Genomic DNA, 113,552 nt, shown 5'->3' on the forward strand with positions numbered 1-113,552 from the left:
TATTTCTGCGCTACTTTCCCGCAGCCGAAACGATGTACAGCGTTTTTGTGGCACTGGGCATCGGTATCATTCTCCTTAACTGGGTGTGGCAGCTGTTCAAGAACTTTGGCCTGGGAGCCGGCATTGAAGCGGAAGACCCGCTCAAATTGAGCATCCGGTCCGTCATTTTTATTCTTTTAGCGTTCTTCTCCAATGAGATTGTCAGCATGATCCTGACCATCGGCGGCACACCGTATAACTGGATTATGGATTCGGAGCTGCCGGCACTCAGTTTTGCAGATTTCAATTCTGTCATGCTGGTCATCATCGGGGTGTGCGCCAATGGGGCTGTGGCCCTTATCACTCTGATTTTAGTCATCATTCTGGCGTGGAACTACCTGAAGTTGCTGCTGGAAGCGGCAGAGCGATATGTATTGCTCGGCGTGCTGGTCTATACGGCTCCAGTAGCCTTTTCCATGGGGGCAAGCCAGACAACATCAAACATCTGGAAATCCTGGTGCCGGATGCTGGGCGGTCAGATTTTTCTTCTGCTGATGAACGCCTGGTGCCTGCGCCTGTTCACGAGCATGGTTGGTTCGTTTATCTCCAACCCGCTCTCTTTGTAAGGAGGGCCATTTTGAAAAGACTCAAGAAAATTTTGTTCCTTGCGCTGATGGTCGCAGCTCTCTCCTGTCTGTTCTGCCAGCCTGCTTTCGCCATTTCGGAGGAAGAAGTCCAGGCACAAGTGGACGCCGTAGGCAAAGAAGCCGTTTCGGGGAATGTGCTGATCTGGTTTATGTGCGCAATCGGATTTCTTAAAGTATCACAGAAGGTTGATTCTTTTATGGCGAGTCTGGGCGTCAATGTCGGCCATACCGGCGGCAGTATGTTGGCGGAGGCTATGATTGCGGCCAGAGGATTCAGCGGATTTAAGAGCTTTGCCAGCAATCACTTTGCGGGCGGCCGCAGCAGCCATTCCTCCCATGTCAATGCAAGCGGTGGCGGAAAAGGCGGCACTGGATTCGGCGCTGGTTTTGCCAGCGGCGGTTTGGCTGGTGTGATTAAAAGGAATGTTACCAACAATGCGGTCAAAACAGCTACAACGCCACCAGATGCCAAACCCTCCGGGTTAAGCGGGTTGGTCGGCGGTGCTGCAGGCGGCATCGGCGGCCATATCTACGCTTCATCCGTAAGCAAGGGAGGCAATTTTGCCAACAATGTCATAGGATCGGTTGCTACCGGGAGTATCACCCAGATGGGAACTATGACCGGGGATAAAGCTGTAGAAGCTCTGCATTCCTACATGGGTCATGCGGCATTGGAGCCCGGGGCCGAGAATATTCCCACTTATCAGAATGTGGAGATCGGCGGTGGCCGCATTACCGGCACAGAAGTCACTCCGGAACATCCAGAAGGCATCGCTTTTGGTATGTATCATGCAGACCAGTATGTGGCACCGGAAGGCCAGTACACAACCGTTCACGCCGTAGATGGTACCGCCTGGTATAAGCAGTATGCTGCGGATACGGTTGAAAAATCTCCCTATATGGCACCGGACGGCTCGATTGCCTATCACGAATCCATCGTGAAGAAACTGCCGCCTACTCCCAAAAGAAAGGACAAACTCTAATGGCTGAAGAACAAAAAAACAGCTCCGCCGAAACAGTAGATGCTGCGGCCTCTGCCGCACATACGGTCAAAGGCGCTATCAAAGCTGGCAAGGCCATCTCTGGAGCAGCGAAAGGCGCTGCCGCCGGCGGCCCCTATGGGGCTGTGGCTGGGGCCGTCTGGGCCGGCCGAAAGCACATCGGCAAAATCATTGCTATCATTGCGATTCTGCTTTTGCTGCCTGTCCTTTTCCTCTTGATGCTGCCCGGCTTGATTTTTGGCGGGCTGGTCAATGCCTTTTCACCAGCTGATCCTGATACGCCTATCCTCAACAGCGAAACTGCTATCGTGGAAAACGCCAATGACATCACTTTTACCATCAACGCCATCTTGGGTGAGGCCCTGGATGATGTGATCGCCCGCATCGAGGAGGATTTTGCTTCTTCTGGGGCTGACCAGATGGAGATCAAAAATCCCTATTCCTCCGGCCCTGTCTACAACGCCAACCTCATCATCTCGCAGTATTGTGCTGCCCGGGATGAAGACTTTGAGAGCATTTCACTGGATGGCCTGGCCTCTGCCCTGCGAGAGCATAAAGAACATCTTTACTCCTATACCAGCGTACAGGAAAGCCGTGAGGTCACGGCTGAGGACCCGGAAACCGGGGAAGAAATCACAACTACGGAAACTTGGATGGTTTACACCATCCGTTACAATGGTGAGTCATATCTTGCTGATACTGTCTTTGCTCTTACCGATGAACAAAAGGAGCTGGCCGCTGATTATGCCTCCAACCTCAGTTTGTTTCTTGGTGACGGACTTCTGCAAAATCTGGTTGAATGGACCGGCAACAGCATTCCCTCGCTGGGAGATGTGACCTTTACCGACGGCGGGACCCCGGTTGTTTATTACAATCAGTTGGATGAACGCTATGCCAGTCAACCCTATGGTACCGATAACATTGGCGGCTATGGGTGCGGCCCCACCGCCATGGCAATCGTGGTTTCCTCCCTCACGGACGATATGGTGGACCCGGTGGAAATGGCAAAGTGGTCATATGATAATGGCTATTGGTGCAAAAGCAGCGGCTCTTATCACGCATTGATTCCCGCTGCTGCAGAGGAATGGGGGCTTCCGGTGTCCGGCTGCACGACTTCCGAGCCCCAGCGGATTCTGGATGCTCTTGCTGACGGCAAGCTGGTTGTGGCAATTATGTCCGAGGGGCATTTCACTTCATCCGGCCATTTCATCGTTCTTCGCGGCGTGAAGGATGGTCAGATCATGGTGGCAGACCCGGCCAGTTATAAGCGCAGTGAACAACTCTGGGATTTATCCATCATCTTAAACGAAGCAAGCCGCCGTGCGGCAGCAGGCGGTCCTTTCTGGATTATTGGCTGACTGTATCGCACCCCGGCATCAGAAACGAGGTAATACATGAGCAACAAGAATGACCATGATATTTATATCATACCGCCGAACTTTATAGAAACAGGCACTTTTTTTGGCGGTATGTTCCGTGCGCGGAATGTGATTGAAGCCGGCATCCTGGCATTTGCCATCGGGACGCCGGTTTTTTTGTTCCTTCCATTTGGATTGACTGCCCGCATTATTGCTTTATGCCTGACTGCGCTCCCGGTGGCATTGGTTGCCCTCATTGGCATTTCAGGAGAAAGCCTATCGCAGTTTCTGGTCACTTTTCTGAAATACCTGCGGAATCGCCGCATTGTCGGCGGTGACGGTGAACAGCCCGGCGAAAAAACGGTGACCTCCAAATCAGCCGGCAAGCATCTCAAACAGAAGCCTCCAAAGGAGAGAAAGCCCAAGGCGCCGAAGCGCCGGCGGTCTGGTGATGCAGATTTCCCAGCTGAGTTTGATGAAGTCCGTGGATATGAGATCCGCGAAAAGCTCCGGCCCAAGAAAAACACCAGGAAGGAACGGCCTGTCAAGGCCAATAAGACGAAAAAGAAAGCAAAGAAGCGGCCTGAAAAAGAGCGGATGCCTAAACGCCCAGCCCATATCAAGGAGGAAAAGCCTCCCTGCGTCAATCCGGTGGCAGACTATCTGCCCATTGAGAAGATCGCCAACGGCATTATCTACACGAAAGACCACCGATTTGTCAAGGTGGTTGAGGTGGTCCCCATCAACTTCATGCTGCGGAGCGCACGGGAACAGAGAAATATTATCTACTCTTTCGTCTCATACCTAAAAATCAGTCCTGTTAAATTGCAGATCAAAGTGCTTACCCGGCGTGCCGACATCAACCGCCACCTGGACACAGTACGCCGTGAAATGGCGCAGGAGGACAATGAGCAGTGCCGCTTGATGCAAGAGGACTACTTGGACTTTGTTCAACAGGTCGGCTCCCATGAGGCGGTTACACGACGCTTCTTTTTGATTTTTGAGTATGAGCCTTGGAACAACACACGGCGCTCCGAACAGGAAGATGAGGCAATCCAATCTCTCCAAAGTGCTGTCCACACGGCATCCAATTACCTGCGTCAATGCGGCAACGAGGTCGTTGTCCACGAAAATGAGGACGAATTTACCGTAGATGTTTTCTATAATTTGTTGTGCCGAAATGAAAGTGCGGTCAAGCCCCTGTCGGTACGGGCACAGGAAATTGCGGCACAGTATCTCGAAAAGGGGCGGGAGGGTGAGATTGACCGCATCCCGGCAGTTGAATTTGCCGCGCCCAAAAGCATCGACTTCACCCATGGACGGTATCTCTGCATAGACGGGCTGTACTATACTTATCTGCTCGTCCCATCAGATGGTTACAAAACCCAGGTGCCCGCAGGCTGGCTGAGTTTGATCGTCAATGCCGGTGACGGCATTGACCTCGATATGTTTCTTTCGCGGCAACCCAAAGAGCGCATTATTCAGCGGGTCGGCCAGCAGCTCCGCATCAACCGGTCAAAAATTAAGGATGCCAGCGACACGAACACGGACTTCGATGATATAGACGGCGCTATTCGGAGCGGCTATTTTCTGAAGGAGGGCCTTGCGAACAACGAAGATTTCTATTATCTCAACTTGTTGATTACTGTGACTGCCCCTTCTGTGGAGGACCTGGAGTGGAAGGTCAGCGAAATAAAAAAGCTCCTGCTTTCACAGGATATGGATGTCTGCAACTGCCATTTTCGGGAGGAGCAGGCATTTTGTTCTGCCCTCCCGCTGGTTTCCATGGAGAAGGGACTGTTCGAGCGTGGTAAGCGCAACCTGTTGACTGGAGGCGCGGCCAGCTGCTATCCGTTCACTTCGTTTGAGATGTGCGACGACAATGGAATCCTTCTGGGTGTCAACAAATATAACAGTTCCCTCATCATCGTGGATATTTTCAACTCTGCGATTTACAAGAACGCCAATATGGCGATCCTGGGTACCAGCGGCGCAGGCAAGACCTTTACGATGCAGCTCATGGCGTTAAGAATGAGGCGGAAAAACATTCCCGTTTTCATCATTGCGCCGCTGAAAGGGCACGAATTCCACCGTGCCTGTGCCAATGTAGGCGGGGAGTTTATCCAGATTTCCCCGGCCAGCCCGCACTGCATCAATGTGATGGAGATCCGCAAGGTGGATCGGTCGGTCAGTGAGCTTCTGGACGGGCCGGGAATCCAGCTCTCCGAACTGGCCGCCAAAATCCAGCAACTCCACATATTCTTCAGTCTGTTGATACCCGATATGTCTCACGAGGAACGACAGCTGTTGGATGAGGCTCTGATCCGCACCTACAATTCCAAAGGTATCACTCATGACAACGCCTCATTGGAAGACCCGGCCAATCCGGGCTGCTACCGGGAGATGCCGGTGCTGGGCGATTTATATGAGATTTTGAAGGCCGCCCCGGAAACCACTCGCATGGCCCATATCCTCAACCGTCTTGTGAATGGCTCCGCCAGTACCTTTAACAAGCAGACCAATGTGCGGCTGGATAATAAGTACACCGTACTGGATATTTCCTCGCTTACTGGTGATTTGCTGACTGTGGGGATGTTCGTGGCCCTTGATTTCGTTTGGGACCGCGCCAAAGCTGACCGCACCGAGGAAAAAGCCATTTTTATTGATGAATGCTGGCAGCTCCTTTCCGGCGCAGGCGCCACGGGTACCCGACTGGCCGGCGATTTCGTTTTGGAAATTTTCAAGACGATTCGCGGCTTCGGTGGATCAGCGATCTGTGCCAGCCAGGATCTTAACGACTTTTTCAATCTGGACGAAGGCCGTTTCGGGAAAGGCATCATCAACAACAGCAAGACTAAGATCATTCTCAATCTGGAGGATGACGAAGCGGAGCGTGTCCAGGACACCCTCCATCTCTCTGACGCAGAAACGATGGAGGTCACACACTTTGAGCGCGGCAGCGGCCTTATTTCCACCAATAATAACAATATCATGGTGGAGTTCAAGGCCAGTCCATTGGAAAAAGATCTCATAACCACAGACCGCAGGGAGCTGCGGGAGCTTTTGGAGCGCAAGCGCCAAGAACAAGCTGATTCCGCTTAAAAGGCATTTTCTCTGGGAGGTGCGGAAGCACCTCCCTTTATTGCGCGGAGTAGTGTAAAGAACATGGTTGGATGCTTTACCAACAGACGGCGGGGCAGTACCGTCCTCCGCAACCATTTAGAATTTTATATGAGGTGAGTCCAATGTATCCAACAATAAAGTAATCAAACAATGAATTTAGAGGTGATATAAAGCGAGTTTAAGAGTTTCTTTAAGCAAGTTGGAGGCAATGAAGGCGACAAATGCAAATATAACACCCGTTTAGATACTTACGGTTGCGGCTGTCAACACAACTGTAACTACTGCTATGCCCGTTCATTGCTTCATTTTCGTGGATTATGGGATGCGGCGCATCCTCGTGTTGCAGACATTGAAAAGGTCCGGCGGAAAATCCGCAGTCTCCCATCCGGCAGCATCATCAGGCTTGGAGGCATGACAGACTGTTTTCAGCCCTGTGAACTCCAGTACCGCACTACCTACCAGACCATCCAGGAGATGAATCTATGCAGGGTAAGCTATCTCATCGTCACGAAGTCTGCACTTCCCGCTGCCCCGGAGTATTTAGAGATCTTGGACAAGGAACTGGCCCATATTCAAATTACCGTGACCTGCCTGGACGATGCACAAACCGCCCAATTTGAAAAGGCCAGTCCTCCCAGCCAGCGCATCCGCGCAATTCAGGCTCTGCAAGCGGAAGGGTATGATGTAGCAATCCGATTAAGCCCCATCGTTGAGGAATACATGGATTTCGACAAGCTGAATGATTTGGGAATTGAGCGGTGTGTGGTTGAATTTCTGCGCGTCAATTCGTGGATCAGGCAGTGGTTTCGGGGTGTTGATTTCTCTAAATATACCGTGCGGCAAGGAGGCTACTATCATCTTCCTTTGAAAGAAAAGCAGCGGATCGTGGAAAAAATCCATATTCCGCAGAAGACAATCTGTGAAGATGTAACGGAACACTATCAATTCTGGAGGGATTTTGTAAATCCCAATAAAGAGGATTGCTGTAATCTCCGGAAAACGCATCATTGACAGTTCCAATACGCCTATAAGACGCCTTTTTTCCTACTATTCTCGAAAAACGCCGGATTGACGCTCTAATGGCGTCTTTCCACAATTCCTATTTAACAATGCGCTTTGAAGGCGTCTGATTGGCGCCTTTAATAAAGGAGGTGAGCCCCATGAAGACCAGGGCTGAAATCTATGGGAACGAGGCTACGGACTTGCTACGGATCGTGACGATGTACCCCGGCCTCTGTGAACACCAGCTTCTTTGTTTTCACCCTGGCAAAGAAGATACTGCAAAGGCCCTGCTCTCTCATTTGGAGAGGCAGGGCCGCATTTTTCAAACGGACAACGGCGGTTATTTCCTGGCAGGGCAAACACCAAAAACTGACCATGCGCTTGTCCGGGCAGTGTGGGTCCTGCTGGACTTCATCCGGCAGGTAGATTACCACGCTCCGGCTGATTTTCCCGTTAAACTCGTGTTTTTTGCCGACGGTGAATTATATGAGATTGCTTATATTGCCGCCGGGCAGGAGGCACTTGTCTGCCATGCTCTGCGGGGCAACAAAGGGGGAAGCCGCCGTATCATGCTGGTCGATACTCCGGCGCAAATCGCCCAAATCGACTGTCCGGGCATATCCGGATTTTGTACTGTAGACGAGGAAGGCCAGACAAATTATTTCAAGAAAGCAGGAGGCACATGATTGGATCGAAAACTAATATCCCACCGCATTGGAAGCATTCTCGACGATATATCCCGTCTGAGTAATGCGCTGTACGCGCTGGACACCACTGACATCCAGCGTTACCCCGACAACTATGAAACACTTTCCATAGATGCCGCTTTACGGGCAGAGCGGATTGCCTGCCGGCTGCGGCATCTGATTTATTCCAGCACAACCATCCGCAAAGGTGACTATCTCAAATCCGCCGGTGCAACGCACGGCATCACTGTCAACTGCGAGGACAGGGTGCTGGAGGTGACGCTGCCCTGTTTGCTGCCAAAGCGCAAACAGCGGCAAAGCGATGAGTTCCTGTTGGACCCGCTCTATTTTGTCCTTGATCAATACGCAAGAGAACACCCACTTCCGTATTACCGCGATTGCGTTGTCTGTTTCGCCCAGGTCTATGACCGGGCACTTCCCGACAGGCGGATACGCGATTACGATAATTTGTCGGAAAAGCAATTACTGGATCTTCTCTCTTCCTTTGTGATGGCTGATGATACCGGCCTGTTGTGCGACGCCTATAACACGGCTGAACTGGGCGACCAGGATTGCACAAAAATCTACATCATGGAGAAGCAGCGTTTTCCGCAATGGCTGACAGAGCATAAAACGAGTCTAAAATCCATCTCGGATTTTTGACCATTTTGGACCTTCGCCAGCCCGACATCCAGCGAAGCGGCTGAAACGCCCGATTTTCCGGGCTTTTTTCCCTCATAGGGAGGCCTATTTTTACCGAAGTCCTCAGTCATTACGGTAAAAATCCTGTGCTTTCAAGGGAGGTGACTACTTGGGAAAAGCACCAACTATTTTCCACAGCCGGATACGCTTCCGTTCCGGCTTTTATCGCTGACCGCTATTTCGGGAGAGTTCCCCACCAGCCAGCTCAACCGCCTTCCCGCCAGTCCTTACTACTTGGAGGCGGTCGTGACTGCGCTCAAAAAGGCCGGACTGCTGCGCACCTACTACCGGGACCGGCTCCGGGGCTATCGGCTGGGGGCCAAAGCCAAGTTAGTTCTGCTGGACGGATGGCCCGAGCGTTTTACATTCTGCCTTACAGGAGACGCAGAAACCAACCGGCTCAAAAGCGAAGCAAACCGGAGGTTTCGGCTCCACCGCCTCGCGGAAACCTATATCACTATGGGCAATGCCGGGGTACTGCTCTACCCGGATGAAAAGCCGAAGGTCTTTGCCCAGACCGGTTTTGGCGGCGAAGCTGTAACATATCCCGTGTTTTACAGTTCACGCGAAGTCAAGGAATTGGGGGCTGATGCCACCCAGATCCGAAGCTCCCGCTTCGCAGGGGTGCTGCTGGTCCCCACCGGCATCTTTGTGACCTACAATAGCGGGGGCGCTCTGATGAAGTGGCGCTACAAATCCGAACTGCGGGTAAAAACGCTCCTCTGGAACATTCTATGCCAGCAGCGTCTGGCCCAGCAGTACCGTGTCGAGCAGGTACATGGACTGGTATTGGGGGACAGCATGGATCTGGCCTACCAGATACTCACCAGTACCGGCGGGGCCAAGCATGACTACTTCATGCTGGACGGCAGCTACGACCACTTTTATTTCCTAACCAATGACCATCAGGGAGAGGTGATACTGGCGTTACTGTGTGACCCTGTGAAAACCGCGGAACTTGACCGCATTCTGTCACAGGGCCTCTCCGCCGGCAATCCCGGCAGGGCCATGGAGCAGGATGCCGCAGAGCCGGATGGAACGCCGGTGCTGTTCGGTTACTTCTGCGATCTGCCCCGGATCGTGCGCTTCAACACCGCCCTCGAACTGATGGAACGCCCCGGTACGCTGATCTGCTTTGATTTTCAAGCGGATGTGCTGCGCCGCTACTGCGGTGACCGGGTGTGCCTGCAAACCATTGACTTTACAAAATTCGAGGGGAGGTTGTTCCCATAAACAAAAAGAAACTGATCATAGGCCTGGCAGCAGCGCCGGCCGCCGTATTTGCGATCCTATACGCAGGCGGTTTCCTGGCACAGCTGTTTGGCAATTACGCGGCGTGGAAACAGGGCGGCGGCATCCCCGGAGACGGAACTTCTCCGGCGATGGCGTCGCCTGATTTTTTTACCTGTCTGGCCTCCGTGTTTCATCCGCCCTATGGAGTGTACGGTGTCCTGATCTGCATCGGCCTGTTGGCAATTTTGCTGCTCATGGTCATGCGCATGGGCTACAGCGATACCGGCGAATATGATACTGACCGGAATTTCATTTACTCGGCCAAGGGCACCTACGGTACTTCCGGCTGGATGAGCCGCAAGGAGATGGCCGGTGTGTTGGATCTGGTGCCTGACCTGCGCAAGCATAAAGGCGTTGTACTGGGAATGCTGGACAACAAGGCTGTCTGTATTCCCGAAAATCCCCATATCAACGGCAATCTGGCTGTGTATGGCTCCAGCGGCAGCATGAAAACCCGGTCCTTTTGCATGAATCGTATCCTTCAGGCGGCGGTCCGCGGAGAATCCCTGATTATTTCAGATCCGAAAAGTGAGCTCTACGAAAAATCCAGCGAGTATCTGCGGGATCAGGGGTACTGTGTCAAGGTGTTCAATTTGGTCAATCCGGAAAACTCGGACAGTTGGAACTGCCTTTCCGAAGTGGAGGGGCAGGAACTGATGGCGCAGCTTTTTGTAGATGTCATCATTAAGAACACCATCAACAACGGCAAGGGCGACCATTTCTGGGATTCCTGCGAGATGAACTTGCTGAAAGCCCTCGTCCTCTATGTGGACCAGAGTTATGCAGAGCAAAACCGCAATATCGGAGAGGTGTACCGGCTGCTGACTTTAAGCGGCGAGTCCGATTTGGACAGCCTGTTTGAGAACTTGCCGCCCACCCATCCGGCCAAAGCGCCATACAGCTTGTATAAGCAGGCCAGCGATACAGTCCGCAGCGGCGTCATCATCGGCCTCGGCTCCCGTCTGCAGGTGTTCCAGTCGGAGCTGATTAAGAAGATCACCACCCGGGATGAAATTGACTTGGAGCTGCCCGGCCAGGAGCGGTGCGCCTACTTCCTTGTTACCAGCGACCAGGACAGCACCTTTGACTTTCTGGCAAGCCTGTTCCTGTCCTTCTGCTTCATCAAGCTGGTGCGGTATGCAGACAAGAACTGCGAAGGAGGCAAACTGCCGGTACCGGTGCATGTCCTGGGTGAAGAATTAACAGCCTGCGGCACCATTCCGGACCTCTCCCGCCGGTTAAGCGTCATTCGTTCAAGAAATATCTCTATGAGCTGTGTGTTTCAGAACTTGGCGGGCTTGCAGAATCGGTATCCTCTCAATCTCTGGCAGGAAATTCTGGGCAACTGCGACGCGCAGTTGTTCCTGGGCTGCACAGATGAATTGACGGCGGAGTTTATTTCTTCCCGCACGGGGCTGGCTTCTGTATCGGTATCCAGCAAATCCAAGCAGTTGGGCACCTGGCGTATCTCTAATTACACACCAGAATTCAGGGAGACCTCCGGCGTCGGCAAGCGGCCTGTCCTCACCCCAGACGAAGTTCTGCGGCTGCCTATCAAGCAGGCGCTGGTCATCATCCGGGGACAAAAAGTTCTCAAGGTAGACAAAATGGACTATTCCAAACATCCGGAGGCATCCAAGCTCCGTTCCTGCAAGGCATCCGCCCATATCCCCGAATGGCGCAGGCTGGAACAGGAACAGCCAAAGCCCTCTGCGGCACAGCCAAAGCCGCAGACCCCCGCACCTAAAAAGCCAGTGAAGAAAAAGCCGAAAGCGGCCAGCACATCTACCGGCACCAAGCAGACCGCAGCCGTTCCAACCGCAGAGGCTCCGAATGGCATCATCACGACAGATAAGGACTCGATCCTTTCTTAATACAAAACATAGGAGGTTAATTTTATGGCAACCAAGAAAAAAGTATTGCTGGAGCAGGAAACTCCTGTTCCTGAAAACACCGCCCCCGCGGACGGTACCATTTCTTCCGCTGGCCCCCCGGCTGATGCGGCGGCGCCGCCTGACAGTGACGATTTGAGTGCGCTGCTGGCCTCTATGGATCAGACCAATGACAGCGCCTCTACGGATCAACCTGATGGCGACGCCACTTTGGAAGGCTCTGACCCTCCCCTTGAGTTTATGGAAACGGAGGCGTCTGATGAAGCTGCCCCCGAGGGTGACGGCACGGCCTCTGGCGCCCCTTCCGATTCGGATGAGCCTGCCGGATCGGCGGCCGGTGAGGATGGCGACGGTGAGGAAGAGACTCCTTCCAATTTGTCTGCTGAAGGTGCAGATGGCATCCCGGCGGAGACGGTTTCCGAAACTGCTGGGGAGCCGGCTCCCCCCAAGCCCAAGCGGGCACCCCGGCGGAAAAAGGCGGCGCCTGTGGAAGATCCCGTACATGGCGAGAATGAGGACTCTGCGGAGGCTCCGGCTGCTGAAGAGCAGGCTGTGGAATCTTTCGCCTCTGTTGAGAATACGGCGCCGCCTGATGAGGGAGAAACACCCATTTCAGAGGATACCACTCCCCAAGAGGAGGCGCCGGTAGATACTGCGTCTGCTCTGCGCCGGACCGCCGTAACACACCGCAGTGACGCCTCTATCCTGACCATCCGCAGTCGTGAAGAGGTGGAAACACAGGAAGACCGCGAGGATGTCATTTGGCACGAGATCCACAACGCCTACCGCACCCGCCGCATCCTCACAGGTCAGCTGGGCGGCATTGAGCAGCTGGACAACCGCAAAACTGTGGCCGTAGTGGATTACAAGGGATTCCGCATCATTATCCCCATTAAGGAGATGATGATCAATCTGGGCCGCAGTCCTTCCGGCCAGGAGTATGCCGACCTGATGCTGCGTCAAAACAAGATTTTGGGGAATATGCTGGGGGCGGACATTGACTTTGTGGTGCGCGGCATCGACTCCAAGACCCGCAGCGTTGTCGCAAGCCGCCGTGAGGCTATGATGCGGAAGCGTCAGACCTTTTATTTCGATTTGGACGCCGAGGGGAAGTACCGCATCTACGAGGGGCGTATTGTTCAGGCCCGGGTCATCGCTGTTGCGGAGAAGGTCATCCGCGTCGAGGTATTCGGCGTTGAAACCTCAATTCTGGCCCGTGATTTGGCTTGGGACTGGATCGGCGATGCTCACGAGCGTTTCTCCGTGGGCGATGAAGTGCTGGTCCGCATTCTCAATGTGCGGCGCAACAGCCTTGAAGACCTCGGAATCCGTGCCGACATCAAGAGCACATCTGAAAATACCGACCGGGACAATCTCCAGAAGTGCCGAATCCAGGGTAAATACGCCGGAAAAGTGACCGATGTACACAAGGGTGTGGTTTATGTCCGGCTTGCCAATGGCGTCAATGCGGTAGCTCATTCCTGCTATGATTACCGGATGCCCGGAAAGAAGGATGATGTATCCTTTGCCGTCACCCATTTGGATGTGGAGCGCGGCATCGCTCTTGGAATCATCACCCGGATCATCCGGCAGAATCTGTAAACCGAAAACCGCCTGGGAAGTATCAAATAACTGCTTCTCGGGCGGTTATTTTATTATTTCAATCCTAACGCATATACAGCCTTCCAACCCTCTCTATTTTTAATTTTATTTTCCGTTTGCGTTGATTTTTCACAAAATGCGGGATATAATATATAAAAACGCTGAATTAGGAGGTTGTTTATGCTGATTCAATTTAGTGTAGAGAACTATCTGTCTATCAAAGATAAAGTTGTCTTATCCCTGCTGTCCAGTAGGGACAATGAGCATCCAGAGCATCTCATCGCAGATGGAAACAAAAACTATCTGAAATCCGCTGTTATCTATGGAGCCAATGCTTCTGGGAAGTCTAATGTCTTGAACGCATTCTGGTTTATGGTAAACTATGTGCTGACTTCTCATAACCAGCAGCTCCATAAAACGATTGCGCGTTCACCATTTAAGTTCGATCCTGAAACACCTGCTCGCCCCAGTAGTTTTGAGGTCATCTTTACCACAGAAGGCGTTCGATATGCGTATGGCTTTTCTGTAACAGATAAGGCTGTCACGGAGGAATACCTATACTACTATCCCAACGGCAGACAGGCGCTTATTTTCGAGAGAAAAAACACCAAGGATTTCCGTTTTACGGTCGATGTTGATGAGCAAAACACACTCAAGGAGCGCACCTCTGCAAACAAGCTCTACTTGTCAGTTGCATCAAACTGGAGTTACGCCAAAGTGATCCCTGTCCTGGAGTGGTTTGCCTCCTGTCAAATCATCACGAAGAATTCCGTGGCGGATGCCTATGGAATCGAAGCGGAGCAGTTGAAAGATGATGACTACCGGCGTGTAATCGCATCTATGCTGCGTGTTGCAGATTTGGGAATACAGGCGCTCCAAATGCGCGATTCAGACCCTGCGCCTTCTCAACGCAGTGACATTTTTGCAAATATTGATGCCATTCATACGGTACATGACGCCAACGGAAATGCGTGTTCCTATGCCTTGAATATGGCAGAGGAATCTGACGGCACCAACAGTTATTTCAAGCTGATCGGTGTTGTGAAAAAGGCTTTAGACCTGGGGACGCTTCTTGTGGCTGATGAAATGGACGCACACCTCCATCCACTTCTGACCAAGCATCTGGTGTCCCTTTTCGACAGCACAGAATTTAATCCCAAGGGTGCTCAGTTGATCTTCACATCACACAGCACCAACCTTCTTGATTTGGATTTCTTGAGAAGAGATCAGATTTGGTTTACAGAAAAAGATGAGCAGACCGCAGCCACAGACTTGTTCTCCCTTTATGATTTTTCCATTCGCAAGGACACCAAAGTAGAAAAGGGATATTTGATCGGCCGTTTTGGTGCAATTCCTTTTATCAAGGGAGGGCTGTAAAATGGCACGGGGACAGATTGAAAAGCGTGGACAGCGACGCAGGAAATTAAAACCCGTCATTCTGATTGTGACGGAGGGTTCGCAAACCGAGCCAAAGTATTTTGAACATTATCGCAGCCGCCAGACCAACATTGATATTCGCGTGGTCGGCAGCCACACCAAAGGGGGCGAAACCGATTACCTCGCTCTGATTCGGAAAGCTGTGGAATACCAAAGCAAAAATCAGCTTTCTGTATCCAATGGCGATGCTGTATGGGTCGTTGCAGACGGTGATGTGAACTATAATACCCCTGATCCTATCGCGGCCAAAGACAAATTGCTCTCCAAAGCACAGAAAATGGCTGATGCAAAGGGCATTCATATTGCGCTCTCTAATCCTTGTTTTGAATTTTGGTATCTGCTTCACTTTCAGTACACCACTAAGTTTTTCAAGGATTATCCTGCAGTAAAGAATGCCTTGACCACTTACCTTCCGGATTATGAGAAAACCGGCGATGTGTATTCCCAGTTGTCTGCTCATACAACCAATGCTCTCCAGAATGCCAAGCGTGTAGAGCAATATCATCTTCAAAATGGCAGCAGCAAACCGTTTGGAATCGCCGTCAATCCATTCACCGATATTTATCAACTGGTGGAATCGCTGCTGTAATTGGCACAGGATTGTCTTTGCATTGGCACAGCCTTGCCCTTGAGCCGTAAATCCATATCTGTTATACTTGGTACAGTCAAAAATTTGTAATGCAGCCGCTCCGGCCGGGAGCGGCTGTTTTTATTTCTGAGTAAAGGTGGTGGTTTTTATCCATAGCATACTGCAAAAGCTCCGCAGTGCATTAAAAAATGAGCGGGGCGAGGCCAACTACTTTTCCACGGTGGTGTTTATCTTCATTGCCGTTGTTTTGCTGGCCTTTATCATCGACTTGTTCGGCATTATCTCTACAAAACAGGAACTTGACCATGCAGCCGATCAGATGGTCAAGCAGATCCAGTTGTCCGGCGGCATCAACAGCGAGACGGATGCTCTCTTCGATTTCCTCTGTTCGGAGATCGAGGGGGCCGACAATATCACCTATTCGATTGACGCCACATATAAATCTCCCACACCTTCCGGGATGTCCCGGGCCATCCAGTTGGGAACGCCCTTCTATATTACCATTGAGGGGGATGCCAAGCTGGGCGGCTTCTGGAATCTGGATCTGGTCAACATCACGGTGGTGGCCCGCGGCTCCGGCGTTAGCGAACATTACTGGAAGTGAGGTGGCCTATGAAGCGTTTATTCTCACAGCTGCACCGGCCGCTCCGCAACGAGCGGGGGGAGATCACCTTCTTCGCCTGCTTCTTTGTGGTTGGAGTTGTCATGCTCATTTCTTTCCTGCTACTGTATGCTTCGGTGAGAATTACTTGCATCAACATCCGCAACGGGGCTAAAATGGAGCTGAACAATCTGAGCGCCACCATCTACGCAGATACTTACCGCTCCCAGAGGGAAACCAATTTTGAAGAGTATTTACGCACCCTCTACTCCAGCCGGGACTACACAGAAATGCTGGAGGCCACAGTTGCCGGCGGCCTTGCTGAAAAGGTCCCTCTCTCTACCGATGACTACACGGTTTCCGACATCAGCCTTGAATTCAATGTGGTGGGCGACCGTGTGGAGTACATCTTTTACTGTGATGTTGACTTCTATGTGCGGATGTTTGGACACAGTTACCCCACCATTACCCAGCGGGTAGAACTGACCGGCTACCACAACACCAAATTTTAGCCGTGCTGTTGAAAATTCAGCCAGAACTACAGTATAGGCTTTATATAACAGCAAAAAAGGAGTGTATCACACATGAAGAAGTTTTTCCAATCCAAAGGCTTTATCGTTACTTCGCTGGCCGTCCTCTGTGTTGCCATCCTGGGTGTCTGCTGGTTTGCCAGCCGGGATCGCACAGAAGATTTCAAGCCGGAAGAATCCCCGCCCAGCAGCACGACCAGCGATTGGTCGGATGGCGGCACACAGACAGACGGTGAGAGCGGCGCCGGAGCCTATGCGCCCGGCCAGTCCTCCAGTCCTGAAGAGGAGTACCCCAAGGTGACCTCCGAAACTGAGGATGAAGTCGTGATCGACTTCACGGACACGGAGAAACCGGAAACAACGCCTCCGGCCGCGCCAGAAGGGAAAACCGAGCGGGAAGACCCCGGTGAAGATCATCCGGTCAATCCTGACCCGGAAGTGCCCAAGGTCACCAATCCACCTGCTGAAAAGGAGCCGGCCAATAACGAGCCGGCCCCCGGAGCCAGCAATGGCAACGGCGCTGTGTATGATCCAGTGTTTGGGTGGGTAGTTCCCGGCGATGTTCAACAGTCTGTCGGTGATAGCGATGGAGACATCAACAAGCAGGTTGGCAATATGGGCTGACCAATCTACAACTGAATATACCCCTGATTGGCCGTCACAGAACTGTGGCGGCCTTTCTATATTTAAGAAGAACGGAGTGTGATGTATTTGAAGCGACTTCTCGCCCTCCTGTGCAGCCTTGCCCTGGTATTTTGTTTGCTCCCTTCCACCGCGTTTGCAGAGGGCGGTAACGGAAATATTGACGGCGGTGGCGGCAGCATGGGCCAAGGCACATCCTCTAATTTCTGGAATCCTGGAAATGATGGTGTGCGAATTACCGTTGTGGATGCCGATAGCGGTACGGCAATATCTTCCCCCGTAGACTTCTCCAACCGGGTACAAAAAAACAGCGTCCTGCACTTTGGGAAAGTCAACAAGTTACAGTATCTGGGTGGCACCGCACTCTCCCTCCAGTCTGGCGTGGCATACTCCTGCATCAAACCAGCGCAGTCTATGCCCACCATCGTCAGCAGTAAGGGGCAGAGCAATATTGAGGCCATCAAGCGGTATTTTTGTTCGGAATATGCCTGCCAGATGGTTGCCCAGGCGGCCAGTGTGGACTATGAGCGGATGATCGCTGGCGACTATAAGCTGCTGATCGAGCCCATTGCATACTTTACGCATAACGGCCAGTATTACTGTATGACCGCTACAGAGGCGGCGCTGTATGACCAAAAATCTGGCGGGGCGCTTCGGAAAACCATGACTTCCCTCACCCACAAGAATCTGCCTCTGTCGATGTTTTTGGAATTTAGCGATCTCGGCCTGCCCGCATGGACAGGCAGCACCACAAGCAAGCAGAGCAACGCTGACATCATCAGCAGTCTGGGCGTCGGCATTGTCTGGTTTGATGAGCGCCCGCCCGAAGGGGAAATTGAAGCGCCCGATGTAGAATATCGGGTAGACACGGATGTGATCACATCCGTTACTCTGCGGACGGATACAGATTTAACACCGGACAATCCGGCCTCGGTGACCTTCCATATTCTCGGCACCACCTACCGGGTCAACGATATAGTCATCCCGGCAGGCGACAGCCAGGTGGTCTGGGTCAAATGGCACACGCCCTCCACTCCACAGTCGGTAACCATCACGGTTTCCGTCAGCGGGGCCTATACCGCACAAGATACCTTTGTTGCGGAGATCGTGGACTTGAACGAACATATCCCTCCAGATCCGACAGCAACGGATACCAACCCCAACTACACCGTGCCCTCACTCCCCAATGAGCCGCAGAAGCTCACTGCCAACTGGGGTGTATGGAGCTGCTACTGGGTACCGGTTTGGGTTTGGTGTGACCACGATGACTGGGGGCACTGGGTCGATGAAGGCTATTGGGAGTACGAGTACACCGGCTATTCTGCCTCCATCAGCGGTGTGATGTCCCTGATGCCGGATGATATTGTGCCCACGGCCTCCGGGAAGTCAATGAAAAGCGGGTATGGCGTCAAGCAGGATGTGACAGCCACCCTTTCCACCGACGCGCCCACCAGCCACATCACCCATCCACAGACGGCATTTTCCGTGTTTCCCGAGTTCCAGTACGAAACATACTTACGCCTTCTGCAGCGGGTGTCCAGCGGTCGGAGTGCCAAATTCACCTTCCAGCCCAATGAGTTCTCTACCTATAACCGGACTGTGCATTTCAGTCCGCTATGGTTCCCGGATTCCACAGATTATACCGTCTTCACCCAGGTCTGGGACACCTGGACCCCTGATGGAATGTTAAGCATCAACCTGAACGACTATGTTTCAATCGATGGGAGCCTTTATGATGATTGGTACACCAACCGCGAGTAGCCTGTGGCCGGCATACCTGCTCACCGTTTTCTCTGTTGTGGCTGGTTTTGCTGTTTACGATATTCTATATAGGCGGGTGCCGGATCGGGCGCTCGCCCTTTTTATGCCCTTCGCCGCTCTGGCTCCGCTGCTCAAGGTCTGTTTCACTGGGGACTGCGGGCAGCTCTGGCCCACCGTTGCCGAGGCTTTGGCGGGGGCATTGCTTGGCTTTTGCATCCCTCTGGCTGCTGCCATGGCAACGGGTGGAACTGGGCTTGGGGGAGGCGACATTAAATTCTGTGGGATACTCGGGCTGATTTACGGTCCTTCCGGGATGGCTCTGGTTTTCTTTGTGGCCGCAGTCTTTGCCATGCCGATGGTCCTTCTGTTCCGAAGGCTTTCCCGGCTCCGCCAGCCCATCGCCATCCCGTTCTTACCTTTTCTTGCCTGCGGCTGCTCGATTGCAACGCTGGCTGAACTATTTTTATGACAGGAGAATATGCTTATGAAACTCAACAACCGATTTATTTTCGGTATTTTGTCTCTGGTATTGGCAGCGGTCATCGCTTTTGTGGCGCTGCCCACCATTGCCCGGCAGACCAACGGGAAAACGGAAATTGTCCGTATCACCCAGCCCGTGCTCAAAGGCGAGCAGGTCACAAAAGAAAACGCTGAGGTTGTGGAGGTCGGCGGCTACAACCTTCCCGCCAATGTGGCTCACAGTCTTGATGATGTGGAGGGCCTGTATGTGACGGCGGATCTGGCTGCGGGCGACTATATTCTCACCAGTAAGGTGAGCAGCGTCCCGATTTCCTCCGATGTGGCGCTCAATGACATCCCCTCTGGTAAGGTTGCTATCTCTCTGACCGTAAAAACACTGGCCTCCGGGCTGTCGGATAAGCTCCAGCCCAATGATATTGTCCGCATCTATCACTTCCTGGAGACTGCGGAAGAAGTACCCGAACTGCGTTTTGTCAAGGTCCTTTCCGTCACGGATTCTGATGGCATCAATGTGGACAATACCAAGGAGCCCACAGAAGATGAAGAGCCGCAGCAGTCTGCTACCATCACAGTGCTGGCAAGCCCGGAGCAGGCCCGCATCATCACTGAGCTGGAGAACGACGGCGTAGCTCATGTGGCCCTGATCTCCCGCAACAATGACCAGCTGGCTGAAGAACTGCTGGCCGAACAGGACAAGACGCTCCAGGAAATTTACTTCCCGGAAACGCTGACAGAGGATGGCGAGAACGAAGGGACAGATGCAACTGGTGATCCCGCCTCTGCAGAAGATTCGGGTGAGAATACCCAATCGACACCTACCAGTAATACACCGGAAAGCGGTGAATGAAACCAGTTTGATAATTTTGATTATGATAATCGAAATTATATTACCGCACAATCAAGGGCATTCCGCCCTTGGGAAAGGAGTTTCCTATGGGAAAAGTCATTACCGTCTGGGGCAGCCCAGGGAGCGGAAAAAGTATGTTTTCCTGCATTCTGGCAAAAGCCCTGACCCGCGACAAGCGGAAAGCGATCATCATCAATGCGGAAATCAGTGTTCCTATGCTTCCGGTGTGGCTGCCGGAGCAGATCATTCAGACCAATGCCTCTGTAGGGCAGGTACTGAGCAGCGTGGAAATCGATACCTCTTTGGTGGCAGGGCATGTTACCGTGCTCAAAAGTTATCCCTTCATTGGAGTGATGGGCTATGCTGCCGGTGAAAATCCGTTGAGTTACCCGGAAGTCAAGTACGCCATGGTACTCCAGCTGGTCAACGCCGCCGCAAGGCTTGTGGATTTCGTCATTCTGGACTGCAGTTCCAATATGACGAATGTGTTCACGCCTGCCGCCATTGAGTCAGGGGATCTGGTCATTCGCATCCTGACGCCTGATCTCAAGGGCGTTAATTACTTAAAGGCCCATCAGCCCTTGTTGGGAGATGGGCGTTTCCACTACGATCAGCACATGACCTTTGCCGGCATGGCCCGCCCTTTCCACGCGCTGGATGAGATGGGCCATATCATCGGCGGATGGGATGGCCTTCTGCCCTATGGCAAGGAGATCGACCGCTGCGCCACCGAAGGCGGGATGTTCCAGGCCATCAAATACTGCAATCCCAAATACACAGCTTCGCTCAACAAAGTTTTGGATGCGCTGGAGCAGATGGAGCTGGCTGACCATGCCGCAGAGGATGATGGAAACGAAACCGAGCATTTTGAGGAGGAAACTGCCGATGAATAATCTCAATGACATTTTCTTCGCTCCTGCGGCCAATCAGGACCTTACCTATGAACAGATTCTGGAAGATGTACAGCGGTATTTTGCGGAAAACCACGCCGCCACGATTGCAGAGGCCGGCGATGGAAATACCGACCGCGCCTCCTCCCTTTTGAAAGAACTGATGGTGCAGTACATCGTCAAGCGAAAATACGCCATCGAGGGGCTGACCACGGAGGAACTGTGCGAGAAGCTCTATGAGGACATGGCCGGGTACTCCTTCCTGAAAAAGTGGATCTACAAACCCGGTATTGAGGAGGTCAACATCAATGCCTACAACGATATTGAGGTGATTGAAGCCGGCGGGCGCAGCGTTAAAATCCCGGACAAGTTTTCCTCTCCACAGCACGCTATTGATGTGGTCCGGCGTATGCTCAACGCCTGCGGCATGGTCATAGACGATACCATGCCCAGCGTGATCGGATTCCTGGATAAGAATGTGCGTATCTCTGTGGATAAGACGCCGATTGTTGACCCGGAGGTGGGGATCAACGCTTCCATCCGTATCGTAAATCAACAAACGGTTTCTGCACAGAAGCTGTTGGACTCCGGCAGTGCAACAGCGGAAATGCTTCATTTTCTGACCGCCTGCATCCGCTATGGCGTATCCGTCTGCATTGCCGGGGCCACCGGCTCCGGCAAAACTACCATCATGGCATGGCTGTTGTCCCAGGTCCCTGACAACCGGCGCCTCATCACGATTGAGGAGGGCAGCCGCGAATTTGATCTGGTTAAGCGGGACGAAAATGGAAACATTCTGAATTCCGTAGTCCATCTGCTCACCCGGCCCAGCGAAAATCCTTCCTTGAACATCAACCAGGACTTCCTGCTGGAGCGGGTCCTTCGTAAGCACCCGGATGTGATCGGCGTCGGTGAGATGCGGTCTGCGGCAGAAAGCCTGTCCGCTGCAGAAAGCTCCCGTACCGGCCATACTGTCTGCACCACAATCCACTCTAACAGCTGCGCTTCTACTTATCGGCGCATGATGACGCTCGCAAAGCGAAAATATATGATGGGCGATGATGTTTTGATGCAGATCATGGTCGAAGCCTATCCAATCATCGTGTTCACAAAGCAGCTGGAGGACCGAAGCCGTAAAATCATGGAGATCATCGAGGGGGAAGGCTGTGAGGGCGAACGGCTGATTTACCGCACCCTCTACTCTTACAATGTGCTGGACAACACTGTTGATGCAGATGGACGGCCCCTTGTGGTCGGCCGCCACAAAAAAGTTTCCGAGATGTCCAGCTCATTGCAGAAGCGTCTCCTGGACAATGGGATTTCCCATAAGGAGCTGGATGAATTTCTTGAGCACGACAAGGAGGTGTTGAACGGATGCCGTGGGTTTACATCATATGCTTCGCCCTCATCGCCGCTGGACTCCTAACGCTGTTTGGTGTGCGGCCGGGCGATTTCATTGATGCGCTTTTCCGGTCACAGCGCAAGTCGGCCACTCTGACCGATGAATTGAATGTTCTGATGGGTACTCCGGCCAAAGGCTTCTTTAATCAGGACTTTGAATTAAAGCAAATCCTCAAAGGCACCGGGCGGGCTGACCGGTATGAAGCAGTCAAACGGCTGTCTCTGATCCTGTTCGCGGTGGGCGGCGCCCTGGCGCTGCTGATTGGCAATGTGTACATGGTCCCGATTTTAGGGATCGGATTTTCACTCGCTCCTATTTGGTATCTGCGCAGCACCGCAGCCAGTTATAAAAAGCATTTGAACGAAGAACTGGAAACGGCCATCTCCATCATCACCACTTCCTACCTGCGCACAGAGGACCTGATCCGGGCAGTCAAGGAAAACCTGCCCTACATCAATGAGCCGGTGAAGGCCAATTTTGAGGCATTTGTCTATGAGGCAGAGTTGATTAACGCAAATACTACGAGTGCCATCAATTCGCTCAAAATGAAGATTCCAAACCGTGTTTTCCATGAGTGGGCTAACATCCTCATTCAGTGCCAGTCTGACCGGGCCATGAAAAATACATTGCCTACCATCGCCCAGAAGTTTTCTGATGTTCGTGTGGTGCAGTCGGAGCTGGAGGCTATGATGCAGGGGCCGCGCCGGGAGGCGATCACGATGATGTTCCTTGTGATCGCCAATGTACCGCTGCTTTATTTCCTGAATGAAGATTGGTTTCACACGCTGCTCTTCACCACGCCGGGCAAAATCGCTTTGGCAATCTGCGCAGCCATTATCCTGTTTGCCCTGACCCAGATCATGAAACTGAGCAGGCCCATTGAATATGGAGGTGACAGCGCATGACGCTTTTAGCTCTCACAGCAGTGATTTGTTTCGGCTTTGCTGTCTATAACCTGACTTGTGCCTTTGCAGACATTCCCACGAAGCGTACCTCCCGTATGATGCTTCTGGCCCGCAAGCAGCAGGGCGTAAAGGCCGAGAAACTGCTGGATGTCTATCTCACCAAAATCGCCGGCCTGATCGCTCCGTACCTGAAGCTGGACAAGCTCAAGCGGAATAAACTGCAGCGGGCGCTGGACATTGCCGCCATGGAGCTGACACCGGAAGTCTACACCGCCCGGGCCTGGGTCACAGCCGGGGCAGTCGGCCTCAGTTCTTTGCTGATGGCGTTTTTGATACCGCTTATGGTGCCTGTTCTGATTGGTCTGGCCGTGGCGCTGTGGTTTTCAACCTATTATAAGGTTTTTGACTTTGTGAAAAAGCGGCGCAAGCTCATTGAGAATGAGATCCCTCGCTTTGCCCTTACCATCGGGCAGAATTTGGAAAATGACCGGGATGTGTTGAAGATCCTTACTTCCTACCGCCGGGTGGCAGGCAAGGACTTCGGCGCGGAGCTGGACCAGACGATTGCCGATATGAAGACCGGCAACTATGAAAACGCCCTCATCCATTTTGAAACCCGCATCGGCAGCCCCATGCTGTCCGATGTGATCCGGGGACTGATTGGCGTATTGCGAGGCGACGATCAGAGGATGTACTTTAAAATGATCTGTTTTGACATGAGACAGATTGAGCAGAACAACTTAAAAAAGGAAGCGGCCAAGCGCCCCAAGAAGATCCAGCGTTACTCCATGATGATGCTCATCTGCATCATGATCATCTACCTGGTGGTCCTCTGTACCGAGGTTATGGGCTCCTTGGGCGCTTTCTTTGGATAATCGGACTGCGAATGGAACGGCCCCACATCTGGATGTGAGGGCCGTTTCCTATAAGAGCTCTATGGTTTTCTCTGCAAGATACATCGGAAGATTCGTGATAAATGATGATGCACATTCGAGGTGTCCACATTTTTCTTTGTTTTGCAATTCATTTTTTCACATTTTTCTGAATGTATGAAGCAGAAAAAACACATTTTTCTACCTCTTGCAGTGTAAAGGAGGTAAGTGCTTGTTCTATAGCGGATTTTTGTAGCGGTAGTCAGCTGCCGTCATTTATTTCTGGGCCAGCCTGTCATATACAGGTCGGCCCTTGTTTTAAGGAGACTTTTATGCCTAAGAAAAAATTTTCCCCGTCTGGCGGCGCACGGGAAGAAAAGCGCCGTTTCCGCTGGCTTCTGTATCAAAAGCCGAAAGCCTATCCCAGCCGGCCCATTTCCAATAAAAAGGACATGCTCAAACCGATTCGTCGTTCTTGAGCGGTGAGCAGTCTTTTTATAAAACCATCAACATCAAAACAATAAAATTTCAGGAGGTCTTACCATGAGAAACTTTACCACCCGTATCCAGAACAAGGCGAATGCACTGGCCCTTCGTGCCCGTATGGCGCTTTCCAACCAGCGCGGTGATTTTTACATTTCGGACGCTGTTAAGATCATCATCGCCGTGGTGCTGGGCGCCCTTCTTCTGGCGGCCCTGACCCTCATTTTCAACGACACGGTGATTCCGCGTATCACCAGCGAGATCGAGGGCCTGTTTGGCTAAAATCACCGGCGGGGATCGGTCTGTGGACTTCCACAGCCGGTCCCCGCTTTTTTAGTTTTTGAAATATAGGATAACGGAGGTACAGGATGAACATTTCCTGCAAAATTTATTCTTTCCTGCGGGCTGTTCGCGGCAACTGGCGCAACGCTATCTTTGTAAGCTGCGATTGCGGCCACTGCATGTGCGGCCGGACAACGCCCTGTTCCGGTTTTCTTCTGGCTGTGGATGAGTGCGGACAGGTTATGCTGCTTTCTGCCGAGGACATCCAAAGACTATCCGGGGAAACTGTAGATTCGTCTGAGTGCATTGCCATTTTGTCCCGGCGCGCCTTTGACGCCGCCTTTTCCAAGTACATCGAATGGCACACACCGGAGCCTTCCGCCTGTGCGCTCAGACAACTTTCTCTGGACCCGGGCTACAATTAACACTGTTTTTTCACACTGAAAGACGCCTTTGCGCCGTCATCTATACGCATTTGGAGGTGATGATTTTTATGACGAAGCAAAAACATATCCAATGCCCTTATTGCCATGCTAACGCCTCTCTTCGCCCCGCCAGCACAGTCTATGGCTGTAACCGCCGTTCCCAGGGCAAATATATCTATCTCTGTGATCGCTGGCCGGCTTGTGATGCCTATGTGAGTGCCCATGACCGGACACACCGGCCTATGGGGACTCTGGCAAATGGGGATCTCCGGCACAAACGAATCCTGGCTCACCGGGCGCTGGAGCATCTGCAGCAGAGCCGGCACATGGAAAAATGGGAGGTCTACATCTGGCTCCAGGCCAAACTGGGACTAAATGACCAGCAGGCACATATTGGCATGTTTTCTGACGGGATGTGCGATGAGGTAATTCGCCTCTGTTACAAAGCCGCTGCTCCTTTGGGCAATCTGCATTCGGCCGCTTAAAGGGGGGTGAAACGATGACCAGTTTAACAGAACAGCAGCAGGAACTTGTTGCCCGGAATCTTTTTATCGTACATTGGGTCATTTGTGACTACATCCATGTTAATCCGACTATTTGCGGTATGGAATATGGAGACCTGTTCCAAGAGGGGTGCCTTTGGCTCTGTAAAGCCGCGTCTACTTATAAGAATGACGGACGGGCCCAGTTTTCTACCTACGCCAAAACGGTCGTTAAAAACGGGCTTCTGTCCTATTGCCGGGCGATCTGCAACAGGAAGAAAAAATTCAGCAGGCTTATTATTGGAGAACATGGAGAACTGGCTGCAGACGGAGAGGCCCTGGAGTCCCGGCCCGACGCCTTTGACACCCAAGTATCTCTGATAGAAACTCTGTCATTGCTGGACGCCTGTAAAAAAGATTACGATGGTGTAACCCGGCTTGGCATTGAGGCGCTTGCCCTCAAACTTCAAGGGATGCGGGTCACAGACATCGCGGAGCTTTATCAGGTGCCGCCCTCCCATGTGGGGGCATGGATCTCGCGTTCCACCGCAAAACTGCGCAGAGACTCCAAGTTCCTGAAAAGCCTGCTCTGAATTTGTTGAAAACCGCGGCCTTTCCGCAGTAAAGGATATATAAAAGAAGGAGGTACTGATGAATGGAACAGAAAACCCTATATACTGCAATCGGCCGTCTGGACCGGGAAACGAATGGCTGTGGCCGGTCCTGCCCGGTCATCCGCCTGAGCGGGCAAACTTACATGGTGGATATGCAGGAAATGGTCGTTTGGACCGCCCTAAACTGGCGAATTTCTAAACGAGAGGATATTTCCCTCCAGTGTGACAAGCTGGTGTCCTCTCTGGGAGATTGTATTTCCCGCTCTTGGGATGCCTGCGTAAATCGGCTGCTCACCCGAGGTCTGCTGGTATCTGGCTGCGGTGAAACGGAATACGATGCTCTGTATGATTTGTTGAGTTCTCTCGGCATTATTCCAGTCAGCGGATCAATGCTGATGAGGAGCATCTCATTTGTCAAACTGGTGGCAGGCCGCCGAGTCCCTATTCAACAGGCGCTAAAATTATTCCAAAAAGACCGGCGTACCGACTATGAGACCCGTGTTATGAGGCTGGCCCAGCAAGCTCTGCTGTCCACCGCTGAGATCATCAAGTGTGTAGAGCAGGATGTTGCCTATCTTCCCAATGAGCAGTTCTTGATGGAGGCCGTGTACGGCGACGACGAAACCACCTGCTATAATATCGCCGGCATAATGAAAAACAGCCGGAGCAGTCAGGCAGTAACGCTGGCCGTTGCCAACCTCTACCTGCGCCAGCAAATCATTTTTGAGAGGATTACCACATGAAGAATCAATGGAACCAATTCCCGTTCGTGCTGCGGCGAAAGATTTTGTTGACCTTTTTGGCTGGGCTCGCAAGCATTGCCCTCAGCCTAATCATCTTCATTATTACCACAGACCATATCCTGCTGGTACTGGGCAGCATAATCTTTCTTGCCTCTCTGGTACTGGTTAGGAGCTTATGGAGCACCATCGCCCGGGGCCAGTATGAGATCGTAGAAGGCGTCTGCTCCAGCGTTATCTCTCCTGTGATAAGGCGGTATCGCAAAATCCAACTGATAGATGGACAAGGCGCGGAGCGCACTTTACTGTTAAGTAAGTCCGCCAAGTTTCAGATTGGCGCCCGGTATCGTTTCTACTTTCAAACCGGCAGCCGCCCTGTGGTCGGGAATGACTATTTGGACGCAGCTCTCTCCACCAACAGCTTCCTGGGATATGAGGCCCTTGGTGAGCCGGCTGTCCCAGAGGAACAGGCTAAGGAGAACGGCTAAACCTACGGCAAAATAGGAAAGAGATACGGTGCAGGCTCCACAACCACAGCATCGTATCTCTTTTTCTTACTCTTCTATCCGCTATTTTTACAAAGTCTGATTTTGCTGCAGAAAAACGGAGGATTTTCCCTATTTAATAGGTAGAATCTAAAAAGGAGGTCTACCCCCATGTACAAGCCACACACGATTGAGCAATACAAAATCCAACAGTTTCTGGATCATACCTTTGCTATGGAACACTTTCTGGTCTCTCCATTATCCCGCTCCGCACTCATGCTGGAGGACAGATGCGGTGAGCGGATTGCCTTTTCCTTCTCAGACAACGAAGTGCGTGAAATCCCGATCCCTTCTGCGCCATCCCCGGACAAGGTGAAATCGTTCATCCGCAGCTTTCGGGCGCTTGGAACTAAACCGCATCTGCGCACCTTTGAAGATGTTACCCGCTGGTGGCTGAATCACCCAAATCCGCTGACCTACCAACAGGCTCTCGGCCTGCCGGATGAACTTTACCGCCGTTTTCTTTCCTCCACCCTGATTGAAGACGAAGACGCCCAGCGTCTGGCCGCATCAGGGCTTGTTTCGGAAGATGCTTACCAGGACATTCAGCTCTGGTATCTCAACGGCAACACTGCTAACTGCTGGCTCGGCCCCCTCGGTATAGATGGAACAGGCAATCTCTATGCGCTGACCTTCAACTATGGTACACCCCGGGCCAAGGAACTGAAATTCTACCTGTTGGATGATTACTACCGCCACATGAACCACATATTGTAACTCGCCGGGCCAAAATATCTATATATAGTATTATATCACTTGACAAATACAAGATATGGTGTTAAACTTAATTTGTAATTGATTTTTGTGCGTTCCCCATGTGGGATACAGATGAAACATCTGTACCGCAAGGCCAAAAGCCCTGCATTGCACACGCAGTTAAGTTTGTATGCTGTATCAAGTGTCAGTGGTATTGCCACGCCCTTTTCGGGTTGGTATCCGCTGGCACTTTTTATATATAGATAGTAACGCCGATGGCGAAGAAAGGAGTGTTATGGCACAAATCTATGTATTTGGCCGAGTCATGCACGAGCTTACTCCCAAAGAGAGCCAGTCAAAGCAGCCGTATGTTTGTTTTGATTTGATGGAACGCTCCGGAGGTGAACATCCGAACTTCTATCAAGTATGGGCCCGCGGCGACCAGGTTGCCCGGCTCACACGGCTCAAGGTCAAAAAGGGAAGCATGATCTGGCTCACTGGATCGCAGAAACTGGTGGATGTACGGCAAAAGGACGGGGCCACAGTCAAAAAGTTGAAAGTATGGCTGACGGACTTTGGTTTTCTTCCTGGGCAATCTTCCAGAGCAAAAGCGGAACATGAGCAGCATGACTCTGACGCGGCGGCAACCGCTCCAGCCCCCTCCGAGGTAATGGACGGCGACCGCGAATCCCTGCCGGAATAAAATCCGGCACTGCAAGAGGGACCGTATCAAGTTTTCAGAATGAACTGAAGCTTGGTGCGGTCCCTTTTTTTGTTTTCAAGCAAAACTTAAAAGGAAGGACGGTAACAACATGAGTAACGACAAAGGACTTTTGAGCGGCAGCATCACAATCCTGATCGGTGCTGTCATCGCCATCATGGCTTTGGTACGCGGACCCTGGCAAGCGTGGCTTCTGATAGGGGTATTTACCCTCTGGGGGCTTTGGGTCGTGCTGATCCTCCTGCTCCCCTATATGCAGCAGGCCAAGCGCCGCCGTCAGCGTCAGCAGAGGGAACGCCAGCTCCATGCCGAGGGTATCGCGCAGAACACCTTTACGGTGCCGGAGCTTGAAGGGCCTGTACCAGACGATCTGCTGCTCCGCTATGCCAACCACCGGATTTTGACTTATCTGCGTTCCTCTTTTCCCAACGCCTGCTTTGAGTGGTGTGAAAAGAGACCGGCGGATTTGATCCGCAGCAACGGCACAGGGCGTATCCGCCTTTACAATGTGGAGGCGTTCGACCATGCGGACATCACCTTCGGCAAGGATGCGACGATCCGCTGTGACCTGCTCAAAATCGTCCCTCTGTCCAAAGCAGGGACAGAGCAGGAAGATCAGGCCGACATCCCACCCAACAAGCAGCCCATCGACCCGCGTATCTGGTACGAGAATAACGGGCGCACAGTCATGGAGACGCTGATTGCCGACCTGAACTCACGCGGCCACAGCAAACTCACACTGAAAGAGAACGGGGACATCTGCATCCAGCAGGGTGAAGAGCTTGTCCCGCAGGAACATCTTTCCAACTTTCCGGCAAAGGTCTACTGGCCTCGTCTGGTGGAAGTGTTTGAGAGCAACGGTCTGGCTGCTGAAACAACAGCGCAGGGCATCCAGGTCTCCTGGTGACCGCCATCGTCATGAGAAGGGAGTGAAATAACATGAAATCAGGGATCAGTCTTGTGGAAATGGCACAGGAAATCCAGCGGCAGAACGATTTGAAGGCCGATTATATGCTGGACACCCGGAGTCTCCGGTTGGAGCCTTTTGGTGGCGGGCTGTATCTCAACGCTTACGACCAATCCGGTGATTATGCTGTGGAGCCGCTGGAGGTCAACGCCATCGCACACAGGCAGATCGGAACGCACCTCAAGATCCCGGCAGCCTATTATGACAAGATGCTGGAGGAATACCCCGAGCTGCTGGCGCAGAATGTGAATGCCTGGTTCCAGCGGGAGCCAGCTGTGCGTATGGTTCGCACCATAGACGGCACAGCGCGGGCGTTTCTCAGCAACCGCTACCGGCGTATCGACAACCTCGATATTGCCGGGATTGTCCTTCCAGTCCTTCAGGAGATGGAAGGGATGCACTTCGAGAGCTGCCAGCTCACCGACAGCCGTATGTACATCAAGGTTGTCAACACCCGTTTGGAGGCAGAGGTCGTACCCGGTGACATCGTGCAGTCCGGTATTATTATCAGCAATAGCGAGGTAGGCCTGGGCTCGGTGAGCATCCAGCCGCTGGTCTATCGTCTGGTGTGCAGCAACGGTATGGTGGTAAACGACGCCCAGACGCGCCGCAACCATGTAGGCCGTGTCAATGAGGCTTCGGAGAACTACCAGCTGTATTCGGAAAAGACGCTGGAGGCCGATGACAAAGCCTTCGCCATGAAGATCCAGGACACGGTGCGGGCCGTAGTAGACGAGGTGCGCTTTACCCGTGTGGTCAACATGATGCGGGAAGCCAAGGACGCCCCCATGAATACTGCCGCTGTCCCTGGCATTGTGAAGCTCGTCAGCAAGGATTTTCACATCACGGACGATGAAAGCTCCGGTGTGCTGCAGCGGTTGATTGAAGGCAACGATCTGACCTTATATGGTCTGTCCAACGCCGTAACGCGCCACAGCCAGGATGTTAAGGACTATGACCGGGCAACCGCGCTGGAAGGCATCGGCTACAACATTCTCTCCATGCCGGCACGGCAGTGGAGCCGAATTAACCAGATGGCCGCTTAAATGGCTGCCATCCATCAAAAAATTAACAGGAGGAATGAACTATGTACGAACAGAACACTTCTATGGTGGCCGCAAACGAGCAGAACAAATTCTTGCTTCCGGCGATGGTGGAGGGCGACTTCAGCCGCGATGAGATCGCAGAAGATGCGGATGGGCTTCAGATGATGAGCTTCCAGCGGGTGAAGATTCCCGCCGGCGGCGCCCTGCAGTTTGAAGTTCCCACGGAAGATCCCGACAATCCGGATTATACCCGGACGCTGGAGGGCATCATCCTCTACAACCACTCTGCCTATACTCTGTGGCCGGAAGGCAGCGAGTATGACGAAGACACCAAACCGCTCTGCTCCTCTGTAGATGGCAAAACAGGGATCGGCGTACCGGGAGGTGCGTGTGCTACCTGCCCCATGAATGCGTATGGATCGGCCAAGGATGGCGGCCGCGGCAAGGCGTGCAAGAATATGAGGCATCTCTATCTGCTGCGCAGTGGTGAATATATGCCTCTGCTGGTCTCCCTGCCGCCCACCAGCATCAGGCCGTTCAAGGAGTTCCTGAACAGGGCTTTTGTCTATCGCCAGCGTGCCACCTATGGCAGTCTGGTCCAGATCGGCCTCAAGAAAGATAGCAACGGCAGCAATGATTACAGCGTTGCAACTTTCCGCCTTTTGCGTGATTTCCAGGGGGAAGAGCTGGCCCAGATCCGCGCCTATGCCAATGTCTTCAAGGGGCAAATCAAAACTATCAACATTCAGCGGGCGCTGATCAATGAGGAACAGCGGGCCAACGATTGCGACTATGAGATCCCGGAATCTGCCACTGCGGCCCCGGCCTCGGATGGAAGCTATGTGGTCGGCGAGATCAACGGCGACTATGAACAGTTGCCGGCGTAACTGTTTTTGTTGCGGCAATGCCGCATGATACATCATCAAGGGACACCTCCGGCGCAAGTCGGAGGTATCCCTTTTTTATTTAGAACGGAGGAAAATTTATGTTGTGTGAAGTACCGTTGACAAAGGAGCAGCAGGATTTTGCCGCTGAACACCATGGCCTGGTCTATAAATTTCTCAATGACAACCATCTTCCAGAGGATGAATTCTATGATGTAGTTATCTTTGGTTACTTAAAGGCTGTCCAAGACTATTTTTCAAGGGAAATGTTGCGACAATATTCTTTTTCGACGATTGCTTGGAAGATAATGTATCGCAATCTGTCGAACTATTATCTAAGTCAAACACGCTGCAAGCGTAATGCAGAAGTCATCAGCATCCATCTGGGCCTATACCCGGATGGCGTTCCGCTGGAAGATGTGCTGCCGGGCCAGGACCGTCTCATGCAGGAATTTGAAATGCAGCAGATGCTCCATGATCTGGCTTCCCATGTTTCTGAACAACAGATGAAAATTGTCCGCATGAAGGGTTACGGCTATGGAATCAGGGAGATTTCCAGCCACGAAAAAATACCGATGAAACGCATCCAGGAACTTCTTGATGAGGTCCATACTGTGTTTTTGAGGTTATGCCGCGAGTAACCCTCTATCTACCACAAACAGAATGGAGGTCGAAGTATATGACGAAATCAAAAAAATCTATTGTGATGCGCGGAGCACTTCTGCGTCCGCTGGTGATTGGACAGGGCGCACTTCTTCATGCAGGCGGTAAGATCTATCATACCTCCCGTGTGGTAGCCATCCACGATCAGTCGGATGATATGGTACGCTTTGAAACGCTCAACTCCAATTACTGCCTCTCAATGGCCCCTTTTCCGCTGGCGGCCTGCAACCCGCTCCCGATGGTGAGTCTGGCCGCATGCGCGTAAAGCGGTTGTAAGAAGATACCGGGACAACAGAGCTTGTCCTATATGTTTTGGGCCGTGACGGATTTCCCGCCACGGCCCTTTTTTCGGAGGATTGTCATGGATGATCAAAAAACAATAGTAGTGTCCGTTCATGCCAAAGACTGTGTGGACTACCAGTGCCGCAGGTGTGGACAATGCTGCCGTCATATCAAGGATAGTTTGATGGTGGAGAGCCTGGATGCCTACCGGTTGGCAAACTATTTGCGTGGCTGTGATCCCAACATCTGCACTATAGACGATGTGTTGACCCGATACTGCGAGCCTATGCCGCTGACCCAAGAGTGCTTTCCCATCTTCATGCTGAAAACCACGGGGCCGGACGATTCCTGTATTTTCCTGAAGGATGGGTTGTGCAGCATCTACGAGGCACGCCCACGGACCTGCCGGCTCTATCCCTTTTCTGTAGGACCCGGCGAGCGGGGCCGTGATTTTGAATACTGCCTCTGCTTTGACCGCAATCAGCAGTATCATTTCAACGGCGGAAAGGTTTCTGTTAAGGACTGGTTTTATCGCAATTTCCCCAGAGTGGAGAAAGAATATTTGAAACAGGAATATGCCGCTATCACGGAAATCGGTAAGCGGATGCGCTCGATCTCTCCGGAACTATGCAAACAGATGACCTTCCAAGTGCTGTTTTACCGATATTATAACTTCGATTTGGATCAGCCGTTCCTTGAGCAATACGAGCAGAACACCCGCCTGCTGTTAGAAAAGCTTCGGCAATTCGAGTTGGAAAGGTAAGGTGCTGTTATGATGTATGCCTTGGAGCACCTGACCCGTCAAGGGTCAGAGCCTCAGTGGAAGCAATATGCCGTCTGTGCGAATAAAGACCTTTTAGAACGGATTCGCCACAGTCAGCCCCGTCCAGAAGAATGGCGTGTCAGGCTATCTGTACAGCAGAGGAAAAAGGAGGCCGCATAATATGAAAAATCAATATCAGGAGCTGCGGAATCGCCAGCAGGAGGAAGTCAACGCTTTTCCCATGTTTTTTGCGTTCGATAAACAGCAGTTCGCAGAGGGAATGCGCCGGCTCGGCCTGCGCCCTTCCGACATGAATCAGGTGTATGCTATTGCTGGCACCGGTGGATTTTACCGCAAAAGCGATGCGCCGAAGCTGCATGAAATGTTTGCCCGGCACCGCAAGGAGCTTGAGGAGGCCATCGCCGCTGATACAGCTGGAGACAATTTCATTTATGAAATGTTCCTGACTGAACTTTCCAACCACGAATACGGCTATACCGGCGATGTTCAAGACACGCTTGATGCCCTAGGTATCACTCCCCAATACATGGAGGCCATGCCTCAGCTGAAAGCTGGTTTGGACTTGGCCTGCCAAAAAGTAATGCAGAATGACTGTTTTTAAGGAGGCCATGTGATGGAGCAGCAACACTATTTCCCACCGCTTCATGGCGCTGTGGATTGTGAAAAATGCGAGGTGCGGGATTGCTGGTGCCGGGGAAAATTCCAACGAAACCGGCGTGATATGACCCCCGCATCTGGAAGGTGCCCCAGGCTGCCTGACCTCTGTGGTTTTGTAGAAAAGGAAGAACGCGAGCTGTATAAAGCGACTTTTATGCTCGTTCATGCAGAGTATGGCGTCGGCGGTCTGCATTTGACGCTCACGATTCCCGGTCACAAGAGAAATCGGAAGGTCTACCAGACCAAAAGCGGGTACTGGTACTGCAACCTGACCAGCGAGAAGGGGTGTCCAGAACGGCAGGTGTTGAATTTGGAGGGCTACCAGTCCAAAGAAGATATTCTGCGGCACATGAAAAGCCTTCGGACCGACTACTGCATTCTTCGCTGCAGTATGGAAGGTTTCACTGTCTAAACTGTACCAAACCACATAAATGGAGGATACCCATGAGTAAGCTGACCAAAAGAGAAATTCAGCTCCACGATCAGGCGGTTTGTCTCCTGCAGAAAGAACACCTTTCCCACGAAGATAAGCTTTTTATCTTTGAAAATTTCCGGGAAGACGCGGAGCACATCAATAGCAAGTCCGGTGCATTTTTTACTCCTTTTGGACTTGCCAACGATTTTACTCTCCAGATTCCGTGCCTATACGGAAAGACGATCAGAATTATCGACCTGTGTGCTGGAATCGGCGTACTGAGCTATGCGGCACAGCTGGAATGCAGTGACCGCAGCCGCTGCTATGCCGATATTACCTGTGTAGAACTGAATCCGCACTATGTTGAGGTTGGTAAAAAAGTTGTGCCAGAGGCCACATGGATATGCGCGGATGTTCTTGATCCCTTTCTGCCTGACCTCTTGGGCCAATTTGACTTCGCGATTGCAAATCCGCCGTTTGGCCGAATTGCAAACAATTACCGCAAAAGCTACATGAGCGGCGAATTTGAATACATGGTAATAGAGGCGGCCTCCCGTATTGCAAAGGAAGGTGCGTTCATAATACCGCAAATGAGCGCGCCATTCGTATATAGCGGAACGGAAGACCATCGCTGGCTTCAGGAAGGGCGTGCCAGAACATTTGAAAAAAGGACTGGGATTTTATTGGAGTTTAACCAAGGGATCGACACGGCCTACTATAAAAATGACTGGCATTGCACCGCGCCAATATGCGAAATCGTATGTTGTGACTTTGCAGGGACAGATACCTCTGCCGCCTAAAGGAGCAGGCGGTTTGTCCTCATGAACAACCAAGAAGCCGGTCCCTGTTCTGGGACCTCACATAAACCGCTACAGGCCCGAAGGCACTGGCGGTTTTTCTCTATATGGAGGTGACGAATTTTGAATTTGCACGAAACAGAATATGGCCGCAGATTTTTTAATTCCCAGCTGCCCAGTCTCATCAAGGCTCTGGAACGAATCGCCGAAAGTCTGTCTGCGCCCAAGCAGTCCTTATCAGCCGATTTTGTCGCTGACCCTGATTTTCTTCATGATCTCTACTATGGAGATTATGAGCCGAGCGTGTTCAAAACACAAAGCGAGCACCAGAAGCAGCTTAACCATAATGCTTCAATGGCAGAGGAACTCCTGCGCCAGAAAATGGGCAATTCCCCGGAAGCCATAGCCGCCTTGGAAGCGTACCAGCTTGCCGCCGGTGAGTGCAGCAGCATTGTGGCCGAGCAGGCTTTTGAGTCCGGTTTTCAGACCGCAGTACAAATGCTGGTAGCTGGGCTTATACCGCCTGAAAACAAATTTGCCGCTGAAGTTCCCCTTACCACGCAAGAGCTCCGGAAGATGGACGGGGAACAAGTATTTTGTCTTGACATGAATGAGGAGGTCAGGGTTGTGGCCCGCAAAAAAGGATTCATTCAAGTCACTAATGACAAAGAGATCCATCTCATAACAGGCTTGACCTTATACCGGCATCGGCCAAGTTGGTGCCAATAAAATTTTAAGAAATGCAATGGAGGACACAATATGAAACTTTCTGAAGACGAAGCAAAGAGATTTCTTGAGCGTCTTTGCCCTCTGCAGGAGACGGAACAGCAACTTCTCTGCCCGCGGTGCGGCCACAACGAATTATACTCCGGGCTGTATTTTTTCCTGAACAGTTTGAGCAGATACGCTCATGTATATATCTGCGAAAAGTGCTGGATGGATGAGGCTCTGCGGGAAATAGACGGCAATCCAGTTCCCCTGACCAGCTGGAACGCAGTTCTTCCTTTTGTTTTGAGAGGCGAGATTCCTCCATCGGATAGCCCCTGCCAAGACACCAATGCGTCTGCTGGCCCCGCGCAAACCGGAGAGATTCACAATAGCGTTCAGACTGTGTAAAGCAAAGTCTGACCGTTGTGAAAATTATGAGGCACTGAAAACTATGAAATATGAAGACTATCATCTACCCAGCGGAGTAGACCTTTCTTCCATCACCTATGAGGATATTCGCTGGCAATACGGCGTATTCCGCTGTAACAGCACGGGCTCCGGCCGGTATAAAAAGCGTTTTCCGTGGGACGGTGTAAAAACCAATCTTGGGGAGATTGAAGAAAAGGACTGGTGCAGGCTGGCGGAGGCTGTCATCGAACGCGATGGGGAGGCACATCTGCTAAAGCATCTGATCCAATGGTGCAGCGAACACAATTATATCGGGGCATCAGCCGCTGAACTGCGAAAAGAAGCCCTTCAGCTACACATTGACCGGGTTTTCGACAATCCGCAATGGGGCGGCTACCTTCCTTTCAATAAGAGATACCGTCCAGAAGTCTGGCGAGCCGCTCATATCGTATATGTGCGGAACGAATGCTGCCATAAGATTTCCCCCGTTACACAAGAGCAGATCGACCATGCGTACAACGGGACAATCCCCTGCCCACACTGCGGAAGATGGAGTGAATTCATCGTTTTGGGAATCCGGCTTCAGCCGGAGCCACTGGTTCCCTGCTTGAATTGTGATTGTCATGATCCTGATATGGGCTGTACCATGCCCAGCATTGATAAAAGTTACGCTTGCCCTTTGGTAAGCTGTGATGATGAGCAAACGGAGGTGCTGGATGAGTAGGTATCTGAAGCCGCGGGATCACGGCTATTTGATGGAGGCAGCAGCCTGTGTGAAGGTGCTTGGCGATCTGCAGCGCATCGAGGCAAAATTTGCCCGTGCGGTGGAGAGAGAAAGCGCCGCCCGGCAGGCTGAATTTGAGAAAGTGATGCAATACCACAGCGAGCGGGAACTCCAGGATGACTTCGGATGGGGTTTCATCACCGAGGCTCAATACGACCGGTACCGGCTTCTTTTTCAACAGGGGCAGGCTGCCATGGAGCAGCTGCCGCCGACAAAGAGCGAACTGGCTCTGCGCCTGGTGCGCCGCATCATGGCGGATATTGACGCAGATCGCCGGGAGTGGGAGTTTTCTGCACTCTCCCCGGAAGATCAACGAGCGGAACGGGCGCGGGCCGAGCAGTCGCAGAAAGAGTGGAAGCGAAAAGTCGCGGAGTTGAAACGGAAGCGCGGTATCATCGAGGCCGGCGAGGACATGGAGGAAGGGTGATCACCATTTCGCGTACAGTCTATCAAGGAGGATATGGATGATGAAAATCTTCAAAAGCCAAAAGCCTGCAGTTTGCGGTACTGCCAAGCGGCCCATCCGCCGTTGGCTGCTGCCGCCTAAAAAGCAGCAGGCATATCGCTTTTATTCCACTGCTCATTTTCATGTTTACGAGCGGTGCCGTCATTTTCGACGCGGATAATAAAGGCACATTTATTGATGAATCAAGGGGACTTGCTTTTTCCCCATCAAGGGAGGAATGGACTATGATTTATAAGAAACCGGGTGAGAAATTCTCACATGAGAACATCACCTACACAGTAGGCAGCCGCGTCCTCGCCAATGAAGCGAGTGAGTACAGCGGGCTCTTCGGGCGCATCCTTGAAATTCGCACGGATGATGACCGGGAAACTGAAAATGATACGCCGGACATCTATTGTAAATTTGACCCGCCGTGCCTTTCCGCTGCCCGCCGCGCACTGGAGCAGACTTTTTCTGAACTCTATGATGCGCCAAAGCGTGTGGAGGATTTAGGGCTGGAACTGGTCATCATGGCGCCTGAAATGTTGACGCCTCTGGCCGTTCCCGAGCAGGCGTATCCCCAAGGTACGCTTTATGTCGTCGTCTCGCACTGGGCCACTGACGGGGAATTTGGCTCTTATGAGGCTCCGTTCACTAATTTAATGGATGCCCAGCGGCAATTTCATGACGATCTGAAAAACGAACTGGAGAGCGGCTGCATTGAGAAATGGCGTGAAAAGAGTCAGTTTGCAGAGGAAGAAACCGCAGAAAGCTATGAGTGCTATCTGGATGGAGAATACTGCGAAAACCACTTTTACCTCTCCATTGAAAAACGGCCTCTGCCGCTGGCTCCTGAATTTATACGCACCGTGGCGGCAGCCTATGAAGATGAGTGCGCACGGGAGGATTTTCTTGATAAAGCTCAAGCTTTGCCGGAGTATCTGGCTCTGACAGAAGATCAGAAAAAACAACTGCTGCACAATGCGGACATCAAAGGGCGCATCAGCCACTACCTGGATCTCTGCGATACCTATTGGGAGTGTTACTGGGATGCAGTATCCAAGGCCGCACAGGATATTTTACAGGATGATCAGCAGGCATCCTCACAAAAATAGGACGCTGGTGATTTCTGTTGTGAAATGGAGGAAAAAACTATGGACGAAAAAGAATTACGCAAGGCACTTGAAATTCATTTGGATACCCTTCGGAGAAATCTGGAAGTCGTATCGCTGGAAGTGCTGAAAACAAAGTACCAAAAACCTTATGAAGAACTGCGGGGGCAAATCTGCAAAGCGGCCACCGAATACACCCGTCATGTAGCTCTATGTGATATTCGTATCCGGCGCAGCCTGTTTGACGAGGCCAAAACCTACATTGATGCAGCAATTCAGCAAACACAGTGCCTGAAAAAGATTTCCGAGGCTGCTTTTCAGCGGCAGGATATGGACGAAATTGCAGCCCTGGCCCATACCTTACGAGAGGAAATTGAAAAATCTCTTCACTATTTCTATCTCGATCACATGTGCCTGCTCGTTACCCGCGAGTGCATCGACGATCCCAATAAGGTCCCGGAGATTTACAACAAGGCAACTTCTTGTGTTTGGCGCGATGGTGCGTGGCTGTTAATGGAAGATACCGAAACGGCCATTTTACTTTCCGCGCCCATCATCAATGAGCTGCCTCCCACGGAAGCTGCCGCATAGATGATGCAGCACTCCTTCCAAGACATTGGTTCCCGTGGCCTTCTTCAATAAAGCATCCTACTCGTTGCATTTGCACATAATATGTAGTATAATTGTAGTGCAAGGAGGTCGATTATATGGATACCAATATGACATTTAGAATAGATAGCCAGGTCAAAGCGCAAATGGCCGCCATCTGCGAGCAGCTGGGCATATCCACATCCACCGCGTTCAACATTTTTGCAAATGCCTTTGTCCGCAATAATGGAATGCCGTTTCCTTTAACTCTTAACACACCATCTGCAGAAATTTCAAGGGAGCAGATGTTGGCGGATACCGATGCGGTTTTAAGTTCTTTCGCTGATGACTATAAGAGGATGGCGGAATGATTTGGGTGACGGTTGAAGATGTTATCGCCATCCATAGCAGGATCATCAAAGCTTCAGGTGGGTTGGACGGTATTCGGGACCGAAATAGTCTGGAAGCCGCAGTCAATGCTCCGTTGCAAACCTTTGCCGGTTTTGATCTTTTTGAAACGGACCTTGCGAAAATAGCCAGAATAGGGTTTGGACTGGCCTCCAATCATGCTTTTCTTGATGGTAACAAACGGATTGGCGCAATGATGACGCAGTTGCTGCTGAAATGGAACGGCTATGCTCTTGAACTGAAGCCCGGCGAACTTGCAGATATGTTTATCTCTATTGCAAATGGCAGTGCGGGAGAGCACGAGCTGCAAGCATGGATCATTCAGCACCTAAAAGATTTTTCTGATTGATCTGCCAGTATTGTATCATTGATACTTTCAATGTTGCTCCACAGAAATAAAACTCTACACTTTTTCTTATTTGACAAATGCCTTGCTATTTGGCAAGGGACACTATCACAAAGGGATCGACAAACAGCGCATTTGCTGTTTGCCGGTCCCTTGTTTTTTAAGGAGGTTACCCTGATGAAACAAGAACAACAGGTGCATATTCAAAAATCCAAAGACGCCCTCTCCTACTATCGCCAAATGCAGAGATTATATGCTGTCAGCTGCGGCGGCTATCTCGGTATCCGCGAATGTGACGATACCTACAACGACTGGAACCGCAAAATAATTGATGCCTACCGTGAACGCTATGGCGCCGCCTATTTAGGCCGTATCAACTACAGTGGGAACCAGAGACAGCGGATTGCTGATGGTACTGAAAGCGTCTTTGAAGCCTATACCGGGCAGCCGCTCTATAACTTTTGCTGTGATTTCTGTGTGTCGGCGCCAGACCGCACACTGGAAGAATTGATTCGGCACTGGAATAATGCAGCTGTTCCCCTCTCCGAAAAGAAAGTTGATGCCATTATGGACCGTATTCAGGTATTATGCGGCCAGACTTTCATCTGGTATTAACAGAAAGGGCGGGAAGCGATGAACTATATCGTCTATGGGAAGAAAATTGGAGCCCGCTGTTATGGCGCTATAAATTTGCATGAAGGAAAAGTTGGAGTCGGCCTGGTTTATGCTACGCTGATCCCAGATTGTGGCCGCGCCAAAATGTATGCTGACAAGCTGGCTGAGATGGTGCCCGGTTTTATCTTCCAAGTTCGCGGCGCCGGCACTCGCAAGGTCTACTATGAAAAGGCCGGCAAGCCGGAGGAACCGGTATGAGTTCTGGGGCGCCTTCTTTTCTTCTCTGGCTCCGGGAGGTCGTTCAGCCGCAAGCAGACCCCCGTTCCGGGAATGCCGCGGCGCTGGATGATTTCTCGCCGGATGGAATGCGGGAGTATTGCTATCCCAAGGAGTTTACGGTGTCCGGCGACGCCTATATGTGGTCGGTTTCAAGCGCCCACACAAAAGGGCGGCATCTCTGCACCCACTACGAAATTTGGTTTTTCGGGCCAGCGTTTGGCTCTGGTCAGAGAATCGCCACCGGCAGTCCTACCAAAGCCAAAATACGGTGCGGTCTAAGAAAAATCTATGATTATTACTACGGAGGGAACTCGAATGAAAACGATCCAGCTCACTTTTCTGTTTGAAGACACAGGCTTCTGCAAGGATGTGTTCCAATCTGTAAACCAGCCCTATTACTACTGCAACCGTGATACGGTTGATGGCACATGGTACACTTCTACCCCGGATGATTATCAAAATGATTGCCGCATCCGAAAGGATGTTATCATCGAGATCATCTCGGATGGGCAGGTGATCGCTCTGGATGGAAACGGGGACTTCGAGGGAAAAAAGCCATTCATCCCCTTCTATACCTTTAGGGAACAACTGGCACAAGCGTTCTTGAATAAACACCCGGGGGTCCACAGTTATGAAGATATGAAACAAAAGCTTCTGTTCCTGCCGGGCGGGGAGCCTTACTCTGACCCGAGCAGCTGTCAGGATAACTGGATTTTTGCCCTTGATTTTGGGAATGAAACCGAACAGGTCATGGAATCTGCCGACTGGATGGGCCGGGAGTATCACATTCTTGCCGTCCAGTACACGCACAAACCCACTGGCTTTGTATTTACGAATTATCGTTTTCGGGCGGCAGTCCTCCAGCCGAATGCCTCCAGCCATGACCTTTTGCTTTATGATTGGCACGAGGACCGTTGAAGGAGGATCGTTTATGGGAGTATTGCTGATCCGAGAATTGAATGTTGATGGCTGCGGCGATTTTGCCGATGTGCTGGTCCAAACTGACCAGCCGGTAACGCCAGAGCAGATGAAAGAGCTGCACCACGAGCTGACACGCCTTAACAACGAACAGGAGTGCCCAGATACGGATGATGTGGTGGAAGAAGCCGTGAAAAACACTTTGGGCGAGACGGCCCGGTGTATCGGCTATGCCCTGCTGGAATATGGCGGGGCCGGCCGTCACTGCGATAAAAATTTTCATTGACTGCCTTCGCCGAGTTATCGACAAGCATTTACATCAAATCAAAAAGGAGAATCACCATGAATATATTGCATGACAAATCTTCTGTCAAAAGTTCCAGCGCAAAATGGATTGACCGGGGTTATGCCCGGGAAGATGTCCATTCGCTCAGACTCCAATATGTCTACACCCCAGAGCAGCGGGAGGCAAACCGTCAGATTTGCGATGCCGGCCCTGACGAGGCGCACCGTAGCATCAAACAGGCAGCTGAGTCAAAAAACGCTGTGATGGCCTCTGTCATGGCGGCCATTGCCAGGGAGTTTATCTGCTATCAGTATGAATCCGAAGATCCGGCGCCTTATGGAAGTTCCCGTTGGGAATTGTTTTTCTGGTGCAACGACTTCAGCAATACACTTCACGGCTATGGGTTGTCCGGGCGTGACTATTCGTATTTCACGCTGTCCTTTAATTTAGCCCAAACCGTCGAACAGCGGGCGGCAGTCTGCGGGCGTGTCCTGCAGTTTTTAGAAACCCGCTTTCATTCAAACCCTAATCTTGAGGTTGCGGTGCAGTACACCACATGGTACGACAAAGGAAAGATCAAAGCGGACGCCAAAAAGGTGCAACATCTTCTGGATGGCCGCCAGTACACCTATGGCACCAAGGAAGGCAAATTTGTTGTGGAGAACGGTCAGCTTCTCTTCCACCCCAAGTATGCCAAAAAATATAACTACCGTGTGGACGATTCTGATATTCTCGCTATATGCTGGGAACTGGATCTGACACCCAACATCAGTACAGTTCCAGCCCAAAGGCCAATGCCGGCCATGGGTAGGCAAGGGCCTCTTACTTTCCCTTATGAAAAGTATGGCTCTGTCCATCCTATCCAGTTAAAGGTATCCGCCTATATGGACGGCAACCTGGCGATTGCCATGCACACATGGGAAAATGGCTATGCGGAGCCCTGGGCCTCTCTGACGGTCAATCTGGACGGGGAACGGGGGAAAGACTGCGCGTTCATCGATACCAATGGCGACGCCGATTTCCCGGTCTGGCTGATCCGCCACGGATTGGCTATCCCTACCGGAGCAACGCAGCGCAGTGGTTACTGTGAGTATCCAGAGTACCGCTTCCGGGCAGACCGCCTGCGTGAACTGGACCCAGAGGGGTACGCTGAATATCTATCATTGCAGGAAGGGAGGCGCAGCGCATGAAGTACAAGGAAGTCTATTTGGTGCTAAACCAACGCAAATTAGATGCTCCAGGCTTCCACTACTCTGATTACAGCGGGTGGCGGGCTGCCAACCAGTCTTATATGACCCGCCAGTGCCCGCTCTGGATTGTGGCAGAAGACCCGGCTGCTGGCAGACGGATGTGGATCTGCCACGACGGCTCTGCGTTGAGTGTCACCATCTGCAAAATGAATTCAGAAGGGCATAACTGTGGCGTCAGTCATCGCCTCCCCTGCAAAAACCGCACGGAACTGGCTGCAACTCTGCGAACTCTTTTTTCGATGAGCGAATCTGTTGCATAGATTGAACAATTTATGAAGCAGGGGGGAAGACCTCGATATAATTTTGAACATAAATTCAAAGTCAGGAGACATTACCATGAAAATCAAATTATACCCCAAAGAATTACTGGAAGCCGCTTGGAAGCAAGACAAAAAGCTTTATGCTCATGGCGATGCAGCGGCCCCTCCCAAATGCCTGCGGTGTGGCTCTCCTCTGGCAGCCCACCTGATGGTCAATGCCCTCAGCCGCTATGCGGATGTGCAGATCTGTGAAGCCTGCGGCATGGATGAGGCCCTTCGGGATGCCGCCCATACGCCCCTGCCCCTTGCGGAGTGGGATGCCGTCAAGTCTGGACATCTGAAGAAAAGCGCAGAAAAGTCCACCTGTTATCTGGTGCAGACCTGCACTTTTTCAGAAGTGTTCAAGCACACCTACAAGCCTCCGATGCAGCTCATCGAACGCCCCGTCAGCGAGCTTGCTTATTCCCGTTCGGATTATGATGGATACCGCTGGTGGACAACCTGGCACAATGAGAGCGGCAAAAAGACACCGCCAGAGTTGGTAAAAGAAATCGATGAGTTTCAAAATGCCCTATTCAAGTTGCCGGCCTTTAAGACGCTGGAGACCATGAAACGCTTCTGCCGATATGCCGGGACTACCAGTGATCCGACTGAATTTAACCTCTATTCTGAAACGGCACATTTGTACATCCGGATTCGGCTGATCACTCGGTTTCGGGATTACAACGCCTATATCTACTACTATGATAAGGCTGCCGCTGGAGAGGAGCAATAAAATTGCAATAAGCATTTTGCAGAGATTCTTTTCGGAGCGATCTGGCAAAAAGGAAATCGTGGTAGGGTAAGTTTTATCGCGGTGTGGCCTCACCCGTAAAGGTGAGGCCCATAGGTTATATCGGAATAAGCGCACAGCAGCATCCAACTACTGCTGTGCGCTTATTTTTTTCTCTTAGTACATCCTGCTTGAATCCACGGGAAAGGCCCCGAGATCAAAAGGTCTCGGAGCCTTTCTCATAAATTCAAATTCGGAACAGTTTGATGGCTCGCATCAATGTAATGCACTGCTCCTGGTATAGATCCTCATCCAGCCGGCCGTCAATTACAGAATATTTGAGCAGTAAGGGTCGATACATATTCAAAATATCGGTAATTGACTCCAGATCACCTTCCTTTGCCTGAAACAACAGTTGTTCAAATATCATGTTTTTCCACCCCCTCAATACTTTTTCTCAACTTTTGAACAGCACGGTAATAGACTGCGGCTGCACCTTTATAAGTCAGGCCCAGTCTTACACCAATCAAGTCAAAAGGGCAGTTGTCCAAAACATGCGACAGGAACACATACCGCTCGCGTTCATTCAACCGCTTGAGTGCATAGAAGAGCGCATTACTTTCGATCACATCCCATAGAGGAAGGTGCTCTGTAATCTCTTGTTCCAAAGTCTGTCCTGTGGTATAGGTTGTATCGGTCAGTATTTCACTGTTGCTGTATTGGTTGAGCATGTTCAGGTAATCGCGCCGTGTGCGTTTTACTGCCTGGATTAAGTAACCTGTAAATCTGATTTGCAGTTCTTCCTCTATTTGTCCATTATTTCGATACCGCATGGTCTTGTCCTCCAAATGTTCAAGAATTTTTGGAAATCTTGAACATTTGGAGGGGACCGGCACCGAACTAATGGGCGTCTTCGTGTTCTATATAAAACAACACAGCCGACCACACACCACAAAGGTGAGCAATCGGCTGTGTGATACACATAAAGAAGTCCGTCACGACTTCCGACGCCCGCAGGAGGAGGCTTGTCACTTGTCTTGTGATGTTCCCGCCCTGTCCTCCGAAAAGGGCGGCAGAAGGACCATATTCGATAGTAAACTGTGTGTCGAAATGTAAGCAGATGGGCGACGAACCTTTTTATGTGCATGGCTTTCAAATTTTCCATGCGCATTTGGCTCCTTGCCATCTGAACCGCACTTTGCACACGAACCTGCATTTCCCATTAGAGCGGGCAGCAGGTCTGCCAATGATCCAGGTTCAGTAATTTGATTTTTTTGTAGAATTTTGTCGGGAATTAAAAGGAAAGGCGGCCTCATTCATTTAAGAATAAGACCGCCTAACGCAACTTGAAATTCCCTCTGCTATTTTGATTTTTAACTTTCATACACATTCCTCCCGTTTTTCAAAGTCGCCTATATGGTTAGAATTTATCTCCATTGTATTCGGTAAATCTGACCAAATTCTGACTGAGTTTTCACTTTTTCCATTTTAATTCCAATTTTCAACATGGCAAAAGGGAGCAACCTTCATTGATCAACAAAGGCCGCTCCCTTTTACTTCTACTTCTCAAAGCGATAACCGTATCCGTGTACCGTTTGAATCGCATTGATATTTAGTTTTTTTCGTATCTTGTAGATCCGGCTGGTGACGCTTTCGAGGCCGGAAGCAAAGTCATCAGACATTGCATATTGGTAAAGCTGCTCCCGGGTAAAGGTCCAGCCGGGGTGTAAGGCCAGATAATATAAAATGTTGAACTCCATTGTAGTCAACTCCACAACTTGTTCATTTACATAGACCCTGCGTTGGTTTGGGTCAATACGCAAATTCCCATATTGCAGTACAGCTACCCCCGTCAACAGCTTCACCTCCCGCGACTATTTCTTTTTGTCCATACTTTGCTTTAGATGCCGAAAGCTATTCTCGCTGATCACATGCTCCATGCGGCAGGCGTCCTGTTCGGCTGTCTTTAGATCAACACCTGCCTCCGTCAACAAGCGGGTAAAGAAGCAGTGTTTCTCATAGGTCTGCTCGGCTACCTCCCGGCCTACATCGGTCAGGCGGAGGAAGAAGTCCCCGTCCATGGTGAGAAAGCCGCCCTCTTTCAAGGTAGCTACCGCATGGCACACACTGGGCTTGGACACTCCCATGTGCCGGGCCACATCTACGGAGCGTACCATCCCTCTTTCCTTTTGGAGTACCAACACGGCCTCCAGATAGTCCTCGCCCGACGCATGGAGTTTCATTGGAATACCTCCCTTATTTCAGATGGATCGCCGCAACATCCACATGGTTTGGAATACTGTTGAAAGTATAAGATTCAATTACTTCGTTGTTAAATACGGCATACTCGTTTCTGTAATTGAGCGGAATCACCACACTGCTCTCATTGGCGGAGTCCAGCGCCGCAGTATAGATCTCCTGAACGACTGCGGGATCATCTGTGTTGTAAAGCCCGCCAATCAGTTCCTTGGCCTCCTCGTCGCTCATGGTAGCCAGGGCCTTTGCGACCTGCGGATCGGTAGAGTAGATACCGCTGGGGTCAGCATAGTCAGTAGACGGATACATATTTGCCACGAAGGTGTATGGGTCATAAGGGAACCAGTAGCTCATGTAGGCGGTCATCTCGTAGTTGTCCTCCATGAACACCTGCTGCATGAAGGCCATCAGGTCGATGGGATTGGTCTTGATCTCAATTCCCAGTTCAGCCATAGAGCTCTGGAAAAAGAGCACCATGTTGTCATAAACGCCCGTAGAGGGGTAGGTGATCGTAAAGGAAAGCACCGTTCCGTCCTTCTCCCGGATGCCGTCCCCATCGGAATCGACCCAGCCGGAGTCCTCCAGCAAGGCAATCGCCCCATCCATATCGTAGTCCGGGGTGGACACCGTGGCGGTGCAGTAGGGCATATCCGCAGGCATCACCGAGTCCGCCTTTGTGCGCAGACCGGAGTAAATATTCTGCGCGATAGATTCCTTGTCAATCGCCATCTGGATGGCTGTGCGGACATTCAGATCATCCAGCGGCGCCACCTCATCGTTCAGCGCGATAAATTCCGTCACAAAGTCAAAGTCAGAGATCACGCCGGTGATTCCCTCCACCTGGGACAGTTCCAGATAGGAATTGGCGTCCAGCGTATCAGACCCCATGATAAAGTCAACCTCGCCGGCCCGCATGGCGGCAACCTTGGACTCTGGAATCACCTTTACGGTAAAGCGGTCCACATCTGGTTCCTCGCCCCAATAGTTCGGGTTTTTCACAAAGGTGTATTCCGTTGCGGTTTCATTCACGCTCTCAAACATATATGGGCCGGTGCCTGGAGTGTGGGTCATCAGGTATTCGGTATTCAGAGAGCCGTCCTCATGGAAGGCTGCTGCGGAAAGGATACCACGGGGCATCACCATGGAAAGATCGTTCAGGACATTGTAATAAGGCCGGCTCAGGTGGAAGGAGACGGTGTACTCGTCATCCACTGTGATTTCAGTGGTCAGCATGTCAAGCTGACCATAATTGGCACTGGTGCCAATTACCGGCTTCATATTGTCGAAATAGAGCTTGACCGCCTCAGCATTGAAGGCGGTGCCGTCATTGAACTGCACATCGTCCCGCAGATGGAAAGTATAGGTGAGGCCGTCATCCGAGGCAGCCCAGTCTGTCGCCAGGCAGGGCAGGTACTCACCGTCCCGGTATTCGACCAGTCCCTCATAAAAATTGTTCATGTAATAGGTGGCCTCATAGGACTGCACGCCGGGGGCAAATCCCATGGAGAAATTGGCGCTTTGCGCAATGGTGATGGACCGTTCCTCCTCGACGGCAGGCGGTGTTGAGGAAGAAGCGGGGTCTGGATCATTTGAAGTGGTTCCGCAACCGGCAAGAAGCATGGCGCTCATAACGCCGGTCAGCAGAAGGGACAAGAACTTTTTCATGCTGTTATTCTCCTTTTTTGATTTATTGCAAGGCCCTCCGCTTGGAGCGGACTGCCTTTACAAGCTCTTGTGAATAGGGCTCCTGAAAATCAGAGAAGCTCCTGGGGTGCTCAAGTGTTTCGATGATTTTGCCCCTGCGCATGACATGAATCGTGCCAGCCATATACATGGCGGTGTCCAGATCGTGGGTAATCACCAGAAAGCTGATCTGGAGCTCCGTTTGAAGCTCCTTTAGAAAATCCAGCACCTGCTTTTTCAGCGTGACATCCAATCCGCTGAAGGACTCGTCAAAGATAATGTGTTGGGGCTGGGCGGCCAGAGCGCGGGCAATACACAGCCGTTTTTGCTGTCCGCCGGAGAGTTCATCCGGCCGGCGGCGGAGTGTGTCCCGTTCCAGCCGTGCCATGTCCAGCAGTTCAAGACACCGCTGTTTTCGTTCCTCCGCCCCCATGTGGAACAGCAGCCGCAGGGGCTCCTCCAGAATAGACCCCACGCTCTGGTGAGGGTCTAAAGACCCCAAAGCGTTCTGCATCACAAGCTGGACCTTCCCTCTTACAGCGCGGAGTTCCTTTCTTCTGCAGGCGGACACCTCCAGACCATCCAGAAACACCCGCCCACCGTCCGGCCGCTCCACATAGGACAGCACTCTGGCTAAAGTGCTCTTGCCGCTCCCGCTTTCTCCCACGATGGCGGCCACGCCTCCATCTCCAAGCTCTATGGAGACATCCGAAACCGCATCGAACACGGTATGCCCGCCGCCTGGGATCTGATATTGTTTTGTGATATGTTCCGCTTTCAGCATAGTCCCTCCTGAAAGAGTACGCTTGCCTGCACAAGCTGCCTGGTATATTCGTGCTGTGGATCAGAAAATACCTCCCGCGTTTTTCCTTCCTCGATGATCTCGCCGGCTTTCATAACGGCTACGCGGTCGCACAGTCTCGCCGCCACGCCAAAGTCATGGGTCACCACAATCATGGAGACGCCGGCCCGCCTCAGCTTCTCCAATTCATTTAGAATGAGGTATTCGCTGGCCGCGTCAACAGCGGTGGTAATTTCGTCTGCAATGATCAGTTCCGGGCGCTGCAGAATCGTCAGGGCAATCATCACGCGCTGCAGCGTGCCGCCGGACAACTCATGGGGATAGCTGTTGATGATTTTTTCCGCATCAGGCAAATTGACATCCGCAAGCGCGGCAGCCAGCCGCCCCCGGAACTGTGTCCGTTCCCTGCGTCCTTTCAGCGAAAAGCCCAGTTCCATCTGTTTCCCCAGCTTGAGCATGGGCGCAAAGGCGGTCATGGGATTTTGCGGAATCATACTAATCTGCTTGCCCCGATAGCCGTCCAGCTCATTCAGCTTCACCGCAAGCATTTCTTTCCCGTTCCATTGTACGCTTCCGCGCAGGTCAAAAAGCCGTGGATTCAACAGCCGCATAATGCACTTGCTGGTCATGCTCTTTCCGCTGCCGCTCTCCCCGATCAGGCCAAGGGCCTCTCCGCTTTTTACGGAGAAGCTAACGGAGCGCACAAGGGTTTCTTTTGTCTGCTTTGTACGGATGGATAGATTGGTAACTGTCAGCATGGCTATCCCTCCCTCGGTGCGCAGATGTCCCGCAGGGCCTCCCCGAACAGGTTAAACCCTGCCGCGGCAAACAGAATGCAGAGCCCCGGATAGACCAGGAACTGCGGATGGCTGAACATCAGTTTATTGGCATTTACAAACATGGCGCCCCACTCCGCCGTCCCTGTTTCCAGCCCCAAGCCGAGAAAAGCATAACTGGAGATCATAATGATGACAGAGGACAGCCCTGTGCTGTACAAAACCAGAAGGTGCGGCAAAATATTGGGGATGATATGCCGGAATACAATACGCAGCTCCGAACAGCCGGACATCCGGCAGGTGATCACATAGGGCTGATTCCGCTCCCGAAGCACATGGGTGCGGACCACCCTCGCGTTCCAGACCCACATGGCGATTACAATAGACAGGACGATGCTGGCCGCTTTTGACTCAAAGAGCCCCACCAGGGTGATGGCAACGAGGAAAGGGGGAAAGGCCATAAAAATATTGGAGACCACTTCAAATATGCGGTCCAGCGCCCCGCCGATATAGGCGCACAGGGTAGCCACCACGGTGCTGATAACCGCCAGTAACAGCAGTGTGGGCAGCGCGATACTCAGGGAAGCCCTGGCTCCGTAAATCAGGCGGGAGAGGATGCAGCGTCCAAGTTCATCCGTTCCAAGGGGGTACTGTGCGTCCGGCGGGGCGAAGCTGTGGGCCACATTCAGCTGCATCGGGTCATTGGGCGCAAAGACTGGGGCCAGCAGCATCACAAGAAACACGAGAAGCATCATGGCAAGGCCGAGGACGGCCTGCGGGCGGTGCATGATTTTGCGGATCATAGGCCGCCTCCCTTCTGACTCTGCGGGTTTAGAAATGCGTTCACGCAGTCCGCGATAAAATTGACCAGGACGAAAATGACGGCGGTGAGCAGTACACACGCATTGATGGTAATGGTGTCTCTGGCTCCCAATGCAGTGACCAGCATGGACCCCAGCCCCGGGATGGAGAACACGCTTTCCACCATGGCGCTGCCCGCAATCATAAAGCCGAAGCTCTGCGCCAGCATGGTGATCAGCGGCGGCAGCGCAAACCGGCTCACCAGATTGGCGATTTTCCACTCCGATACGCCCCGGGCCCTGGCATACAGGACAAAATCGCTGTTATACCCATCCAGGAGCGAGGACCGAAACACACGGATGTTGCCGGCGGCCATAGGAATAGCCAGCGCCAGGGCCGGAAGAATGAAATCCTTCAGGCTATCCGCTCCCATAATGCTGAAAATAGGGATATAAACCGCGAAGGCGAGCAGGAGCATGAAGCCAATCCAATAATTCGGCAGAGACATACAGATGATGCCGAACAGGTAGATGCTCCGATCCGCCAAGCCGCCTTTTCTGCTGGCGGACAACACCCCCAGCGGAATACTGAGCAGAGTGGCAAACAGGAGCGCCATGGCAGCCATAACCAGGGTGGGCCGGATGGAAGCCGACAGTTCTTCCACAATTGGCCGCCCGGTGTTATAGGAGTTTCCAAAATCCCCATGCAGGGCGTTCCACAGCCAGGAGCCGTACTGCTGGAGAATCGGCTGGTCGAGCCCAAGTTCTTCCCGCACCAGTTCAACCTGCTGCGGGGTGGGACGGTTGTAACGGCGCACTGCCAGCGCCTCGGCCGCATCTACTGGGGACAGGTTGGTATAAAAGAAAGTCAGGATCGTGACGCCAAACAGGACAATCACCAGCAGGCCGATCCGGGCCAATAGTTTCTTGCTCATACCTCCGCTTTAACCTCGTTACTTTTCCGCTCCGCAATACGCCACGATTCTGCGGATCTCCGGGAGCAGACAAAATCCGCATAGATACCGCCCTGCTGCATCAGTTCCGCATGGCGGCCCCGCTGCACAATCCGCCCTTGATCCAGTACAAGAATCTGATCCGCCTCCTGGACAGTTTTCATCCGGTGTGCGATCATAACCAGAGTTTTCCCGGCGGTCAGGGCCTTGACTGCCTCCTGCAGCTCCGCCTCGTTCTCGGGGTCAACATTGGCTGTGGCCTCGTCCAAAATGATGATCGGCGCGTCCTTGAGCATGGCCCGTGCGATGGAGAGCCGCTGGCGCTCTCCGCCGGAGATCGTGGCGCCGCTCTCACCGATGATGGTATCGTAGCCATCCGGCAGGGCCGTGATAAAGTCATGGCACCGGGCCGTCTTTGCCGCAGCCACCACCTCCTCATGGGTGGCGTCCGGCTTGCCGAACTTGATGTTGTTCTCAATGCTGTCGTTGAACAGGTACACGCGCTGAAAGACCATGCTGAAATTGTGCATCAAACTATCCAGCGCATAGTCCTTCACATCAATGCCGCCCAGCTTGACCGCACCGCTGTCCACATCCCAAAACCTTGCCATAAGACTGGTGAGGGTGGTCTTGCCGGAGCCGGAGGGCCCCACGATGGCAGTGGTTGTCCCTTCCGGTATGGTAAAGCTGACATCGCGGATGATTTTTCGCTCTCCATAGGAGAAGTCCACATGCTCGAAGGAAATATCGCAGTGTTTCGGCGTCTGTACGGAGCCGCCCTCGTCCATCCGGGGAGCGCGGTCGATTTCCTCCACCCGGTCGATGGAGGCGTCGATCATGGGCAGCATAAAGAACATCTCGCCGGCAGACTCCAGCTCGCTATATACCAGGAAAGCGGAAACCACCACCATCAGGCAGGTAAAGAGGGTCATACTGCCTTGCAGGAAAAACCAGATTGAGAGCAGAATCGCCGCCACCGCCGTGACACGCAGGACGATCTGCTCCAACACATTGTAGGGAATACGCTTGCGCTCCAGCTTGAAATTCTGCTGCTCCGTCTCCTCAATCGTGCGGTTCAGCGTCTGATTGGCCGCTTTGTCTCCATGGAAAGCGCGCACCACGCTCATGCCCTGTATGTATTCCAGCACAGCGTCCACCAGCCTTGTCTGGGCTGCCAGCCGCCCCGGAGATAACTCTCTGGATTTCTTCAGCAAAAGTGAGTTGACCCAGAGGAACAGAAGCATACCAAGCAGGAATACCAGCCCAATGCGCCAATCAAAGCACAGGATCGCCAAAGAGAAGATGGTGGTCCGAATCATACCCACCACCGTCCGGGCGATCACCGCAAAGGACATGCTCTCCAGGTCCTCCATGGTGGAGGTGGCCGCCGCGGTGAGGCTGCCCAGGCTCTGGGCGTTGAAGTAGCCCATGGGCATATACTTCATGCGCTCCCCGATATGGATGCGCTTTTCCGCGCACATCCGGTAATTGGCGTGCCCCTCGCTGTTGTGGGCCAGATACCAGCACAGGGCGGCTCCGGCCACGCTGACCGCCATGATCCCAAAGGCCATCCATGGGGTGGCCCCGGTCATGTTCTGCTCTACCAGGGCGCGGAGCACGACCAGCAGCGCCACAAACTGCAAAGCCTCAAAAATGCTCCGTAACAGTTCAAAGGCCATTCCCTTATACCAGGTGCCTTTCTGCTCCCCGGCAAAGCGGAAAAACCGTTTATATGCGTCAAACATGCTTGCCACCTCCTTCTCTCCTGTCCGCATCTTTCGCCTGCGTGTGGGCCGCCCACATCTGCGCGTAGAGGGGACACCGCTTCAGCAGTTCATCATGCGTTCCCGCGTCCAGGATTTTTCCCTGTTCCACCACGGCGATTTGGTCTGCATCGGTGATGGTGCTCAGGCGGTGGGCGATGACGATGAGCGTCTTTCCACGGGTCAGCCTGCCGATGGCGTCCTGAAGCACCGCCTCGTTCTCGGGGTCCGTGTAGGAAGTCGCCTCGTCCAAAATCACAATCGGGGCGTTTTTCATCATGGCCCGCGCAATGGCGACCCGCTGGCGCTCCCCGCCGGAGAGGTGTCCGCCTGCGCCGCCCACCACAGTGTCATATCCATGATCCAGACCCATGATGAAATCATGACAGCCGGACGCCTTTGCCACGGCCTCCACTTCATCGTCGGTGGCCTCCGGCCGTCCCATACGAATATTTTCCCGGACAGAGACATTGAACAGGAAATTATCCTGGGAGACATAGCCGATAAGATCCATTACCTGTTCCGGCGGCAGGTTTTTCACATTCACCCCGCCGATGGTGATACTCCCGCCGCCTGCGTCCCAATAGGAGGCGATGAGTTTGGCGATGGTGGATTTGCCGGAGCCGGACGGCCCCACCAGCGCGGTGGTCGTGCCTTGCCGGATGTTCAGCGTGACGCCGTTCAAAACCTGCTTATCTTTGTAAGCGAATGTCACATCCCGCAGGTCAATGTCCAGCCCATGCAGTTCTTTCCTCTGCGCAGGCCGCTCCAGATCCGGCTCGGACAGCACAGCGCCAATTTCCCCGGTGATGGTCGCAATTTTGGAGAAATCATCGGTCAAAAAGATCGCCGCTACCAATGGCCCCACGATACCGAGGGACAGGATTGCAATCGTGATAAAATCCGGGGCGGTCAGACTGCCATTCCTATAAAAGACACACCCAATGGGCAGAACGCCGATCAGCACAGCGGGCCAAATGGTCATCATCAGGGCGGAGTAGCCCTGCGTGGACTTCATCCAGTCCAGCATGAGGTCTGCGCTCTGCCGCACAGCCTGCGTGAACTTGCCATAAGAGGCCGCGCTCTGATTAAACGCCTTGATGACTTCAATGCCGCCTATGTACTCCACCGTGGTGGCGCTCATGTGTTTACTGGCTTGAACAACCGCACCATATTTTTTCGGGTACTCTTTCATCTGGGCCATATAGCAAAGCATCCCGATGGGGATGGTGATAAGCGACACCAACGCCATGCGCCAGTCCAGGAGAAAGAGGTAGACCACAATAGCGACAGGGACCAGCAGATTAGAGGTCATTTCCGGAATGATGTGGGCCAGCGGGACCTCCATCTGTTCCACACGCTCCACCATGGTTGTTTTCAGGCGGCCCGATGGCGTATTGGTCAGATAGCCCATGGAAACGCGGGTCAGCTTATCCGCCACAGCCCGCCGCAGTTCCGACAGCACATGGAAAGTGGCTTCATGGGAGCATCGGGTGGAGATGCCGTGAAGAACAGACTTGAGCAGATAGGCAATCAGGGCAACTGCTCCCCAGGTCAGATAAATCGAAAAGTTCTTTTCACCAGAAATAAGCAGGTTGACCATTCTTGCCACAGCAAAGTATGGTATCATCCCGCTGGTCACGCTGAGAACAGCAAGAACAGTGGAGGTAATAAAACCCGCTCGGTGCGGTCTGATAAATGCCATCAAACTAAATGGCTTCCTTTGTTTCTGCATCGTATCCCTCCTACAAGTTAGCGACTTCTAACCAATCAACAAAGAAAAAGGCCGACAACCCACAGGATTATCCTGTAAATCATCGGCTCTGCGTCTTTGCGTCTGGCTCTGACAATATGATGTTTTGTCCCTGCACATCAACGATGTGTTCCTTTCCGCATTTGGGACAGAAAAGCGGAAAACGCTTTAGAACGGTGTCTGGATTCACCTTGGTGCGGGTCTTGTTGCCGCAGGTAGGGCAGTGAATCCAGCCGCTTCGGTCAATCCACCCGCTCAATGGTTTTCACCTCCATCTCCGAAGAAGATGGTTTTCCAGCCGGCGGTGTAAAAACGCCGCATCCTCTGGATATGCTCGACCGCCTGATCCTTTGGCATATCGTGGATGACCACCTCGAACATCCCGGTATAAAAGGCGCTGGACAGCAGATGGCCCAGCTCCGGTGTAAGGCGGCCGCTGGAAATTGCGTCGTTCCCGGACGCCTGAATATAGCGCATGGTACATTGGTTGTCCAGTTCCACGATCCGGTGGAGGAATTCCTGATATGTACTGTTCTCTCCACTGGTTAAAAGCAGCTTGAACTCATCGAAATGATCGTAGATATAGTCCACAGAGGCCCAAAAACCGTGGTCGGAGAAGGAATACATTTGACTGGTCTGTTCGACTCCGGGCAACTGGTTAAACTGCTCTAAGGTTGATTGAATCAGACCACAAAAATCATCCATGGCAGGCTGTACGAGGGAACGGTACAGGCTCTCTTTGTCCGGATAGCGGATGTAGATCGCCCCTTTGCTGGAGCCAGCCTTTTCTGCAATCGTCTGTAAGGAAGCCCGCTCATATCCGTTTTTTAGGAACTCCTGCTTGGCTGCTTCCATCAACTTTTCTGTTACTCCTGCTACACGCTTTGCCATGTGTCACCCCCAAAGTTCAAAACCATTGGTTTCAATCTAACGGTTTTAATATAGCACAAATTGATTTATTCGTCAATAGCGAGAACTCTTTCGGCAACGCTTTCCTTATATGCAAGCACTATAAAAAGGGGTGGTACACCTACGATTTGATGCACCAACCCCTTTTTTACTTTTCAAAGCGATAACCATACCCATGCACAGTTTGAATCGCATTGATATTTAGTTTTTTCCGTATCTTGTAGATCCTGCTGGTAACGCTTTCAGGGCCAGAGGCAAAATCATCGGACATCGCATATCGGTAAAGCTGTTCCCGGGTAAAGGTCCAGCCAGGATGTAAGGCCAGACAGTATAAGATATTGAACTCCATTGTGGTCAACTCCACAAATTGTTCATTTATATAGACCCTGCGTTCATTGGGGTCAATACGCAAATTCCCATATTGCAGTACAGCTACCCCCGTCAACAGCTTCACCTCCCGCGACTATTTCTTTTTGTCCATACTTTGCTTTAGATGCCGAAAGCTATTCTCGCTAATCACATGCTCCATGCAGCAGGCCTCCTGTTCGGCGGTTTTGGGCTCTACACCGGCTTCCACCAGCAGGCGAGTGAAGAAGCAATGTTTCTCGTAGGTCTGCTCCGCTACTTCGCGGCCTATATCGGTCAAGCGGAGGAAGAAATCCTCATCCATGGTGAGGAAGCCACCCGCCTTCAAGGTAGCTACCGCATGGCACACGCTGGGCTTAGACACCTCCATATACCGGGCCACATCCACAGAGCGTACCATGCCTTTCTTTTTCTGGAGTACCAACACAGCCTCCAGATAGTCCTCGCCGGAAGCGTGCAGTTTTTTATCAGGAAGCATTGACCGCACCTGTTTCTTGCTCGTGGGAGAAGAAAGTCCGCAAGAGCTCTACAGCTTTCCCATCCATCGGCCGATGCCACAGCACCTTGCTCCCCTGAATGAACAACAGGTAGGTGCAGCATTTATAAATGAGCTCCGGGTCATGCGTGATCAGAAACAGACTCTTTCCCATCTCTTTCAGGCGGTTTAAGTTGTCCGAGACCTCCAGCATATGCCGGTAATCCAATCCGCTGGTAGGCTCGTCAAATATCAGGATCTTTTTGTCCGAGGCTACCGCACTGCCAATCGCCACCCTCTGTTTTTCACCGCCGGACAGGGACATGGGGTGCAGCTTTACTTTGTCCAGCAGGTCAAGGCTGTCCAGAATCTCACTGGCACGGGCCGTGTCCGCTTTCTCGTCCTCGCCATCCATACTGAGTAGCAGTTCGTCCAGCACATCTTCCGTAAACAACTGGTGGTTAACATCCTGCATGACCATGTAGGAAATGTGCCTGCGCTGCTTCGCATTATAGGAGGCCTCATCCATTTCAAGCACGCCTTTCGCCTTCTTGTCCAGACCGCACAGACACCGGGCGAAGGTAGATTTTCCCGCGCCGTTGTTTCCGATGATGCCGATGATCTCCCCTTGGGGCAAGGTCAGGTCTGGAATATCCACATTGAGAGGGCCGTGCTTTTCATAGGAGAACTGGAAGCCCTTGATATGTAATTGCGGAGCGGCCGGTTTGGGAACGGCCTCCGGGGACAGGTGGAATGGGTCCAGTGCCCGCAGCCCCATTCCCTGCAATTCATCGGACGGTAGTTTTTGAAACTCCGATTCGGTAAATTCCCGTACAATACTTCCGCGCTTCATGTAGAGAATCCGATCCGCATAGGGAACGAGATAATAAAGCCGGTGTTCTGCGACAATCACAGTCTTTTTCTCAGACTGCCAGTGCCGGATCACACCAATCAAATCTTCGATGGTGGCAATATCCAAGTTGGAGGATGGTTCGTCCAGTACAAAGATGTCCGGGTGGATTGCATCGGCAGAGGCGCAGGCGATTTTCTGTTTTTCCCCGCCGGATAGGGCAAACAAGCTCCGGTTCAGCAGTTTTTCCAGCTTGAGGCTGTGGGCAGTCTCCTCCAGACGCTTCCGCATCTCCGGGACTGGCAGGGCCATGTTTTCACACCCAAAAACAATCTCGCTGGTGGTATCTACATTGTAGAATTGTGTCCTTGGGTTTTGGAATACAGACCCCACCCGCTGTCCGATTTGATAAAGGGGATAGTCTTTTAGCTCTTTCCCATCTAAGAGGACTTGCCCGGTCAGTTTCCCACCGTAGTAATGCGGGATCAAACCGTTGATCAGCCGGGTCAGTGTTGTCTTGCCGCAGCCAGACTCTCCACAGAGCAGGATAGTTTCACCGTCCTGGATTGTCAGATTGATATGGCTTAGGTTGTTCTCGGTTTCCCCACTCTCATAGGTAAAGGAAACATCTTTCAATTCAATCACGGTATCACCTCCTTACCACGGACTGAAAAAGTATGTAGAGAGCAGTGCAGTTCCGGCAATCAGCACCGCCAGCAGATCCCAGCCGGTAAACCCGACCTTTGTGATATTGGTGCGCCGGACCGGGTTATCGAGGCCGCGGGTCAAGGCCGCCGCAGAGAGATCATCCCCGATTTTGACCACCGAGATCATCAGGGGAATAAAACGGTATTCAATCAGGGCGGCGGGGTTTTGCCAGAACTTCTTTGTCCCGAACTGGACCTCCCGCATCCGCATGGCGTCCTTGATGGCCGCCGACTCCTCCTGCATGGTAGGGATAAAACGAAACAGGACAGAGAGAGGAATGGTGATCTGCCGCCCAATGTGCATCCGGCCAAGTGCGGTAATGCACTCGCTGGCCGTGGTGGATTTGATAATATAGGCTCCCATCACAAAAGCCGGAAACAGCCGCAGAACCAACCCCACCAACAGGACTACCAGCATATTGACGATCATGGGAAACTGGACGGAGTTCTGGATAGCCTGCACAAACAGCCCCGCTGCGAACAGGCAGAAGAACACCGTTGCCGTCTTATACTGCCGATTAGTCAGCAACAGGACAAAGGGTATCATAGCCACCGCAATCATAAAGGCGGTATGGCTATATAGAAATTCTGCGGTAGCGACAACAGCCATCAGCAATAACTTGGTTCGTGGGTCCAAGCAAAAACCTGTTCTGTTTTCAACAACCGCTTGAAGCTGCTCCATTACACAATGCCCGCTCTCTCAAAGTGTTTTTTCAGCATTTTATGGCCCAGAAGCGCGCCCAGAATACCGCCCACAAACAGCAGCGCAAAGCCCACATACATCATCCAGGAGGGCATCAGGGATTGCAAGGTGTTTGCGTACTGATCACCCATGGAGGTGTGGATGTTTTCCCAATATGCTTCACCGGCAAACCAGAGATTGGCGGGGCAGCCCATGATGCCAAGGCAAAAGCAGGCGTAGCTCAGAACAGTGACCTTGAATTTCTGATAGCCGCCGATTTTGAGCACAACATCACTCAGGATGCCGCCGAGCACCCAGCCGAGCAGGCCGATCCAGCCATAGCCGATCAGATAGAAAAAGATGCCGCCGATGATACCTGTGATGGTCAGCATACCAAACTTCTGAATCTTGGTATAGTAGAGCATCATAGGAATGCCGCAGACGATAGGCCAAATTATGAACAGGAACGGGTAGACCACCGGCAGCGCAGTAAGCAGGCCGACAACAAAGAAAATAACGAGGGTCATGGCTGTGTAAATGCCGACATTGATTAGGTCTTTACCTGTGAGCTTCTTTGTGTTTTCCATTTTTGAATATGTCCTTTCTGAAAAGAATTAAGTGTTGCAAAACCCCGTGCAAAGGGGACGCTGCGGTTCCACCTCCACATCACTTGGTTAGTAGATGCTAACTATTGTGCAAAAATTTTGGGGATCAGATCCCCAAAACTGTCTGCCATCCGGAGTTGAAAAAAGAGACAAGCGTGTGAACATATCTCAGCGCGGCCTCCTTGGGGAAGTTGTGCATGACCACTTCAGCCAGGGACGCAAAATACGCATGGAGCAGAATATGCCACTCCTCTTCCGCCAATTCGCGGACCTGGATGCCCCGAGATTTCAATTCTGCAAAGAACTTCAGCGTGACCCGGGTTTCCAGACAGACAACATCATCCAAAAAGGAGGAATACCGCGTGCCCTCCGCCCGCATAAGAAGCAGCCGGAATACATCAAAATGCTCATAGATGTATTCGATAATGACCGACAGCGTTTCCTCCGACAGTTTCCAGAGGGATTTCAAGTCGTCCGTCTTTGCCAGTTCCATGTGCTCATTTACCGACGCCTCATAGATGGCCTTGACCTCCTGAACAACAGGCTCCACCAGCGCGCCAAACAGAGCTTCCTTATCGTCAAAGTGGTTATAAAAAGCTCCGTTAGTCACATGGGCGTCCTTGCAGATCTCCCGGATGCTGGCCCGCTCAAAGCCATATTCCAGAAAGTGCTTTTGGGCGCAGAGCAAAAGATTTTCGTGTGTCTGCTGAAAGTCTCTTGACATTCGCTGTCCCTCCGTCCTATACTAAAATTACACTGTAATATTACGATGTAATTCAAATTTTAGCACAGGGCACTTGAAATTGCAATACCCTCCTTGTATTTTTTGTGGCCTGAAAGGAGGCTGGTTATGAAGTCGAAAGAACCGGGAACGATTCGGCAGCTATTCGCTTTCGTGGGAGAGAGCAACGGTAAAATGCGCCTCTCCATCTTCCTGGCCGTCTTGGGAGAACTGTTTGGCATGGGCCCATTTTTAATGGTGGCTGTCCTCGCGGACGCCTTGTACCGGGGGACTGCAACGCCCACGCTGGTATTGTTTCTCTGCGGAGGCGCCGCAGTTTGCCAGATCATAAAAATGCTGCTTACCTGGCGGTCCTCCCTGATGTCCCACAAAATTTCCTTTACCATACTGAAAAATATCCGGGAGGCCATTACAGATCGGATGGCGAAGGTCCCCATGGGCGTCATGCTGGAAACACCTACCGGGGCTTTCAAAAATCTGATCGTGGACAATGTGGCGAAGTTGGAGGACTCCATGGCCCATTTCATGCCGGAACTGCCATCCAACATCGCCGCACCCCTATGCAGTATTCTTCTGATTTTCCTGCTGGACTGGCGGATGGGGCTGGCCGCACTGGTGACAATTCCGCTGGGCACCCTCTTTTTTGCCGCCATGATGCGGGGATATGGGCCTCGCATGGAGAACTATATGCGATCTGCCAACGAGATGAACAGTGCCTTGGTGGAGTATGTCAACGGTATTCAGGTCATTAAGGCGTTCAACCGATCCGCAGCTTCCTATGGAAAGTATGCCGATTCTGTCCGCTATTTCCACGATTCCACCATGGCATGGTGGAGCCAGTGCTGGCTTTGGAACGCAGCGGCCCGGGCGGTCCTCCCTTCTACGCTTCTGGGGACCCTTCCAGTGGGAGCGTGGCTCTACATGGAGGGAAGCCTTTCTCTCCCTGTCTTTCTGGTAGCCTTGGTGGTACCTCTGGGGTTTATTGCGCCTCTGATGAAGGTATCCGAAGCCATGGAGCAGGTCAGCATGATCAAGGGCAATCTGGAACAGGTCACGGCTTTTTTGAAAACGCCGGAACTTGTCCGCCCCACAGAGCCCGCAGAGCTTGGGGAGCGGTGTTATCAATTCGAGGATGTCCATTTTGCGTACAACGGAGCCGAAGTTCTCCACGGTATCTCATTTCAGACACAGCCCGGTACCATGACCGCCATTGTTGGACCATCCGGCTCCGGGAAGTCTACGATTGCCAAGCTGATGGCCGGCTTTTGGGATGTGACCTCCGGTACAGTCCGCTTTGGCGGGCAGGATATTCGCAGCATTCCGTTTGGACAGCTCATGGGTGAGATCAGCTATGTGGCCCAGGACAATTTTCTCTTTGATAAATCCATTCGGGAAAACATCCGCATGGGAAACCCTGATGCCAGCGACGGGGAAGTAGAGGCTGCGGCCAGAGCCGCCAACTGCCACGACTTTATCATGCAGTTAGAGCAGGGCTATGATACCATGGCCGGTGATGCCGGGGACCGCCTCTCCGGCGGAGAGCGGCAGCGCATCACCATTGCGCGGGCCATGCTCAAGCAGGCGTCCGTCATCATTTTGGACGAGGCAACCGCCTATGCCGACCCCGAGAACGAGGCGCTGATCCAGCAGGCTATCAGCAAGCTGGTGGCGGGAAAGTCTCTGATTGTCGTGGCCCACCGACTGAATACAATCCGCAATGCCGACCAGATATTGGTTGTTGCCAATGGCGAGATTGTGGGCCGGGGCATTCAGGAAGAGCTTCTGGAGAACTGCCCCCTTTACCGGAAAATGTGGCAGGACTACGCCGGCTCTACGGAAGGAGGTGCAGAAGATGTTTGAAATGATTCGCCGTATCTTTAAAATTGCGGGAAACAGCCGGGGAAAAATCGTGGCAGGGATCGTCTGCAATATTCTGAAATCATTCTTCAACGGGTTTATGATGTTCGGTGTATTCTGGATTCTGCTCCATCTGGATGGACTCTCTCCGGTCATCATCGGGCAGGCTTTTGGCGTAATTCTGGGCAGTGTACTGGGCCGCTTCTTTTTCCAGTGGATGTATGACCGTACCATGAGCGGGGCCGGCTATGACATTTTCCGGGACTACCGTCTGGAGATTGGAGAACGGCTGAAACAGGCACCCATGGGATATTTCTCAGAACAAAATCTGGGCACCATTCAGGCCATGCTCACCACCACGATTGCCGATTTGGAGGGGTACTCCATGCTGGCGATTGAGCAGATGACCAGCGGTGTGGCTATGGCTGTACTGATGTCTGTGATGATGTTCTTTTTCAGCCCGGTGATTGCGGGATTGAGCCTTGTGGGGCTGGCGCTTGGGATGCTGGTTCTCCGCTGGGTGAGGCTTCGTGCCGCCCAATATGCCCCTATTTACCAAGAGGCCCAAGAGCATCTGGTCGGTAAGGTGATGGAATACATACGGGGTATTTCGGTGCTGCGTTCTTTCTCTAAAGGTGACGAAGGACAGCGGGAAGTCCGCGCTGCGTTCCAGGAAAAATGGGATGCGGACTACGGCCAGGAAAAGGCTACGGCTGGCGTCCTCCGTTTCTATGGGGTGACCTTTAAGCTCATGAGCTGTGTGCTGATTGCGGCGGCGGCTCTGCTGTATCTGGCAGGGCAGATCAGCCTGCCTTATTGCTTGACTTTCCTGTTCTGCGCTTTCACAGTCTATTCCGACTTGGAGACGATGGGCAACAGCGCCTTTTTGAGCAAGAAGATCAATACGGAACTGGACCGGCTGGAGGAAGTCACCGACATTCCAAAGATGGATGCCAGCTCGGAGAAACTGGTTGTGTCCCACTATGATATTTCTCTGGAACATATCTCATTTGGCTATGGGGACCGCCGGGTGATCCATGATATTTCGCTGGAAATCCCGGAGCACACCACCTGCGCGATTGTAGGACCCTCCGGCAGCGGCAAGACCACACTCTGCAATCTGATTGCCCGCTTTTGGGATGTGCAGGAAGGGACCGTTCGGATTGGCGGAAAAGATGTGCGGGATTATACTGCGGACAGCGTGCTGGAATACATCAGCATGGTCTTTCAGAATGTGTACCTCTTTCACGACTCTGTGGAAAACAACATCCGGTTTGGCCGGCCGGAAGCCACCCATGAGCAGGTGGTAGCGGCCGCAAAACGGGCCTGCTGCCACGACTTCATTTTGTCCCTCCCTGAAGGATACGACACAATCATCGGAGAGGGCGGCTCCACTCTCTCCGGAGGAGAAAAGCAGCGTATTTCCATCGCCAGGGCCATTTTGAAAGATGCTCCCATCATCATTCTGGACGAAGCGACTTCCAGCGTGGACCCGGAGAATGAGCAGGCGCTTTTATCTGCCATCCAGGAGCTGACAAAGGATAAGACGCTGATCTCGATTGCCCACCGTCTGAGCACTGTCCGAAACGCCGACCAGATTATTGTAATAGACCAAGGGCGAGTTGTTCAACAAGGGAAACATAACGAATTACTACAAAAGGATGGGATATATCGAAAATTTTTATCTCTACGCACAAGGGCAACTGGCTGGCATCTATAACTGATGAATATAGAATAATGGCTGTGATTAGAGGCAATCTATTCACAGCCATTATTTTTATTTTTGAAAGCGATAACCGTATCCATGTACAGTTTGAATCGCATTGATATTTAGTTTTTTCCGTATCTTGTAGATCCGGCTGGTGACGCTTTCGAGGCCGGAAGCAAAATCATCAGGCATCGCATATCGGTAAAGCTGCTCCCGGGTAAAGGTCCAGCCGGGATGCAAAGCCAGATAGTATAAGATATTGAACTCCATCGTGGTCAACTCCACAACTTGTTCATTTACATAGACCCTGCGTTGATTTGGGTCAATACACAAATTCCCATATTGCAGCACAGCCATCCCGGTCACCAGCTTCACCTCCCGCGACTATTTCTTTTTGTCCATATTCTGCTTCAGATGCCGAAAGCTACTCTCGCTGATCACATGCTCCATGCGGCAGGCATCCCGCTCGGCGGTCTTTGGCTCTACGCCTGCATCCACCAGAAGACGGGTGAAAAAGCAGTGTTTCTCATAGGTCTGCTCGGCTACCTCGCGACCCACATTAGTCAGGCGGAGGAAGAAATCCTCATCCATACTGAGGAAGCCACCTTCTTTCAAGGTAGCTACCGCATGGCACACGCTGGGCTTGGACACCCCCATATACCGGGCCACATCCACGGAGCGCACCATCCCTCTTTCCTTTTGGAGTACCAACACGGCCTCCAGATAGTCCTCGCCCGACGCATGGAGTTTTTTCATAGACGCGACCTCTCATTTATACAGTGATTTTCTGTTCTGCGTTCCACATGGCCGCATATTTTCCATTCTCGGCCAGCAGCTCCTCGTGGGTGCCGGACTCCTTGATTGTTCCGTCTGCCACTACCAGGATCTGATCCGCATTCTTGACGATGGACAGGGTATGGGCGATCATTACCACGGTCTTTTTCGCCTTGAGCAGATTGGCGATGGCCTGCTTGACCGCCAGTTCGTTCTCGATGTCCAGGGAGGCCGTGGCCTCGTCCAACAGCAGAATCGGGCTGCCCTTCAGAATGGCACGGGCGATAGACAACCGCTGGCGCTCCCCACCGGAGAGAAGATTACCGTTCTCGCCGGTAGGGGTATCGTAGCCCTTTTCCATCCTGCGGATAAATCCGTCACAGTTGGCCTCCCGGCAGGCTGCCTCAATCTCAGCGTCTGATGCGCCGGGGCGGGCGTGGCGGATGTTGTCTCGGATGGTGTCGTCAAAGAGGAACACATCCTGATCTACCATGGAAACCTGCTCCAGCACGCGCTCCGCCGCCACATGATTGATGGGCTTCCCTCCGATGGAGATGACACCGCCGGCCGGCTCATAATATTTTGCAATCAAATTCAGGATGGTGGATTTGCCGGAGCCGGAATCGCCCACAATGGCGGTCAGCTTCTGATCCGGCACCGTAAAGGACGCCTGCTTCAGCACCGGCTCTCCGGGAACATAGGCAAAGTCCACATGGTCAAAGATGATCTCATGGGTAGCGGGCCGCAGCGCCTCCATGCTGCCGCTTTCCTCCGGCTCATCCATCACGCCCAAGATCTTTCCTTTGGAGATCATCAGGTTTTTGTAACTGGTGAGGTCCACAAAAATGGCGTTGGCAAGCTTGGAACAGAACAGCGGCAACATGCAGACCAGCAGATAGGAAACCGTGTCGATGGCCCCGGCTGCCCACGGCGCGTAGGCGGTCCAGATGACCAGCGGGCAGGACAGCCAGATCAGGATGCCCAGGCCGGCTCCCACAGGGAGCACCTTGGCCTCATATACAAAGCTGATGCGGCAGAAGTCCCGCATGGCGCTGATGACCGTCTTGTTTTTCAAGCCGCCCACACCATAAGCCCGGAAGGTCTGGATGCCAGATACATACTCCACGATGCTGCTGACATTCTCCGCACAGATGTCATTCTTTTCTTTGCCGTACTTCTTCACCATACGGAAAGAAAGCCACAAACCGGGAATCAGCAGCAGATCCGCCGCCAGCAGGATCAGTCCGGCGGGGACATAGATCGTCATGACAAACACAATCAGCATGATGGACAAGGCAAAGTTTTTCGCCAGGTCCCCGATTTTGTGGGTCAGGATCTTTTCATAGTTATTGACATCGCTGGTGATGGTGTTGATGTAGTCGCCGGTCTGCCCCTGGGTAAACCGGGACAGAGGGATACGCTTGAGATGATCCCCCATAAACAGCCGGATATTTTGGCTGACTTCCGCGCCGCCGATCTGGGCTTTGGTGTAGCCATAGCTGTAAATCAAGATACGGAGCAGGAAGATGCCGGCAATCGCCCCGGTCAGCATCAGCACCCGGTCCAGGTCAAACTGCCCCGCCCACAAAAACTGCATGACCGAGTAAAGCAGCAGGAACAGGCTGCCGGAGAGCAGGCCCTCCAAAACAGTTCCCCCAACGCCAATATAAAAATTTTTATTCTTTTTCAAGACATCGTGTTCTCTCATTCTCCTCGCCCCCCTTCCAACTGATAGGTGATGTTCCGGGCCTTTTCATAGTCCTCCCAGGCTTTCCGGTAGTAAGCGTTATCCCTGCGGACTTCCTCATGGGTGCCGACGCAGGTGATGGTGTGGTCCTCCACCACTGCGACCCGCTCACACATCTTCAGGGCGCTGAGGCGGTGGGCAACCACAATGACGGTCTTGCCTTTACAAAGATTTTGGATGGCCCTGTCAATCTCCATCTGGTTTTCCGGGTCGGAGGCGCTGGTGGCCTCATCTAAAATCAGGATCGGGGCATTTTTCAAAATGGCGCGGGCAATGGCGATCCGCTGCTTCTCTCCGCCTGAAAACCGGGAGACGAAACTCCCCGCCCTGGTATCGTAGCCATCCGGCAGAGACATGATGAAGTCATCGATCTGGGCTTCCTTTGCGGCGGCCCTCACTTGCTCCAGACTGGCGCTGCTCCCCATGCGGATGTTCTCCAGTACACTGTCGCGGGTGAGGAAGGTCTTTTGAAATACGATAGCCACATTGCTCAAGATGGTGTCGTAGTCCAGCTCCTTGACATTTTTCCCGCCGATCAATACCTCGCCCTCCTGCACATCATAGAAGCGGGAAATCAGTTCGATAATGGTGCTCTTACCGGCGCCGGACTGCCCCACCAAGGCCAGCCTCTCTCCGTCCCTGATCTTGAGATTGACGCCTTGCAGCACATCGGTTTTGCCATCGTAGGAAAACCGTACATTCCGCAGTTCAATATCATGGCATTGGGGGAAATCCGTACCGCCCTCATAGATGGGGACATCCAGGATCTCCTTCGCTTTGGTGACCGCGTTCAGCACATTGGCGAAATTGGTCCCCAGCTCCTGCAGCGGACGGATCTCCGTCAGGTACATGGACCCCACATAGAGGAACAGCAGGAATGCGCTGGCTGTCAGGGAGCCTTTCAGGAAAAACATCCCGCCCAGCGGCACCATGAGCAGCATTCCGCACTCAATGATGACCACGAAGGCCGCATAGGGTGGCCCCATGCGGCGGGAGGTCTCGTTCCACATGGCGTTTTCCTCATGGATGGCGGAGGAGAATTTCTGGAAGGATTTGCTCCCCATGTTGTATGCCTTGATGAGCTTCATGCCGCTGATATACTCGATCATGACCGAGTTCAGCGCGGTGATGGAACGGTTAGCCCGGTCCATCAGGTCGTCCGTGTTGCGGAACATGACCGCCATCACCACAACCGCAAGCACCAGCGGCACCAGGGAAATCAGAGCCAGCGGGATATTGACGGTCATCAGGTAGGCAAAAACCACCACCGGCCCCACCAGATAGCACACCAGATCCGGCAGGTTGTGGGCCAGAAACAGCTCCAGCTTCTCGATGTCCTCATTCAGTACGGTTTTGATGTCTCCGGTCCGCCGCTCGTTCAGCGCCCCCAGCGGCACCTTAGCCATGTGCTCCGCTACCATGCAGCGTACCTTGAACAGCGCGCCGTAGGCTCCCTTGTGAGATACTACCCCAGACGCACCGAACAGCACAAAGCGGAGCACCACCGCCGCAGCCACAGCAGCCACGACCCGCACCACCAGTTCTTCGGTACAGGTCCCGCCAAAGGCGGCGTCCATCAGCCGGTAAATTTCAATATAGGGCACCACAATGCACAGGCCCCCAGCCATCGCCAGAAGCACGGCCAGGAACAGCCATACCTTTTGCTCCCCGGCCCAGTGGAGCAGCAGGGCTACACGATTGGTTTTCTTCTGTTTCATAGACTACCTCTCCTTTCCATCTGAATGGCCCAGGCCACCCTCTCTGTCTCCTTCTGAGCCATTCACCTTGACAGAGAACAGCTCTCTCAGTTTCGGGAGAGCGTCCATCACAACGGGTATATCGTCGGGCATCTCGCCCTCGTCAAAATGCAGGACACGGGAGCAGGTACGGCAGACAAATTCAAAATCATGGGTGACAATGAAAATGACCTTTCCAAGCTCAGACAGCCGCCGGATCAGTCCCGCCACCTGGGTCATGCTGTCAAAGTCCAAGCCGCTGGTGGGCTCGTCGAACACCAGCAGGTCTTTTCCGCAGATCATGCTGACCGCTACGGCCACCCGTTGCTTCTGCCCGCCGGACAGCGTGTTGGGGTGGCGCTCCCGATAGGGAGCCAGCCCCAATTCCTCCAGAGTTGAGGCGGCCAGGGTCAAGTCCGGATTGCGGATGCCGAAAGAGCACTCCGCCTCCACGCTCTCGGCAAATAATTCGTAGTTCACATCCTGCATCACCATGTAGGAGCGTTTCAGCCTGTTCTTCCGCTCCATCGCCTGTCCATCCCACAGAAACTGCCCCTCGCAGTCCTTGTGGAGCCCGCACAGGGCGCGGGAAAAGGTCGTTTTCCCAGCCCCGTTGTGGCCCACCACGCCGATGACCTCACCCTTTGCGGCGGCAAGGCTGATGCGGTGCAGGACCGTCCGCTTTTTATACCGGAGCGTGACATCCCGAAGCTCCAGGACAGGGGAAGATGCCGGCGGGTGGACTTGCGGAGGCCGCACCTCCGCTAAATCCGCCGCCCGCAATCCCATGCGTTCCCGGGCCTCCTTCGGCAATCTGTGGAACTCTTCCGGCGTAAAAATCTTCTCAATCCGGCCCTGCTCCAAGTACACGATCCGGTCCGCCAGATCCATCAGATAATAAAGCCGGTGCTCCGCGATCAGGATGGTCTTGCCCTGCTTTTGAAGCAACCGCAGATGTCCTTTTAACTCCTGGATAGATGTCATATCCAGATTGGAGGACGGCTCATCCAGCAGGTAAATCTCCGGATTCATGGCATAGACCGAGGCGAAGGCGATCTTCTGCTTTTCGCCCCCGGACAATTCAAAGATATTGCGGTTTCGGAGCGGGCGGATATGCAGGTCGTCGGTAGCCTGCTCCACCCGCTCCGCCAGCTCCACGGGCGGCCGGGCCTCATTTTCAATCCCAAAGGCGATTTCGCTGTCCGTGTCCACATTGAAAAACTGCGTCCTGGGGTTTTGGAACACAGAGCCGACTTTAGCAGCGATCTGGTACATGGGCAGCTTGCTGATCTCCTGTCCATCCACCAGTACGCTGCCCGTCAATTTTCCCGCATAGAATTGTGGGATCAGGCCGTTGACCAGCCTTGTGATGGTGGTCTTGCCGCATCCGCTCCGGCCGCAGAACAGGACGCACTCTCCGTCCGCAATCGTCAGATTGATGTCGTGCAGGCCGTCATGCTCCTGCCCCTGGTAGGCAAACGACACATGCTTCAGTTCAATCATCCGAACACCCCCTTCCAGTACAGCCCCACAGCGAGGTACGCCGCGAAGCAGACGCCCGCCAGAAGATCCGCGGGCCCTATGTGAATCTGCACCAGACAGGTCCGTGGCTTCGGGTTTTCGATCCCGCGGGTAATGGAGGCAATGGACAGTTCATCCGCCGCCTTGGATGCCGCCATCATCAGCGGAACATAAATGCACTCCACCGTCATGGCCGGGTGCGTCAGCAGTCCCTTGGGAGACGGCGACACATCCCGCATCCGCATGGCGTCCTTGATAAACCGCCAGTCCTCCTGGATGGTGGGGACATAGCGGAGCATAACGGCCAGCGGGATCACCAGCTTTTTCGGTGCGTGGATGCGGTTCATGGCGGATAAGAATTCGCTGACCTTCGTGGTAGAGAGGACAATGCCGGACAGCATCCCACAGGGATAGACCTTATGGAACAGCCCCAAAAAGGCGATAAACATGGTGCGCCAGGTGCCCGTCATGGTGTCCATAATCCAGAGGGTGAGCAGAACAATCAGCGCATAGAACAGTACACCCTTCCAAGCATATTTCCACTTCCCGAAGCAGACGCCGAGCAGCCCGATCAGCACCACAAGGCCCAGTTCATAGAAAAGGGACGGGGCCATCATAGCGGAAAGGATGCAGAACAACAGCAGCAATATCTTCGTCCTGGGGTCCAGCCACAGCCCGCGCCGGGATGACGCTCCGCCCATCATGCGGTGATCCCAGCCTTTTCAAACTGCTTTTTCAGCATCTTGCCGCCGACCCAGCCGCTGAAAGCCGCCACCGCCAATGTGCCGGCGATGATGACCACGAGGAGCCAGGAGGGGGCGGAGGCGTTCATGGTGTCGATGTAGGACTGTTCCGTACCATTTTTCAGCATGGTGCTGGCCCAGCCGTCCGGGTCAAGAAAGAACACCACATAAGTATAGATGCCTCCCAGGGAAATCAGCATATAAGACAGCAGATTGATGGCCTTGTTGCGGTAGTGACCGGCGCCGGCTACCAAGTCCGCAATGAGTCCCATCCCGATATAGCCCAGGGAAAACGCCCAGTGCATTCCGGTGGCAAACCAGATGATCCCCATGATGATGCCGAGGATTGTGACGCTCCACCGCTTCTGCACCTTAGCCACCATCAGCAGATAAATAGGGCCGCACAGCAGCGCCGCCCCCATCGGCATATAGAAGGTCAGGACTGGATTCGGGGCGAACGGAAGTCCGCCGACCAGGGTAAACACAAAAAAGATGGCACTGAAAATACCCGTTGTCACAAGATCCTTGACCGTAAGGCCCTTCTTCAGTGAATTGACTTGATTACTCATTTTGCTCCTCCTGTTTTTGCGTCATGTTGACTTTTTCTTTGTGATATGCTACTCTTTGGTTAGAGTTCGCTAACCGTCACCTATAACATACACTCGATTGGGGCGGCTTTCAATGATTTGAAACGAGGTTCGTCTTTTCGTTTCAAAAGTTCGTCCAATCGTTGTAAAGAGGAGGCGAGTCTTTTGTCATGCCCGAAATCATTGAGCAATACTATGCGCCGCTGTTAAAAGGGCACGGCTTTATTCCCGACCCGGATAATCAGCAGTATGGTTCTTTAGGGATCTCGTGGAAGCTATCGCCCGAAATCGGAGAGGGGTCCTACTGGACCTATGGGCAAAAGGATCTGTACGACATCAAGATCCATAACTTTTCCTTTCACGAGGACTCTCTGCTGGAGTTCTCCCTGCCAGAGTGTCTGAGCATCACCCGCTATGATTCCATATCCGGCGAGGAATTGGCTCCGTACCGCCGGCTGTCCGCCGGGTGTATCAAAACCTATATTGGCGGCTATTCACCCTACCGGGTGCTGATCCACAAAAATATTCCCATTCGCTCCATCGGCATTGAGATCATGCCGGCCTACTATGAGGATTATCTCAAAAAGCAGTATCCGGATGAATACCGCAATCCGGTGGAGGCATTCCGAAAGATCGACCAGACAACAGACTTTCCGGAAATGTCCAGGCTCCTTACAGAACTTCAAAATTACCGCGGAGATGGGATCGCCGCCAAACTGTTTTATGAGAGCAAGGTAGCCGAAGCGTTGTCGCTGGTGGTGGAGTATCAGAAAAAGCGTCCGGCGGCCACTGGGCGGCTGACAGTCCAGGACATTGAGCGTATTCAGACAGTCGCTACCTACCTGAGCGATCATTACGCCGCGGAAGCTCCTATGGAGCGTCTGACCCAGATTGCCTGCATGGGGACAACAAAACTCAAGAGCAGTTTCAAAAAAGTCTATGACTGCACCATCACCGAGTACATCCAGCAGCGCCGCATGAGCCAGGCGGAGTACCTTCTCACCAATACTGATTTGTCCATTGGACAGATTGCGCAGACTGTGGGCTATTCTACCTCCAGCCGCTTTGCGGAGCTGTTCCGAAAGAGCACTGGACTGTTACCGGGAGAGTTTAGGAAGGTAGGAAAGAAGTAGAATAGAAAGCGTGCAGCTCCACTTTAGTTTTGGAACTGCACGCTTTCTTTATAGCGTTCCCCATATCTGCGCATGGCGATTTTTTTGCTGCAAATGCCATAGCCACCCAAAAATCACAGTGCAAATATCTGTACTGCAGTTTTGTCTTTTTCGATCAATCAAAGTGTCCATCGGCTGGACTCCGTGCGCTCGGACACGAAATCCCGGTAGATGCCCGCCTGCTGGATCAGTTCGTCGTGGGTACCCTTTTGGACGACGCTGCCCTGGTCCAGCACCAGAATCTGATCCGCACCCCGTACGGTCTTGAGCCGGTGGGCGATCATCAGCACGGTCTTCTCCCTCGTCAGGGCTTCCATAGCCCTTTGGAGCTGATCCTCATTCTCGGGGTCCACATTGGCCGTGGCCTCGTCGAAGATGACGATGGGCGCGTCCTTCAAGAGACACCGGGCGATGGAGATGCGCTGCTTCTCTCCGCCAGAGAGCGTGGCTCCTCCCTCGCCAATTACCGTATTATATCCATCCGGCAGGGCGGAGATAAAGTCGTGGCAGCACGCCTTTTTTGCAGCCTCCACCACCTGCTCATGGGTGGCGTCCGGGCAGCCGAACTTGATGTTGTTCTCCACCGTGTCGGCAAAAAGGTACACCCGCTGGAACACCATGCTCACCTGTTCCATCAGGGACTCCAGCGTGTACTCCCGCACATCCCGGCCGCCGATGGTCACACGGCCGCCGTCCACATCCCAAAACCGGGCGATCAGGTTGCAGAGAGTGGTCTTGCCCGAGCCGGAGGGTCCTACAATGGCGGTGGTCGTTCGATCTGGGATGGTCAGAGACACATCCTTGAGGATGGGGCGGCTTCCATAGGAGAAGTTCACATGGTCGAATACAATCTCGTGGTCCTCTGGACGGATTACCGTGCCGCGCTGATCCATCTCCGGGATGTCGTCCACCTGGTTTGCATGGTCGATGGAGCTGCCCACCAGACGCAGGGCGGACACGCCGCTGCCCGCGGACTGGATCTGGGAGAAAATCAGGAAGGAGACGATGACCGCCATCAGCGCATTGGCGAGGGACATGGCTCCTGTCAGGCACAGCCCCACCGACGCGGCCAGGATCAGAACGCTGAACAGGTGGAGAACCATCTCCTGGCCCCAGATATAGGGAGTGAACAGCTTCTCTACCGCCAGATTGTTCGCCCGGCTGTCCTCCAGAGCCTGCCGCACCCGCTTGTCACCCTTTCCGGTCAGGTTAAAGGACTTGATGACGCTCATGCCCTGGAGCTGTTCCAGCACCGCCTCCACCAGCCGGGCCTCGTCCCGCTGGCGCTTGGGGGCGATTTTGGCGGACTGTTTCTCCATTCCGGAGAGAAGGGCCAGATACACCAGCATCCCCGCCAGGGCCAGCAGACCGATCCGCCAGTCCCAGAACAGGATGCACAGCAGCATGACGGCAGAATTGATCAGGCCGCCCAGGATACCAACCAGTACCATAGGGCCGGTGCTCTCCACCTCGTCCAGAACGGTGGTGGTGATGCCGGTGAGCTCTCCCAAACTCTGGTCGTTGAAATAGCCCATGGGGACCCGCTTGAGTTTGTCGCCGATGGAGATACGCTTATTCGCCACCATGAAGTAGCCGGCGTGGGTCTGTTGGAGCTGGCTGAAGCGGTTGAGGACCGCCCGGCCCAGAATGCTGGCCAGCAGAAGCCCCAGCGCCTGCCATGCCGGGGCGGGGTCTGTGGAGCCGCCCACCAGGGCCAGCACCACCACATAGATGGCCGCGATCTGGAACATGTGGAACACCGCGTAAAAGAAGCCTAAAATCATGGACTTTCGGATATTGCCCTGTTCCTCGCCGGCAAAGTGCCAGATTTTTTTCAGAACGCCGATCATGCCTGCTCTCCCTCCTTTGCGCCCATGTGAGCCCGCCACATCTCTTGATACAGCGGGCAGTTTTTCAAAAGTTCTTCGTGGGTGCCCGCATCTTGGATGCGGCCGCCATTGACTACCACGATCTGATCCGCTCCCGTGATGGTGCTGAGGCGGTGGGCGATGACCAGAACGGTCTTTCCCGCCACCAGCTTACCCACGGCCTGCTGAACAACAGCTTCGTTCTCGGGGTCTATGTAGGCGGTCGCCTCGTCCAGCACCACAATGGGCGCGTCTTTGAGCATGGCCCGGGCGATGGCGATGCGCTGGCGTTCGCCGCCGGACAGATGGGCGCCGCCTCCGCCCACCACGGTGTCGTAGCCGCGTTCCAGGCCCCGGATAAAGGCGTCGCACCCGGCGGCCTTTGCCACGGCCTCCACCTCGGCGTCGGTGGCCGCCGGGCGGCCCATGCGGATATTTTCCCGGATGCTCTCGTCAAAGAGGTAGTTGTCCTGGGAGACAAAGGCCACCTGGTCATAGAGCTGCTTCAGTGGGACCCGCTTCAAGTCTTGTCCGCCCAAGGTGATGGAGCCGGAGGTTACATCCCAAAAGCCGGCGATCAGCTTGGCGATGGTGGACTTGCCCGAGCCAGAGGGCCCCACAAAGGCGGTCATGCTCCCGGCGGGAATGGTGAGGGACACATCGTGGAGCACCTCCTTGTCCGCGTGGTAGCCGAAAGACACATGGGAGAGCTTGATGTCCCGGCCCCGGAACTCCACCGACGCTTCCCCGTGATCCTGCTCCGCCCCGTTCAGGATGGCGTCCACCGAGCCCACGATGGTGCCCACTTTGGCAAGGCTGTCCACAAAGTCCATAGCGGCCAGCAGAGGCCCGGCAATGCCCAGGGACAGGACGATGGTGGTGATAAAGGTCTCGATGGGCAGACTCCCTCCGGTGTAGAGAAGCCAGCCCACCGGCAGAATAGTAATCATGGTGGTAGGTGAGATGGCACGGGCCAGAGAGACCGGCATCTGGCAGCTCTTCATCCAGTGGTAGAAGTAGGAGGCGTTGGCCTTTACGCTGTCGGAGAAGCGGGCATAGGACTGCTTGCCCTGGTTGAACGCCTTGATGACCTCAATGCCGCCGATGTACTCCACAATGGCGCTGTTCATGGCCTGGGTGGTCTTGACCGAGCCCTCATACTGCTTGCCGTAGCCAGCCATCACCGCCATCATGAAAGCCATGCCCACCGGGATGGACACCAGGCTTAAAAGGGCCATCCGCCAGTCCAGTACGAACAGGTAGATCAGGATGCACACTGGCCCCAGCACATTGGCGGTCATCTCCGGCAGAAGATGGGCCAGGGGCCGTTCCATGCTCTCCACCTGGTCCACAATGATCTGCTTCATCTGGCCGCTGGAGGTGTCCAGAATCGTACCCAGAGGCATCTTTGGCAGCTTCTCCAGCACCCGCTCCCGGATGGATTTCAGGATGGCAAAGGTGGCCTTGTGGGATTGGGACAGGGCCAGGGAATACAGGGTGGCCCGGAGCAGGAAGCCCACGAGCGCCACAACACACCATATCAGGTAGTATTGCATACTCTGCTCCCCTTTCAGCAGGCCCAGGATGATCTGCGCCGCGGCGAAGTAAGGGAGCATCCCAAACAGTACCCCCACCACAGCGGACAGGACCGCCCGCTTCAGGCCGCCCTGCTGTCCCTCTCCCAGCTCCCACAAACGGAGCATGGGGCTTTGTTGTTTCATGATATAAATTCCTCCTTTTGGTTAGTAAGTGCTAACTTTTGTGCAAACAGGAGGGCTGCACCCAAGGGCACAGCCTCTTTTGTCAGGGCTGAGGGTCAAACACGGTGCCGAAACCTGCCATGTGGTAGCGGTTGAGCATCTTGACATAGCGGTGGGCGGCGGCGCGGTCCATGTTGTGCCGCACCACCTCGAACATGCCGTTGAAGTAGGCGGTGACGATGATATGGATGAACTCCTCCGTCACCAGGCCGGATTTGACGCTCTCGCAACCGATGACCTCCATGTACTTGTAGGTGTACTCCACCTCGATGTCCACCAGTTCGTCCAGGAAGCGCGAAAACCGGGTACCATGGGCCCCGTCCAGCAGCAGGCGGAATACATCAAAGTGGTCGTAGATGTAGTCCAACAGGTCTTCCTGATGGCGGGCAGTGTACTGGCCCATCTCGGCCCTCTGCTCCTCCTCCGGGAATTGGTGAAAGTCCTCCTGGACCTTGCGGAACATGGCCTTAAATTCATCCACCACCGGCTCCGCGAGGGCGCGGAACAGCCCCTCTTTGTCCCCAAAGCGGGTGTAGATTGACCCGGTGCTGGTCTCCGCTTCCTGGGCGATGGTACGCAAGGAAGCGTCCAGAAATCCCCTGGACAAAAACTCCTCCTTGGCGCACTCCAGCACCCGGTCATAGACGCCCACCTTTTGTTTTGCCACTGCCATTCCTCCTCATTCAAAACAATGTTTTATAACGCTGTTTTGAATATAGCACTACGGTTTTCATTTGTCAAGAGGGGAGCTCAGAATAAGAGAGCGAAAGCCCCCGCAGACCGAATCTGCGGGGGCTTTTCATGTTATTCTATTTCTGCATCCTCTTGAATAGTCGGATAGATCATCTGCCACGCCGGGAGAAAGTCCAGTTGAACCAGCGCGTTGCGGAAGGCCCTCGATAGTGGGTCTACAAATTCCCTTCGGCTGTGAAGCAGTTCCACGATATAAAGCTCCCATGTGTAGTGGGGTCCCCGCTGTTTCTTCCACAGCGGATAATACGCCCTCTCTGCTCGGAACATCAGAAACTCTACGATTGAGATACAGTTCTCGAAGGAATAGAGCTTTGCCATATGGAGCATCCCGGCGCTGTCATAACGCGCTACGGGAAAGTCCACTTCTGCCTCTGACAATGTAAAGTCAAATGCGGAGGCCGGGAAAGCCATCACAGTGTTGAACAGCACCCTTTGAGCTGCCAGGAGCAATGTTTTTTCTCGCCGCAAAAAGGAGATATATTCCTCCCATGTGAGGTCGGCCCAAAACCCGTCCACATCGCTTTTCTTTTTCCAAGTGAACAGCGTGTCCTCCACCCGGTAGGTTAAATAGGTCAGGTACCCGTATGTTGTTTCTTCATCATACAGCTTTGCGTACATGCCGGTACGAAGGATTTGTTCTACCAGCTCTTCATTTTGATCCCAGTCCATTGTTCCACCTGATCTGTCATTTTTAGCCCAATTAAAAATTCAGGAAATCAAGCCCGGCGGCCGTTGACATTGCAATTACTTCATTTGGGTTGTTCTGCAATTCCACCTCCGTCCCCAGTGCGCTCATCAACAGGCCGAAGGTATCGTGCATCCCCAGCTGATTCTGCATATTGTATGTGGCGGCGTACTCCGGAAAATAGGCCCAGATATAGTTCATCAATGCGGGGTAGTTGATTAGGCCGCCAGTCCTTAACTCCTCGTACTGCCCCCATAGTTCAAACAAGGCGAGACTGCTGGCCCGCTTGGAAAAGAACAGATACCCCAAGGTATTGTCAATTCCTTCCCGTACATCCTCTTCGGACTGCTCCGATTGCTTCAATACGGTTTCCGAGAAGTCGCAGTTCCAAATAGGATAGCAGACAGCGAGGACTTCCTCTCCTGTACCTGTTTCGATCCAGAAGACGCCGTTCATCAGCGGCTTGTAGCGTGCAGTACGGCCCCGCGGCGTGGCAAGGGGCGCCGGGTAGGGCCCAAAGTATTCCGGATGATACTCCATATTGAAAAAAGCAACATCACGAAGCGAGGTTTGTCCGTCTGCGTACATTCCGTGCCGGACCTGATACCGATAGATCTCATACTCAATAATTTTATACCCATGTCGTTCCTTCGCAAACGGATAGAGCAGCACACGGGAGTCCTCTTCCGACATTCTTCCGTATGCCATAGCCTCTTTTGATATGGCTGGCGAGGAGCGTTCCACCACATAGTATTCGTCCGCTAAAAACCTGCCGTCCTGTTTCCGGGCCGCGATATAGTAGACGCCGGGGCACTCCTGACATGCCCTTACTATTTCACCAACTGTGTCGTCCAAACAGAACGGCAGCCTCTCCGGGGGTGATTCTCTTTCTCGATCCATGCGTTTCTCTCTTTTCCCGTGTGGCGTTTTACTCAATTATAACACCATTAAAGTGCTATTGCATAAAAAAGCACACCACGCGCACCCTAATGTCACACCACAAAAGTGTACCATGAGGGAAATGGTGGTGGAGGAATCGTATATGGAGATGGACTTTATTAGAAACCGTATTACAGAGTTACGGGTAAAAAAGGGGATTTCCGAGTATCAGTTAAGCTATGATTTAGGGCATAGCAAGAACTATATTCATAACATTGTAACGGGGTATTCCCAGCCATCTGTGAAAGAACTGCTCTATTTGATTGACACGCTCGGTATCACGCCCCGTTTGTTTTTCGATGAGGAAACAGAATACCGAAATCCAATTTTAGTTCAGGAGATTATAGATGGCATCAAGTCGATGAACGATCAGGATTTAGAAGCTGTTCTGCTGATGGTCAGGCGCTTGAATGAGAAAAATTGATGGACATGAAATCATGTAATTAAGATATTATACCCGACATACCGGGAATATTCAAGATGCAACATGTCAAATATAATAGGAATCACAAAGGGGTGGTCTCTATTATTACTTACGATCCGCTCTGGGATACCATGCGTCGAAAAGGAATTACGACCTATTCTTTAATAAAGGATTATTCCTTCAGCAAGGGGACATTGGATTCTTTGAAACAAAACCGGAATATCTCAACCGCAACACTGAATGACCTTTGCAACATTCTTTCTTGCAGGGTAGAAGATGTTCTTCGCCACATTCCAGACAAAATATAAACGACGCTTTGAGGGCATTACTGCTCACACCAAAGCGTCGTTTTTTATATCTGCTTGCTGGCTGGCGTTACTCTAATCTTGTCGATTTACTCCATGTATAAAGTATTACTTACCTAAAATTCGGCCTTTCTATTGTCTTGTCTTTAATGGTCAACAGTGTTACGGTGGCAAGAATTTATAGCCCTTCCCATACACGGTTTGGATAAAGTCAGCGTTCAGCTTATGGCGCAGCTTGTAAATGATGCTGGAAATCCCCGTCCAACTGCTGTCAAACGAATCAGGGGCGGCGAACTCATAGATCTCCCTTTTTGAAAATACCCGTCCGGGCCGCCGGGCAAGCAAATGAAACACATCGAACTCCATAGGAGTCAGCTCTATGAATTTGCCCTGCCAAAACACTTGACGGCACGCAGCGTCGATACATAAAGCCTTGTAGCGCAGAGGGGCAGAGGAAAGATCCGTACACATGACCAGTTCTGTTGACTCTATGAAGGCCATGATTTTCTCTGCGGTTTCAAGATCATCTTCTTCGACTGATAATATGAACAGTTTTCCCACTACATCACCTCCGATAACCTCGACTGCCAGACCACTTTTACTTGTCCTTTAGCCCTGATTTAATTTTTTGAAAACTGTCATCGCTGATTGCGTGCTCCATGCGGCAGGCATCCTGCTCGGCAGTCTTTGGCTCTACACCTGCATCCACCAGCAGACGGGTGAAAAAGCAGTGCTTCTCATAAGTTCTTTCGGCAACCTCTCGGCCCACATCGGTCAGGTGCAGGAAAGAGTCTTCGTCCATGGTGAGAAACCCGCCCTCTTTCAAGGTGGCTACCGCATGACACACGCTGGGTTTCGATACATCAGGGTGCCGGGCCACATCTACGGAGCGCACCATACCTTTCTTCCTCTTTAAGACAAGGATTGCTTCCAGATAATCTTCGCCAGATGCGTGTAATTGTTTCATGGGGAGCTCCTCTCCATCAAGACAGGCTCCAACCGGCAGAGTTCATACGGATACGGACGAAATCCTGATAAATACCGGGTTGTTCCATCAATTCCTCATGTGTGCCATGCTGCGAGATATGTCCGTCACTGATGACCAAAATCTGGTCGGCGTTCTGGATGGTATTCAAACGGTGGGCAATGACCAGCAGGGTCTTACCCTTTACCAGTTCGGAGATAGCCTCCTGAATATAGCTCTCATTGTCAGTGTCCACGCTGGCGGTCGCCTCGTCCAAAATTACAATGGGAGCGTCTTTCAGAATACACCGGGCGATGGAAATGCGCTGTTTCTCACCGCCGGAGAGGGTTGCGCCGCCCTCTCCCACCACAGTCTGAAATCCATCGGGCAGAGCCATGATGAAATCGTAGCAGCGGGCTTTCCTCGCCGCCGCATAGACCTCCTCCTCGGTGGCGTCTGGCTTGCCCATACTGATGTTGTTATAGATCGTGTCCTGGAAGAGATACACGCGCTGGAAGACCATGCTGATGTGATCCATCAGTTCCGCGAGGGGGACTTGCCGGGTGTCCACGCCACGGATGGCAACACTGCCGCTTTTCACATCCCACAGCCGGGCCAGCAGATTGGCAATGGTGGATTTGCCGCCGCCAGAGGGCCCCACAAGAGCGGTCATGCTATTTGGGCGCATAGAGAAGCTGATGTGGTGCAGCACCTCCTTGTCCTGATAGGCAAAGGCCACATCATTGAACTGCACCTCCGGCTGGCCTGGCTGCGCTTGAGCCGGGATGTGCTGTTTCCCTGTGTCCGGGAGCTCCGGCTCTTCCAATACAGCCTCAATGCGGTCCAGGGCGGCGTTCATCACGGTCAGGCGGGACGCCTCGCCATAGAGCGCCTTGAGCGGCCCGAACAGGTCAAAGACGAACAGGAGGACGCCCAGCACATAGGCCAGAGAAAGAACTCCGCTCCGCTCCAGAAAGACCGACAGGCCAAAAATCGCGGCAATCCCGATTCCATAAAGGATATTCAGCCCCATGGTCCACGGAGTCATCTTCCGCTCAAAGGCAAGGGATGTATTTCTGGACCGCTTGAAATTGCCGGTCAGTTCTTCCGACTTCTCGCCCAGCAGGTTATAGCTCTTGATGACCCCGATGCCCTCTACAAAGGACAGCACCGCGTCCGTCAGCCGTTCGCTCTGCTCCTGACGGCCAGCGGCTTCCCGCAGGGAAACTTTGTTCATCCCTCTGGAAACCAGCCACGCCAGGATGGTCACAAGGGCCGCGATCAGGCCCAGCTGCCAATTCAGATAGCACATAAACGCCAGCAGAACCAGGGAGGACAGCAGATAGCTCATCATGTTGCCCAGCGTGCTCATGGCGACTTCTTCGATAAACACCATGTCGGTGCTGAGGACAGAACTGATTTTGCCGATATTGCCGGAGGTGAAGTAGCCCATGGGCAGTTTCCGCAGGTGTCCGCCCAGCTCCATGCGCTTCTCGGCAAACATCAGGTAGCCCGCCGCACTCTGGAGGCTGTCGCTGAGATAGTGGACCAGCATCTGCACCAACACGGCCGCCGCGAGGCCAAGGCCCACATAGAGGCAGGTCTGCCCGGTCAGTGTTCCGGCGGCAAAGCCGCTCAATACCACAAAGGCCAGGAAGATTGGCATTTTGGACAAGATTGATTCCACAAATGCACAAACAAATGCTCCTTGAATCCGTCCTTTATATGGACCGGCAAGTTTCAAAATCCTTGAAAACAGTGCAAACATTTAGTTCCCCTCCTTTGCGGTATGTATGTTCCATTCGGCGCTGTCCTGGGCCGCCTTCCACAGCTTTTGATATTCCGGGCAGGACTGGATCAGGTCCTGATGCTTTCCTGCCGCAACCAGTTTGCCGTGGTCTACGACGCAGATTTGGTCGGCGTTCATAATAGCAGGCAGCTTATGGGCGATAACAACCAGAGTCTTGCCCTTCACCAGCTCCGCAATCGCCGCCTCCATCTTCTCCTCGTTCTCGGGGTCAGCGTAGGCGGTGGCCTCGTCAAGCACCACAATAGGGGCGTCCTTCAGGATGGCACGGGCCAGAGAAATACGCTGGCGCTGACCGCCGGAGAGCATCTTGCCCGCATCCCCCGCCATGGAGTGGATACCTTGGGGCAGCTTCTCCAAAAACTCCATACACTGGGCTTTTCGCGCCGCCTCCAGGACCTCCTCATCGGTAGCGTTCAACCGTCCAATGCGGATATTCTCCAGCAGAGAGGTGTTGAACAGGTATTGATCCTGCGCCACATAGGAAATACGGCTGTTCAGCGCCTCCAGGCTCATGTCACACAGTTTCTGTCCGCCGATGGAGATGCTGCCTTTCTGCGGGTCATAGTAGTGGATCAACAGCTTTGCCAGAGTGCTCTTGCCCGAGCCGGACTCTCCCACCAGGGCCGTTTTCTGTCCGGCCTTGGCCGTAAAGCTGATGTCGTGGAGCACTTCATCCTCCACCACCATGGGCTTTCCGTCCGGGCCGGGCTGTGTCTTGGTGTAGCCAAAGGAAACATGGTCATAAACGATGGTATCATCCTTGCCGTGGAAGCTGTCCGGCGTCTGCTGAAGCTCCGGCGCATCCAAAACCTGCTCCAGCGCAGAAATCTTGTAGTTGAGCTGGGGCATGGTGGGCAGGAAGCCCAGGGATTTGAGGAGCGGCATCCCGATGCTCAGGGAGAGGCACAGCACCAAAATCAGGTCTGGCAGAGCCGACCAGCCGGCGAAGACAAACCACGCCCCCAGCGGCAGAGTCAAAATCACAGTGCAGGGAAGGAGGCTGCTGTAAATTGCCATCCAGGGCCATGCCGCCTTGTACCAAGCCAAGGTGTAATCCCGGTAATCCGAAACATCCTTGCGAAACCGCTCATAGGAGTCCGCGTCCTTGTTGAATACCTTGACGACCTCCATGCCGTTGATGTACTCAATGATGGTGTTGTTCATCTTCTGGCCGGCCATATAGTAGGGGCCCATTTTCTTCATGCCCACCGAGTACATGGTCATCATGGCGATCAGGCTGATGGGGATGGAGGCCAGGGACAGCAGCGCCAGCTTCCAGTCCACAAAAAACATAGCCACATAGACCGCGATTGGGACCATCAGGTTTGCGATCCCCTCCGGCATGGAGTGGGCCAGCAGGACCTCCAAACTGTCCACATCATCGACAAACAGCTTTTTGACCGTGCCGGTGCCCTTGTCCTGGATCACGCCCAGGGGCAGCTTCTCAAACCGTTTTTGCAGGGCAGTCCGCAGCCGGAGCAGCGTGTCATAGGCGGCCTTGTGCGAAAGATTGAGCCCCCAGCCATAGAGAACAGCCTGCAAGACCAGGCACACCAGCACCAAAACCACCCGCAGGATGAGAAAAGAAGCGTCAAGTTCCGCCCCCATCACCAGCGGAGCAATTACCTGGTAGGCCAGCACAAAGGGCAGGACGCCCATCAAAACGCTGACCAGCACTACCGCTGTGGCCGCATAGAGGCCCTTTTTATGCGGCCCCGCGTATTCAAATACCTTTTGAAACATGATAACAACCTCCCATCAATGAAAATACTGCTCCGACAGAGCTTTCAATATCTGCGGCGTGAGCCGGTGATTTTGAACGGCCCCCTGGTCGTCCAGCTGGACCACCTCCGTACAGGTCCGGACGATAAACTCAAAGTCGTGAGAGACCACAAACACGATCACGCCGGAAGCGGACAACTGCTCAATCAGGCGGCTGACCCGCACCATGGAGTCATAGTCCAGGCCGCTGGTGGGCTCGTCAAAATAGATCACTGGGCTGTCCTTGACGATGGCCGCGCCAATGGTGACCCGCTGTTTCTGCCCGCCGGAGAGGGCCGCCGGGTGCTGCTCCCGGTATTCGGACAGCTCCAGCGCCTCCAGCGCGGCGTCCACCTTCTCTTTGCAGTCCTCCCGAATCCCAAGAGAGAGTTCTTCCTCCACACTGCTGGCAAAGAGCTGGTAATCCGTGTCCTGCATGACCAAATAGGACAGCGCCCGGCGCTGGCGTGGGGTGAGCTTTCTGCCGTCAAAGGTGATCTCGCCGTTCCGCTGCTTCAAGAGGCCGGTCAGGATGGACAAGAGGGTGGTCTTGCCCGCTCCGTTGTGGCCCAGGATGCCGATCACATCCCCGGCGTGAGCTTCAAAGCTGACATTCCGAAACACCTCCTGCTCTTTGGGGTAGGCGAAGGAAAGGCCCTGTACGCACAGCAGGTGTTTCCCTGTGGGGCGGCGTTCTTTCTCCTGATAATGCTCCGCATCTCGCTCCGGATATGCAGTTCGCAGCCCATAGGATATGCGCGTTTCCTCCGGTAAGGAACAGAACTGCTCCCTTGTAAATTCCTGTTCGATTTTCCCGTTTTGTATGAGAAATACCCGGTCGATGAAATCACGCAGATAGTAAAAGCGGTGCTCCACCACAAAGATGGTGTATCCGTCCCGCTTCAATTTTCCCATAATCTCCGCAAGCCGTTTGGTGGCCGCATAATCCAGATTTGCGGAGGGCTCGTCGAAGATATAGACCTTCGGTGAAAGCGCATAGACCGAGCCCACGGCGATCTGCTGCTTCTCTCCGCTGGACAGGGCAAAGATACTCCGGTTTAGGTAGTCCGCCAGTTCCAGATCCTTTGCGGCTTTTGCGATGCGGTCAATGGTTTCCTCACGGGGGAGGCCCACATTTTCACAGCCAAAGGCCAGCTCCCGCGTGGTGTCCGTCATGAAGAACTGGGAGCGCGGGTCCTGAAATACCGTCCCCACCTGCCCGGCCAGCTGTGCGGGCTTCATTTCCAGCAGAGAATGTCCATCCATCACAAGGTCGCCCTGTATCTCACCGGGATAAAAGTGCGGGATCAGGCCGTTGAGGGAGCGGATCAGCGTGGTCTTGCCACAGCCGCTTCGCCCGGTCAGGAGGACAAATTCGCCGGTCTGTACCGTCATATCAATGCCCCGGAGGGTAAAGTCCTTGCTCTCCTCATAGCGAAAGCTGAAATTCTGAAACGAGATCATGTCATACCCTCCACAAGATGATTTCCCCGATTCGGGTCTGGTCCAGGAACAGCAGCGCCGCCAGAAAGACAACGCCCAGCAGGGACACCAGGACCTCCGGCCAGGAGAAGCGGATGGGGCGCAGGGCGTACCGTTTGCACTCCAGCTCCAGCCCCCGGGTGGTGCCGGAGGCCGCCAGCTCGTCCGTGACCTTCAGGCACCGCATCAGCAGGGGAATTAAAATATACTCAATGGTGGCAAGAGGATGAGATACCCGTTTCCACAAGGTATCGCTGATCCCCCGGATGTCCATGGTGCTGCGGATCTGCCTGTATTCAATCCGCAGGGTGGGGATATAGCGGAACATGACCACCAGCGGGATCGTCACCGCCTGGGGAAGCCGCATCCGCTGGAGCGCCACCATCAGGTCGTCCATATAGGTGGTCCGCAAAATCCAAAGGCCCATCATCACAATGGGAATCAGCTTCAAAAGCGTCACGCCGAACACGCTCATAATCACGCTCAGTACCGGCACCTGCACATAGCGGAGCAGGGCGTTGAGATAGGCAACGATGATGTAGACCACAATCATCTTCAAGGCCCACTTTCCGCCGTTCCCCACGGCAATAAACAGGCCATACACCAGCATGAGCGCAAGGCTGACCACCTCCCCAGCCAAAAAGTAACTGACAAACCCGATACAGACCAGAAGTAAAATCTTGCAGCGGGGATCTAACAGTGCCGATCCATGAAGGGGCTGCTGTTCAATGATTTGTTTGATTTGTGATTCTTCCATTCCAATGCCTCCCTATCCAAATCAAAGCGCGGGGCCATTTTCAGCCCCGCGCCCTGAGATCAGGCAGCCCGCTTGCCTGCGCTTGTCTGATTGACTGCCGAGGGGCTGTGCCTTGTTATTTGACTGAAACGAGCCCTGCCTTTATAAAGTGCTTCTTCAAAGCCTTCTGCCCAATCACGGCGCCAATCAGTCCACCTACCAAACCGGCCGCAACGATGACCACCAGCATGGGGACGGAGGTGATATTCAGCATCCCGTCTATGTATTCCTGGGCAATGTTGTTCTTCTCCATGGCTCCCACAAAGGCGCTCTGGAGGAACTTGATGGGGCAGATGGCGCTGAAGGCAAAAATGGCGCTGAACAGGGCGTAGGCCACGGTCATGGACTTCATGGTGATTTCTTTCCGGCCCATGACCAGGAAATCGCAGATCACACCGCCAATCACCAAGCCGATGGGGATAAACCAGAAAGCGCCCACCAGCAGGAACAGGATAGCCTGGATTGCGGAGCAGATGGTGAAAACGCCCTTTTTCGGTACCTTTGCCAGTAAGAGCATCATCACGATGCCATTGGGGATCGCGACAACGGATGGATAGAACACATTGGTCACTGGGCCGGCCACACTCATAATGGTGCTGATAATCATGCAGATGATCCACATGAGGGCGGTCAGGACGCCAATCAGGATAAAATCTTTCGCATTCAACTTCTGTTTCATGCTTTCCCTCCTCTAAACAACAATATGCGTTGAGGTTAGCACTTACTAACCTCAACGCATATTGTATCAGTTATGTCTTTCTAATTCGACCCAAAACCTGCCCATTTTCACCCAAAAGCAGTTAAAGGTCACTGCTTTGTATGGTTGAAGCGTGTCTCCCTGTAATGTTTGGGTGCAACACCGTATTTTTTCTTGAAGGCCGCCGCAAAGTTGCTCGGTTTTCCATACCCTACAATCGCAGCGACCTCCCCCACATTCCAGTCTCCGTCCAGCAGCAGCTGCGCCGCCTGTGTCAACCGCTGCTCAATAACATATTGATGGATCGGCATACCGTAGAAGGAAGAAAATCCCCGTGTCAGCTTGGTCAGACTCAGATGTACCTGTTGAGACAATTCTTCACAAGAGGGGGCAAAGGCGAGCTGGCTGTCGATGATCCGTTTCGCTTCCATGATGGCAGTCCGCTCCGTCCGGGACATGGAAATATTTTTGCCCATCAGAATGTCCAATTCCAAAACTTCTCCCAGATAGATGGACAGCAGCTCCAACAGTTTGCCGTCCAAATAGAGATAGCCCAGCCCCCCGCGGTATTGAGAAAATTTGCTTGTTTCCGACAGTATTTGCTCCATAATTGGTGTGACAGAGACTTTGGCAATACCATTCAGGAGCTTCTTTTCATAGACTGTAATTTCCTGTCCGTCAAAGTAATCAGCAAGGAGTTGTGAAAAGTAGGGAATTGGGATTTTAATGCTTTTGAATGAGAAGTTACTGTCTTTTTTGTAGCAGATATATTCTGTGCCATCATGTCCAGCATAGATACAAGACTCATTTTTCTGTATAGTAATAGAACGATTCTCATTCATTATCCCCCATGAAATTCCATCATTCAGGCAGAAAATGATTTGCATATATTCTCCACTAACAGGACCCTGCACATTCATATCGGATTGATAGCACATTTTCCAGTCTGAGAGGATAACGCCGTGCTTGATTTTTGTTTGAGAAATTTGGCCTTGCCCGACTTCTGAAGGAATGTCCATAGTGATTGTCTGAGGGGTATTGGTTATCAAATCGTTATAAAGATTGGTAAGATATAGACTGCTATGTGACATAACCCACCTCTTTCTAACTCGTTCAAGTTAGCTATCGCTAATCAGATGATACCCGATTTTTCCTCGACAGTCAAGGTGGCTTCGTATTACCAAAACCGCACACCTTTTTAGTTTTTTGGAGAAACAGTAACATATTTTGCCTAATCCGTATGCCTCTCTCTGTAATGATCTACTATGTTTATAATTCCTGTGTCTGGATGAATCAACACTATTGACAAGTTTCTTTTTTCAGCGATCCCTATCGCTGTCTCCACTCCGCTGTAATGTTTCGGATCATTATCATAAACAGCTACAACATAGTCGGCCTGCCCCATCATATATTCCGTGCGTTTTTTATACCCTTCGGCTCCTGGGTGTTCTGATCCCACCAGCACCTTGGCACAGCCCTCTCGGAGTTTTCGTTGCCGTGCCTGGCTCTTTGGGTCCCATCGGACATCATGTCCGGGGAAGGGGCAGATCATCACAACATCCAATTCCCGATATTCTACCTGGTGCTGCATATCCAACAGGATTTCGCCTGCCCACATGTCTACTCCCAGAGCGCCCCCAACGAAAAAGCAGCGCACACCGCGCTGGTAAAGTGACACAAATACATCATGCATCCGCTTTTTTATGCGCTTGCATGAGGTCATATATTCATTGTATTTGAATTTGAAGCGGGTAGGGTGTTGACCAATCACCGCACACGAACATATTTTCACTTGTTTTTCCTCCAAATTTTTCGTCTTACGATCATTATATATGCTATGGTTGATTAAACTCAACCATAGTCGCTTAATTTTTCATGCTATAGTGGATAAAATGTAACTATAGTATGGAGGATTGCGAATGAGTGAGCTTTTGAAAGAAATGGGCCAGCGGATTCTAGAGCGAAGAAAACAATTAAATATGACACAGGAGACTTTGGCAAATTTGACGCATCTCACATCGCAAACCATCTCGTATGCGGAAATGGGGCAAAAAGCGATGCGCCCGGAAACCATGCTGAAGATCTGTGAAGCACTTGGCATCAGCGCAGACTATTTACTGCGTGGTAAAATTCTTGAAGCAGACACTTCGTTGCTCCAGCAGAAGATTTCCACATTGACACCCAGCCAATACCGCCACTTGGAACAGATTATCGATCACTTTATTGCTGCCATACAGGAAAAGGAAGAGGTATGAGAGTCGGCACAGCTTCGCTCCCATACCTCTTTTTTAGCCATTTCTACGGAAAGCCGCCATGGTGCTGGCGATCAGATTACGGGTCATATCATCAACTTCGGATGCTCCCTCTGATGGCTCTGTCGTCTGTTCCTGCGGCGGCAGGGCTATTTTATTTTTCTTTGGAGGAGAGGATTCCCCGGTCGAAACTGCCTTATCCGAAGCCTGCTCATCCTGACGCATAATTTCTCGCACTATCGCTTCAATGGCCGCACGGTCAATGGCTGGCACTTTTAACGGCTGCGGATCGTCAGAAAAATGAGTGTTATAGTACACAAGCGCATTTGCAATATACTGGGCTTTACTGTGGGGCGGTTGTAGTTCCAGCAGTTCAACTGCGGCCCGCTGCACTGGGTCACCGATATTGAACCGCAGGGAGAAGCGCCCCCTTTCTTTTTTGGCCGTCATAATTGTCACCTGCCCACTGTTTCAAGTCGGTACAGGTATTCAAATCCAGCTGCATTGGCGTTGATGTTTGTGACGAACAGAGGCGTTCCCACCTTGCCAGAATCCTCGATCTGCCGGCGCAGCAGGATAGCACCGCCGCCCACAAACACCACTTTACAATAGCGCAAATCCAACATCCGCTCTCGTAGAGTGCTGAACAGGTCGTTGACAAACTCCTGCGCCAGTCGTTCCACGAGCTGTACGGCCTCGGCCGGGTACTGTGTCCGTCTGCCCATGAGGATGGCATCCACATCGCCCTCATCCAACAGCAAATCCAACTCTGCATTTCCTCTGGACCTGATTTTATTGTATAACAGGATAACGCCGTTTTCCAGCGAATCGCAGGAAGCGAGGTCGGCTTTTCCGTTTTTCAACAACAGATAATCCGCTGTAAAGCCTCCAATATCCAATACGACTGCCTTTGGGTCATCCAACAGGGCGTGCAGCATTGTGGCCGCAGCTGCGTATGCCTGGGGATAGCAGGCCACATCCTCAATGCTGATGGTGTAGTGTTTGTCTCCATACATAAACTCAACAAGCCCGCGGCCTTGAAAGTAGGCGGTGAATTTCTCTGCTTGAGAGCCAAAATGTGCCGGGGGCAGACCAACAGCCAACTGGATGTGCTGCTGTTCTTTTTCACCAATTCCCCGGGCGGTTATCTCTTCTGCAATAGCAATCAGTGTAAGGACAAAAAATCGGTCATCCTCCGTCTTATCCTTGTGGAACGGAATACGCTCATTGGACAGTGTGTAATAAGTACCACAGTATTGCAGGCTCTGGCCGAACGGCCGGGTCAGACTCTGCTGCAGTCCAGACACAAAGGGCTCGCCATGAACGGTTTTGATTTGTTTGTTGCCATGATCGACACCAATTAACATAGATAATTGCCTCCTTTTTTGCTTTATACATATCCTTTACGCCTGTATGACGCCTTTCTCAACAAAAAAGCAGGAAAGTTTTTATCTACAACGGTATCATCGAAAAATCAGGGGCGTGGAATAGTCGGCCTGCACCATAAAAAGCAGCATCGTCCTGATACATTCGAGGCGATGCTGCTTTTCTATCAAAACTGTTTAGCTTTCAACTTCCACATGGAGCTGGCTGGCGACTTCCTCTACCGACATACCATTTTTCATTGCCAGCTTCACAATCTCTTGAATTTTCTGCTTTTTCGTCTTACGGGGCTTTCGGGGAGCCTTGGGAGCAAGGATCTCCTGCTTTTTTGCCTCCAGAGATTTGATGCGTTCCTTTGCTGCGGTGATCTTCGCATCGTACTCTTCTACAACAGTTTTCTTTTTCTCCTCCAGCTCATTGATGGACTGATTTATCTTCGTGATTTTTTCATCCAGTTCATTCGCTCTCTCTTGCGGGGTACGGCGCTGACGCTTGTTCTCGGCTTCTGCCATTTTAAGATCACCTTTCCTTTGTGCATAAATAAGATGTGCGTATGGTAAAAGAGTACCACACAGCATATCAAAACACAAGAAGATGAGGTCGAAGTATAATAGAAAATTGAGACCAAAAGAGCATACGGCCGTCCGATTATGAAATACCGTAAAATGATTTCGCTTGATTTGACACGGGCCATGTCAGCCCCAAAAAGAAGGGCCGGGTAGAGGAATTTTCCTCCGCCCGGCCCTGTTACGAATTTACACGGATTCTGCCCTATGCTTTTAATAAGGGCAGACAAAGCACTTTTCAGTCATCCGTCTTAATCAGGATATAAAAACTGTCGCCGGCATCGCGGGCTTCTTCTCTGCGCCAGTCCTCTCTATAGGGAAGACTATAGAAGCCGCATATATAGCGAACATCATCGTTATTCACTCCCGTTTGGCCCAAAGAGCCGAAACAGTGGATCACACAATCTCCATCCTCATTTCGACGCTCCGGAAGCCTGAAGCGGCCAGCGAGTTTCCTGTGGACTTTGCTCCAATCCATTGTTAAACCTCCCATTGGCCGCGGCCGATAAGCACCGCTTTCTTTCCTGCCTTTTCCGGGATCGGAAGTTCAATGCGCATATTTGCGCCGTCACCTTCGACTTTCCCCTTCGGCAGAACATATCGCGCAAAACACTCCCACTGGGGTTGTCTATAACGGCCAGTCAGTCCGCAGAGCCCGCTGGCAGCCGACCACTGGTTGCACTCGCTGCACGGGAAGCAGACTTTCCTCTCGTCCTGGTATGCCTGTGTGGCCTTGTTGTCCGCCACCAGGCGCTCAAAACGCTGGATCAGTTCTTCCTCATCGGTGACAATATAGAAAAAGTTCCCATAATGCAGAAACCGCCCCGAAATTACCGTGCAGCCCTGATAAGCCTGACGATCTTCTGACCGCTGCCACTCCGGCTTCCGATTTACAAAATTCCCGTACCACTCATAGATCGGGTCCAATGTGTACTGCTCAAACAGCGGATAAAGCCGTTCCAGCGTCTCTATTGGCTCCCATCCCCAGAAGCCGCCATTTATTTTAATGATCGTCATGGTATGTACCTCCCTGTTATAATTAGGTGTGGACGCTGTACTGGGCTTTCTGCAGGTTATCCGCACCATGCAGGATGATGCCGCCGCAGATTCCCGTGCCCCGGGGCGTGACCTCTTCAAAGAAGAAGCTGTACGGCGCACCGTCATCATAAATGAGGATCTTCTCCGCATCCCGCCACTGGAAATGGTGTTCCAGAGTTTTCCCCAGCTTGTGCCGCAGGAGCGGCCGCTGGGCGATTTGATGGAGATTCTGCCTGCTGTGAAATTCAAAGCGGCGGGTCACCTTCTCCGGCACGGAGAGCTGGCTCCAGTTCCATCCGGCCATATCCGTCCCGGCCTCCACACACTCGTGGAAGCGGCGGTAGGGCAGCCGCACCCACTCCTCATAGCCGCGCAGGCTGTCCGCACCGGCGCTTTGCAGCCAGGAAAAGCGGATCACCAGCATCTCGCCGTCCAGTGCCCGTGTGAGCCGAAGGGCGGCATAGCAGCCGCAGTCAGCCACGATAATCTGACGCCCCGGCTCCCGCTCCAACTGCTCCAGCGTATCACGCAGGATTGCAAAGCGGTACGGGGATTTATGCCTCCGGGATATGGTGTGGAGATACAGCAGTTCTTCACTGCAGGATACTTTTACCAAAACACTGTCAAACATCATAAAGAAACCTCCTGTCATGCCGCATGGGCTCGGTCCAGTGCGGCCCGTTCTACCAAAAACGATTCTTGCTTATACTGTTCCTCTGCCAAAGTCACTGCAGCGCCTCCCAGAGAATCAAGATACTGGCGCCCATTTTTGGACTTTGAGATGTAGATATAGATTGGGGCGCTGACATACCGCCCACTGGGATAGCATCCGCGATACTGATTTGACAGCACCGCAACTGCGTCGAGTTCTTCCGCTTTCTGCGTTGCCAGTGCCACTACCATTTCTTTTGCCGCCGTCTCTTCACTTTTCTTCAATCCAGAGGTATAAATGTGTTCCAGAAACAGCACCAGCTTCTCACTGTATGCGTGACTGCCTGTGGGAACATCTTCTTTGGACAGATCAGCAAATTCAAAATTGAGCGTTGATGGCTGCTGGAAAGAGCCTTTCGTCAGCCGGAGACACGCCCGTGCTACTACGCTCTCGTCTTTGTAAACCAGAATGATTTTTTTGTTGCTATCGAATGCGGCCAAAAGGCAGTCCCTCTGGCTGCCCTGATAGCAGGATAAGCAGGTAAAGTGCGGAAGCTCGCCCATGCGGATTGTGTGGTAAAAATCATCCACCTCTTTCGCCATAAGGCCCAGTCTGGTCAAAGAGAGATTCTGTTTCCAGACATCTTCCCGCGCCTCTTGAATTGGGTAATGGATTTCCTGCTTCAAATCACCAGCAAAGTATTTCAGTTTATAGAACTGGCCCATCAGCTCTGCCTGTACAATACGCCGGAGCGCCTCGCAGTTTTTTTCACTTTCGTTCCTATACTGCAATTCGTTATACAGCGGGCGGACCATCGAGCTGCCGCCCCGGAGCAGGAAATTCACAATCCCCGGCTGATACTCGCGGACGAACTCCTCGGAAAATCCCATGTTTTCTTTCAGATAGGCCCAATTCTGATCGGTAACCAGTATTGAGCCGCACACCTGACTCCAGTTTGAAAAGCCTGTGATCTTGGAAGCGTTGCTGACCGCGAAAACCGCATCCGCCTCTGCCCGAAATTCCGGGATAAATGCCTGAATCTCCGGATAGTGCTGCAGCATAAGCATTGCAGTCTGCCGCGTCAGTCCCCGGATGTGTCCGAAATCTTTCTCATACCAAGCTCCAAACGGCTTTTCCAGCAAGCATTGAGTTACCTGTTCCAGCGCCTCGTCTCCGATATTCTGGCTGACAAGATCCCGCTTTATCAGCTGCCGGATCGTGAGCATCCTCTGGTCCACGGAGAGCGGGGAGAGTTTGGCGTACAGTCTTACATATACTTCCTCTTGGTGCCACAACAGGCGCAGCTCCTCAAAGGTATATTGCTGGCCCTCTTCCAAAAGTTCAAAGTAGCTGGTTGTCCGTTCAATAGAATCACTGTCCTTTAAGTTCTTAACCGTCAGTGAATTGAGATTACAGCGTTCGCAGAAGCCACTCACAAATAAGAGCGAATACCGCCCCAGCGAGAAAAATAGTTCGCTGTTCTGATTCACCAGATTCAAAAAATGCTTTTTCTTGTGCTCCACCGCATAGATAAGGAGCTGGACTTGAAAATACTCTACTTGTTCAAAATTGATGTGAAGGCAGCCAGCGTAAAGGGCATTGAGATAACTCAGCCTGCTTTGCAGGATTTTCTGCCGCCGCTCTTTGCTGATGGGCAACAGCTGACTCAGCCACCATTCGACATCATATTGTCCGGCCCGGTTTTCCAGCCAGAGCGTCCAGAATTCCGATAAATCTTCCGCATCATACTCGAAGGCTTCCATCAGCCGGCGGAATTTTTCTACATCCGGCATTTGCAGCCATTTGAGATTTTTCAGACTGTCCGCATCCAGAAACAACTCCACTCCCCACACATAGTTCATCATCAGGATTTTCTGAAGGGGCAGATTCTGCTCCAACAGCTCTACAGCCTTCCGCTCATGGTCGTGCCAGTTGAATAGATAAGTGCCAAGAAACGGCAGACGCATCATTGAACGCTGATGTTCCGTCAGCGGAGAGATTTCCTGCCACTCCAGAACAGGGAAGGTATCCAGGTTGTCTGCGACGGCCTGCTCCTCTTCTTCATACCGCACCAGCGGCTGGTAGTGCTTCATGTACTCAAATTTCAGGGAAGGCTTGAGATTCAACTCCGCCGCCTCCAGCACCTGTTCCTTCGGATATTGGGACAAGTGCTCCTGATAGCTTCTTGCCGATTGGAGCATCGTATGGATGACAGATACCTCTACTCCATGTGCGCACAGGGCCTGATACAATTCTGCAAATTCTGGAACTTGAATCAATTCCCTCTGGATCTGCGTGGCTTCTTCCTTGCGGAGCTTCTCTTGCAGGCCCATATCTTCGATTTTTTTACAGGTTTGATCCAGTATTTCTTCTGGAAATTCTCCAGTGAAACGCAGCTGCAGCCCATCGCGCCCCATTCGGGACAACAAAGATAAATGCTTTTCCGCATAGATCATGCCGCAAGACCTCCCATCATTGTTCTTGCCATATTCAAAATTTTCTGTTCGTCTCCTGGATTGTATCGTGCCAAATCACCGCACAACTTGAAAAATTGTTCTAATTCGTCCGCTGCAAATGCCGCCGCGCAGCCCGCAGGCTGTTCCCGCAGCTTTTCGTACACCATATCCAGGGCTTCTTTCACATCCCTATCGTAATAGAAACTTTTTGTAAACTCTTTTAGAGAAGACATCGTACCGTCATAGGTCTGCTCCAACCGTTCGCATTTCTTCTGGTGCTCCTGCTCCCGGCGAAGGCGTTCCTCCCGTTCCGCTTTTTCAGCGTCGGCTTTTTGATCGGCTTCCAGCTCTTCCTTACTGTAGAATTTTTCCTTTAGATGGTCCGCACGGCCACCTGTGTACTTCCCGCTGGATAAAAGGCTTCGCAAAACGGACGCAAGCAGCCGCCTGTCGTATAGCCGCTGCACATCCGAATCTTGTAAAGCGCACCAGATAAACTCTTGATAGCATTTCGGCTCCATTTGGAAAAAAGAAGCCTCGATCCATTCAAAGAGCTGCCGATGCTGCTCTTCTGTCAGGAAAGAGCGTTTGATAAAAAGCTCATAATCTCTGCTGCTGTATCGATTACCCCTTACAAAAAGTTCATGAAAGAAAAACCGCTCCCCAAAAAACTTCTGGAGCTGCACTGGGGTGTATTTCTGCAGCAGACGCCGTACAAAACGGAAGCCCTGCCAGCTGGAGATATTCATGGCATACCCCAAGAGCAGTTTCATCGGCTGCGCAGAGGGGCCGTCTCCCTGATGCTGTTCAAAAAATTGCCACAGCCGGATTTCTTTTCTCTCTACCAGCAGGGCAAAAGCTCTATCGGAGGAACGATGCCATTCCTGAAAGCCATCACAGTAATCGACGCCCGTTAATTTCCGGTATCTCGCCAGCCATTGAACGATTGGCGTTTTTCCGCAAGAGCAGAGCATCTGATCTGTAAACAGCTCCCAGTAATCGCCTTGCGGCACTTCTTTTGCCAGAATATCGTACTGGGGGGCAAAGGCGTCAAAGCGATACGGGAATTCCTTTTTGATGGTTTTCAGCATCCAGATTATTGTCTGTGGTGCGGATGGTGTGAGTTCTTTTTTGACCGCCTCCCAGAGATTTGGATACCCATTGTATTGGACAGCAAACCTTTCATAGCGGCCAAACAACCATCCAACATAGGCATAGAGCCCTTCCGACAGCCCATCCGGTTGGTTTAAGAGCATTTGGCAGCACGCCGATGCGATTTTTTCTGCGGTGGTCCCGTTCCAGGAGATCCTGTCCCGGATTCTGTCTGCCCACACACAAAGGGAATTGGTCAGTATAATTTCCTCACCGCTGTAGCCGGCATCTGTCAGGATTGAAAACTCCCGGCTGTCCGGTTTCATGTTCATTCTGAAAAACTTCGTCAGTGTTCGCAAAACAAGATCTGACTTTCCGCGATACGACTTGATATACGGAGCATAATGCTGGACCAACCATTCCAGTACGCCGCAGTTTTCAGGCAGGGAAAGCGTGCGTTCTTTCCCCAGCAATCGGAGAAGCTGGCTGTGCATAGTGCGGTACCCTTCCTCCTGATCATCGAACAGAGACAGGACAAACAAGGCATCCTCGGTCTTGGCATATTCTGTGGCAGCCAGTTTATCCAGCAGGGCGTGTCGGCGGGGCATATCTGTTTCCAACAGATAAAGAGCCCCTTGCAGGTACACATCTCCATTGGAAGTCCGCCGGATCATCTGGAGAAAACTGCCGCGCTGATTTCCAACAAACATATTGTCTGACTGAAGCGCACGGGTTTTCCCCAGCGCCAGCGCCAACGCACGAATAATGCGGACATCTTTTCCCAGCTTCTCTTCAAACCGTTCCAGGACCTCGCCGGGGTAACGGAGGTTATATGCTTCAAAATAATTCTGTCCTTCTGCCTTTTGTTGCCAGATTTGCGTGTCCACAATATTTCGATAGATCTCCCAGGCTTTTTCTTCTTGAGAGGTGTGTACGACAAGATCTACAAACGCATAATACAGTTCAAGATCAATGACCTGTTGATATACCTTGTAGGCTGGCAGAAATTCGTTATTCATCTTCGCTCCCTCCTCACTTTGATTCGCTCCATCTACCTCCAGTAGAGTAATTCCACTCAATCGTTCCATCTTCATAACGGATAAGACCATGAGCCGTCAGAGTCCATCCATCAGAAGTTCTCTGCATCTGTGCGGTGGTATCGTTTAATAAGGACCTTTTTTCCACAGACAGACACAGATAACTCCTGTCATTTCGGTTTTGATAAACCTGCCCCACCTGCGGAACAAAGTAACTGCCTTTCATGCTGAACATCTCCTTTATTGATAAAGAAGGGGGAGGACCGCACCCGCAGCCCTCTCCCTTGTTATTTTTTGACCTGTTTCCTTTTAAGCCACACCAGCCATATTGAAAAACTCATTCGGCGTCAGCACCCGAATGCCCAGTTCCTGTGCCTTGGACAGTTTGCTGCCGGCCTTCTCGCCGCAGACCAGATAATCGGTCTTGTGGCTCACCGAACTGCCGGCCACAGCGCCCAGAGAGGCGATCAGGCTGTTCATCTCATCGCGGGTATAGGGCTCTACTTTGCCTGTCACCACAATGTTCTTCCCGGCAAATGGAGTGTCCTGGCCGACTGCCTGATTGTTGGCCGCGGCCGGCTTCTGGATGTTCATCATCATCTGTAATTCCTCCCAAATACAAAAATTTTCTTCATTGCAGAACCATTCATGGATATTGTTGTGCAGCGTCTCTCCAAAATCCGGGAGCTGGCGGAAGTCATAGCCCGTATAAACCGCGTCCCGAAATTCTTCAAGACTGCCATGGAACTCCCGGCAGAGAACACCGCTGGCTGTGTTGCCGATCATGGGAATGTCCATGGCAATCACATACCGTTCAAAGGTGGTGTTGCGGCTCTGCTGGACAGCATCCCACAGGCGCTGCCAGGACTTTACGCCAAAGCCCTCCATGCGGATAATTTCATCCCGGTGCTGATCCAGCCGGTATAGATCCAGATAGCTGTGAATCCATCCACGGCCAATCAGTTTTTCCAGCGTCGCCTCGGACAGCCCCTCAATGTTCATCGCCTTCTTGCTGACAAAATGGACAAACTTTTTGAGTTTCCGTGTCTCGCAGGTGGCATTGTCGCAGAACAGAGTCTTGATGATCCGCTCCTTGCCGTTTTCATCCCGCCCTTTGGTTTCATGAACGCGGGTCGGCTGGCCGCAGCAGGGGCACTGGTGCGGGAACGCCGCTTCCAGATTGAAACCGCCCCTGTCCATGTTTTCCTCCACATGCGGAATGATCATATTCCGCTTGCTGACCAGTATGCGGTTGCCCGGCATCAGCTCCAGGTCCTCAATGAAGGACAGATTGTGCAGGCTGGCCCGTGTCACTTCGCATCCTTCGATTTCTACTGGAGCAAAGATGGCTACAGGCGCAATCTCACCAGTCCGTCCCGGCGTCCACTCGATGGAACGAAGTGTTGTCTTAAACAGCTCGTCCTCAAATTTGAACGCCAGACCGTCCTTATAGTGATGTCCTGTGCGCCCGCATCTTTTGGAAAAGGCAATATCATTGTAGGTTACAACGATGCCATCGATGGGAATATCGCTGTCTTTTGCATACTGCTGCAGCTGCTTGATGCCGTCCTCGGTTTCCGCCTGTGTCAATGGCCGCTTCGTCACCAGATATTTGCACGGGGTAAAGCCCAGCGGCCGAAGCTCTTTGAGGCGTTCTGACTTGCGAGGCAGGTCATCAAAACCCTCCAGAACATTGAAGGGCATGAAGGTCACGCACCGTTCCATGCACTCGCCGGCATCCCGCAGGCGCACCGAGCCAGCCGCCAGATTACGGCCATTCTTGTAGGTTTCACCATTCTCATCCACTATCGAAGTATTCAGACGCTCAAAATCACTGGGACGGATAAACGCCTCGCCGGTGACTACCAGACGCCCCGGGTACTGAATATGGGCTGGAATCCCACTGATTGCTCTGGCGTTGTGAGTGACAATCTCACCCTCATCACCATCGCCCCGTGTGGCCGCTTCCACCAGTTCGCCGTTCTCATAGGTCAGTTTGATGGTAAGGCCGTCCAATTTGAGCATGAACATCACCTGATGCTCGCCCATAAACCGGCACAAATCCACGCTGCTTTTTACTTTATCCAGAGAAAGGAGCGGGATTTTATGGGCGGTTTTCTCCAACTTGCCTACCACGGGATAGCCCACGGTAACAGTGGGAGAGTCCGACATCTGGATACCCGTTTCCTGCTCCAGTTTGTGAAGTTCGTCAAAGAGCCGGTCATAGACCTCATCACTGACGCTGGGATTGTTGTAGTTATAGTATTCGTTGCAGTAGCGGTTGAGCCGGTCGGTCAACTCCCGTTGCTTTCTCAAAGTATTCTGTTCCATCAGGCCGCCTCCTTATCCAAAACGCGGAACGCCATAATCAGAGTTTCCGCCGTCTTCCTTTGATTCGTATATGAACTGCACACACCGTCCTCAAATGACCAGGTGCTGGCTGCACCCCACCACATTATGGAGCCCCGCCCATCGTTTGCCGCATTGATGCGAGGATCGGGCGGATTGAGAATTTTGGTGTAAACACCCTGGGTATTGACCCATGTGACCTCCCGCAGTTGGCCGATGCATCCGGGCCGGCAGTGGCCGGTAACCTCCAAGCGTGTGCCCGGCCGCAACCTGCGTTTGAGCTGATTCAAATTTTTAATCATGCTGCACCTTCTTCCTTCTTCCGTGGATGGGCGGCATAGCGCCCAAAGTTTAATTCCCTGATCATGTCCTGAATGGCGTCGTCATCCTCCCACGCAGTGGAGAGGGTGGCCCGCTCCGGCCCTTCGCCCACATGGATGCTCACGGTCCCACCGTAAATCTGCATCAACACATCAGGCCGCTGGGCGCAGACGATTGCTAAATTTCCAATCTGTTTCATTTTCTTCTCCTTCTATCTGATATTCAGCCAGACCACAATGGGCCGGTCAAAGTCCGCAGTCACATAATTCTTTCGCGTATGGATAGGGCGGTAACGCCCATCCAGTTCGCACTCCACGCTCTGCTCAATACAGCCTCCGCTCTGGGCCAGATGCTCCCGGAATGCGCGCAGGGTCTGCAGGCGCACCGTCGGCGGGTCGTTCTCCCTGCATCGCAGGTCCGCACAGTACACATAACTGCGCGGGTTTTCTTTGAGCATAAAGCCGTAGGTCATATACAGGCGGCACTTGCGTTCCCGCTCCCGCTCGATATGCTTCACATAGTCTACGGCGCTCTTGATGCCCTGCGTCAGATAAAGATACCCCATCTGATAACGCTGCTCATCCGACAGGGGGAGCTCCGTCTTTTCCTGCCCCGGCAGTCCTTTATAGATGCGGAAGCTCTCCGGTGCATAGCGGTAACCGTGGATGTGGTACTCAAAAGAAGTTTTTCTCATAAAGCCTCCTTGCAACAGTTGGCCGGACGCCCTCAAAGGACGCCCGGCCATTGTACTTACATCATGCCGCCGCAGGGAGTTCCTGCTGCTGCACGACTTCTTTGTTTTCCATCAGGTCAGCCAAAAGCACATCTGCCAGCAAATGGCCGGCAAGATGCCCGGTATGGATGACCACCCGATCTTTCTTCATCTGGATAAACTCCTCGTTGCGCAAGACGCGGCTCTGTGCGGCCAGCTTCAAGTCTTGGCCTGTGAGCCGTGCCGCAATGACTTTTTGCCACTTCTGCAGAAATTCCGTCGCCTGCTCAATGTCCTCGTGCTGGCGGTCAAACAGCGTGCGTTTTTGCCGCACAGTGCCGTCCGGCTCAATCTCCAGTGTGTAATAGGGATCTTCTGGTTCCTCCGCTCGGCGCAAAAACATGATGAAGCTCTCCCGGCGCTCGATGCGGTCATAGTACCGCTCGCCGGCGCCGTCATTCCCGACACAATGGTGAAGCATCCGCCCTTCTTTGATAATATCGAAAGTATTTTGAGGGGCAATGACCAGATAATCCTCATCTGCATAGGCATACTTTTTCTGCAATTCCTCGCAGATGGAGCGAACATGGGGGTACTTCTTGTCCATGTTCTCTGCTTGAAGCTCCAGGCTTCCAGCCTCACACTGGATAACCAGTTCATCATGCCGCTGACGCAATTTACGCGCACGATAGATAATTTCATCGCTGGTGTCGATATGCAGACGCTCTGCCATAGCAAGGTAGTCCTGCCATGTAGTCAACGCCTGCCGACAGCTTCCGTCAAAATACGGCTTCTGTTTTTGCAGATAGTTTCGGATCTGAATCGGACTCATGCGGTCCGCGATGAACAGAATATCTTTGGCGCTGATCCGCTCTTTTTTAAACCAGCGAAACAGTTCATCCGGTATGCATTGATTGGTCCGCTTTTCAAGCTGCAGCCATGCCAGGTCTTCCGTATCGCCATTCATCTGCCGCAGACGGCGGAATTTGGGACCGTCTAATCCCAAGGCCCGAATCAAGCGCGGCTCATTCGGATAGAGTATCCGTTCCCGCACAGAATCACAATGTTCAAAGCATTCTTTTGTCAGCCTCGGCAAGTCTGCCTTCCAAATCTGCTCCATCTTCGGCATCCGCTTCCAAACAGCCAAATACTTTTCCGGATCAGTCACCGGATGGGTGCGTACCCACTGCACAAGGCCAGTGCCGAACAGCTCCTTTTGTTCCATGCAGGGAAGGCTCTTGCCATAAACCCTGCCTGTCTGATCGCCACAGTAACCATAGTAACAGGGGTTACCGGCAATCCATCGCGTTTCCCGCTGGCAATACACGCCCCAATAGTAAGAGCGTATTTCTCCGCTGCGGTCATAAATCGAACGGCGAAACTCATGCCAGTAAGGCTTTCCAGAGGGCAGACTGTCTTTCCAGTAAGTCCTCTCTGCCCAGAATTCACGGAGAACAAAGCCATCCTTGCACCGCTGAATCAGATAAGCATAGTCCTTTTCTGTCCGAATATACCCGGCGCGCCCCAGGGCTTTGAATACAATGGGATGCCGACAGCAGGCACAGCGTCCTTTCTTATTGTGATATGGATGCCCGGATATAGGGACCTCTTTCCCACAAAAGGTACAATAACCGTTTTGGGCTCCGCCGCGTTTATAGCGATAGAAGATGAAATTTTCCCGCACAGCCACCTTATCAATCCAGCGCGTCCAATCCTTGGGCAGTTCAGGCACCTGAGCCAGATCCTGATCCCACGCGCCGGTAATTCGTTTATGCCTCTGCTCCAACTGTTCGTCCCGTACATTTCTCTGAAAATCAAGGATACCGAGATCACCGCCGCGTTCCCCACAAAGATAGTCCTGTACTACGGCAGCATCTTTCTCACTGGCCCAGCAGGTGGCATAATAGTTTCTCCCCGGCCAATTCAGCCTGTCCAGTTTGGCGTCCCGCCATTTTTTCTCTAAATGGTCGTAAGTCAGAAACTGGTGCGCTTTCTTGTCAAGGAACACTTCATAAGCAGGATTGTTGCCATCCAGCCGCAGATGTTCCGGCAGATAAAAAGCCGCTTTGAGGATGCCATCCTGAACGACGCAGTTCATATATGGATAGTAGGTCCGTTCAACATAGCGATAGCCATAGGGGCCTTCATGCTGTTTCGGCTCATCCGCTATTGCTGCCTGTTTCATCTCCGGCGTTGCCGTCAATTTCGGCATTGCCAGAAGTGCAGATTTCTTCAATTTAGTTCACCATCCTTTTTTCAAGCTCCACTCCATACCAAATTCCTGGTTGGAGCGTTTTCCCGTCAATCTCCGCCACCACGATCTGCTGGATGCCGCCGGTAGTGCCGTCCTCTTTTGCAAAAGCAAGTACATCTCCGTTCCGAGTCCCTTTTGCAATAGGGTCGGCGCCGCGCACCGCTGCATAGCCATTCCACGCTTCAGCTTTGTCCGCCTTTATATTGCTGTTCCACTTCCGCTTCGGGTGGTCTGCCATAAAAGCAAGGCCATGGAGGAAAAGTTCTTTTTTTGTTAGCCGTTTCAAAATTGTCAACTCTGTACAGGAAATTTTGGAATCGACATCATCCTCGTCAATGTCTCCACCAGCATCGACAATATAGTATTCTGCGTGGTTTATATCTCCGTAATAGCTCAAGCAATCCAATGGGTCCTCAGCACAGTGAAACCCATTATGAGCACAGTTGGCCTTTTCTGTTACATTGAGTCCCATCTTAAACTGGTAGTCTCGGCAAATCAGGCCAGGAAGAAATCCTTTATATGCAATCATGTTGCACCCCCTTAACCTGCCTTTGCCATGCCGAGATCCAGCAGCGACAGCTGACCATCGTTGGCAGGCTTTTCCTTCTGCACAGGCTTCGGTTTGGCTTCTGCCTTTTTCTTTTCCTTCTGCTTCTTTTTGGTGGTTCTGGCGAAATCTTTTCCATAGTAGGGGTTCGGTACAAACTTTTCTTCTTTCTCATGATCCTCTTTGGCGTCTGGGTCGCGGAAATAATCCTCTGCCCACTGGTAGCACAGATCGTCCGGAACATCACAACCATACCCTTGGCTGCCCGGACCTGGCTGAATGCCGCTTGCTTTGAGTTCATCCTGAATGTAGTCCCACGCCTTGCGGCTGATGTACTGGAAACAGTGGATCATTGACTTGCGCGGGTGCATGGTGAGGCGTGCGAAAGCAATATCCTCCAGGCACTTGGTCTGGATAAATTCTGCCACACACTCTTTCATGTTGCGCCGGGTCAGTTTTTCTGTATCTGCGCTGACCCGCTGCATGGAGGCGTTCACCACCTCGTCGTCGCTCATCGCGGCCAGACGCTCCAGCTGCTCCTGCTCGGCCTTTTTCTTTTCAGCCTGCCGGGCTTCCCATTCTGCTTTACGCTTGGCTTCAGCCGCCTCATGCTCGGCACGGCGTTTTTCCTCGTCCGCATCGGTGGCTGCATCGGCCTTGGCGGGCGCCTCCTGCTCTTTACCGGCATCGTCCCCATCCGTGTCCGCTGCCTCGGAAGCATTGTCTCCGTTCATGTCTTCCAATTCCTCGGCCTCATCGTCTGCATCAAATGCGGGCGATGGCGGCGTTTCCACGACAGGGGAAGTCGCTGAACGGCTGTCCGACGGCACCGGCAGCTCGTCAAAAGTTTCCTCATCCTCAAAGGCGTCTCCAGCCGGTACTTGTTCTGCGGGAAGCCCGAGCTCCTCCTGCTTGTTCAGCGCCATTTCTGAAAAATATCCCATAGTGATCTCCTTTCCGTCGTTTCATAAAAAAGGCACGGAACAGGCCAATGCCCATCCCATGCCTTTGCCACATTGTTTTACAGCACATAAACCAATGTACTGTAGCTGTCAAAGCAGTAACACACCACATTCGGATATTGCTTTGACCATTCCTTGATTTGATCCTGCACTGCTTGAGCCGCCCTGCGCGCCGGACCGTTCCACGGCGGCGGAACCGTCACCGTAAAAAAGCCTTTTTCTGTACGGGGCCGCACATCAGCGTCCAGATGGACGCATTGCTCCAGGAGCGCCAAAAGCTGGCTCTCCTTTGTCTCACTCACGACAACCATCAAAACCTCTCTTGTGTCTTTTCTGGAATTTCCTTCTTTGCGAGCATAGGGGAAAACTTTACTTGTCTAAACTGGTCTTGTCCGCTTACATAATAATACGCCCGCTTGGTACCATGATTCAGTTCCACTACATCGGAAATCGCCATCGGCCGCCCGCGGCAGCCTTCAGGCAGCCGCTCCCGGCAGTCGGCAAACAGGCGCTTCAAAAATGCGTCATCCGATTCCTCCGCTGGACAGTAGATTTCTCCACTTCCTGCCACATAGTACATCGCCGCAGGCGGCTGTTCATAACCAGCCGCTTTTAACGCTGTAATATCCTTGAAAGCAAATGGGATCGCGTTCTCTTCGTCCAGTTGAAGTTGATAAAGTACAAACCTTTGTTTTCGCCGCTGTGGCTCCAACAGGGCGGCAAGAGCGTCCCGGCCGCCGCACAGGAAGGTTTTATGTTCCTCCCCCGTCAGCCCCAGATACTCTGTCAGTCCGATGTCTTGCTCGGCCCGGTGCTGCCACTGTTCCACGCAGTCCTCAATGTGGGCCAGCTCGCACAGCCCGCGCAGATACTGCTCTTTGAAACTCAACTTTTCAATTTCCTTTTGCCGCTGACTGCCCTGGCGCAAAGCCAGCTGCCAGTCATCAAACCCTTTATAATTGGGATTCCAAGTCAACCGCCGGCAATTCATGCCGTGCTTTTGCGCCATTAAGTAAATTTTGGATGCCCCGGCCATGGTCATTTTGTTGTTGTACTTGTCCATGTCATGGGCTTCGATAATCTCTTCTGTACCACTCTGCGCCAGCAACGCGAACATAGCGTCCAACGGACTGGTGTTATTGGCGCCGGCAATCGCGGCGAAAGTGCGCCCGGTCAGACAATGGGAGATGTCTGCCTTCAAAAGACCTTCAATCACATAAACGACACGGGCAGATGGATTTCCTGCCAGATGTACCGGGCTGCCCGATCCTGTCCCGCCCTTTTTTGAGGAAGACGAAAACCAGATATATTTTGCTCCCGGCTTTTCCGGCGGATCATCCTTGTTTTTCAGCGGTATATCCAGTTTGATCTGGAATCCCTGCAACATGCCGTCAAAGCCGATGGCAGGGATCAGGATGCCGGCTGTCTTTTGATAAAAAGCCATAGTCCAATGTCCACCGTTATCCTGGTAAAAGCCCGGCACTCCCTGCACCTTGCATCCCTGCTTGATCAGCCGTTCTGTAATAGACCGGCATAGAAAAGGCGGTGGGGTGCTCTTAAATCCCAGTGCGTCAATCTGTTCATCAGACAGCCCGCGTTTTGGGGAGCGCAGATGTTCCCGATGTGCCGGCCGCAGCGTAAGTTGAGCAAGCAGCAGGGATAGCGTCTGGTGGATCTCCGCTGGACTGGCCTTATTCGACTGTGGTACTGTTTTTCGCTCGGAAGAAGAATGACCGGCAGGGGCAGCCCAGGCCTCCGAAGTTGAAGGGCATGGGCTGGCCGGCCGTTGTTGGGCTTCATTCCCGGAGCGTGCGTGTTCCTCTTGGATATTGTCACACAGAGCTTCTGCAATCTCCCAGTAGGCATCGGATGTAGTCGTATGGTTAAGTTTAGCATACAGCGCCAGCATTCCGCCATGTGCATCGCAGTGGTTGCACCGCCAGACATTCTTGACGAAATTGACATTCATCCGTCCCCGGCGGTCACCGCAGAACGGGCAGTCCACATAGACGCTGTTCGCCTGTTGACGCCTGATGCGCAGGTTTAATAGATTGACAACTTCCATGATGCCGAAAGGAAATTCATCCGGGTATGAGCCCATTTGTCATTCCTCCCTTCATACCCGAGCTGGGGCTTTGCATCAACCGGCCTTCTGAAGTGAATTGAGGACCAGTTGAGCGGCGGCCCGAACGATGTTGTCCTTGCTTTTGTTGCCCGGAGTCAAATAGAAACGCAGATTGACAGGCCGCTTCTTCGCCACTTCTGCAATAGTCAGCCCCCGGCACACACCGCTGTCCACAACGACCTCCTGTGCCTGTTCCAGCGTCATCACCTTCAGAATATCCTCTACAGGCATATCCGGGGTATATGCAGGGGCCTCTTGCACGATTTCGGCTTCCGGGACCTCCTGTGCCTCCTTGGTGGCCGTCAGATCCTCTGCAGGGCGCTGAACTGGCAGTTCCTCCGCAGGGAGATGAATTGGTAATTCCTCCGCCGCCTTACTGTTTTCCGGCTGTTCTTCCGTTGGTGCGAATCCCGCTGGCAGTGTATCCGTGTTTGTAGTAGGGCTTACCGGCAAACTCTGCTCATGGGCCGGAGTTGCTGCAGGCTGAATCTTCGTTCTTGCTGTTTCTGCGTTTTCAGATGCCCTCTGTGGCGTTTGTGTGCCCCCGGAAACGGAATTACCCTCGGAAAGAACAGCGGCCTTCTGCGAGGCGCTGGAGGGCTCCTGCGGCAACACAGTGTTCACAGGCGGAGTAATGGCAGAGGGCTGCGTTTTACTCACAGGCGCCGCTTTCTGTACGGAAGCGGCATGAGTGTCGGCGCTCACAAGCTGGATGCCAAATCCAGCGTCCGAAAGGGCCTGGCTCAACGCCTCATTTTGAGCTGCCTTCACAAAGTCCCTGCTATCCTGCATGGTCTGCTGGGCAACGCTCACGCTGAACGGCTCCGCGTCACTGCGGTCCAGAAATACCTTGGCCTCGAAAATCGCCATCTGCTCTGTGATCCTCATGGCCGTCAGACGCATACGCCCGTTGGGGTGTGCCATTCGGAACCAGAGTTTCTGATAGGGTAAGTCCAATTTCATGGAGTCCCCGGCACGCCGGAGGAACTTCAGCGGATCAAACCCCGGTACCTTGTTCAGTTCCGCAGCGGCAGGAACGGCCTCGTACATCGTTTTTGCATTATTGTTGTTGTCACTCATCTTCATAAACTCCTTCCTGTATAATAAATAGGGGACGCTGGGCATTTTTCTGCACCTTGCGTCACATTTTTAGCCTGCGTGCTTCAATTCTTTTTCCAAGTCCGCCGGAACGGGAATACCGGCCCGCCGGGCGTACGCCTTATAGTACAGGTGGATGCGCTCACCCAGAAGCGTGTTGCGTTTGCCGATCTCGTTGCGATGGATTGCCATGAACAGTACCTGCTTTTGACCGATGAGCACCACACGCTTTTTTGCGCGGGTAATGCCAGTGTAGAGCAGATTTCGATAGAGCATGACAGTATGTGCCTTTAAGAGCGGCATAATGACCGTATCGTACTCGCTGCCCATTGCTTTATGAATCGTGGTGGCATAGGCGAGGTCCAGATTGACCATATCCTCTATGCCGTACTCCAACTCACGGCCCACACCGAAGTCAAGTCCAACGCGAGTTCCATCTTCATCATTTTTGATATAGCGGATGAATCCCAGGTCGCCATTGGATACCTTGGCAGTGTTTTTGGTCTGCATGATCCGGTCATTGACCCTGAATACCTTGACACCGATTTTGATTTCTTCCTCGGCGGAACGGAACGGGTTAACCACTTCGCGGATCGCTTCGTTGAGCTGTTCCGCAGAGGCCGCGCCATCCGAGCGGAAAGGCGACAGGATCTGCACCCGGTCAATCCCACTTTCCTCGATCTCCCGGCAGTAGCGGGCAACAATTCGTTCAGCGGCTTCCGCCTGATTGTTGCTTGCCATGAAAACGAAATCCTGGCCGTAGTACAGCTTGGTGTTGCCTTCGTTAATGAATTTGGCGTTGTAGGCGATCAGGCTGTCCTTGGACTGACGGAAAATCTGATCCAGCACCGTCACGGTGATAAGGCCGCAGTCAATCAGTTCGCGGAACACATTCCCGGCGCCTACACTGGGAAGCTGATCCGGGTCTCCGACAAGAATGACCCGTGCTCCACCTTTGATGCGTGAGAAAAATTTATTTGCCAGCCACATGTCCACCATGGAAAACTCGTCCACAATGATCAAATCGGCCGAAAGCGGCTCTTGGGTGTTGTTGCGTTTTATTTCATCTTCCTCGCTGGCGAGCCCCAAAATGCTGTGCAGCGTTTTGGCCTTATCAACCCCGGTGCTTTCCGCCATACGCCGGCTGGCTCGGCCTGTCGGCGCCATCAAGGCGATCTCTCCCTGGGGATGCAGGCGGCGGTAGACCTCCAAAATTGTTTTCAGCACGGTTGTCTTGCCGGTGCCCGGGGAGCCTGTGATGATGGAAAGATTGTGGCGATAGGCTGCATACACAGCCGCTTCCTGTTTTGAGGACAGCGCCAATCCAATTTCTCGTTTGACCTGCTCCAAAATTTGTTCGATCTTCTCCGGAGCAGGAGGCTCCACCACACGCATCGCAATCCGGCGGGCGGTTTCATCCTCTTGTGCAAACACACGGGGAAGATAAATGTCTCCTTTGACGGATACGACCTCTCCATGCAGGATCATATCTTCGAGGACATCGCTGACCTCTTGTGCATGGAGCCGAAGCGAAGGAATAGGGATTTTAGCGTTGAGTAATTGGAGCGCCTCTTTTTGCAAAGCCTCACTGGTCAAAAACAAATGTCCGTTTTTCCCCTTGCTATCCTCCAACGCCCAGAACAAGGCGCCTTTGATTCGCATAGGGGCGCGCAGGTCGCCTCCGTTTTTCTGAACGATGGCATCCACCCTTAAAAAGCCAAAACCGGATATTTGGCAAAGCTCAAACGGACTCTTTTTCAAAATGTCCACGCTGGCCGGGCCGAAAAACTGATAAATCTTCTGCGCTGTTTTCGGTGTAATCTTGAACGGGGAGAGCAGCGTCATCAGGTCTTGCAACATCCGGCTCTCTGCATATGAGGTCTTGATGGCCTCCAGCTTGTTCTCCGTGATGCCCTTGATCTCCAGTAGCCGCTCCGGGCGATTTTGCAGAATGTCCAGTGTCTCCACGCCGAAGCGTGATACGATCTGTTTGGCGAGCGCCGGCCCAATGCCTTTGATAAGACCAGAGGCCAGATAGCCTTCCACTCCACTCTTGGTTTGAGGGACAATTTCATGCCACTGCTCCACCTGAAGCTGCATCCCATACTTTCCTTTTTTCCATTCGCCATCCAGTTCCAGTTCTACCGCATCTGTGCGGGGCAGTTCGTAGCCGGTTGCCACAAACCGAATCAGATGATCCTTGCGTCGGCGGGTAGACCTGGCTTCTTCGGGTACATCCTTCTCCGCGGTTTTTACACTGATGATGCAGAACTTATTTGCAGGATTATAGTAAATTGTCCCATCATAAGTTCCTCTATGGATCAAATCATTTTCCTCCTTTCTCATGCCGTCTTGGTATCAATTTTCACACTGAACCTTCGGGATTCTGAAACGGTTACATACTGCTCGTAAATATCAGGGTGGTCCAGCTTCAGCCGTATCAGATTGTCTTTGTCAATGCCGGGCGTTCTCACTGGATTGTAGGTGACAATATAGTTCACCCCATCCTGTTGGCAAACGGCCTTGCAGCTCTTGCCCATTTCCGCAACCAGCGCCGCCTTCAGCCGCTTCATATCCGCCTCGATCTCTTTGCTGCCTGCTTCCGTGAGTTTCTTCTGCTCTTGGAGCTGGAGATAGCGCATCAATTTGGCTGTCAGGCTCAAATCAAGCGTTACAACGGGGGCATCCTGATCCGCGGAGCCCGTATGCCGGCGCACGCTTTCAAGCACCAGATCACCATCTTCGGTATAAGGCGGCGGCGTCCTGGTAAGAACATGGTTTTCCCAGAAATACTGCTCCAGGAAAATCATCTCCTCCTCATAGGACTCATCCCGCCGGATTTCACGAATAATGGTTTCTTCCTCGTTGTTGCCATACAGGCAGCAGAAGAAACAGCGGTCCACATTCATGACAGCCATATAGTGCCGCCCTTGGGTTTCATAATAGACGGGAACAGTTTCTTCACCGTTTAGCCACCAGTTATCCCTTGCGTTATAATTTGTCGTTTTAATCTCCAGAATTGCGGTACTGCCATCCGGCAATTCCACAAAATAGTCCACATCGGCCAGCATCCACGAATACTGTGGGTGCTGGAACATTTTTTTGATCTGATAGACCTTGTACCCTGTGCGGTGTTGGAATATCTTCGCCACCAACGGCTCCAACAGGTGCCCCATTTCCAGAGCAACCCAGTTGTCCTCATTATCTTCGACCGCTACGATATTCAACTTGTCAAAGTAGAGGTCTCTTGCCGTCCGCCAGGGTGAAATTCCCAGCAGAGCCGCCACATCACTGCCGCCAATCCCTTTCCGGCGGTATGCAAGCCATTCCTCTTCGGACAGGCCCGCCGTTTCCACCAAAATTTGGGGTTGACTTCGCTTTTCGGCGGCTACATTGCTCGCCGGCATCTTTAGCACCCCCTCCGTGTTCGGCGGGGAATAGCGTGTACTCGAATCATTGGACTATGGACTTGGCTGGATTTGGGCACCTTCTGATGCTGCCAGTTCTCCAAAGGCCATTTCCTTTTTGCCATAGGCTCCTGCCTTCGCTTTTTTACATTCATGCGTGTTACCTGCCTTTCTGTAGTTTGATATATCCTCAAAGCCGTTTCCGGCATTTGGGCGACAAAAAAGCGAGCATGACAAAGGGCAAAACGCCTGTTGTCCATAGTTGCCTATGAACCAATGTCATCCTCGCTGATGGGGAAACCCCGAAAAATAAAAAAAGCCAGTAATATACTGGCCCGAATGGGCGCAGCAATACTACTGGCACAAATACAATCTTAACTGCGTGTGCAATGCAGGGCTTTGAGCCTTGCCGTACAGATACAAGATCTGTATCCCACATGGGGAACGCACAAAAATCAATTACAAGTACAGGATAGCACAATATATTGATTTAGTCAAGAATGAATATCTATATTTAGTGTTTCGGGCGAGTGCTTTTACTTTCTCAAAAGTTTTTGAGAAAGCATGTAATGTGTGCAGAAATTCCTGCACCATTTTCCTATTTATAGGGCGTACAGATATAGCAGGATGTTCCATGCTGATCTGTACGCCTTTGTACTTTGAAAAAAGAATAACTCTGTTTCAGGGGTTATACAGGGAGCGCGGATAGTGTGCGGAGACTTTGTGTGCTCACCCACGGTTGAAATACTGCATAGCAGGCCCTGGCAATACGCGGCGGAAAGCCCCGGCGCAGGAAGTGACCTGGGACAGCTTACTTAAATATTTGGAATCGAACGCCTTGTTTTTTACTTTTTTGTTGATGTGGCGGCAGAGAAAGCGTATATGATATATGTAGGGAATCGTAGGCTTCTTTGTCGGCCACACAGAAAGGAGGCTATTCGTGGCTGATAAACAATTTCTTGAAAACACAGATCGGAATAATGCAGAAAAACGGAGCTATTCCGTTTCAGAGGCTGCTGAGATCCTGGGCGTCAGCAAACGCTCCATTTATAACCTGTGCGCCAGCGGAGCATTCAAATCTGTACGCATAGGGACTAAATTGAGGATTTCCAGAAAGTCCTTTGACGAATGGCTTGATGGTTCCGATTGATTTGGAAGGGAGCCTACAACTATGGCATCAATACAGAAACGCGGTAAGAAATATGCTGTTGTCTACACCTATGATGACTCAAAAGGTGAGAAGAAACAGAAGTGGGAAACTTTTATAACCAAAAAAGAGGCGTTGAAGCGGAAAGCCGCGGTGGAAAATGAGATCAATAACGGCACTTTTATTCCGCCCAGTGAACTGACCGTAAAAGATTTTCTGCGAGACTTTGTAGAACTATATGGAACCAAAAGATGGGGACTGTCTGTTTATGCTTCTAATAATGGCTTAATCAGCAATTACATTAACCCGTTGATTGGGGACGAAATTGTGCAGGACATCAATCGCAGGTCAGTGGACCAATTCATCCAGAAGCTGCAGAAAACGCCTCCAATCGAAACTCCATACAGACATGCACGGACAGACTTTGTTACGCCATGCACCATTGAAAAGATTATTAAGCTGATGCGCTGTGCATTTCATCAGGCTGTCCGCTGGGACATTATTGGTAAAAATCCGTTCGAGGATGCAATCTTGCCCAAGCGGGAGAAAAAGGTCAGAGCCATCTGGACTGCCGATATTATTCGAGATGCTCTCAACCACTGCTCGGATGGAAAGCTGTATGTCGCAATCAACCTGGCCTTTGCCTGCTCCATGCGGATGGGCGAAATCACCGGCCTTACATGGGACTGTGTTCATATATCAGATGAAGAAATCGCTCGGGATGATGCCTTCGTCTGGATTGAAAAAGAGCTGGCCCGTGTTGACCAGAAGGCTATCAACGCAGTTGGCGAAAAGGACATCCTCTTTGTATTCCCGCGCTTGATGGGCGGGAAGTCTTCTACGCGGCTCGTTTTGAAAAAGCCTAAAACAGAAAGCAGCATTCGTAAGGTTTGGATTCCGCGAACTCTTGCCTTTATCTTGCGGGAATGGAAAGAGAAGCAGGACAAGCTCAAGGAGTTTATGGGCGATGACTATATCGACTACAATCTGGTTTTGGCGCAGGAAACGGGCCGCCCCTGTGAAGATCGGATTATTGGAAA

At 52.5% G+C, this 113,552-nt stretch carries 125 protein-coding genes and 1 pseudogene (2 of these 126 running past the window's edge); 65 read left to right on the plus strand and 61 right to left on the minus strand.

Translation table 11 applies throughout. From position 1 onward, the window contains the following. From KTH90_RS06245 to KTH90_RS06525, 57 genes and pseudogenes are all read left to right on the plus strand, one after another. On the plus strand, positions 1-605 hold the 3' portion of the coding sequence (locus KTH90_RS06245; RefSeq protein ID WP_009258066.1) for a hypothetical protein. Its footprint begins 106 nt before the window's first position; only the last 605 of its 711 coding nucleotides appear in the window; the start codon falls outside the window, past its left edge; it ends in the stop codon at positions 603-605. 11 nt (positions 606-616) lie between these two features. After that, complete coding sequence (locus KTH90_RS06250; protein ID WP_238726465.1) at positions 617-1,609, plus strand: hypothetical protein; 993 nt, start codon at positions 617-619, stop codon at positions 1,607-1,609. Continuing rightward, positions 1,609-2,985, plus strand: a complete 1,377-nt coding sequence (locus tag KTH90_RS06255) for a C39 family peptidase (RefSeq protein WP_238726466.1) — start codon at positions 1,609-1,611, stop codon at positions 2,983-2,985. The genes KTH90_RS06250 and KTH90_RS06255 overlap by 1 nt, the downstream gene beginning before the upstream one ends. Positions 2,986-3,021: 36 nt before the next feature. Next, positions 3,022-6,087, plus strand: coding sequence for a PrgI family protein (locus KTH90_RS06260; protein ID WP_238726467.1), 3,066 nt, complete (start codon positions 3,022-3,024; stop codon positions 6,085-6,087). Positions 6,088-6,372: 285 nt separating this feature from the next. Beyond that, positions 6,373-7,119: pseudogene (locus KTH90_RS06265) on the plus strand (hypothetical protein); the annotation flags it as partial. Positions 7,120-7,268: 149 nt separating this feature from the next. After that, positions 7,269-7,796 (plus strand): DUF5697 family protein, encoded by a 528-nt coding sequence (locus tag KTH90_RS06270; RefSeq protein ID WP_238726469.1) that lies wholly within the window; start codon positions 7,269-7,271, stop codon positions 7,794-7,796. Next, on the plus strand, positions 7,797-8,459 hold the full coding sequence (locus tag KTH90_RS06275) for a DUF6100 family protein (RefSeq protein ID WP_024729878.1): 663 nt from the start codon (positions 7,797-7,799) through the stop codon (positions 8,457-8,459). It abuts the gene before it with no gap. Positions 8,460-8,744: 285 nt separating this feature from the next. Beyond that, complete coding sequence (locus KTH90_RS06280; protein WP_238726470.1) at positions 8,745-9,731, plus strand: hypothetical protein; 987 nt, start codon at positions 8,745-8,747, stop codon at positions 9,729-9,731. A gap of 11 nt (positions 9,732-9,742) precedes the next feature. Further along, positions 9,743-11,665: a VirD4-like conjugal transfer protein, CD1115 family gene (locus KTH90_RS06285; RefSeq protein ID WP_349117756.1), complete on the plus strand. Its 1,923-nt coding sequence runs from the start codon at positions 9,743-9,745 to the stop codon at positions 11,663-11,665. A gap of 24 nt (positions 11,666-11,689) precedes the next feature. Next, a complete protein-coding gene (locus tag KTH90_RS06290; protein WP_238726471.1) occupies positions 11,690-13,285 on the plus strand; it encodes a S1 RNA-binding domain-containing protein in 1,596 nt (531 codons plus the stop codon). A 180-nt stretch (positions 13,286-13,465) separates the two neighbouring features. After that, on the plus strand, positions 13,466-14,662 hold the full coding sequence (locus tag KTH90_RS06295) for an AAA family ATPase (RefSeq protein ID WP_238726472.1): 1,197 nt from the start codon (positions 13,466-13,468) through the stop codon (positions 14,660-14,662). 1 nt (position 14,663) lies between these two features. Beyond that, on the plus strand, positions 14,664-15,311 hold the full coding sequence (locus KTH90_RS06300) for an RloB family protein (protein ID WP_009258055.1): 648 nt from the start codon (positions 14,664-14,666) through the stop codon (positions 15,309-15,311). A gap of 139 nt (positions 15,312-15,450) precedes the next feature. Beyond that, the gene (locus KTH90_RS06305) at positions 15,451-15,915 is read left to right on the plus strand and encodes a DUF4320 family protein (protein WP_110503329.1); all 465 of its coding nucleotides are present in this window, start codon (positions 15,451-15,453) and stop codon (positions 15,913-15,915) included. 8 nt (positions 15,916-15,923) lie between these two features. Continuing rightward, positions 15,924-16,424 (plus strand): hypothetical protein, encoded by a 501-nt coding sequence (locus tag KTH90_RS06310; protein ID WP_009258053.1) that lies wholly within the window; start codon positions 15,924-15,926, stop codon positions 16,422-16,424. A gap of 72 nt (positions 16,425-16,496) precedes the next feature. Then, positions 16,497-17,066, plus strand: coding sequence for a DUF6550 family protein (locus KTH90_RS06315; RefSeq protein ID WP_238726473.1), 570 nt, complete (start codon positions 16,497-16,499; stop codon positions 17,064-17,066). Between the two features lie 81 nt (positions 17,067-17,147). Next, positions 17,148-18,845 carry a hypothetical protein gene (locus KTH90_RS06320; RefSeq protein ID WP_238726547.1) on the plus strand — a complete coding sequence of 566 codons (1,698 nt, stop codon included), beginning with the start codon at positions 17,148-17,150 and terminating at the stop codon, positions 18,843-18,845. After that, positions 18,817-19,314: a prepilin peptidase gene (locus tag KTH90_RS06325; RefSeq protein WP_238726474.1), complete on the plus strand. Its 498-nt coding sequence runs from the start codon at positions 18,817-18,819 to the stop codon at positions 19,312-19,314. The genes KTH90_RS06320 and KTH90_RS06325 overlap by 29 nt, the downstream gene beginning before the upstream one ends. A 15-nt stretch (positions 19,315-19,329) precedes the next feature. Next, positions 19,330-20,172, plus strand: coding sequence for a Flp pilus assembly protein CpaB (gene cpaB, locus KTH90_RS06330; RefSeq protein WP_238726475.1), 843 nt, complete (start codon positions 19,330-19,332; stop codon positions 20,170-20,172). Positions 20,173-20,258: 86 nt separating this feature from the next. Then, on the plus strand, positions 20,259-21,065 hold the full coding sequence (locus KTH90_RS06335; protein ID WP_009258048.1) for a hypothetical protein: 807 nt from the start codon (positions 20,259-20,261) through the stop codon (positions 21,063-21,065). Next, complete coding sequence (locus KTH90_RS06340; protein ID WP_071698948.1) at positions 21,058-22,488, plus strand: ATPase, T2SS/T4P/T4SS family; 1,431 nt, start codon at positions 21,058-21,060, stop codon at positions 22,486-22,488. The genes KTH90_RS06335 and KTH90_RS06340 overlap by 8 nt, the downstream gene beginning before the upstream one ends. Beyond that, positions 22,437-23,369, plus strand: a complete 933-nt coding sequence (locus tag KTH90_RS06345) for a type II secretion system F family protein (protein WP_024729867.1) — start codon at positions 22,437-22,439, stop codon at positions 23,367-23,369. Before KTH90_RS06340 ends, KTH90_RS06345 begins: the two co-directional genes overlap by 52 nt. Beyond that, positions 23,366-24,244, plus strand: a complete 879-nt coding sequence (locus tag KTH90_RS06350; RefSeq protein ID WP_195328133.1) for a hypothetical protein — start codon at positions 23,366-23,368, stop codon at positions 24,242-24,244. The genes KTH90_RS06345 and KTH90_RS06350 overlap by 4 nt, the downstream gene beginning before the upstream one ends. 329 nt (positions 24,245-24,573) lie before the next feature. Continuing rightward, positions 24,574-24,720 (plus strand): hypothetical protein, encoded by a 147-nt coding sequence (locus tag KTH90_RS06355; protein WP_169897207.1) that lies wholly within the window; start codon positions 24,574-24,576, stop codon positions 24,718-24,720. A gap of 64 nt (positions 24,721-24,784) precedes the next feature. After that, a complete protein-coding gene (locus KTH90_RS06360) occupies positions 24,785-25,006 on the plus strand; it encodes a DUF6133 family protein (protein WP_009258044.1) in 222 nt (73 codons plus the stop codon). Between the two features lie 86 nt (positions 25,007-25,092). Further along, on the plus strand, positions 25,093-25,431 hold the full coding sequence (locus tag KTH90_RS06365) for a hypothetical protein (protein ID WP_238726476.1): 339 nt from the start codon (positions 25,093-25,095) through the stop codon (positions 25,429-25,431). Positions 25,432-25,499: 68 nt separating this feature from the next. Next, positions 25,500-25,916, plus strand: coding sequence for a zinc-finger-containing protein (locus tag KTH90_RS06370; RefSeq protein ID WP_009258042.1), 417 nt, complete (start codon positions 25,500-25,502; stop codon positions 25,914-25,916). Between the two features lie 14 nt (positions 25,917-25,930). Next, complete coding sequence (locus KTH90_RS06375) at positions 25,931-26,506, plus strand: sigma-70 family RNA polymerase sigma factor (RefSeq protein WP_195328132.1); 576 nt, start codon at positions 25,931-25,933, stop codon at positions 26,504-26,506. Positions 26,507-26,568: 62 nt separating this feature from the next. After that, complete coding sequence (locus KTH90_RS06380; RefSeq protein ID WP_238726477.1) at positions 26,569-27,270, plus strand: hypothetical protein; 702 nt, start codon at positions 26,569-26,571, stop codon at positions 27,268-27,270. Continuing rightward, positions 27,267-27,755 carry a hypothetical protein gene (locus KTH90_RS06385; protein WP_195328131.1) on the plus strand — a complete coding sequence of 163 codons (489 nt, stop codon included), beginning with the start codon at positions 27,267-27,269 and terminating at the stop codon, positions 27,753-27,755. Before KTH90_RS06380 ends, KTH90_RS06385 begins: the two co-directional genes overlap by 4 nt. 168 nt (positions 27,756-27,923) lie before the next feature. Next, a complete protein-coding gene (locus KTH90_RS06390) occupies positions 27,924-28,529 on the plus strand; it encodes a hypothetical protein (RefSeq protein WP_238726478.1) in 606 nt (201 codons plus the stop codon). Positions 28,530-28,803: 274 nt separating this feature from the next. Next, positions 28,804-29,211 (plus strand): single-stranded DNA-binding protein, encoded by a 408-nt coding sequence (locus KTH90_RS06395; protein WP_044940998.1) that lies wholly within the window; start codon positions 28,804-28,806, stop codon positions 29,209-29,211. Positions 29,212-29,320: 109 nt separating this feature from the next. Beyond that, positions 29,321-30,136, plus strand: a complete 816-nt coding sequence (locus tag KTH90_RS06400) for a hypothetical protein (protein ID WP_238726479.1) — start codon at positions 29,321-29,323, stop codon at positions 30,134-30,136. Between the two features lie 32 nt (positions 30,137-30,168). Then, positions 30,169-31,242 carry a DUF932 domain-containing protein gene (locus KTH90_RS06405; RefSeq protein ID WP_009258035.1) on the plus strand — a complete coding sequence of 358 codons (1,074 nt, stop codon included), beginning with the start codon at positions 30,169-30,171 and terminating at the stop codon, positions 31,240-31,242. Positions 31,243-31,283: 41 nt separating this feature from the next. Next, complete coding sequence (locus tag KTH90_RS06410) at positions 31,284-32,129, plus strand: hypothetical protein (protein WP_024729858.1); 846 nt, start codon at positions 31,284-31,286, stop codon at positions 32,127-32,129. A gap of 98 nt (positions 32,130-32,227) precedes the next feature. Continuing rightward, positions 32,228-32,767, plus strand: a complete 540-nt coding sequence (locus KTH90_RS06415) for a sigma-70 family RNA polymerase sigma factor (protein ID WP_195328129.1) — start codon at positions 32,228-32,230, stop codon at positions 32,765-32,767. 38 nt (positions 32,768-32,805) lie between these two features. After that, complete coding sequence (locus tag KTH90_RS06420) at positions 32,806-33,054, plus strand: hypothetical protein (RefSeq protein ID WP_009258032.1); 249 nt, start codon at positions 32,806-32,808, stop codon at positions 33,052-33,054. 96 nt (positions 33,055-33,150) lie between these two features. Further along, a complete protein-coding gene (locus tag KTH90_RS06425) occupies positions 33,151-33,834 on the plus strand; it encodes a YkgJ family cysteine cluster protein (RefSeq protein ID WP_238726480.1) in 684 nt (227 codons plus the stop codon). A 181-nt stretch (positions 33,835-34,015) separates the two neighbouring features. After that, positions 34,016-34,456, plus strand: a complete 441-nt coding sequence (locus KTH90_RS06430; RefSeq protein ID WP_238726481.1) for a DUF7659 family protein — start codon at positions 34,016-34,018, stop codon at positions 34,454-34,456. Positions 34,457-34,468: 12 nt separating this feature from the next. Continuing rightward, positions 34,469-34,924 carry a hypothetical protein gene (locus KTH90_RS06435; protein WP_238726482.1) on the plus strand — a complete coding sequence of 152 codons (456 nt, stop codon included), beginning with the start codon at positions 34,469-34,471 and terminating at the stop codon, positions 34,922-34,924. Between the two features lie 32 nt (positions 34,925-34,956). After that, positions 34,957-35,727 carry a methyltransferase gene (locus tag KTH90_RS06440; protein ID WP_009258028.1) on the plus strand — a complete coding sequence of 257 codons (771 nt, stop codon included), beginning with the start codon at positions 34,957-34,959 and terminating at the stop codon, positions 35,725-35,727. Between the two features lie 120 nt (positions 35,728-35,847). After that, the gene (locus tag KTH90_RS06445; RefSeq protein ID WP_058722736.1) at positions 35,848-36,453 is read left to right on the plus strand and encodes a DUF6809 family protein; all 606 of its coding nucleotides are present in this window, start codon (positions 35,848-35,850) and stop codon (positions 36,451-36,453) included. 30 nt (positions 36,454-36,483) lie between these two features. Then, a complete protein-coding gene (locus KTH90_RS06450) occupies positions 36,484-36,840 on the plus strand; it encodes a hypothetical protein (RefSeq protein ID WP_238726483.1) in 357 nt (118 codons plus the stop codon). A gap of 43 nt (positions 36,841-36,883) precedes the next feature. Further along, a complete protein-coding gene (locus KTH90_RS06455) occupies positions 36,884-37,564 on the plus strand; it encodes a hypothetical protein (protein WP_238726484.1) in 681 nt (226 codons plus the stop codon). Beyond that, on the plus strand, positions 37,557-38,051 hold the full coding sequence (locus tag KTH90_RS06460; RefSeq protein WP_227144102.1) for an adenylosuccinate lyase: 495 nt from the start codon (positions 37,557-37,559) through the stop codon (positions 38,049-38,051). Before KTH90_RS06455 ends, KTH90_RS06460 begins: the two co-directional genes overlap by 8 nt. A 37-nt stretch (positions 38,052-38,088) precedes the next feature. After that, positions 38,089-38,250: a hypothetical protein gene (locus tag KTH90_RS06465; protein WP_157838658.1), complete on the plus strand. Its 162-nt coding sequence runs from the start codon at positions 38,089-38,091 to the stop codon at positions 38,248-38,250. A gap of 64 nt (positions 38,251-38,314) precedes the next feature. Then, positions 38,315-39,184 (plus strand): hypothetical protein, encoded by an 870-nt coding sequence (locus KTH90_RS06470; RefSeq protein WP_238726485.1) that lies wholly within the window; start codon positions 38,315-38,317, stop codon positions 39,182-39,184. A gap of 39 nt (positions 39,185-39,223) precedes the next feature. After that, on the plus strand, positions 39,224-39,772 hold the full coding sequence (locus KTH90_RS06475; protein WP_238726486.1) for a decarboxylase: 549 nt from the start codon (positions 39,224-39,226) through the stop codon (positions 39,770-39,772). A 116-nt stretch (positions 39,773-39,888) separates the two neighbouring features. Beyond that, on the plus strand, positions 39,889-40,140 hold the full coding sequence (locus tag KTH90_RS06480; protein ID WP_009258021.1) for a type II toxin-antitoxin system RelB/DinJ family antitoxin: 252 nt from the start codon (positions 39,889-39,891) through the stop codon (positions 40,138-40,140). Next, a complete protein-coding gene (locus KTH90_RS06485) occupies positions 40,137-40,526 on the plus strand; it encodes a type II toxin-antitoxin system death-on-curing family toxin (protein ID WP_238726487.1) in 390 nt (129 codons plus the stop codon). The genes KTH90_RS06480 and KTH90_RS06485 overlap by 4 nt, the downstream gene beginning before the upstream one ends. 174 nt (positions 40,527-40,700) lie before the next feature. After that, entirely contained in the window at positions 40,701-41,138 is a 438-nt protein-coding gene (locus KTH90_RS06490) for a hypothetical protein (protein WP_238726488.1), read from the plus strand. Between the two features lie 18 nt (positions 41,139-41,156). Next, positions 41,157-41,396 carry a hypothetical protein gene (locus KTH90_RS06495; RefSeq protein ID WP_238726489.1) on the plus strand — a complete coding sequence of 80 codons (240 nt, stop codon included), beginning with the start codon at positions 41,157-41,159 and terminating at the stop codon, positions 41,394-41,396. Continuing rightward, positions 41,393-41,764 carry a hypothetical protein gene (locus KTH90_RS06500; protein WP_238726490.1) on the plus strand — a complete coding sequence of 124 codons (372 nt, stop codon included), beginning with the start codon at positions 41,393-41,395 and terminating at the stop codon, positions 41,762-41,764. Before KTH90_RS06495 ends, KTH90_RS06500 begins: the two co-directional genes overlap by 4 nt. Then, complete coding sequence (locus KTH90_RS06505) at positions 41,733-42,335, plus strand: hypothetical protein (RefSeq protein WP_238726491.1); 603 nt, start codon at positions 41,733-41,735, stop codon at positions 42,333-42,335. The genes KTH90_RS06500 and KTH90_RS06505 overlap by 32 nt, the downstream gene beginning before the upstream one ends. A 13-nt stretch (positions 42,336-42,348) precedes the next feature. After that, a complete protein-coding gene (locus KTH90_RS06510) occupies positions 42,349-42,621 on the plus strand; it encodes a hypothetical protein (protein ID WP_238726492.1) in 273 nt (90 codons plus the stop codon). Positions 42,622-42,677: 56 nt separating this feature from the next. Beyond that, positions 42,678-43,811, plus strand: coding sequence for a DUF4313 domain-containing protein (locus tag KTH90_RS06515; RefSeq protein WP_238726493.1), 1,134 nt, complete (start codon positions 42,678-42,680; stop codon positions 43,809-43,811). Next, positions 43,808-44,131, plus strand: a complete 324-nt coding sequence (locus KTH90_RS06520) for a hypothetical protein (RefSeq protein ID WP_238726494.1) — start codon at positions 43,808-43,810, stop codon at positions 44,129-44,131. The genes KTH90_RS06515 and KTH90_RS06520 overlap by 4 nt, the downstream gene beginning before the upstream one ends. Positions 44,132-44,207: 76 nt before the next feature. Continuing rightward, positions 44,208-44,906 (plus strand): hypothetical protein, encoded by a 699-nt coding sequence (locus tag KTH90_RS06525; RefSeq protein WP_238726495.1) that lies wholly within the window; start codon positions 44,208-44,210, stop codon positions 44,904-44,906. A gap of 244 nt (positions 44,907-45,150) precedes the next feature. On the opposite strand, the gene KTH90_RS06530 is transcribed toward KTH90_RS06525, so the two are convergent. The 19 genes from KTH90_RS06530 to KTH90_RS06620 form a co-directional block, all read right to left on the minus strand. Beyond that, positions 45,151-45,333 (minus strand): helix-turn-helix domain-containing protein, encoded by a 183-nt coding sequence (locus KTH90_RS06530; protein WP_009258011.1) that lies wholly within the window; start codon positions 45,331-45,333, stop codon positions 45,151-45,153. Continuing rightward, positions 45,323-45,736, minus strand: a complete 414-nt coding sequence (locus KTH90_RS06535; RefSeq protein WP_238726496.1) for a sigma-70 RNA polymerase sigma factor region 4 domain-containing protein — start codon at positions 45,734-45,736, stop codon at positions 45,323-45,325. The genes KTH90_RS06530 and KTH90_RS06535 overlap by 11 nt, the downstream gene beginning before the upstream one ends. A gap of 726 nt (positions 45,737-46,462) precedes the next feature. Continuing rightward, the gene (locus tag KTH90_RS06540) at positions 46,463-46,768 is read right to left on the minus strand and encodes a winged helix-turn-helix domain-containing protein (protein ID WP_238726497.1); all 306 of its coding nucleotides are present in this window, start codon (positions 46,766-46,768) and stop codon (positions 46,463-46,465) included. Positions 46,769-46,777: 9 nt separating this feature from the next. Next, on the minus strand, positions 46,778-47,146 hold the full coding sequence (locus KTH90_RS06545; protein WP_238726498.1) for a metal-dependent transcriptional regulator: 369 nt from the start codon (positions 47,144-47,146) through the stop codon (positions 46,778-46,780). A 13-nt stretch (positions 47,147-47,159) separates the two neighbouring features. Then, complete coding sequence (locus tag KTH90_RS06550) at positions 47,160-48,824, minus strand: ABC transporter substrate-binding protein (protein ID WP_238726499.1); 1,665 nt, start codon at positions 48,822-48,824, stop codon at positions 47,160-47,162. A gap of 22 nt (positions 48,825-48,846) precedes the next feature. Beyond that, on the minus strand, positions 48,847-49,626 hold the full coding sequence (locus KTH90_RS06555) for an ABC transporter ATP-binding protein (protein ID WP_238726500.1): 780 nt from the start codon (positions 49,624-49,626) through the stop codon (positions 48,847-48,849). Then, the gene (locus tag KTH90_RS06560; RefSeq protein ID WP_238726501.1) at positions 49,620-50,402 is read right to left on the minus strand and encodes an ABC transporter ATP-binding protein; all 783 of its coding nucleotides are present in this window, start codon (positions 50,400-50,402) and stop codon (positions 49,620-49,622) included. The genes KTH90_RS06555 and KTH90_RS06560 overlap by 7 nt, the downstream gene beginning before the upstream one ends. Positions 50,403-50,404: 2 nt before the next feature. Further along, complete coding sequence (locus KTH90_RS06565) at positions 50,405-51,223, minus strand: ABC transporter permease (RefSeq protein ID WP_238726502.1); 819 nt, start codon at positions 51,221-51,223, stop codon at positions 50,405-50,407. Further along, on the minus strand, positions 51,220-52,155 hold the full coding sequence (locus KTH90_RS06570; RefSeq protein ID WP_238726503.1) for an ABC transporter permease: 936 nt from the start codon (positions 52,153-52,155) through the stop codon (positions 51,220-51,222). The genes KTH90_RS06565 and KTH90_RS06570 overlap by 4 nt, the downstream gene beginning before the upstream one ends. Continuing rightward, on the minus strand, positions 52,152-53,918 hold the full coding sequence (locus tag KTH90_RS06575) for an ABC transporter ATP-binding protein (RefSeq protein ID WP_238726504.1): 1,767 nt from the start codon (positions 53,916-53,918) through the stop codon (positions 52,152-52,154). Before KTH90_RS06575 ends, KTH90_RS06570 begins: the two co-directional genes overlap by 4 nt. Further along, positions 53,911-55,671, minus strand: a complete 1,761-nt coding sequence (locus KTH90_RS06580; protein ID WP_238726505.1) for an ABC transporter ATP-binding protein — start codon at positions 55,669-55,671, stop codon at positions 53,911-53,913. Before KTH90_RS06580 ends, KTH90_RS06575 begins: the two co-directional genes overlap by 8 nt. A gap of 79 nt (positions 55,672-55,750) precedes the next feature. Beyond that, positions 55,751-55,948, minus strand: coding sequence for a cysteine-rich KTR domain-containing protein (locus tag KTH90_RS06585; RefSeq protein WP_207737329.1), 198 nt, complete (start codon positions 55,946-55,948; stop codon positions 55,751-55,753). Then, positions 55,945-56,580, minus strand: a complete 636-nt coding sequence (locus KTH90_RS06590; RefSeq protein WP_238726506.1) for a TetR/AcrR family transcriptional regulator — start codon at positions 56,578-56,580, stop codon at positions 55,945-55,947. Before KTH90_RS06590 ends, KTH90_RS06585 begins: the two co-directional genes overlap by 4 nt. Positions 56,581-56,746: 166 nt before the next feature. Then, positions 56,747-57,052, minus strand: a complete 306-nt coding sequence (locus tag KTH90_RS06595) for a winged helix-turn-helix domain-containing protein (RefSeq protein ID WP_058722726.1) — start codon at positions 57,050-57,052, stop codon at positions 56,747-56,749. A gap of 9 nt (positions 57,053-57,061) precedes the next feature. Beyond that, positions 57,062-57,442, minus strand: a complete 381-nt coding sequence (locus KTH90_RS06600) for a metal-dependent transcriptional regulator (protein WP_058722725.1) — start codon at positions 57,440-57,442, stop codon at positions 57,062-57,064. Next, positions 57,432-58,934, minus strand: coding sequence for an ABC transporter ATP-binding protein (locus tag KTH90_RS06605; RefSeq protein ID WP_238726507.1), 1,503 nt, complete (start codon positions 58,932-58,934; stop codon positions 57,432-57,434). The genes KTH90_RS06600 and KTH90_RS06605 overlap by 11 nt, the downstream gene beginning before the upstream one ends. Before the next feature lie 12 nt (positions 58,935-58,946). Next, entirely contained in the window at positions 58,947-59,678 is a 732-nt protein-coding gene (locus tag KTH90_RS06610; protein ID WP_003500066.1) for an energy-coupling factor transporter transmembrane component T, read from the minus strand. Further along, entirely contained in the window at positions 59,678-60,265 is a 588-nt protein-coding gene (locus KTH90_RS06615) for an MptD family putative ECF transporter S component (protein ID WP_238726508.1), read from the minus strand. The genes KTH90_RS06610 and KTH90_RS06615 overlap by 1 nt, the downstream gene beginning before the upstream one ends. Before the next feature lie 124 nt (positions 60,266-60,389). Next, positions 60,390-61,007 (minus strand): TetR/AcrR family transcriptional regulator, encoded by a 618-nt coding sequence (locus KTH90_RS06620; protein WP_238726509.1) that lies wholly within the window; start codon positions 61,005-61,007, stop codon positions 60,390-60,392. Between the two features lie 126 nt (positions 61,008-61,133). Here KTH90_RS06620 and KTH90_RS06625 point away from each other — a divergent pair, with 126 nt between their 5' ends. Together KTH90_RS06625 and KTH90_RS06630 are read left to right on the plus strand one after the other, a co-directional pair. Further along, positions 61,134-62,885: an ABC transporter ATP-binding protein gene (locus tag KTH90_RS06625; protein WP_238726510.1), complete on the plus strand. Its 1,752-nt coding sequence runs from the start codon at positions 61,134-61,136 to the stop codon at positions 62,883-62,885. Continuing rightward, the gene (locus KTH90_RS06630; RefSeq protein ID WP_238726511.1) at positions 62,878-64,602 is read left to right on the plus strand and encodes an ABC transporter ATP-binding protein; all 1,725 of its coding nucleotides are present in this window, start codon (positions 62,878-62,880) and stop codon (positions 64,600-64,602) included. Before KTH90_RS06625 ends, KTH90_RS06630 begins: the two co-directional genes overlap by 8 nt. Before the next feature lie 57 nt (positions 64,603-64,659). Here KTH90_RS06630 and KTH90_RS06635 read toward each other — a convergent pair whose 3' ends face one another. Genes KTH90_RS06635 through KTH90_RS06665 form a run of 7 tightly spaced genes read right to left on the minus strand, consistent with a single transcriptional unit; the run spans position 64,660 to position 71,680 of the window. Continuing rightward, entirely contained in the window at positions 64,660-64,947 is a 288-nt protein-coding gene (locus KTH90_RS06635; protein WP_058722746.1) for a winged helix-turn-helix domain-containing protein, read from the minus strand. A gap of 27 nt (positions 64,948-64,974) precedes the next feature. After that, entirely contained in the window at positions 64,975-65,346 is a 372-nt protein-coding gene (locus KTH90_RS06640; protein WP_238726512.1) for a metal-dependent transcriptional regulator, read from the minus strand. 16 nt (positions 65,347-65,362) lie between these two features. Then, positions 65,363-67,072: an ABC transporter ATP-binding protein gene (locus KTH90_RS06645; protein WP_238726513.1), complete on the minus strand. Its 1,710-nt coding sequence runs from the start codon at positions 67,070-67,072 to the stop codon at positions 65,363-65,365. Next, entirely contained in the window at positions 67,069-68,829 is a 1,761-nt protein-coding gene (locus KTH90_RS06650) for an ABC transporter ATP-binding protein (protein ID WP_238726514.1), read from the minus strand. The genes KTH90_RS06645 and KTH90_RS06650 overlap by 4 nt, the downstream gene beginning before the upstream one ends. Positions 68,830-68,832: 3 nt before the next feature. Next, a complete protein-coding gene (locus tag KTH90_RS06655; RefSeq protein ID WP_238726515.1) occupies positions 68,833-70,350 on the minus strand; it encodes an ABC transporter ATP-binding protein in 1,518 nt (505 codons plus the stop codon). Beyond that, the gene (locus tag KTH90_RS06660; RefSeq protein ID WP_058722717.1) at positions 70,347-71,069 is read right to left on the minus strand and encodes an energy-coupling factor transporter transmembrane component T; all 723 of its coding nucleotides are present in this window, start codon (positions 71,067-71,069) and stop codon (positions 70,347-70,349) included. The genes KTH90_RS06655 and KTH90_RS06660 overlap by 4 nt, the downstream gene beginning before the upstream one ends. Continuing rightward, entirely contained in the window at positions 71,069-71,680 is a 612-nt protein-coding gene (locus KTH90_RS06665; protein ID WP_024738469.1) for an MptD family putative ECF transporter S component, read from the minus strand. The genes KTH90_RS06660 and KTH90_RS06665 overlap by 1 nt, the downstream gene beginning before the upstream one ends. A gap of 188 nt (positions 71,681-71,868) precedes the next feature. Here KTH90_RS06665 and KTH90_RS06670 point away from each other — a divergent pair, with 188 nt between their 5' ends. Further along, complete coding sequence (locus KTH90_RS06670; RefSeq protein WP_238726516.1) at positions 71,869-72,831, plus strand: helix-turn-helix transcriptional regulator; 963 nt, start codon at positions 71,869-71,871, stop codon at positions 72,829-72,831. 158 nt (positions 72,832-72,989) lie between these two features. Here the strand turns inward: KTH90_RS06670 and KTH90_RS06675 are convergent, their stop codons facing one another. From KTH90_RS06675 to KTH90_RS06695, 5 genes are all read right to left on the minus strand, one after another. Then, positions 72,990-74,720 (minus strand): ABC transporter ATP-binding protein, encoded by a 1,731-nt coding sequence (locus KTH90_RS06675; protein ID WP_024738470.1) that lies wholly within the window; start codon positions 74,718-74,720, stop codon positions 72,990-72,992. Continuing rightward, on the minus strand, positions 74,717-76,459 hold the full coding sequence (locus KTH90_RS06680; protein ID WP_176255653.1) for an ABC transporter ATP-binding protein: 1,743 nt from the start codon (positions 76,457-76,459) through the stop codon (positions 74,717-74,719). Before KTH90_RS06680 ends, KTH90_RS06675 begins: the two co-directional genes overlap by 4 nt. A gap of 82 nt (positions 76,460-76,541) precedes the next feature. Continuing rightward, complete coding sequence (locus tag KTH90_RS06685; RefSeq protein ID WP_024729813.1) at positions 76,542-77,165, minus strand: TetR/AcrR family transcriptional regulator; 624 nt, start codon at positions 77,163-77,165, stop codon at positions 76,542-76,544. Between the two features lie 137 nt (positions 77,166-77,302). Next, positions 77,303-77,920, minus strand: coding sequence for a hypothetical protein (locus KTH90_RS06690; protein WP_058722712.1), 618 nt, complete (start codon positions 77,918-77,920; stop codon positions 77,303-77,305). 31 nt (positions 77,921-77,951) lie between these two features. Then, positions 77,952-78,836: a hypothetical protein gene (locus KTH90_RS06695; RefSeq protein ID WP_238726517.1), complete on the minus strand. Its 885-nt coding sequence runs from the start codon at positions 78,834-78,836 to the stop codon at positions 77,952-77,954. Positions 78,837-78,978: 142 nt separating this feature from the next. On the opposite strand from KTH90_RS06695, the gene KTH90_RS06700 reads away from it, so the two are divergent. Together KTH90_RS06700 and KTH90_RS25280 are read left to right on the plus strand one after the other, a co-directional pair. Next, the gene (locus KTH90_RS06700) at positions 78,979-79,299 is read left to right on the plus strand and encodes a helix-turn-helix domain-containing protein (protein ID WP_058722745.1); all 321 of its coding nucleotides are present in this window, start codon (positions 78,979-78,981) and stop codon (positions 79,297-79,299) included. 131 nt (positions 79,300-79,430) lie between these two features. After that, positions 79,431-79,607: a helix-turn-helix domain-containing protein gene (locus KTH90_RS25280; protein ID WP_243260135.1), complete on the plus strand. Its 177-nt coding sequence runs from the start codon at positions 79,431-79,433 to the stop codon at positions 79,605-79,607. A 159-nt stretch (positions 79,608-79,766) separates the two neighbouring features. Here KTH90_RS25280 and KTH90_RS06710 read toward each other — a convergent pair whose 3' ends face one another. The 9 genes from KTH90_RS06710 to KTH90_RS06750 form a co-directional block, all read right to left on the minus strand. Next, positions 79,767-80,165, minus strand: coding sequence for a winged helix-turn-helix domain-containing protein (locus KTH90_RS06710; protein ID WP_058722710.1), 399 nt, complete (start codon positions 80,163-80,165; stop codon positions 79,767-79,769). A 37-nt stretch (positions 80,166-80,202) separates the two neighbouring features. Further along, positions 80,203-80,571, minus strand: a complete 369-nt coding sequence (locus KTH90_RS06715) for a metal-dependent transcriptional regulator (RefSeq protein WP_238726518.1) — start codon at positions 80,569-80,571, stop codon at positions 80,203-80,205. Between the two features lie 16 nt (positions 80,572-80,587). Continuing rightward, positions 80,588-82,336, minus strand: a complete 1,749-nt coding sequence (locus KTH90_RS06720; protein WP_227123561.1) for an ABC transporter ATP-binding protein — start codon at positions 82,334-82,336, stop codon at positions 80,588-80,590. Then, positions 82,337-84,121: an ABC transporter ATP-binding protein gene (locus tag KTH90_RS06725; RefSeq protein ID WP_238726519.1), complete on the minus strand. Its 1,785-nt coding sequence runs from the start codon at positions 84,119-84,121 to the stop codon at positions 82,337-82,339. 15 nt (positions 84,122-84,136) lie between these two features. Continuing rightward, positions 84,137-85,603, minus strand: coding sequence for an ABC transporter ATP-binding protein (locus tag KTH90_RS06730; RefSeq protein ID WP_238726520.1), 1,467 nt, complete (start codon positions 85,601-85,603; stop codon positions 84,137-84,139). 1 nt (position 85,604) lies between these two features. Then, a complete protein-coding gene (locus tag KTH90_RS06735) occupies positions 85,605-86,378 on the minus strand; it encodes an energy-coupling factor transporter transmembrane component T family protein (protein WP_071698925.1) in 774 nt (257 codons plus the stop codon). A gap of 115 nt (positions 86,379-86,493) precedes the next feature. Continuing rightward, the gene (locus KTH90_RS06740) at positions 86,494-87,096 is read right to left on the minus strand and encodes an MptD family putative ECF transporter S component (protein ID WP_044940852.1); all 603 of its coding nucleotides are present in this window, start codon (positions 87,094-87,096) and stop codon (positions 86,494-86,496) included. A gap of 128 nt (positions 87,097-87,224) precedes the next feature. Beyond that, positions 87,225-87,956: an AraC family transcriptional regulator gene (locus KTH90_RS06745; RefSeq protein ID WP_330655945.1), complete on the minus strand. Its 732-nt coding sequence runs from the start codon at positions 87,954-87,956 to the stop codon at positions 87,225-87,227. A gap of 389 nt (positions 87,957-88,345) precedes the next feature. Further along, positions 88,346-88,906, minus strand: coding sequence for an SLOG family protein (locus tag KTH90_RS06750; protein ID WP_238726521.1), 561 nt, complete (start codon positions 88,904-88,906; stop codon positions 88,346-88,348). Positions 88,907-89,033: 127 nt separating this feature from the next. Here KTH90_RS06750 and KTH90_RS06755 point away from each other — a divergent pair, with 127 nt between their 5' ends. Next, positions 89,034-89,369 carry a helix-turn-helix domain-containing protein gene (locus KTH90_RS06755; RefSeq protein WP_009257986.1) on the plus strand — a complete coding sequence of 112 codons (336 nt, stop codon included), beginning with the start codon at positions 89,034-89,036 and terminating at the stop codon, positions 89,367-89,369. Between the two features lie 33 nt (positions 89,370-89,402). Here the strand turns inward: KTH90_RS06755 and KTH90_RS06760 are convergent, their stop codons facing one another. From KTH90_RS06760 to KTH90_RS06860, 21 genes are all read right to left on the minus strand, one after another. Further along, the gene (locus KTH90_RS06760) at positions 89,403-89,816 is read right to left on the minus strand and encodes a hypothetical protein (RefSeq protein ID WP_009257985.1); all 414 of its coding nucleotides are present in this window, start codon (positions 89,814-89,816) and stop codon (positions 89,403-89,405) included. 5 nt (positions 89,817-89,821) lie between these two features. Beyond that, positions 89,822-90,733 carry a ParM/StbA family protein gene (locus tag KTH90_RS06765; RefSeq protein ID WP_238726522.1) on the minus strand — a complete coding sequence of 304 codons (912 nt, stop codon included), beginning with the start codon at positions 90,731-90,733 and terminating at the stop codon, positions 89,822-89,824. 195 nt (positions 90,734-90,928) lie between these two features. After that, positions 90,929-91,261, minus strand: coding sequence for a hypothetical protein (locus KTH90_RS06770; RefSeq protein WP_044940839.1), 333 nt, complete (start codon positions 91,259-91,261; stop codon positions 90,929-90,931). A 292-nt stretch (positions 91,262-91,553) separates the two neighbouring features. Next, positions 91,554-91,793 carry a hypothetical protein gene (locus tag KTH90_RS06775; protein ID WP_238726523.1) on the minus strand — a complete coding sequence of 80 codons (240 nt, stop codon included), beginning with the start codon at positions 91,791-91,793 and terminating at the stop codon, positions 91,554-91,556. 2 nt (positions 91,794-91,795) lie between these two features. Beyond that, positions 91,796-92,332 (minus strand): hypothetical protein, encoded by a 537-nt coding sequence (locus KTH90_RS06780; protein WP_238726524.1) that lies wholly within the window; start codon positions 92,330-92,332, stop codon positions 91,796-91,798. 22 nt (positions 92,333-92,354) lie between these two features. Beyond that, positions 92,355-92,987 (minus strand): hypothetical protein, encoded by a 633-nt coding sequence (locus KTH90_RS06785; RefSeq protein WP_050001706.1) that lies wholly within the window; start codon positions 92,985-92,987, stop codon positions 92,355-92,357. Between the two features lie 14 nt (positions 92,988-93,001). Next, entirely contained in the window at positions 93,002-95,461 is a 2,460-nt protein-coding gene (locus KTH90_RS06790; protein WP_238726525.1) for a hypothetical protein, read from the minus strand. Next, positions 95,458-97,572: a hypothetical protein gene (locus tag KTH90_RS06795; RefSeq protein WP_238726526.1), complete on the minus strand. Its 2,115-nt coding sequence runs from the start codon at positions 97,570-97,572 to the stop codon at positions 95,458-95,460. Before KTH90_RS06795 ends, KTH90_RS06790 begins: the two co-directional genes overlap by 4 nt. Positions 97,573-97,585: 13 nt before the next feature. Further along, positions 97,586-97,816, minus strand: coding sequence for a hypothetical protein (locus KTH90_RS06800; RefSeq protein WP_238726527.1), 231 nt, complete (start codon positions 97,814-97,816; stop codon positions 97,586-97,588). A gap of 83 nt (positions 97,817-97,899) precedes the next feature. After that, positions 97,900-99,921, minus strand: a complete 2,022-nt coding sequence (ligA, locus tag KTH90_RS06805; protein ID WP_238726528.1) for an NAD-dependent DNA ligase LigA — start codon at positions 99,919-99,921, stop codon at positions 97,900-97,902. Then, the gene (locus KTH90_RS06810) at positions 99,921-100,241 is read right to left on the minus strand and encodes a hypothetical protein (protein WP_238726529.1); all 321 of its coding nucleotides are present in this window, start codon (positions 100,239-100,241) and stop codon (positions 99,921-99,923) included. The genes ligA and KTH90_RS06810 overlap by 1 nt, the downstream gene beginning before the upstream one ends. Beyond that, on the minus strand, positions 100,238-100,459 hold the full coding sequence (locus tag KTH90_RS06815; RefSeq protein WP_227144125.1) for a hypothetical protein: 222 nt from the start codon (positions 100,457-100,459) through the stop codon (positions 100,238-100,240). The genes KTH90_RS06810 and KTH90_RS06815 overlap by 4 nt, the downstream gene beginning before the upstream one ends. Positions 100,460-100,471: 12 nt before the next feature. After that, positions 100,472-100,954 (minus strand): hypothetical protein, encoded by a 483-nt coding sequence (locus KTH90_RS06820; RefSeq protein ID WP_238726530.1) that lies wholly within the window; start codon positions 100,952-100,954, stop codon positions 100,472-100,474. Positions 100,955-101,015: 61 nt separating this feature from the next. Then, positions 101,016-103,208, minus strand: a complete 2,193-nt coding sequence (locus KTH90_RS06825) for a PcfJ domain-containing protein (protein ID WP_238726531.1) — start codon at positions 103,206-103,208, stop codon at positions 101,016-101,018. A gap of 1 nt (position 103,209) precedes the next feature. Then, on the minus strand, positions 103,210-103,755 hold the full coding sequence (locus KTH90_RS06830) for a DUF7666 domain-containing protein (protein ID WP_238726532.1): 546 nt from the start codon (positions 103,753-103,755) through the stop codon (positions 103,210-103,212). A gap of 11 nt (positions 103,756-103,766) precedes the next feature. Further along, positions 103,767-104,717: a Cas9 inhibitor AcrIIA9 family protein gene (locus KTH90_RS06835; protein WP_238726533.1), complete on the minus strand. Its 951-nt coding sequence runs from the start codon at positions 104,715-104,717 to the stop codon at positions 103,767-103,769. 77 nt (positions 104,718-104,794) lie between these two features. Next, the gene (locus tag KTH90_RS06840) at positions 104,795-105,046 is read right to left on the minus strand and encodes a hypothetical protein (protein ID WP_238726534.1); all 252 of its coding nucleotides are present in this window, start codon (positions 105,044-105,046) and stop codon (positions 104,795-104,797) included. Next, a complete protein-coding gene (locus KTH90_RS06845) occupies positions 105,046-106,836 on the minus strand; it encodes a YodL domain-containing protein (protein WP_238726535.1) in 1,791 nt (596 codons plus the stop codon). Before KTH90_RS06845 ends, KTH90_RS06840 begins: the two co-directional genes overlap by 1 nt. A 39-nt stretch (positions 106,837-106,875) precedes the next feature. Beyond that, a complete protein-coding gene (locus KTH90_RS06850; RefSeq protein WP_238726536.1) occupies positions 106,876-107,946 on the minus strand; it encodes a hypothetical protein in 1,071 nt (356 codons plus the stop codon). A gap of 63 nt (positions 107,947-108,009) precedes the next feature. Continuing rightward, a complete protein-coding gene (gene recD2, locus KTH90_RS06855; protein ID WP_238726537.1) occupies positions 108,010-110,283 on the minus strand; it encodes an SF1B family DNA helicase RecD2 in 2,274 nt (757 codons plus the stop codon). Positions 110,284-110,300: 17 nt separating this feature from the next. Beyond that, positions 110,301-111,365 (minus strand): YqaJ viral recombinase family nuclease, encoded by a 1,065-nt coding sequence (locus KTH90_RS06860; RefSeq protein WP_071698920.1) that lies wholly within the window; start codon positions 111,363-111,365, stop codon positions 110,301-110,303. 940 nt (positions 111,366-112,305) lie between these two features. Between KTH90_RS06860 and KTH90_RS06865 the strand changes: the two genes are divergently transcribed. Continuing rightward, complete coding sequence (locus KTH90_RS06865) at positions 112,306-112,515, plus strand: helix-turn-helix domain-containing protein (RefSeq protein WP_009257965.1); 210 nt, start codon at positions 112,306-112,308, stop codon at positions 112,513-112,515. Between the two features lie 21 nt (positions 112,516-112,536). Then, positions 112,537-113,552 carry the 5' portion of a site-specific integrase gene (locus KTH90_RS06870; protein ID WP_238726538.1) on the plus strand. 415 nt of this gene lie beyond the right edge of the window, so only the first 1,016 of its 1,431 coding nucleotides appear in the window; the start codon lies at positions 112,537-112,539; the stop codon falls past the right edge of the window.

Origin of the sequence: Diplocloster modestus (genome assembly GCF_019042245.1) — a bacterium.
GTDB classification, from domain to species: domain Bacteria; phylum Bacillota; class Clostridia; order Lachnospirales; family Lachnospiraceae; genus Diplocloster; species Diplocloster modestus.

Excerpts from the sequence above, each read along its gene's own strand:
- KTH90_RS06255 (WP_238726466.1), top strand. The coding sequence starts at position 1,609 with ATGGCTGAAGAACAAAAAAACAGCTCCGCCGAAACAGTAGATGCTGCG.
- KTH90_RS06260 (WP_238726467.1), top strand. The coding sequence starts at position 3,022 with ATGAGCAACAAGAATGACCATGATATTTATATCATACCGCCGAACTTT.
- KTH90_RS06270 (WP_238726469.1), top strand. The coding sequence starts at position 7,269 with ATGAAGACCAGGGCTGAAATCTATGGGAACGAGGCTACGGACTTGCTA.
- KTH90_RS06290 (WP_238726471.1), top strand. The coding sequence starts at position 11,690 with ATGGCAACCAAGAAAAAAGTATTGCTGGAGCAGGAAACTCCTGTTCCT.
- KTH90_RS06295 (WP_238726472.1), top strand. The coding sequence starts at position 13,466 with ATGCTGATTCAATTTAGTGTAGAGAACTATCTGTCTATCAAAGATAAA.
- KTH90_RS06300 (WP_009258055.1), top strand. The coding sequence starts at position 14,664 with ATGGCACGGGGACAGATTGAAAAGCGTGGACAGCGACGCAGGAAATTA.
- KTH90_RS06310 (WP_009258053.1), top strand. The coding sequence starts at position 15,924 with ATGAAGCGTTTATTCTCACAGCTGCACCGGCCGCTCCGCAACGAGCGG.
- KTH90_RS06315 (WP_238726473.1), top strand. The coding sequence starts at position 16,497 with ATGAAGAAGTTTTTCCAATCCAAAGGCTTTATCGTTACTTCGCTGGCC.
- KTH90_RS06320 (WP_238726547.1), top strand. The coding sequence starts at position 17,148 with ATGTATTTGAAGCGACTTCTCGCCCTCCTGTGCAGCCTTGCCCTGGTA.
- KTH90_RS06325 (WP_238726474.1), top strand. The coding sequence starts at position 18,817 with ATGATGATTGGTACACCAACCGCGAGTAGCCTGTGGCCGGCATACCTG.
- cpaB (WP_238726475.1), top strand. The coding sequence starts at position 19,330 with ATGAAACTCAACAACCGATTTATTTTCGGTATTTTGTCTCTGGTATTG.
- KTH90_RS06335 (WP_009258048.1), top strand. The coding sequence starts at position 20,259 with ATGGGAAAAGTCATTACCGTCTGGGGCAGCCCAGGGAGCGGAAAAAGT.
- KTH90_RS06340 (WP_071698948.1), top strand. The coding sequence starts at position 21,058 with ATGAATAATCTCAATGACATTTTCTTCGCTCCTGCGGCCAATCAGGAC.
- KTH90_RS06345 (WP_024729867.1), top strand. The coding sequence starts at position 22,437 with ATGCCGTGGGTTTACATCATATGCTTCGCCCTCATCGCCGCTGGACTC.
- KTH90_RS06350 (WP_195328133.1), top strand. The coding sequence starts at position 23,366 with ATGACGCTTTTAGCTCTCACAGCAGTGATTTGTTTCGGCTTTGCTGTC.
- KTH90_RS06355 (WP_169897207.1), top strand. The coding sequence starts at position 24,574 with ATGCCTAAGAAAAAATTTTCCCCGTCTGGCGGCGCACGGGAAGAAAAG.
- KTH90_RS06360 (WP_009258044.1), top strand. The coding sequence starts at position 24,785 with ATGAGAAACTTTACCACCCGTATCCAGAACAAGGCGAATGCACTGGCC.
- KTH90_RS06365 (WP_238726476.1), top strand. The coding sequence starts at position 25,093 with ATGAACATTTCCTGCAAAATTTATTCTTTCCTGCGGGCTGTTCGCGGC.
- KTH90_RS06370 (WP_009258042.1), top strand. The coding sequence starts at position 25,500 with ATGACGAAGCAAAAACATATCCAATGCCCTTATTGCCATGCTAACGCC.
- KTH90_RS06375 (WP_195328132.1), top strand. The coding sequence starts at position 25,931 with ATGACCAGTTTAACAGAACAGCAGCAGGAACTTGTTGCCCGGAATCTT.
- KTH90_RS06380 (WP_238726477.1), top strand. The coding sequence starts at position 26,569 with ATGGAACAGAAAACCCTATATACTGCAATCGGCCGTCTGGACCGGGAA.
- KTH90_RS06385 (WP_195328131.1), top strand. The coding sequence starts at position 27,267 with ATGAAGAATCAATGGAACCAATTCCCGTTCGTGCTGCGGCGAAAGATT.
- KTH90_RS06390 (WP_238726478.1), top strand. The coding sequence starts at position 27,924 with ATGTACAAGCCACACACGATTGAGCAATACAAAATCCAACAGTTTCTG.
- KTH90_RS06395 (WP_044940998.1), top strand. The coding sequence starts at position 28,804 with ATGGCACAAATCTATGTATTTGGCCGAGTCATGCACGAGCTTACTCCC.
- KTH90_RS06400 (WP_238726479.1), top strand. The coding sequence starts at position 29,321 with ATGAGTAACGACAAAGGACTTTTGAGCGGCAGCATCACAATCCTGATC.
- KTH90_RS06405 (WP_009258035.1), top strand. The coding sequence starts at position 30,169 with ATGAAATCAGGGATCAGTCTTGTGGAAATGGCACAGGAAATCCAGCGG.
- KTH90_RS06410 (WP_024729858.1), top strand. The coding sequence starts at position 31,284 with ATGTACGAACAGAACACTTCTATGGTGGCCGCAAACGAGCAGAACAAA.
- KTH90_RS06415 (WP_195328129.1), top strand. The coding sequence starts at position 32,228 with ATGTTGTGTGAAGTACCGTTGACAAAGGAGCAGCAGGATTTTGCCGCT.
- KTH90_RS06420 (WP_009258032.1), top strand. The coding sequence starts at position 32,806 with ATGACGAAATCAAAAAAATCTATTGTGATGCGCGGAGCACTTCTGCGT.
- KTH90_RS06425 (WP_238726480.1), top strand. The coding sequence starts at position 33,151 with ATGGATGATCAAAAAACAATAGTAGTGTCCGTTCATGCCAAAGACTGT.
- KTH90_RS06430 (WP_238726481.1), top strand. The coding sequence starts at position 34,016 with ATGAAAAATCAATATCAGGAGCTGCGGAATCGCCAGCAGGAGGAAGTC.
- KTH90_RS06435 (WP_238726482.1), top strand. The coding sequence starts at position 34,469 with ATGGAGCAGCAACACTATTTCCCACCGCTTCATGGCGCTGTGGATTGT.
- KTH90_RS06440 (WP_009258028.1), top strand. The coding sequence starts at position 34,957 with ATGAGTAAGCTGACCAAAAGAGAAATTCAGCTCCACGATCAGGCGGTT.
- KTH90_RS06450 (WP_238726483.1), top strand. The coding sequence starts at position 36,484 with ATGAAACTTTCTGAAGACGAAGCAAAGAGATTTCTTGAGCGTCTTTGC.
- KTH90_RS06455 (WP_238726484.1), top strand. The coding sequence starts at position 36,884 with ATGAAATATGAAGACTATCATCTACCCAGCGGAGTAGACCTTTCTTCC.
- KTH90_RS06460 (WP_227144102.1), top strand. The coding sequence starts at position 37,557 with ATGAGTAGGTATCTGAAGCCGCGGGATCACGGCTATTTGATGGAGGCA.
- KTH90_RS06465 (WP_157838658.1), top strand. The coding sequence starts at position 38,089 with ATGATGAAAATCTTCAAAAGCCAAAAGCCTGCAGTTTGCGGTACTGCC.
- KTH90_RS06470 (WP_238726485.1), top strand. The coding sequence starts at position 38,315 with ATGATTTATAAGAAACCGGGTGAGAAATTCTCACATGAGAACATCACC.
- KTH90_RS06475 (WP_238726486.1), top strand. The coding sequence starts at position 39,224 with ATGGACGAAAAAGAATTACGCAAGGCACTTGAAATTCATTTGGATACC.
- KTH90_RS06480 (WP_009258021.1), top strand. The coding sequence starts at position 39,889 with ATGGATACCAATATGACATTTAGAATAGATAGCCAGGTCAAAGCGCAA.
- KTH90_RS06485 (WP_238726487.1), top strand. The coding sequence starts at position 40,137 with ATGATTTGGGTGACGGTTGAAGATGTTATCGCCATCCATAGCAGGATC.
- KTH90_RS06490 (WP_238726488.1), top strand. The coding sequence starts at position 40,701 with ATGAAACAAGAACAACAGGTGCATATTCAAAAATCCAAAGACGCCCTC.
- KTH90_RS06495 (WP_238726489.1), top strand. The coding sequence starts at position 41,157 with ATGAACTATATCGTCTATGGGAAGAAAATTGGAGCCCGCTGTTATGGC.
- KTH90_RS06500 (WP_238726490.1), top strand. The coding sequence starts at position 41,393 with ATGAGTTCTGGGGCGCCTTCTTTTCTTCTCTGGCTCCGGGAGGTCGTT.
- KTH90_RS06505 (WP_238726491.1), top strand. The coding sequence starts at position 41,733 with ATGAAAACGATCCAGCTCACTTTTCTGTTTGAAGACACAGGCTTCTGC.
- KTH90_RS06510 (WP_238726492.1), top strand. The coding sequence starts at position 42,349 with ATGGGAGTATTGCTGATCCGAGAATTGAATGTTGATGGCTGCGGCGAT.
- KTH90_RS06515 (WP_238726493.1), top strand. The coding sequence starts at position 42,678 with ATGAATATATTGCATGACAAATCTTCTGTCAAAAGTTCCAGCGCAAAA.
- KTH90_RS06520 (WP_238726494.1), top strand. The coding sequence starts at position 43,808 with ATGAAGTACAAGGAAGTCTATTTGGTGCTAAACCAACGCAAATTAGAT.
- KTH90_RS06525 (WP_238726495.1), top strand. The coding sequence starts at position 44,208 with ATGAAAATCAAATTATACCCCAAAGAATTACTGGAAGCCGCTTGGAAG.
- KTH90_RS06530 (WP_009258011.1), bottom strand. The coding sequence starts at position 45,333 with ATGATATTTGAACAACTGTTGTTTCAGGCAAAGGAAGGTGATCTGGAG.
- KTH90_RS06535 (WP_238726496.1), bottom strand. The coding sequence starts at position 45,736 with ATGCGGTATCGAAATAATGGACAAATAGAGGAAGAACTGCAAATCAGA.
- KTH90_RS06545 (WP_238726498.1), bottom strand. The coding sequence starts at position 47,146 with ATGAAACTCCATGCGTCGGGCGAGGACTATCTGGAGGCCGTGTTGGTA.
- KTH90_RS06550 (WP_238726499.1), bottom strand. The coding sequence starts at position 48,824 with ATGAAAAAGTTCTTGTCCCTTCTGCTGACCGGCGTTATGAGCGCCATG.
- KTH90_RS06555 (WP_238726500.1), bottom strand. The coding sequence starts at position 49,626 with ATGCTGAAAGCGGAACATATCACAAAACAATATCAGATCCCAGGCGGC.
- KTH90_RS06560 (WP_238726501.1), bottom strand. The coding sequence starts at position 50,402 with ATGCTGACAGTTACCAATCTATCCATCCGTACAAAGCAGACAAAAGAA.
- KTH90_RS06565 (WP_238726502.1), bottom strand. The coding sequence starts at position 51,223 with ATGATCCGCAAAATCATGCACCGCCCGCAGGCCGTCCTCGGCCTTGCC.
- KTH90_RS06570 (WP_238726503.1), bottom strand. The coding sequence starts at position 52,155 with ATGAGCAAGAAACTATTGGCCCGGATCGGCCTGCTGGTGATTGTCCTG.
- KTH90_RS06575 (WP_238726504.1), bottom strand. The coding sequence starts at position 53,918 with ATGTTTGACGCATATAAACGGTTTTTCCGCTTTGCCGGGGAGCAGAAA.
- KTH90_RS06580 (WP_238726505.1), bottom strand. The coding sequence starts at position 55,671 with ATGCAGAAACAAAGGAAGCCATTTAGTTTGATGGCATTTATCAGACCG.
- KTH90_RS06590 (WP_238726506.1), bottom strand. The coding sequence starts at position 56,580 with ATGGCAAAGCGTGTAGCAGGAGTAACAGAAAAGTTGATGGAAGCAGCC.
- KTH90_RS06600 (WP_058722725.1), bottom strand. The coding sequence starts at position 57,442 with ATGCTTCCTGATAAAAAACTGCACGCTTCCGGCGAGGACTATCTGGAG.
- KTH90_RS06610 (WP_003500066.1), bottom strand. The coding sequence starts at position 59,678 with ATGGAGCAGCTTCAAGCGGTTGTTGAAAACAGAACAGGTTTTTGCTTG.
- KTH90_RS06615 (WP_238726508.1), bottom strand. The coding sequence starts at position 60,265 with ATGGAAAACACAAAGAAGCTCACAGGTAAAGACCTAATCAATGTCGGC.
- KTH90_RS06620 (WP_238726509.1), bottom strand. The coding sequence starts at position 61,007 with ATGTCAAGAGACTTTCAGCAGACACACGAAAATCTTTTGCTCTGCGCC.
- KTH90_RS06625 (WP_238726510.1), top strand. The coding sequence starts at position 61,134 with ATGAAGTCGAAAGAACCGGGAACGATTCGGCAGCTATTCGCTTTCGTG.
- KTH90_RS06630 (WP_238726511.1), top strand. The coding sequence starts at position 62,878 with ATGTTTGAAATGATTCGCCGTATCTTTAAAATTGCGGGAAACAGCCGG.
- KTH90_RS06635 (WP_058722746.1), bottom strand. The coding sequence starts at position 64,947 with ATGGCTGTGCTGCAATATGGGAATTTGTGTATTGACCCAAATCAACGC.
- KTH90_RS06640 (WP_238726512.1), bottom strand. The coding sequence starts at position 65,346 with ATGAAAAAACTCCATGCGTCGGGCGAGGACTATCTGGAGGCCGTGTTG.
- KTH90_RS06645 (WP_238726513.1), bottom strand. The coding sequence starts at position 67,072 with ATGAGAGAACACGATGTCTTGAAAAAGAATAAAAATTTTTATATTGGC.
- KTH90_RS06650 (WP_238726514.1), bottom strand. The coding sequence starts at position 68,829 with ATGAAACAGAAGAAAACCAATCGTGTAGCCCTGCTGCTCCACTGGGCC.
- KTH90_RS06655 (WP_238726515.1), bottom strand. The coding sequence starts at position 70,350 with ATGATTGAACTGAAGCATGTGTCGTTTGCCTACCAGGGGCAGGAGCAT.
- KTH90_RS06660 (WP_058722717.1), bottom strand. The coding sequence starts at position 71,069 with ATGGGCGGAGCGTCATCCCGGCGCGGGCTGTGGCTGGACCCCAGGACG.
- KTH90_RS06665 (WP_024738469.1), bottom strand. The coding sequence starts at position 71,680 with ATGAGTAATCAAGTCAATTCACTGAAGAAGGGCCTTACGGTCAAGGAT.
- KTH90_RS06670 (WP_238726516.1), top strand. The coding sequence starts at position 71,869 with ATGCCCGAAATCATTGAGCAATACTATGCGCCGCTGTTAAAAGGGCAC.
- KTH90_RS06675 (WP_024738470.1), bottom strand. The coding sequence starts at position 74,720 with ATGATCGGCGTTCTGAAAAAAATCTGGCACTTTGCCGGCGAGGAACAG.
- KTH90_RS06680 (WP_176255653.1), bottom strand. The coding sequence starts at position 76,459 with ATGAAACAACAAAGCCCCATGCTCCGTTTGTGGGAGCTGGGAGAGGGA.
- KTH90_RS06690 (WP_058722712.1), bottom strand. The coding sequence starts at position 77,920 with ATGGACTGGGATCAAAATGAAGAGCTGGTAGAACAAATCCTTCGTACC.
- KTH90_RS06695 (WP_238726517.1), bottom strand. The coding sequence starts at position 78,836 with ATGGATCGAGAAAGAGAATCACCCCCGGAGAGGCTGCCGTTCTGTTTG.
- KTH90_RS06700 (WP_058722745.1), top strand. The coding sequence starts at position 78,979 with ATGGAGATGGACTTTATTAGAAACCGTATTACAGAGTTACGGGTAAAA.
- KTH90_RS25280 (WP_243260135.1), top strand. The coding sequence starts at position 79,431 with ATGCGTCGAAAAGGAATTACGACCTATTCTTTAATAAAGGATTATTCC.
- KTH90_RS06715 (WP_238726518.1), bottom strand. The coding sequence starts at position 80,571 with ATGAAACAATTACACGCATCTGGCGAAGATTATCTGGAAGCAATCCTT.
- KTH90_RS06720 (WP_227123561.1), bottom strand. The coding sequence starts at position 82,336 with ATGTTTGCACTGTTTTCAAGGATTTTGAAACTTGCCGGTCCATATAAA.
- KTH90_RS06725 (WP_238726519.1), bottom strand. The coding sequence starts at position 84,121 with ATGTTTCAAAAGGTATTTGAATACGCGGGGCCGCATAAAAAGGGCCTC.
- KTH90_RS06730 (WP_238726520.1), bottom strand. The coding sequence starts at position 85,603 with ATGATCTCGTTTCAGAATTTCAGCTTTCGCTATGAGGAGAGCAAGGAC.
- KTH90_RS06735 (WP_071698925.1), bottom strand. The coding sequence starts at position 86,378 with ATGGAAGAATCACAAATCAAACAAATCATTGAACAGCAGCCCCTTCAT.
- KTH90_RS06740 (WP_044940852.1), bottom strand. The coding sequence starts at position 87,096 with ATGAAACAGAAGTTGAATGCGAAAGATTTTATCCTGATTGGCGTCCTG.
- KTH90_RS06745 (WP_330655945.1), bottom strand. The coding sequence starts at position 87,956 with ATGAATGAGAATCGTTCTATTACTATACAGAAAAATGAGTCTTGTATC.
- KTH90_RS06755 (WP_009257986.1), top strand. The coding sequence starts at position 89,034 with ATGAGTGAGCTTTTGAAAGAAATGGGCCAGCGGATTCTAGAGCGAAGA.
- KTH90_RS06760 (WP_009257985.1), bottom strand. The coding sequence starts at position 89,816 with ATGACGGCCAAAAAAGAAAGGGGGCGCTTCTCCCTGCGGTTCAATATC.
- KTH90_RS06765 (WP_238726522.1), bottom strand. The coding sequence starts at position 90,733 with ATGTTAATTGGTGTCGATCATGGCAACAAACAAATCAAAACCGTTCAT.
- KTH90_RS06770 (WP_044940839.1), bottom strand. The coding sequence starts at position 91,261 with ATGGCAGAAGCCGAGAACAAGCGTCAGCGCCGTACCCCGCAAGAGAGA.
- KTH90_RS06775 (WP_238726523.1), bottom strand. The coding sequence starts at position 91,793 with ATGGATTGGAGCAAAGTCCACAGGAAACTCGCTGGCCGCTTCAGGCTT.
- KTH90_RS06780 (WP_238726524.1), bottom strand. The coding sequence starts at position 92,332 with ATGACGATCATTAAAATAAATGGCGGCTTCTGGGGATGGGAGCCAATA.
- KTH90_RS06785 (WP_050001706.1), bottom strand. The coding sequence starts at position 92,987 with ATGATGTTTGACAGTGTTTTGGTAAAAGTATCCTGCAGTGAAGAACTG.
- KTH90_RS06790 (WP_238726525.1), bottom strand. The coding sequence starts at position 95,461 with ATGATCTATGCGGAAAAGCATTTATCTTTGTTGTCCCGAATGGGGCGC.
- KTH90_RS06795 (WP_238726526.1), bottom strand. The coding sequence starts at position 97,572 with ATGAATAACGAATTTCTGCCAGCCTACAAGGTATATCAACAGGTCATT.
- KTH90_RS06800 (WP_238726527.1), bottom strand. The coding sequence starts at position 97,816 with ATGAAAGGCAGTTACTTTGTTCCGCAGGTGGGGCAGGTTTATCAAAAC.
- ligA (WP_238726528.1), bottom strand. The coding sequence starts at position 99,921 with ATGGAACAGAATACTTTGAGAAAGCAACGGGAGTTGACCGACCGGCTC.
- KTH90_RS06810 (WP_238726529.1), bottom strand. The coding sequence starts at position 100,241 with ATGATTAAAAATTTGAATCAGCTCAAACGCAGGTTGCGGCCGGGCACA.
- KTH90_RS06815 (WP_227144125.1), bottom strand. The coding sequence starts at position 100,459 with ATGAAACAGATTGGAAATTTAGCAATCGTCTGCGCCCAGCGGCCTGAT.
- KTH90_RS06820 (WP_238726530.1), bottom strand. The coding sequence starts at position 100,954 with ATGAGAAAAACTTCTTTTGAGTACCACATCCACGGTTACCGCTATGCA.
- KTH90_RS06830 (WP_238726532.1), bottom strand. The coding sequence starts at position 103,755 with ATGATTGCATATAAAGGATTTCTTCCTGGCCTGATTTGCCGAGACTAC.
- KTH90_RS06835 (WP_238726533.1), bottom strand. The coding sequence starts at position 104,717 with ATGGGATATTTTTCAGAAATGGCGCTGAACAAGCAGGAGGAGCTCGGG.
- KTH90_RS06840 (WP_238726534.1), bottom strand. The coding sequence starts at position 105,046 with ATGGTTGTCGTGAGTGAGACAAAGGAGAGCCAGCTTTTGGCGCTCCTG.
- KTH90_RS06845 (WP_238726535.1), bottom strand. The coding sequence starts at position 106,836 with ATGGGCTCATACCCGGATGAATTTCCTTTCGGCATCATGGAAGTTGTC.
- KTH90_RS06850 (WP_238726536.1), bottom strand. The coding sequence starts at position 107,946 with ATGAAGATGAGTGACAACAACAATAATGCAAAAACGATGTACGAGGCC.
- KTH90_RS06860 (WP_071698920.1), bottom strand. The coding sequence starts at position 111,365 with ATGCCGGCGAGCAATGTAGCCGCCGAAAAGCGAAGTCAACCCCAAATT.